The following is a 114,890-nucleotide window of genomic DNA, read 5'->3' on the forward strand; positions in this document are numbered from 1 at the left end:
ACAAGATCGACGTTTTTGTCGAATTGATCGGTGGCGATGAAGGGCCTGCCAAAGCGTCCGTGGAAGCAGCTCTTAATGCCGGACGTCATGTAGTGACAGCCAATAAAGCGCTGCTCGCCAAACATGGTGTGGCGCTGGCAGAAATTGCCGAAGAAAAAGGTATTTTGCTCAACTTTGAAGCAGCGGTTGCCGGTGGTATTCCGGTGATTAAAGCGATGCGTGAATCGCTGACCGGTAATACTGTGTCGCGCGTTTATGGTATCATGAACGGCACGTGCAATTACATTCTCACCCGCATGTGGGAAGAGGGGATTTCATTCGAAGATTGCTTGGCTGATGCGCAACGTTTGGGCTATGCTGAAGCTGACCCAACATTTGATATTGAAGGCAATGACACCGCGCATAAGCTTGCTTTGCTGACCAGTTTGGCATTTGGCAATCAGATTGCTGCCGATGATATCTATATGGAAGGTATCAGCAATATTTCACTGGCTGATATTCGTGCAGCCGATGAACTTGGTTATCGCATCAAATTGCTGGGTGTGGCGCTCAAAACACCAAACGGAATTGAGCAGCGTGTGCAACCGACAATGGTGCCGACCTCATCGGTCATTGCGCAGGTTCATGGCGTGACCAATGCGGTGGCAATTGAAACCGATTTGCTTGGTGAGCTGTTGTTGTCGGGGCCGGGAGCGGGCGGCAATGCAACCGCATCGGCAGTGCTTGGTGATCTGGCTGATATTGCCAAGAGTCGTCCTGGCTTCCAGCATGGGCCTGTATTCGGTACTCCAGCGAAAGCTTTGGCACCTTATCAACGTGCGGCAATGCGTAATCATGAAGGTGGTTATTTTATTCGCCTAACCGTGCATGATCGCCTCGGTGCCTTTGCTGCCATTGCCAAGCGCATGACCGAAAACGAAATTTCGCTTGAATCGATTGTTCAGCGTCCGCCGATGGATCATCATGCCGAAGGCATCAAAACCATCATTCTGGTGACGCATGAAACAACCGAATCGGCAGTAAAATCTGCGCTTCAGACTATTTTGGAAGATGACCATCTGGTGGATAAACCGCAGATGATCCGTATTGAGCGCGCCGGTTAAGGCGCGTTTTCACAAGCTTCCTGTGATTGCAATGAAGTATGTAGCCGCTTAAATCGATTAAGGTTTTGACAGCAGTTCTTTTAAGCCTGCAAGCCTCTTGCTAGACTTAAGAGACTTTGACAAAAGAGCCGTACGGCGCTTAACTCTTGTTAAGAGTATCGTCGTTTAACGGCATGTGTCCCTATCTGAATGCAGCCACTTTCCTTGCGATATAATGTTTTAGTTTTATTATCGCAGTAACCGATTAAAAATTCAGGACTTTGTTCAAATGGCTAAAACCGCAGAGCAGCAACCACACGGCTTGGATCGTATTTTAACGCTCGAACTGGTGCGTGTAACCGAGCGCGCGGCCGTTGCGGCAGCCAGATTGCGTGGTCGCGGTGATGAAATGGCAGCCGATCAGGCCGCTGTTGATGCGATGCGTCAGGAACTTAACAATCTGCCGATCAACGGTACCGTTGTGATCGGTGAAGGTGAGCGCGACGAAGCACCGATGCTTTATATTGGTGAAGAAGTAGGAAGCCGTCAGGGGCCGGATGTCGATATTGCACTCGACCCGCTTGAAGGCACCACTATCTGCGCTAAAAACCTGCCGAACTCATTGGCTGTTGTAGCGATTGCTGAAAAAGGCAACCTGCTTTACGCACCAGATGTTTACATGGAAAAAATCGCTGTAGGCCCTGGTTATCCGGAAGGTGTTGTGCATCTTGATGCAACACCAACCGAAAATATCATGGCTTTGGCCAAAGCCAAAGGCGTTGCACCAAGCGCAATTACCGCTTGCATCATGGATCGCCCGCGTCATGCCCGTTTGATCGAAGAAGTACGTGCAACCGGTGCTGCCATTCGTCTGATCGGTGATGGTGACGTTGCGGGTGTTATGCACACGACCAATCCTGAAGAAACCGGCATTGATATTTATATCGGTATCGGTGGCGCGCCTGAAGGCGTTTTGGCTGCTGCAGCTTTGCGCTGCATTGGCGGTCAGATGCAGGGTCGTTTGCAGCTCAACACCGAAGAGAAAATTGCCCGCGCTGCTAAGATGGGCATTTCTGATCCAAACAAGATTTACACAATGGAAGAAATGGCAAAAGGCGATGTGCTGTTTGCTGCAACCGGTGTAACTGACGGCAACATGCTGTCGGGCGTTAAATTTGCCCGTGATTACATCCAGACCCACACCATCGTCATGCGTTCAAGCTCGCAGACCGTGCGTGAAATCAAAGCACGCCATCAGGATCTGTCAAAGTTCTAAGATTGGCTTGAGGCCGGGAAGAATTTATTGAATATTTCAAAAGGCGGCATTGCAAAAATGCCGCCTTTTGTGTTCATAAAAGACATGATGGATTCAGAGCGCCTTTTTCTTAATGTCAAGAAGTCTGCCACCGGACAAAAATGGGTGGATCGTTTAGGCTTGCGGGAAGCCAATACGGCATTGGCGATTGCGCAAAATCATGGCATCCATGATTTGGTGGCGCGGGTGCTGGCTGGCCGCGGTGTGCCGCTGGATGGCGCTGCCGAATTTATTGACCCGACCATTCGTAATCTGATGCCTGACCCTCTGACGCTGACCGATATGGACAAAGCGGCGACACGCATTGTTCAAGCGATTGAGGCACAAGAAAAAATTGCAATTTTTGGAGATTATGATGTCGACGGTGCTTGTTCATCGGCGCTGATGGCCAGATTTTTGCAGCATTATAATATCCCTTATCAGATTTATATTCCGGATCGTATTTTTGAAGGCTATGGGCCTAATCCACAGGCGATGCAGGATTTGGTAGCAAATGGCGCATCGCTGATCGTGACCGTAGACTGCGGCACCAATAGCGCACCTTCCATTGATGCAGCAAAGCAAGCCGGTGCTGACGTGGTGGTGCTTGACCACCATCAGGTGGGCGGTGAACTACCCGAAAATGCCGTGGCGATTGTTAATCCCAATCGTGAAGATGATATGTCGCTTCAAGGGCATCTGTGTGCCGCCGGTGTGGTCTTTTTGACATTGGTGCAAGTAGCGAAGCAGATTCGCGCGCGCGGGAAAAGTGCACCGGATTTATTGTCGCTGCTGGATTTGGTAGCTTTGGCAACGATTTGTGATGTGGTGCCACTCAAAGGTGTTAATCGCGCCTTCGTGGTCAAAGGTCTGTTGGTGGCGCATGCTCAAAGCAATATTGGTTTGGCGGCATTGGCGCGGGTTGCCCGTATCGGTGAGCCACTAAATGCTTTCCATTTAGGTTTTATGATCGGCCCGCGTATTAATGCCGGTGGCCGTATTGGTGATGCCGGACTTGGCGCACGCTTGCTGACATTGCATGAGCCTGCGGAAGCAGACGCGATTGCGCAAGAGCTTGATCGCCTTAATCAAGAGCGTCAAGCGATGGAAGTGCAAATGCTGGCGGAAGCCGAAGCAGAAGCTTTGGTGGAAATTTCCGGTGGTGAGGGCGCGTCTGTAATTGTAACGGCGAGCGATGACTGGCATCCGGGTATTGTGGGTTTGCTGGCCTCGCGCCTTAAAGATAAAGCGCGCCGTCCGGCTTTTGCTATTGCTTTCAATCGAAATAATATCGGCACAGGTTCGGGGCGCTCGATTAATGGTATTGATTTGGGCAAACTTGTCGCCAAAGCTGTCGAACAGGGCTTGCTCGTCAAGGGCGGCGGCCATGCGATGGCTGCAGGCATTACTATCGAGCGTGATAAACTGGGCGCTTTCCGTGGCTTCATGGAAGAAGAAGCCGGTGCACGGGTGAAGAGTTTACGCGAAAACCAGAGCCTTTCCGTTGATGGTGCATTGGCGGCATCCGGTGCAACGGTTCAACTTTATCAGGCTTTGCAAAAGGCAGGGCCTTATGGTTCCGGCCATAACCAGCCGGTTTTGGCGCTGCCGCATCATGTGGTTGCGGATGCACGGCTTGTCGGGCGGGATCATGTCAAAGTGACCCTCAAAGGGGCTGATGGCAAACGGGTGAATGCAATTGCATTTCGTGCAGCTGATGCACCATTGGGCAAGTTTTTGCTTGGCCGCATCGGACATCCTGTTCATATTGCCGGAACGCTGAACCTCAATCATTGGAACGGGTCGGTTTCGACACAAATCCAAATTCTGGATGCAGCCCAGCCTGATTAACAATAAAATATAAGAAATCCTGATTTTTGTGAGCGAGTATCAGGGATCAAGGGATGTAATAGGGTGGATACTGCTCTATATTATGAAAAAATGAAATCTATTGAGGAGATATGTATGTTTCGTGCTGCTTCGCGTTTTACGCAGCTGTTAGCTATTATGGCAGTTGGACTGGCGGCTTCGCTGGTCATTATCGATACTGCCGATGCACGGCGGATGGGCGGAGGCTTCGGCAGTCGTGGTGCACGTACGCATCAGGCACCGGCACCAACCCGCACAGCACCCAACAATGCTGCTCCGGTTGAACGTAGCATGACACCTAATACCGGCAATACGGCACAGCGTCCGGCAGCAGCACCTGCTGCAGCTAATGCAGCCAAGCCGGGTCTGTTTGGCGGATTCGGCCGTTCGATGCTTGGTGGTCTGATGATGGGCGGTCTTCTTGGTATGCTGCTCGGTTCAGGCTTTGGCGGTATGGCGGGTATGTTCGGCATGTTGTTGCAGGTAGCCATTATTGCGCTGCTGGCAATGTTGGCGATGCGTTTTTTTGCCAGCCGTCGTCAACCGGCAGCGGCCGGAGCGGGTAATGCCTATGCCCAGCCACAGGGTTTTGGTTCGCAAAGCTTTGGTGCAACAAAATCATCTGTGCCAAACACAGGTGGCTCAGTTGGCGGACGCACGCCTTCTGTCAATCCGTTCGGCGCTAAAGTTGATGAAGCACCGGTTTTAGAGGAAAAGCCTTTTTCGGTTGGTCAGGAAGAACTCAATCGTTTTGAAGAAATGCTGACCGAAGTGCAGACTGCTTACGGGCGGGAAGATTACGCAGCATTGCGTAAGCTTTCAACACCAGAAGCGATGTCTTATCTGGCCGAAGAATTGGGTGAAATCGCATCTTCCGGCAAGCGTAACTCTGTTTCCGATATCAAACTGTTGCAGGGCGATGTTTCTGAATCCTGGAGCGAAGGTGATAAAGATTACGCAACAGTTGCGATGCGTTATTCCAGTATTGATGTGATGCTTGATCGCGTCAGTGGCGATGTGGTTGAAGGTAATCCGGATGAGGCAACTGAAAGCACCGAGCTTTGGACATTCGTGCGCGAAGATGGTGGCGAATGGCAACTTTCAGCAATTCAGAGCGCCAATGAATAAGCAGTTTTTCTGTTGAATTTTAAAAGCCCGGCCACTGTGCCGGGCTTTTTGTTTGTTGAATCAATTCAGTAATTTAGAGTGTATGGCTGATAAGTTGATTCAAACGGCGGTTGGTTGATTACCAACTGCCGATATTGGGCGCAGACGCCCAAGGCTCTTTTGGTGCCAATGATTCACCATTTTGAATAAGTTCAATAGAAATACCGTCCGGCGAACGGATAAATGCCATGTGGCCATCGCGTGGCGGACGGTTGATAGTCACGCCCTGATCCTGCAAGTTCTGGCAAAATTCGTAGATATTATCGACACCATAAGCCAAATGGCCGAAATTACGTCCGCCGGTATAGTCTTCCGGATCCCAATTATAGGTCAGTTCCAGAGTTGGCGCACGGTCACCTTTGCCGCGCTCGATGTCACTTTCCGTTGCCAGAAAAATCAAAGTAAAACGGCCTTTTTCATTTTCGATACGGCGAACTTCCTTCATGCCGAGCTTGTTGATGTAGAAATCCAGCGATTCATCAATATCGCGGATACGTACCATAGTGTGCAGATAACGCATTTTTTCAGTCCCTTTTTCAAAGCCGCAAAATTTGAATATTATCTGAACAGATCAGCATATTCAGTATAATTTATGAAGGTGAACATCATTTGATGGCCATAATATGGGGCAAGTAAATGAGGAGAACTGTGAAGTTTGCAACTTAGCACTTGCGGCCACCCGTTAATGAAGTGTTAATCTACCGATCAGAATCAACTTCTGTTTTAGCGCAGCAAGAGAGGAGGAGCACTGGCAATGGCTGACAAATCTATGTCGGATAAGCATATGACGGAACAATGCTCCACTGAAGATATCGGTGAATTGATCGAAGTATCAGGAACTATTAAATGGTTTGATGTCGCCAAAGGCTATGGCTTTGTGGTGCCGGATGATAATTCCTTTTCTGATATCTTGCTGCATGTAACCATTTTGCGCCGTGATGGCTTTCAGGTCGCCTCCGAAGGGGCGCGCATCGTTTGTGTCGTGCGCAATTCAGAACGTGGTTTGCAGTGTTTCAAGGTTTTATCGATTGATACATCCACTGCCGTTCATCCGGCAACGATGCCGCAGCGCACACATTCTTCTGTGGTGCCATCCAGCGGACTGGAACGGGTGATCGTCAAATGGTTCAACCGCACCAAAGGTTTTGGTTTCCTGACCCGCGGCGAAGGTACTGAAGATATTTTCATTCATATGGAAACCTTGCGTCGCTTTGGTATGGCTGAATTGCGCCCAGGGCAAGTGGTACTGATCCGCTTTGGCGATGGTGACAAAGGTTTGATGGCCGCTGAAATCCATCCGGATATCGGTACGCAAATGCCGGTTTCGCACTGATTTATCCCAAAGCCGGATTTTATGGATTTGCCAATCTTCTTTGAAGGCGGATATAATCTTTTTTGATAATGTTTGACTGACAGGAGCACATATCATGGTGCGCAATATGGTGCGGCGCGGTTTGGGCTTTATCGTCACTTTGTTGATGGTGCTGACTATTCATACAGCCTCAGCGCAAGATAATGAGCCAATGCGTCTGGAAGTGGATGCCAATCCGCTTATTTTCATGACAAGCTCTGGTGAACAGCAGATCGAATTGGAAATTGCCGATACGGATGAAAGTCGTATGCGTGGGCTAATGTTCCGCACCGATTTACCACTTCAGCGCGGCATGTTGTTTGATTTTAAACAAGTACGGTTGGTGCTGATGTGGATGAAAAACACACCACTGCCGCTTGATATGGTTTTTCTGCATACGGATGGCACAATTGCGGTGATCCGTGAAAATACTACGCCTTTTTCTGAAAATATTGTTTCATCCGGCGAGCCGGTGGCCTATGTGATAGAGCTGAATGCAGGAATGGCTAAAAAGCTGGGGTTGAGTGCGGGTGATAAAGCCGTGCACCCTGCCATTTGCGGGCGTTGCGATTAAGGGCTGCGAGTTAGTACCTGCCGACAGATTAGGTTTGAGCGTTTTTAAGGAAAGTTTCGTGACTGCTCTGGATGTAAAATATTTCGACCATAATGGTATGCGTTTTGCCTATCGTGAAGACGGACCAGATGGCGCCTTAGCAGAAACGGTTCTTCTCATTCATGGTTTTGCCTCATCCAGTGTAGTCAATTGGGTGTCGCCTGGTTGGTTTCGCACCCTTGTAGAAGCGGGCTATCATGTGGTGGCGCTTGATAATCGAGGCCATGGTCTCTCTGACAAGCCACATGAAAAAGAGCTTTACTATCCTGCGATGATGGCCGCAGATGCAGCAGCATTGCTGGATCATTTGAACATCAAAAAAGCCCATGTGATGGGTTATTCGATGGGGGCAAGGATCAGCGCATTTCTGGCGCTGGATTTCCCTGAAAAGGTGCAAAGCCTTGTTTTTGGTGGCCTTGGTATTGGTATGGTAACCGGTGCCGGTGACTGGGAGCCGATTGGCGAAGCATTGCTGGCCGAGGATCCGGAGACAGTCACTCATCCGCGGGGGCAAATGTTCCGCAAATTTGCCGATCAGACGAAAAGCGACCGTTTGGCGCTGGCTGCTTGTGTGATTACTTCCAAAGAGCTGGTGCCGGCACAAGCGATTGCCTTAATCGAGCAACCGGTTTTGGTGGCCGTCGGCACTAAAGATGATATTGCCGGTGATCCGCACGCATTGGCTGATTTATTGCCGCATGGTATTGCTCTTGATATCCCTGATCGCGATCATATGTTAGCGGTGGGTGACAAAGTGTATAAGCAGGGTGTATTATCATTTTTGAGCCAGCACCGTTTTTGATAAAAAAGCGGTGAAGCCCCTAAAAAAGACAATCGAGTTAAAGATGACAGCGCACAGTTCAGCCAAATTATCCGCGAATGTCAGTCAGGTTGATCCGATCTGGCATGCCGTTCGTGCTGAAGCGGAAGAAGCGGCGGCAAAAGATCCGTTGCTGGCATCGTTTTTCTACACGTCATTGATCAGCCAGCCAAGTTTGGAAGATGCGGTGGCCCATCGTGTTTCCGAGCGCCTTGGTCATCAGGATTTGAGCGCTGATTTGCTGCGCCAGACCTTTGCTGTGATGCGGGATAGTTGCGCTGACTGGTCTCGCGTTTTGCGTGTTGATATTCAAGCCGTTTATGACCGCGATCCGGCTTATAATCGTTTTATGGATCCGGTGATGTATCTGAAAGGTTTTCATGCCATTCAAACGCATCGTCTGGCGCATTGGTTGTGGAACGAAGGCCGTATTGATCTGGCTTATTATTTGCAAAGTCGTTCTTCTGCCGTATTCCAGACCGATATTCATCCGGCTGCAAAATTTGGCAGCGGCGTTTTCTTGGATCACGCTACCGGTCTGGTTGTGGGTGAAACGGCGGTCATTGAAGATAATGTTTCCATTTTGCATGCCGTTACCCTCGGCGGCACCGGCAAAGTTGGCGGTGACCGACATCCAAAGATTCGTCACGGCGTGCTGATCGGGGCAGGGGCCAAAATTCTTGGTAATATCGAGATTGGGCATTGCTCCAAGATTGCTGCCGGTTCGGTTGTGCTTAAATCCGTTCCCAATAATGTCACAGTTGCCGGTGTTCCGGCGAAGGTTATTGGTGACACCGGTTGTGCAGAACCATCACGCGTGATGGATCAATCTATCGGCAGCGATGATTGAAATCTGCTTTTAATAAAAAGATTCAAGTTGGCGATGAGCCTTTACAATAATATTGCGCGGGTGCATTAAACTCGCTGAACATTCTAATCAGGAGAATCCGGTTGAAACCCGAAGAAATCAAAAAACTCGACGCTTATTTCAAACGGACTTTTGGTAATCCGTCTTTGCAGGTGAAAGCGCGTCCGCGTAAGGATGATTCATGCGAATTATATCTGGATGATGAGTTTCTCGGCCTGATCTATGTCGATGAAGACGAAGAAGATGGTGAATTGTCCTACAACTTCTCCATGGCTATTCTGGATGTCGATCTCGACTGATTGAAATAATGTCAGTTTGCTGACTGTCATTTATCAAAGCCCTGTTTGGATTGTCCAAACAGGGCTTTTTCTTTATCCGCCAAAGCAAGCTAATCGATAATATACGCCGCAAACGGGTTGTAATGCATGGCATCAAGCAACATACTTGGTTTTGATCAATAATGACGAGGCGGTTTAGTTTCACACAATGGTGTATCAATGCTGCCAAGGGGAGAATATATGGCGATATATGCATTTAATGGTCATACACCAACTTATGATGATGTGAAAACCAACTGGATTGCACCCGATGCGACTGCTGTGGGTAAAATACACTTAGGTGCAAATGTCAGTTTGTGGTTTGGTGTGGTTTTGCGTGGTGATAACGAATTGATTAAAATCGGTGCCAATACCAATGTACAAGAACATTGCATCATGCATACGGATTACGGTTTTCCACTCACTATCGGTGAGGGGTGCACGATTGGCCACCGGGCTATGCTGCATGGCTGCACGATTGGCGAAAATAGCCTGATCGGTATTGGTGCGATTGTGCTGAATGGTGCAAAAATCGGCAATAATTGTCTGGTTGGTGCCGGAGCGCTGGTCACAGAAGGAAAAGAATTTCCGGATAATTCATTGATTGTCGGCTCACCCGCACGGGTGGTGCGCCAACTTGATGATGCAGCGGTCGAGCGGCTCAAAGAATCAGCGCGCAATTATGTTGAAAAATCTCATGCTTTCATGCGCGGCATGGAACCTGCTTGATTGCCTGAAAGCTTATGCTTTGTTGTATGGATATGGTGGATGATCAGCTTCGCAATTTAAAATAAACGAGGAAAAAATATGTCCAATGGGGGGAAGGCTCAGGTGCAACTGAGCCTTGATGAATTATATTCTATCAGTTTTGATACGTTAACGCGTTTAGGATTGGCTACAGATCATGCTGAGACAATTGCCCGTAATTTGTGGCTATGCCAGCGTGATGAATGCCAGTCGCACGGGCTTTACCGTTTGCTGAGCAGTTCTAAGGCCGTGATTGAAAAAGCTGTTGTGCTTGATGCTGTACCCGTTGTGATTGATCATGCTCCGGCCATTGTGCGCGTGGATGCCAAAGGCGGTTTTTCATTATTGGCTTTTGAAAAAGGCAAGGATTTGCTGATTGAAAAAGCACGCCATTCTGGCATTGCTGCGATGGCAATCAATAATTGTGTGCATTTTTCTGCCTTGTGGCCTGATATTGAAGCTTTGACCGAACAAGGACTGGTGGCAATGGCGATGTTGCCAAGCCATGCATGGGTGGCACCGGCAGGGGGCAAACAGGGCGTATTTGGCACCAATCCATTTGCTTTCGGCTGGCCGCGCAAAAATGTGCATCCCATGGTGTTTGATTTTGCAACCAGTGCTTCGGCACGCGGTGAAATCGAACTTTATCTGCGTGCTGGCAAAGAATTACCGGAAGGTTGGGCGGTCGACAGCGAAGGTAAGCCAACCACTGATCCGCAAACCGCTCTTGATGGCGCGATGCTGACATTCGGCGGACATAAAGGCTCGGCGATCGCGATGATGATCGAACTTATGGCAGGGCCTTTGATTGGTGATTTGCTCAGTCTCGAAGCAATGGCAGATACAGTCAATTCCAGTGCTGCGCCACGTCACGGCGAAATTATCATCGCCTTTAATCCGGATAGCTTTTTAGGTGCGCAAACAGAGCAGCATATGGAACGTGCTGAAATGTTGTTTGATGCGATTGCCGGGCAGGGCGCGCGAATTCCTTCACAGCGCCGTTATGAGGCCCGCGCACGCAGTGATGACAATCAATATGTGACGGTTCCGCAAAAATTATATGAGGATATTCAGGCGTTATCAGCGCATTTCATTCGATGAATCGGCTTCTTTGAGTAAGAATTTGACCTGACAACAAAGATGCAGGAAGCGTGAAAGATGCAGGAAGCGTGTTATTGCTTTCCGCCCAGAATGACGCGGAAAGCAGGTCTTTTGCTTGCTGATTTAGCCGCTGACGGATGTTTGGCAGCGAACGCTGCATTAACCTGTACTTTGGCCGCTTGCAGATTATCTTGCGTAATCGCAAACGATTCCTGCACTTGATAATGGTGGATCGGATCAGCTTCAAGCCAATAAGGCTCCTTATGTGCCGCAATAGCACCAATCCATTGGGTTTCGTCCTGATGCAGAACCGGCATAAGAACCAATTCAAATCCGTTTTGCCGTTGCATTTGGCTGATGCCAGATAATTGCGCACATAAAGGTGTATTGCTGCCTGCTACCGATTGCAGCATCTCTTCAGTTTCGACTTGATGATTTTTCGGCCAGAGGCTTGAAAATAACTGATTACGCAATTCTTGTCCGTGACGTGCACAAAGTCTAGTGCCTGCCAAGCGGAATTGGATGCCGCCTTTGGATCTGTGATGCAGAATGAAAATATCGGGTAGATATTCTGCCATCAAGCGCGGAGTGAAATGACGGCGTAAGGGTATCTCATGGTTTTCACGCAAAGCGTGCCATGTGGTGGAAAGAAACTGTGCTGCCGCTGTCATGGCAGAATGGGAGCTGGAACGTGACAAAACAGGTTTCCGCTTAAAATGAATAAAACATCACATCACGTTACTGATGCTTATTGATGCCTATAATTGCTGATTTGCCTCATCCAATATGATTAAGTGTCTGAATGCCAGCTTAACCCTTTGCTCATCCACTGTTAGAATTTGTTAAGGTTAACAAATACGTTTAAGGTTTTGAGAGTTTGATTCCAGAATTTGAATTAAGCAATTGAATTTATTATATAAATTTTGGTTTTCGCGTTAATTCATGGGGCATTCCTGAATGTGGAACATTCCTGCACTCTTATCTGCACAGTCACCTTTGCATGATGATTTGGTTAAATTTGTTAAGAATTAAACGTGGGCATGTGCTGCAAAAAATAACCTGTCTGTTTGGTGACATAGTTCTTTTTTAAGACCGCTATCCCATATGTTATGAAGCGAAAGATATGAAATGACGGGAATCAAATATTCATGACAAATCATGATTCAAATGAAAACTATGGTGTGCCCTATCAAAGGGGCGGTAACTCACCGCAGCCGCGGAAAGCGCGCGAGCCAGTTTTCAACATTCCTGCCGTTATTGTCGGTCTGATTTGCCTATGCGGTTTGATTTATGTGGCGCAGAATTATCTGATCTCGGAAGAGCATAATTTTATCTTCATGTTGAATTTTGCCTTCATTCCGGCACGTTTTACATATGGGGCTGGTTTTTCCGATCCTGCCGCATGGTTTACTATGCTCAGCTATTCTTTCATGCATGGTAGTTTTGCGCATCTGGCCGTTAATATGGTGTGGTTGGCAGCTTTTGGATCGCCGCTGGCAGGTCGCATCGGCGCATCAAAGATACTGATTTTCTGGGCGCTGACATCAATAGTGGCAGTGCTGACGCATTATGCGATTTATCCAACGAGCAATATTCCGTTGGTAGGTGCATCGGGTGCGATTTCCGGCATGATGGGGGCGGCTGCACGCTATGGCTTCAGACGCGTGCCGACATATAGCGGTAATAAAAATATTTCGGCCTTTGCCGGACCTCTGCTGCCGGTATTGACCACGCTGACTTATCGCCCTGTCATCACTTTTGTTGGTATCTGGTTTATCATCAATATTATTACCGGCGTTTATTCTGCGCAGGAAACAGGTTTGGCCTCTATTGCATGGGAAGCACATATCGGCGGTTTTATTGCCGGCTTTTTCGGCATTGCTTTATTTGACAAGCCCCATGAATATGATCGCTATTTCAGGCGCTAAATAGCGAAGATAGATGATCTGCAGTTTGGATATTTATAACCGCAGATCATCTTTAGTGACTTGATTTGTTTGATCTGACAGATCACCATGTGGGATACGGAAGCCTTTGGGGAAGGTCTTTGGTTGAGAGAACAATACATAAAGATAATAAGTAATATTGAGCTCGCATATCCGAAATGGGAGGATTGATCATGACGGTTAAATATATTCTGGAAAAAAAAGGGCGTGACGTCATCAGTGCGATGCCGAATGCCAGTCTATCAGATGTTATTGCTATGTTGGCGCGCCATCGTATTGGTGCCTTGGTGATATGTGACGAAGCGCACAGAATATTGGGGATATTGTCGGAGCGAGATGTAGTAAGGATGCTTGCGGCGCAAGGGCAAAAGGCGCTGGATATGCCGGTGTCTGAAGCGATGACCAAAAAAGTCGAGACCTGTGAGGAAAAGCATACAGTCAATCAGGTGATGGAAATCATGACACAGAAACGTTTCCGTCATATGCCGGTGGAGTGTGACGGCAAGCTGGAAGGCATTATTTCGATTGGTGACGTCGTGAAAGCACGGATTGAACAAGTGGAGCGCGAAGCCGACGAGATTCGCAATTATATCGCCAGTGCGTGATAGCAGGCACTCGGTGATAATCAGGCAAAGAAAAAGCGGTCTCTTCAGATACTGAAGAGGCCGCTTTTTTTAAATTGCCTACGTGAAGTGCTTATTTGCTGCGCAAATAACGTTCAGCTGCATAAAGCGAAATCGCTGCCGCATTGGAAACATTGAGCGATTTAATTTCACCCGGCATATCAAGACGCGCAAGCGCTGAAACAGTTTCGCGGGTTTTTTGACGAAGCCCCTTGCCTTCTGCGCCTAAGACAAGCGCGATTTTATCGCCGACCAATGTGGCTTCCATTTCGGCAGGGCCATCAGAATCAAGGCCAATGGTGATAAAGCCGAGCGCATGCAGCTCTTCCAGTGCTTCGGCAAGGTTACGAACTTCAATATGATTGATCAGTTCGAGTGCCCCGGAAGCGGATTTTGCCAGGACTCCTGATTCTTGCGGGCTATGACGGCTGGTGGTGATCAGCGCTTGCGCCCCGAAAGCAACAGCCGAGCGCATGATGGCACCGACATTGTGCGGATCGGTGACCTGATCGAGCACCAGAAGCAACTGGCTGTCCTGCAAAGCACTTAATTTTTGTGCTTTAAGCGGTTTGGCTTCAATCATCACCCCTTGATGCACAGCTTCACTGCCGGTTTCATTGTCGATATCGCGCGGTGTTACGATCTCGATTGGAAATCCACGAGATTCGATATCTTCAATTTCAAGGCGGGCGAGGGCATTGCGCGTCACCATCATGCGGGTGATTTTACGGTTCGGGTTCAAAACAGCAGCTCTGACCGTGTGCAAGCCATAAAGACGCACTAAATCATCGGATAAAGCACGCGCATCGGCCGCCGGACGGGTGTTTTTACGGAAATTTTGACTTGAAGGATTCGCATTCTGGTCACGAAACTGACGTCTCAACCGTGCGTAATGTGAATCCTTGGGTGTTTTTTTATTGTTGTCGGTGCTCATAGCTATTTTAATTTCTTCAAAGAGGTATTTGACAGTCTGCATACATGAAAATGGTGTCTAAGTATGCCTATATTGAATGAAAGGCATAATTTGTACCGGATTTGCGCGGTTTTAAGGGCGATTTTGCCACTTAGTATATTGAAAACAATCAGCAATCACAGCTTTGAGGGGCGCAAAAACCTGATTTTTCTGGCAGGCTGTGGAAAGAATATGCATTTTTCTGCAAAGATTTGAGAATTGGCTGTTGACAGTTCGTGGCTCTATCGTCATAACGCCACCAACAGCGGTTGATTGACAAATCAAAATGTTAAGTCACTCAAATCGTTGTAAAATGCCTAGTTGCTCGACTCCGCTGGCAGTGATTGCTGGAGGAATGCCCGAGTGGTTAAAGGGGACGGACTGTAAATCCGTTGGCTAAGCCTACGTTGGTTCAAATCCAACTTCCTCCACCACTGCCGGAGCGGATGTCCATGTGCGCGGGTATAGCTCAATGGTAGAGCAGCAGCCTTCCAAGCTGAATACGCGGGTTCGATTCCCGCTACCCGCTCCAGAGTTTTTAAGAGCGAACTGGCGTAAAGTTTTCATGAGGCGGACGGGCAACCGGTCCGTTTTTCTGTATTAAACGCCGGTATGGATAACTATGCTGGCACGCAGGCAGTTCTAAAAGAAGAGAACAACGGCGATGGCTAAGAGTAAATTTGAACGTAACAAACCACACGTTAACATCGGCACCATCGGTCACGTTGACCATGGTAAGACCTCGTTGACAGCTGCTATCACCAAATTCTTTGGTGACTTCCGCGCATACGACCAGATCGATGCTGCACCGGAAGAAAAAGCACGTGGTATCACCATTTCAACGTCGCACGTTGAATATGAAACCGAAAACCGTCACTACGCACACGTCGACTGCCCAGGTCACGCTGACTATGTTAAGAACATGATCACCGGTGCGGCTCAGATGGACGGCGCGATCCTCGTTGTGAACGCAGCCGACGGCCCGATGCCGCAGACCCGTGAGCACATCCTGCTTGCTCGTCAGGTTGGTGTTCCTGCGATCGTTGTCTTCTTGAATAAAGTTGACCAGGTTGACGATGCTGAACTGCTTGAACTGGTTGAAATGGAAGTTCGTGAACTTCTGTCGAAATACGACTTCCCAGGCGATGATATTCCAGTTGTTAAGGGCTCTGCTCTTGCTGCTTTGGAAGATTCAGACAAGACCATTGGTGAAGACGCAATCCGCGAATTGATGGCAGCAGTTGATGCTTACATCCCGACACCAGAGCGTCCAGTTGACCAGCCGTTCCTGATGCCAATCGAAGACGTGTTCTCGATCTCCGGTCGTGGTACAGTTGTTACCGGTCGTGTAGAGCGCGGTATCGTTAAAGTTGGTGAAGAAGTTGAAATCGTTGGTATTCGTCCTACCAGCAAGACAACTGTTACCGGCGTTGAAATGTTCCGCAAGCTGCTCGATCAGGGCCAGGCTGGTGATAACATCGGTGCACTGGTTCGTGGTGTTGGCCGTGAAGACGTTGAACGTGGTCAGGTTCTGTGCAAGCCAGGTTCCGTTAAGCCACACACCAAGTTCAAGGCAGAAGCCTATATTCTGACCAAGGAAGAAGGCGGCCGTCATACTCCGTTCTTCACCAACTACCGTCCTCAGTTCTACTTCCGTACCACTGACGTTACCGGTATTGTGACCTTGCCAGAAGGCGTTGAAATGGTTATGCCAGGCGACAACGTTTCGGTTGATGTTGCGCTGATCGTGCCAATCGCTATGGAAGAAAAGCTCCGCTTTGCTATCCGTGAAGGTGGCCGCACCGTTGGTGCAGGCGTCGTCGCTTCCATCATCGAATAAAAACCTGCTGGTCAGCTAAAATAAATGCTGATCAGTGCTTTTTAGAGCTTGATGTTTTAAATTTTGAGCGCTAAGAGGTTGAAAGAATTCAAACATCGGATTCTCCGGTGTTAAATACAAGAGCCTTCAGGTTTAAGTATTTAGGGGTATAGCTCAGTTGGTAGAGCGACGGTCTCCAAAACCGTAGGTCGCGGGTTCGAGCCCTGCTGCCCCTGCCATTTAGTTGGGCGCTGCATAGTGTAAAGCTGTGCCGCGCTCAATTTCGTTTTAAGGCCGGTAATATTTTTTAGGTTGAATATTATGGTCAAGCACATTCTCGCCTTTTGAGGTGAGGGGAGTGTCCGAAGGGTCTTTTCTCTGTGTGGGCGCAGTTTTTGAACGACTGTTTTACTTTCGTTAACGTCTGGGCTTGTATTTTTTGAGAATCGGTTCTATGTAAGGTCAACAGACACGCGGCGCGTGGGGCTGAATCATCAGCTTTACGTGCCGTAGTTGCGTGAGTGGAAAATTGATTCGTTTACGAAATTGTTTTTTACTACGCCAGATCAATGACAGAGTGACAAATGGCATCTAAGACGAATCCTTTTACATTTTTGCAGCAGGTTCGTGCTGAAACGGCTAAGGTTACATGGCCTTCACGGCGTGAAACTGTTATTTCCACCATTATGGTGGTTGTAATGGCGTTTGTTGCGGCTGTGTTTTTCTTTTTTGCAGATCAGCTTATGGCTTACGTTGTTGAGTTGATACTTGGTCTCGGACGCTGACGGTTTATACGGGAGTAACGGGATGACTGCACGCTGGTACATTGTTCATGCCTATTCGAACTTTGAAAAAAAGGTTGCTGAAGATATTCAGCTCAAGGCGGACCAGAAGGGTCTGTCGCACCTGATCGAACAGATTATCGTTCCGACCGAAAAGGTTGTGGAAGTGCGTCGTGGCCGCAAGGTCGATGCAGAGCGTAAGTTCTTTCCAGGTTATGTATTGATTAAAGCGAATTTGACAGATGCTCTGTTCTCGCTGATCAAAAACACATCGCGCGTAACCGGCTTTTTGGGTGATCCGAATCCGGTTGCGATTCCTCTGCGCGAAATCGAACAGATTTTGGCGCAGGTTCAGGAAGGTGTTGATCGTCCTAAGGCTTCTATTACCTTTGAAGTGGGTGAGCAGGTTCGTGTTTCGGACGGTCCGTTCGCATCCTTCAATGGTATCGTACAGGAAGTTGAGGAAGAGCGCGCACGCTTGAAGGTTGAGGTTTCAATCTTTGGACGCGCCACGCCTGTGGATCTTGAATTCGGTCAGGTTGAAAAGCTTTGATCGTTTTACGGCGGCCTTAGTGCCGCCCGCCGCATTGTAAATGCGGTGTGAGGTGGAAGGTAAGCCGGCTTTAGCCGGTCGGTAAGCCAGACCACCGAACTGCACTGCCAATTTAATTGGCGTTTTAAAGAGTCGCCGGTTCGCCGGCATATCAATGAAAGCAGAATGCAATGGCTAAAAAAGTTGCAGGTCAGCTCAAACTGCAGGTTGCTGCAGGTGCTGCCAACCCTTCGCCACCAATTGGTCCGGCTCTCGGTCAGCGTGGTATCAACATCATGGAATTCTGTAAGGCATTTAACGCTGCTTCACAGGATATGGAAAAGGGTTCCCCGATTCCAGTCGTGATTACATATTATCAGGACAAGTCTTTCACTTTTGTGATGAAGACCCCACCTGTTGCTTACTTCTTGAAAAAGGCTGCTAATCTTAAGTCCGGTTCGAAAGAGCCAGGCAAGATTAAAGCCGGTACAATTTCACGCGATAAAGTTCGTGAAATTGCAGAAGCTAAGATGAAAGACCTGAGCGCAGCTGATATCGAAGCGGCTATGCGTATGGTTGAAGGTTCTGCCCGTTCGATGGGCCTGGAAGTGGTGGGCTGATCTGATGGCGAAATTATCAAAGCGTGTAGCTAAGATTCGTGAAGGTTTTGATCACGATAAGCTTTATGACTTGTCGACCGCTATCAGCGTAGTCAAGGAACGTGCTGTTGCGAAATTCGATGAAACCATCGAAATCGCGATGAATCTCGGTGTTGACCCACGTCATGCAGACCAGATGGTTCGCGGCGTTGTTAACCTGCCAAACGGTACAGGCCGTACAGTTCGCGTTGCTGTTTTTGCTCGTGGCGATAAAGCCGAAGAAGCTAAAAAAGCCGGTGCAGACATCGTTGGGGCAGAAGACCTGTTCGAAATCGTCAATGGCGGCAAGATCGAGTTTGACCGTTGCATTGCAACCCCTGACATGATGCCACTGGTTGGTCGTCTGGGTAAGGTTCTTGGACCGCGCGGCATGATGCCGAACCCTAAAGTTGGTACTGTTAGCGTTGATGTTGCAGCAGCTGTTGCTGCCTCCAAGGGCGGTGCAGTTGAATTCCGCGTTGAAAAAGCTGGTATTATCCATGCTGGTATTGGCAAGGTTTCATTTGACAACAAGGCTTTGGAAGAAAACATCCGCGCATTTGCTGATGCAGTTCTGAAGGCAAAGCCTGTTGCTGCCAAGGGTGAATACCTGAAGCGCGTTTCGATTTCTTCAACCATGGGCGTTGGCGTCAAAGTAGATGCAGCCTCCGTTAAAGTTGAAGCTTAATAATTTGCTGGTCTGTTGAATTTCAACAGACCAGCGCTTTCATTCCGGGCCGCAAGGCCCGGATAACCGGATGGAAATCCGGTTATCCTGTCCGAGATTGTGGGTGGCTTCGGTCTTAAATTTTGCCTGCATGAGACGTGGAATAACCAGGTTTAGCGCTAGTCGCAATTCAAGGTTTGAACCGTAGTTGCTTTTATAATGCCGGTGTATGCCGCTTATAAAGGGGACAGGAGACCAAGCGTCTGAATGCTTCATTGAATGAATGAATTCAGGCTAAGGCAAACCGGCAATTGCATTTTTATGTAATTGTCTACTGGAGAGACACCGTGGATAGAGCGGAAAAACGCGAATTTGTCACATGGCTGAACAGTACTTTTAGCGAGTCTGGTTCCGTCGTCGTGGCTCACTATACCGGTCTCACTGTTTCGCAGATGAGCGATCTACGTTCTAAAATGCGCGAAGCTGGTGGTTCCGTTAAAGTCGCGAAAAACCGCCTTGCCAAAATCGCTCTTCAGGGCACGGAAGCTGAAGGTATCGCAGAGCTTTTCACAGGTCAGACTGTAATTGCTTATGCAGAAGATCCTATCAGCGCTCCTAAAGTAGCAGTTGAGTTCGCCAAGGCTAACGACAGGCTCGTTATTCTTGGTGGTGCAATGGGTGCAACCACTCTTGATGCCGAAGGCATCAAGTCACTTGCTTCCTTGCCTTCACTCGACGAACTGCGCGCAAAGCTGGTTGGTATGATCCAGACACCGGCACAGCGTCTTGCAGTACTTACAAGCGCACCAGCAGGCCAAATCGCCCGCGTTATTGGCGCGCATGCCCGGAAGAACGAGGCGGCTTAAGGCCGTTTCTCGCTGTCAATTGTTCAAACCTTTAAACTAAGGAATACTAAAATGGCTGATCTCGCAAAGATCGTTGAAGACCTCTCAGCATTGACCGTTCTCGAAGCTGCAGAACTGTCCAAGCTTCTGGAAGAAAAGTGGGGCGTTTCCGCTGCTGCTCCTGTTGCTGCTGCTGCTGCTGCTGGTGGCGCTGCTGCCGCTGCTGCTGAAGAAAAGACCGAATTTGATGTCGTTCTCCTTGACGGCGGCGCATCCAAGATCAACGTGATCAAGGAAGTTCGCGCAATCACCGGTCTGGGTCTGAAAGAAGCTAAAGACCTCGTTGAAGGTGCACCTAAGCCTGTTAAAGAAGGTGCAGCTAAAGACGAAGCTGAAAAAATCAAAGCTCAGCTCGAAGCAGCTGGTGCTAAGGTTGAACTTAAGTAAGTTCAGTCATCCGGCAGATGTTCTTGCATCTGCCGGATCTCTGCATTATCAGTAGATGGATGCAGTTTAGTAGGTACCGAACCCTTTTCCTGACCACAATTGATGTGGTCAGGAAACGGGTTTTGTCCCGTTCAGGTGACCGCCGTCAGGCGGCGTATAATAAAGGCCGCAAGGCGTGAGCAAGGCCGCAAGGCTATAGAACGAGGAGCGACGATGGCTCAGACCCATTCTTTCAATGGTCGCAAGCGCGTACGCAAGTTTTTCGGTAAGATCCCCGAGGTCGCCGAGATGCCGAACCTGATTGAGGTTCAAAAGGCATCTTACGACCAGTTCCTTATGGTTAAGGAACCTGCTGGCGGGCGTCTTGACGAAGGCTTGCAGGCCGTTTTCAAGTCTGTTTTTCCGATTCAGGACTTTTCCGGAGCATCGATGCTTGAATTCGTTTCTTACGAGTTCGAGGCGCCGAAATTTGACGTTGACGAATGCCGTCAGCGTGATTTGACCTATTCCGCACCATTAAAAGTGACTTTGCGTCTGATCGTTTTCGATATTGACGAAGATACCGGCGCGAAATCCATTAAGGATATTAAAGAGCAGGATGTTTACATGGGCGATATGCCGCTCATGACAGACAACGGCACTTTTATCGTTAATGGTACTGAGCGTGTTATCGTGTCACAGATGCACCGTTCACCTGGTGTGTTCTTCGATCATGATAAGGGCAAAACCCACTCATCGGGCAAGTTGCTTTTTGCATCGCGTGTCATTCCTTACCGCGGTTCATGGCTGGATATCGAGTTCGATGCCAAGGACGTAGTATTTGCCCGTATCGACCGTCGTCGTAAATTGCCAGTCACCAGCTTGCTGATGGCACTCGGTATGGATGGCGAAGAAATTCTTTCGACTTTCTACAACACTGTCACATATACACGTGACGGTGATGATTGGCGTATGCCTTATTCGGCTGAGCGCTTTAAAGGTATGAAAGTTATTTCAGACCTGATTGACGCTGATACCGGCGAAGTTGTTCTTGAGACCGGCAAGAAGCTGACAGCCCGTGCTGCCCGCCAGCTGGCTGAAAAAGGCCTCAAGGCTATCAAGGTCACCGAAGATGATCTGTTTGGCTCATATCTGGCTGAAGACATCGTCAATTATGAAACCGGTGAGATTTTCCTCGAAGCCGGTGACGAGCTTGACGAAAAGACACTGAAGGTTCTGCTTGAAACCGGCGTTGATGAAATCAACACGCTGGATATCGACCATGTGAACATCGGTGCCTATATCCGTAATACACTGGCCGCTGACAAGAATGAAGGCCGTCAGGATGCGCTGTTTGACATCTACCGTGTCATGCGTCCTGGTGAGCCACCGACCATGGATTCTGCTGAAGCCATGTTCCATTCACTGTTCTTTGATGCAGAGCGTTACGATTTGTCCGCAGTTGGTCGCGTCAAGATGAATATGCGTCTTGATGTCGATGCCGCAGACACTGTTCGTGTCCTTCGCAAAGAAGACATTGTTGCTGTTGTTAAAATGCTGGTTGAGCTGCGCGATGGTCGTGGTGAAATCGACGATATTGACAACCTCGGCAACCGTCGTGTGCGTTCGGTCGGCGAATTGATGGAAAATCAGTATCGCGTTGGTTTGCTGCGTATGGAACGCGCAATCAAAGAGCGGATGTCGTCGATCGAAATCGATACAGTGATGCCGCAGGATCTCATCAACGCGAAGCCTGCTGCGGCGGCTGTGCGTGAGTTCTTCGGTTCTTCGCAGCTGTCGCAGTTTATGGATCAGACCAACCCGCTGTCTGAAATTACCCATAAGCGTCGTCTTTCGGCTCTTGGACCCGGCGGTCTGACCCGTGAGCGTGCAGGCTTTGAAGTTCGTGACGTTCATCCGACACATTATGGCCGTATCTGCCCGATTGAAACACCGGAAGGCCCGAATATCGGTCTGATCAACTCTTTGGCAACTTTTGCCCGCGTCAACAAATACGGCTTCATCGAAAGCCCGTATCGTAAGATCGTTGACGGCAAGGTCACCAGTGATGTTGTTTATCTGTCTGCAATGGAAGAAGCCAAGCACTCTGTTGCTCAGGCTAACGCCATTATCGACGAGAACGGTCACTTTGTTGATGAATTCGTTGTTTGCCGTCATGCCGGCGAAGTGATGATGATGCCACGTGAAAACGTGGACCTCATGGACGTTTCGCCTAAGCAGCTGGTATCGGTCGCAGCAGCTCTTATTCCGTTCCTTGAAAACGACGACGCGAACCGCGCATTGATGGGTTCGAACATGCAGCGTCAGGCCGTGCCTCTGGTACGTGCAGAAGCTCCATTCGTCGGCACGGGTATGGAACCGATTGTTGCCCGTGACTCCGGTGCTGCTATTGCTGCACGTCGCGGTGGTGTTGTTGATCAGGTGGATGCGACCCGTATCGTTATCCGGGCAACCGAAGATCTGGATCCGTCCAAGTCCGGTGTTGATATCTACCGCCTGATGAAGTTCCAGCGCTCCAACCAGAACACCTGTATCAACCAGCGTCCACTGGTTCGTGTCGGTGATCGTATCGGTAAGGGTGACATTATCGCTGACGGTCCTTCGACCGATCTTGGTGATCTGGCGCTTGGCCGTAACGTGCTGGTCGCGTTCATGCCTTGGAACGGCTACAACTATGAAGACTCCATCCTGCTGTCTGAAAAGATTGTTTCCGATGACGTTTTCACTTCGATCCATATCGAAGAATTTGAAGTTGCGGCTCGTGATACCAAGCTCGGACCTGAAGAAATCACCCGTGATATTCCAAACGTTTCGGAAGAAGCGCTGAAGAATCTCGACGAAGCCGGTATTGTTTATATCGGTGCCGAAGTGAACCCGGGCGATATTCTGGTCGGTAAGATCACACCAAAGGGCGAAAGCCCGATGACACCGGAAGAAAAGCTGTTACGCGCCATCTTTGGTGAAAAAGCTTCCGACGTCCGTGATACCTCCATGCGTATGCCTCCGGGAACATACGGTACGATCGTTGAAGTTCGTGTTTTCAATCGCCACGGCATTGAAAAAGACGAACGTGCAATGGCCATTGAACGTGAAGAGATCGAACGTCTTGCAAAAGACCGCGATGACGAACAGGCCATTCTCGACCGCAACACCTATGGTCGTCTGGTGGATACACTGGAAGGCAAAGTCGCGATTGCCGGTCCTAAGGGCTTCAAAAAAGGCGGCGCACTGACCCGTGATGTGATTGCAGAATATCCGCGTTCACAATGGTGGCAGTTTGCTGTTGAAGACGAAAAGCTTCAGGGTGAAATTGAAGCGCTTCGCAACCAGTACGACGAATCCAAGAAGATGCTTGAAGCACGCTTCATGGACAAGGTTGAAAAGGTCCAGCGCGGCGACGAAATGGCTCCTGGCGTCATGAAGATGGTCAAGGTCTTTGTTGCTGTTAAGCGCAAGATCCAGCCTGGTGACAAGATGGCCGGCCGTCATGGTAACAAGGGTGTGGTTTCCCGCATTCTGCCTGTCGAAGATATGCCGTTCCTGGAAGATGGTACGCATGCGGATATCGTGCTTAACCCGTTGGGTGTGCCGTCCCGTATGAACGTTGGTCAGATTCTGGAAACGCATCTGGGCTGGGCTTGTGCCGGTATGGGTAAGAAGATCGGTGAACTGATCGAAGCCTATAAGAAGAGCGCTGACATTCAGCCGCTGCGTCAGACACTGGAGCATATCTATCCGGATAATGACCGCAACGAGCCTGTCCGCAATTACGATGATGAGTCGGTTCTGACACTGGCTAATCAGGTAAAGCGCGGCGTATCGATTGCCACACCTGTTTTTGACGGCGCTGTGGAAGCCGATATCAACGCGATGCTGACAGATGCCGGTTTGGCAACATCGGGTCAGTCAACTCTTTATGATGGTCGTACCGGTGAGCCGTTCGATCGTCAGGTGACTATGGGCTACATCTATATGCTGAAGCTCCATCACTTGGTTGACGACAAGATCCATGCGCGTTCGATCGGACCTTACTCGCTCGTCACACAGCAGCCGCTGGGTGGTAAAGCGCAGTTCGGTGGTCAGCGCTTCGGTGAAATGGAAGTCTGGGCTCTGGAAGCTTACGGTGCAGCATATACCTTGCAGGAAATGCTCACAGTCAAGTCTGATGACGTGGCCGGACGTACCAAGGTCTATGAAGCGATTGTACGTGGTGACGACACATTCGAGGCCGGTATTCCTGAGAGCTTTAACGTTCTCGTCAAGGAAATGCGCTCGCTGGGTCTCAACGTACAGCTCGATGACACCCGTGATGCTCAGCCGATGCTGCCGGACGCAGCCGAATAAATTTACAGGCGCGCTATGGTTTTTCCATAGTGCGCCCGTATTGTCAGTTTAAACGGCATTAGTTAGCGAATTCTATTTACGGTGATGAGGTATCCTCCTGCATCGCTGACGACACAAAGGGCGGCGGATCGCCCTCAAGGAGAACGGCATGAACCAAGAGGTCATGAATCTTTTCAATCCTCAGGCTCCGGCGCAGACGTTCGATTCCATCAGAATCTCGATCGCCAGCCCTGAGAAGATTCTGTCCTGGTCATACGGCGAGATCAAAAAGCCGGAGACGATCAACTATCGTACGTTCAAGCCTGAACGCGATGGTCTTTTCTGTGCGCGCATCTTTGGCCCGATCAAGGATTACGAATGCTTGTGCGGTAAGTACAAGCGTATGAAATACAAAGGCATCATTTGCGAAAAATGCGGCGTTGAAGTCACATTATCACGCGTACGTCGTGAGCGCATGGGTCATATTGAACTCGCGGCTCCGGTTGCACATATCTGGTTCCTGAAATCTCTGCCAAGCCGCATCGGTACATTGATGGATATGACGCTCAAGGATATTGAGCGCGTACTCTACTTCGAAAATTACATCGTTACCGAACCAGGTCTGACTTCACTGAAAGAGCATCAGTTGCTTTCAGAAGAAGAATATATGATCGCGGTTGACGAGTTCGGTGAAGATCAGTTCACAGCTCTTATCGGTGCAGAAGCAATCTACGAAATGCTGGCCGCTATGGATCTGGCAAAGATCGCTGCTGACCTGCGCGTGGAATTGGCTGAAACGACATCAGAACTGAAAACCAAGAAGCTGATGCGTCGCCTGAAGATCGTTGAAAACTTCATGGAATCGGGCAACCGTCCTGAATGGATGATCATGAAGACTGTTCCGGTTATCCCACCGGATCTGCGTCCTCTGGTTCCGCTTGATGGTGGTCGTTTTGCGACTTCCGATCTGAACGACCTTTACCGCCGTGTGATCAACCGTAACAACCGTTTGAAGCGTTTGATCGAACTGCGTGCGCCTGGCATCATTATCCGTAACGAAAAGCGTATGCTTCAGGAAGCTGTTGATGCGCTGTTCGACAATGGTCGTCGTGGCCGCGTGATCACCGGTGCCAACAAGCGTCCGCTGAAGTCCTTGTCCGACATGCTTAAAGGTAAGCAGGGTCGTTTCCGTCAGAACTTGCTCGGTAAGCGCGTCGACTATTCCGGTCGTTCAGTTATCGTGACCGGTCCTGAACTGAAATTGCACCAGTGCGGCTTGCCGAAGAAGATGGCACTGGAACTGTTCAAGCCATTTATCTATGCACGTCTTGACGCCAAAGGCTTCTCTTCAACTGTTAAGCAGGCGAAGAAGCTGGTTGAAAAAGAACGTCCGGAAGTTTGGGATATTCTTGATGAAGTGATCCGTGAGCATCCGGTTCTTCTGAACCGTGCGCCAACACTTCACCGTCTTGGTATTCAGGCTTTTGAACCCGTGTTGATCGAAGGTAAGGCAATCCAGCTGCACCCGCTCGTATGTACTGCGTTTAACGCTGACTTCGACGGTGACCAGATGGCTGTTCACGTGCCGCTGTCGCTTGAAGCACAGCTTGAAGCACGCGTTCTGATGATGTCGACCAACAATATTCTGCATCCTGCAAACGGTCTGCCGATTATTGTTCCTTCACAGGATATGGTTCTCGGTCTCTATTATCTGTCGATTGTTGCGGATAAAGAGCCGGGTGAGGGCATGATTTTCGCCGATATGGGCGAATTGCACCATGCGCTGGAAAGCAAAGTGATTACACTGCACACGAAAATCAAAGGTCGCTACAAGACCGTTGATGCAGAAGGTAATCCGGTTTCCAAGATTTATGACACCACACCAGGTCGTCTGATTTTGGGTGAATTGCTGCCGAAGAACGTCAATGTTCCATTCGACACCTGCAATCAGGAAATGACCAAGAAGAACATCTCCAAGATGATCGATCTGGTTTACCGTCATTGCGGCCAGAAAGAGACAGTGATCTTCTGTGACCGTGTGATGCAGCTTGGCTTTGCACATGCGTGCCGCGCGGGTATTTCCTTTGGTAAGGATGACATGGTCATTCCTGACACCAAGGCGAAGATCGTTGCCGACACTGAAGCGCTCGCCACCGAATATGAACAGCAGTACAATGACGGTCTGATTACTCAGGGCGAAAAGTACAACAAGGTTGTTGATGCTTGGGGTAAGGCGACTGACAAGATTACCGAAGAAATGATGGCTCGTATTAAAGCCGTTGAATTCGACCCGGTAACCGGTCGTCAGAAGCAGATGAACTCGATCTACATGATGTCGCATTCCGGCGCGCGTGGATCGGTCAACCAGATGCGTCAGCTCGGCGGTATGCGTGGTCTGATGGCCAAGCCTTCAGGTGAGATTATCGAAACGCCGATTATCTCGAACTTTAAAGAAGGTTTGACCGTTAACGAATACTTCAACTCCACACACGGTGCCCGTAAGGGTCTTGCCGATACGGCGTTGAAGACCGCGAACTCCGGTTACTTGACACGTCGTCTTGTTGACGTGGCTCAAGATGCGATCATCTCGGAAGTTGATTGTGGTGCTGATATTGGTCTGACCATGCAGCCTATCGTCGATGCCGGTCAGATTGTAGCCTCCATTGGTCAGCGCGTTCTCGGCCGTACAGCACTCGATGCAATCCTGCATCCGCTGACGGGTGAAGTCATTGTTGAAGCCGGTCGTATGATTGAAGAATACGACGTCGATAAGATCGAAAAAGCTGGTATCCAGTCGATCCGTATCCGTTCGGCTCTGACCTGTCAGACACGTAACGGCGTGTGCGCCAAGTGCTATGGTCGTGACCTTGCACGCGGTACTCCGGTTAACCAGGGTGAAGCAGTTGGTGTTATCGCGGCTCAGTCCATTGGTGAGCCTGGTACACAGCTGACCATGCGTACGTTCCACTTAGGCGGAACAGCGCAGGTTGTTGATAGTTCTTATCTTGAAGCTTCTTATGAAGGTACAGTCCAGTTGCGTAACCGCAACGTGGTTCGTAACTCTGACGGCCAGCTGGTTGTCATGGGTCGTAACATGGCTGTTCTCATCATTGATGCTTCCGGCAAGGAGCGTGCAAGCCATCGTGTTACTTACGGTTCACGCTTGTTCGTGGATGAAGGTGATGCAGTTCGTCGTGGTCAGCGTATTGCGGAATGGGATCCATATACCCGTCCGATCGTTACCGAAGTTGAAGGTATTGCTGAATTTGAAGACCTCGTTGATGGTCTCTCGGTTCAGGAAACCACCGATGAATCAACCGGGATCACCAAGCGCGTTGTTATCGACTGGCGTTCAACACCACGTGGTGCAGATCTGAAGCCTGCGCTTATCATCAAGGATAAGTCCGGCAAGATCGCGAAACTTTCAAAGGGTGGTGAAGCCCGCTTCCAGCTTTCAGTTGAGACAATTCTTTCGATTGAGCCAGGTGCGACGGTTAAAGCCGGTGACGTCATTGCGCGTCTGCCGCTTGAAAGTGCCAAGACCAAGGATATTACCGGTGGTCTGCCGCGGGTTGCTGAATTGTTCGAAGCACGTCGTCCGAAGGATCATGCGATCATCGCTGAAATCGATGGTACAATCCGCTTCGGTCGTGACTACAAAAACAAGCGTCGTATTGTTATTGAGCCAAGTGACAGCACGATTGAACCAGCAGAATATCTGATCCCTAAGGGCAAGCCTTTCCATCTCCAGGATGGTGACGCGATCGAAAAGGGTGATTACATTCTCGATGGTAATCCGGCACCACACGACATTCTTGCTATTAAGGGTGTTGAAGCGCTGGCGTCCTATCTGGTCAATGAAATTCAGGAAGTCTACCGTCTGCAGGGCGTGTTGATCAACGATAAGCACATTGAAGTCATCGTACGTCAGATGTTGCAGAAAGTTGAAATCACCGAGTCCGGCGATAGCGGTTACATCCCTGGTGATCATGTTGATCGCATTGAACTGGATGAAATCAACGATCGTCTGATCGAAGAAGGCAAGAAGCCAGGTGTTGGTACTCCGGTACTCTTGGGTATTACCAAGGCTTCGTTGCAGACACCTTCGTTCATCTCTGCTGCATCCTTCCAGGAAACAACCCGCGTTCTGACCGAAGCGGCTGTTGCTGGTAAGATGGACACATTGCAGGGCCTGAAGGAAAACGTGATTGTTGGTCGTCTGATCCCGGCAGGTACCGGTGGCATGACCAACCAGATCCGCCGGATCGCTTCGGCCCGCGATGAACTGATCATCGACGAGCGCAAGAAATCCTCCGGTTCTGTCAGCGCAGACGCCATGTTGGTTGATATGACCAAAGGCGCTGCTGAATAAAAAATAAAAAAAGCGGTCTGAATTTCAGGCCGCTTTTTTCATGCTCTTATCAGACATAAAAAGAGACCGCCGGCGAGGGCGGTCTTTTTTTGTTTGTGAAGCAAGGCTTATTCTTCGTCTTCTTCCTCATCGTCACCATCAAATTCGATCAGGGCAACCTCACCGCTACGCGCTGTTTCCCATGCGCTGCGATGTGGTTCTTCATCCGGTTGATCTTCAATTGTGCCAACTTCGAGAAGTTCGGCCTCATGATAACCTTCCTCAGCCAGAATGCTCAAAGCGAGATCAACCAGATTTTCATCTTCTTTGTTGGTGAGGAGAAGGTGAACTTCAATCGACTCATCGCTGCCTTCGTTCCAGACATCGGCAATGATAAGATGAACCGGAAGTTCTGTTTTCGGCGTTTCAGTTGTGGACGACATTGTGGATTCCTTGAAATTACAGTTGCTTTTCGACTCAGTCGTGGTTGAATAGCTTTTGTTGCGGCTGATCGCCATCCTAAATGGTTAAAACATCGTTGACGATGCTAAATAATCACCGGTCCCCCGCTTTTCGGCATGGTTTGCGCTGCCCAATTCGTTAAAAATTCCTTAACAGAGTGCCTGTTTTAAGAAAGTTAAGCCGCAGACCTTGACGCGGGAGTGTTAAACGCGTATCAGCAGCCCATCTGAGCCGATGTGAGACAGGCTTTTTCGAGGTGACTCACCTTGAAGTTCATCTCAAACAGGGTTCGTTTTACTTACGAAATGCAACTTGCCGTTCGCATGAAACTGTTAGTTTCCTCTGCTTTTGTTCGGGATGGATACCGCTAGGTACGCTATACCCGAATTTGTGCATGTTTATAGCATAGAAACGGCCCAATTGGGCAGAGATACGAGTTTTTTGAAAGAGGAAGGTGCTATGCCTACCGTAAACCAGTTGATCCGCAAGCCGCGCACTGCGCCGGTAAAGCGTAATAAAGTGCCTGCTTTGCAGGCAAATCCACAAAAACGTGGCGTTTGCACCCGCGTTTACACCACAACCCCTAAGAAGCCTAACTCGGCTCTTCGTAAGGTTGCCAAAATCCGTTTGACCAATGGCTTTGAAGTCATCGGCTACATTCCGGGTGAGGGTCACAACCTTCAGGAGCACTCCGTGGTTATGATCCGCGGCGGCCGCGTAAAGGATTTGCCGGGTGTGCGTTATCACATCATCCGTGGTGTGCTTGATACACAGGGTGTTAAAAACCGTAAACAGCGTCGTTCGCTGTATGGTGCTAAGCGCCCTAAATGAGAATTTTCCGGGGATACCGGCCGCCATTCCGGCGAGTTGAGCCCGATGTAATTGAAAGACTAGAATAAATGTCTAGACGCCATAAAGCTGAGAAGCGTGAGATCAATCCGGATCCAAAGTTTGGAGATCTCGTCATCACCAAGTTCATGAATGCAGTAATGCTTCATGGTAAGAAATCGACTGCTGAAGGTATCGTATACGGCGCGTTGTCCGCGATCGAAGCGAAAGCCAAGCAGGAGCCGCTTGCCCTGTTCCATCAGGCGCTTGATAACGTAGCTCCGCACGTTGAAGTGCGTTCGCGTCGCGTTGGTGGTGCAACCTATCAGGTTCCGGTTGATGTTCGCCCAGATCGCCGTCAGGCGCTGGCGATCCGTTGGTTGATCAATGCTGCTCGCGGCCGTAACGAAACCACTATGGTTGATCGTTTGTCCGGTGAGTTGCTTGATGCAGCTAACAACCGTGGTTCGGCTGTTAAGAAGCGTGAAGATACGCATCGTATGGCTGAGGCGAACCGCGCTTTCTCGCATTACCGTTGGTAATCATCGAACTCTATTCAAAGAGCAGAAAACATGTCCCGCGAATATAAAATCGAAGACTACCGTAACTTTGGTATTATGGCTCACATCGATGCCGGTAAGACCACGACTTCGGAACGTATCCTGTTTTACACCGGTAAAAACCATAAGATTGGCGAAACCCACGACGGTTCCGCTACTATGGACTGGATGGCGCAGGAGCAGGAACGCGGTATTACGATTACTTCTGCTGCTACAACAACTTTCTGGCAGGGCCGTGATGGCAAGAAGCGTCGCTTCAACATCATCGACACTCCGGGTCACGTTGACTTCACCATTGAAGTTGAGCGTAGCTTGCGTGTACTCGATGGTGCGATTGCACTTCTCGATGCGAATGCCGGTGTAGAGCCGCAGACTGAAACCGTATGGCGTCAGGCTGAAAAGTACCATGTACCACGCATGGTTCTTGTAAACAAAATGGACAAGATCGGCGCAGACTTCTTCCGTTGCGTTGATATGATCAAAACCCGTCTAGGTGCGACTGCACTCGTTATCCAGCTGCCAATCGGTGCGGAAAACGAATTTGAAGGCGTTGTTGATCTCGTCGAAATGAAGGCTTTGACTTGGGATGGCACAATTGGTGCGCCGACTCAGGTTGGTGATATTCCAGCTCACCTCGTAGAGCAGGCTGAAGAATACCGTGAAAAGCTGATCGAAACTGCTGTTGAAGTAGATGAAGCTGCAATGGAAGCTTACCTGGAAGGCAAAATGCCGACCAATGATGAGCTGCGTGCATTGATCCGTAAGGGTACAATCGCTGTAGAATTCCATCCGGTTCTCTGTAGTACCGCGTTCAAGAACAAAGGCATTCAGCCAGTTCTCGATGCAGTTGTAGACTACCTTCCTGCTCCTAACGAAGTGCCTGCAATTAAGGGTATCGACGTTAAGACAGAAACAGAAACAACACGTGAATCTTCAGATGATGAGCCGCTTTCACTGCTCGCATTCAAGATCATGAACGATCCGTTTGTTGGTACACTGACATTTGCTCGTATTTACTCTGGTAAATTGACCAAGGGTACGTCGCTGGAAAATACAGTAAAAGGCAAGCGTGAGCGCATTGGCCGTATGTTGCAGATGCACTCAAACAGCCGTGAAGATGTGGAAGAAGCATTTGCCGGTGATATCGTTGCTTTGGCTGGTCTGAAGGAAACCACAACCGGTGACACGCTCTGCGATCCGCTGAAGCCTGTTATTCTGGAACGTATGGAATTCCCAGATCCAGTTATCGAAATTGCGATCGAACCTAAGACCAAAGCTGATCAGGAAAAGATGGGTATTGCACTCAATCGTCTGGCTGCTGAAGATCCTTCATTCCGCGTTAAGTCCGATGAAGAATCAGGTCAGACCATCATCGCAGGTATGGGTGAACTTCACCTCGACATTCTCGTCGACCGTATGAAGCGTGAATTCAAGGTAGAAGCAAACGTGGGTGCTCCACAGGTTGCTTACCGTGAATCCATCACCCGTCAGGCAGAAATTGACTATACCCACAAGAAGCAGTCTGGTGGTTCGGGTCAGTTCGCTCGTGTTAAAATTGTCTTCGAACCACATGATGGCGATGACTTTATCTTTGACTCCAAGATCGTTGGTGGTGCGGTTCCTAAGGAATTCATCCCTGGCGTTCAAAAGGGTATCGAAAGCGTTATGGGTGCGGGTCCTCTTGCTGGTTTCCCAATGCTCGGCGTTAAGGCAACTTTGATCGACGGCGCGTATCACGACGTTGACTCCTCCGTTCTGGCCTTTGAAATTGCTGCTCGTGCAGCATTCCGTGAAGGTGCACAGAAGGCAGGCGCTCAGCTTCTTGAGCCGATCATGAAGGTTGAAGTTGTTACTCCTGAAGATTATGTCGGTGATGTAATCGGTGATCTGAATTCACGTCGTGGTCAGATCTCGGGCACAGAAGCCCGCGGCATTTCCACTGTCGTGAACGCAATGGTTCCACTGGCCAACATGTTTGGTTATGTGAACAACCTTCGTTCGATGTCACAAGGCCGCGCACAGTACACGATGCAGTTTGATCACTACGATCCTGTACCGGCTGCGGTTGCACAGGAAATCCAGAAAAAGTTTGCGTAATTCATTTTACGTAAGTCAATCAAGAATGCCTGAGCAGGCTAAACTTATGGAGAGCTCAGATGGCTAAGAGTAAATTTGAACGTAATAAGCCGCACGTTAACATCGGCACCATCGGTCACGTTGACCATGGTAAGACCTCGTTGACAGCTGCTATCACCAAATTCTTTGGTGACTTCCGCGCATACGACCAGATCGATGCTGCACCGGAAGAAAAAGCACGTGGTATCACCATTTCAACGTCGCACGTTGAATATGAAACCGAAAACCGTCACTACGCACACGTCGACTGCCCAGGTCACGCTGACTATGTTAAGAACATGATCACCGGTGCGGCTCAGATGGACGGCGCGATCCTCGTTGTGAACGCAGCCGACGGCCCGATGCCGCAGACCCGTGAGCACATCCTGCTTGCTCGTCAGGTTGGTGTTCCTGCGATCGTTGTCTTCTTGAATAAAGTTGACCAGGTTGACGATGCTGAACTGCTTGAACTGGTTGAAATGGAAGTTCGTGAACTTCTGTCGAAATACGACTTCCCAGGCGATGATATTCCAGTTGTTAAGGGCTCTGCTCTTGCTGCTTTGGAAGATTCAGACAAGACCATTGGTGAAGACGCAATCCGCGAATTGATGGCAGCAGTTGATGCTTACATCCCGACACCAGAGCGTCCAGTTGACCAGCCGTTCCTGATGCCAATCGAAGACGTGTTCTCGATCTCCGGTCGTGGTACAGTTGTTACCGGTCGTGTAGAGCGCGGTATCGTTAAAGTTGGTGAAGAAGTTGAAATCGTTGGTATTCGTCCTACCAGCAAGACAACTGTTACCGGCGTTGAAATGTTCCGCAAGCTGCTCGATCAGGGCCAGGCTGGTGATAACATCGGTGCACTGGTTCGTGGTGTTGGCCGTGAAGACGTTGAACGTGGTCAGGTTCTGTGCAAGCCAGGTTCCGTTAAGCCACACACCAAGTTCAAGGCAGAAGCCTATATTCTGACCAAGGAAGAAGGCGGCCGTCATACTCCGTTCTTCACCAACTACCGTCCTCAGTTCTACTTCCGTACCACTGACGTTACCGGTATTGTGACCTTGCCAGAAGGCGTTGAAATGGTTATGCCAGGCGACAACGTTTCGGTTGATGTTGCGCTGATCGTGCCAATCGCTATGGAAGAAAAGCTCCGCTTTGCTATCCGTGAAGGTGGCCGCACCGTTGGTGCAGGCGTCGTCGCTTCCATCATCGAATAATAATAATTGTGCAGGGACGTTTCCTGTTATATGAAACGTCCCTCGTAACAAGGAACAGATGAAATGAACGGTCAAAACATCCGCATTCGCCTTAAGGCGTTTGATCATCGGATCCTTGACGCTTCGACCCGCGAAATCGTGTCGACTGCCAAGCGTACCGGTGCCAATGTGCGCGGACCGATCCCTCTGCCAACACGGATCGAAAAGTTCACAGTTAACCGGTCGCCGCATATCGATAAGAAGAGCCGCGAGCAGTTCGAGATGCGCACGCACAAGCGTCTTCTCGATATCGTTGACCCAACCCCGCAGACTGTAGATGCGCTGATGAAGCTGGATCTGTCCGCAGGTGTTGATGTCGAGATCAAGCTGTAAGGCTTGAGGACGGAAGGAACGAACCGATGCGTTCAGGTGTTATTGCACAAAAGCTGGGCATGACCCGCGTCTATAACGACGCTGGCGAACATGTACCGGTGACAGTACTCCGCATGGAGAACTGCCACGTAGTAGCTCAGCGTACTGAAGAAAAAAACGGCTATACGGCTGTTCAGCTTGGCGTAGGACTTGCCAAGGTGAAGAATACAACCAAAGCTCTGCGCGGACATTTCGCGAAAGCTGAAGTTGAGCCTAAGGCTAAAGTTGCGGAATTCCGCGTATCTCCTGACAACCTTTTGGATGTCGGCGCCGAAATCACGGCGGAACATTTTGTTGCGGGCCAGAAAGTGGACGTAACAGGAACCACGATCGGTAAAGGTTTTGCCGGTGTTATGAAGCGTCACAACTTCGGTGGTGGACGTGCGACACACGGTAACTCTGTTTCTCACCGCTCACACGGTTCTACCGGTCAGCGTCAAGATCCGGGTAAAGTGTTTAAGGGTAAGAAAATGGCTGGCCACATGGGTCAGACCCGCGTAACCACTCAGAATATCGAAGTCGTATCAACTGATACCGACCGCGGTCTTATTCTGGTTCGCGGTGCTGTTCCAGGTTCAAAAGGTGCATGGATCTTGGTTCGTGATGCTGTTAAAGTATCGCTGCCTGAAAATGCTCCTAAACCAGCTGCCCTGCGCTCAAGCGCGAATAATGCAGCGGTGGATGCCGTCGCGACTGAGGGAGCCGAATAATGGATCTCACGATTACAACTCTTGAAGGCAAGGATGCCGGCAAGGTCAAGCTGAACGAAGAAATCTTCGGTCTTGATCCGCGTGATGACATCCTGCAGCGTGTTGTACGCTGGCAGCTGGCACGTCGCCAGCAGGGTGGCCACTCAACGCTTACACGCGGTGAGGTTGCCCGTACCGGTGCAAAAATGTACAAGCAGAAAGGTACCGGCCGTGCCCGTCACCATTCCGCTCGTGCTCCACAGTTCCGTGGTGGTGGTAAGGCGCATGGTCCGGTTGTTCGCAGCCATGACCACGAATTGCCGAAGAAAGTGCGTGCACTTGGTCTTCGTCATGCCCTTTCCGCTAAGTTGAAGACATCAGACCTGATTATCATCGACGATCTGGCTGCAAACGAAGCAAAAACTAAATTGCTGATTGCACAGTTTGCCAAGCTCGGCCTCGAAAATGCACTGCTCATCGGCGGCGCAGAGATTGATGTCAACTTCAAGCGCGCTGCTTCGAATATCCCGAACATCGACGTTTTGCCGGTGCAGGGGATCAATGTTTATGACATCCTTCGTCGTGGCAAGCTCGTGCTTTCCAAGGCGGCGGTCGAAGCTCTCGAGGAGCGTTTCAAATGACAGATCTTCGCCACTATGACGTCATCGTCAGCCCGGTGATTACTGAAAAATCAACCATGGTTTCCGAATATAACCAGGTTGTTTTCAACGTAGCGCGTAAAGCGACGAAGCCGGAAATCAAAGCTGCGGTTGAAGCGCTGTTTGGCGTGAAAGTAACTGCGGTTAACACCACTGTGCGTAAAGGCAAGGTCAAGCGGTTCCGCGGCATTGTTGGACGCCAGAGCGATGTCAAGAAAGCGATCGTAACTTTGGCTGAAGGCCAGAGCATCGACGTTTCGACTGGTCTCTGAGAGGCCGTGGAGTAAAGACAATGGCACTCAAGCACTTTAATCCGATCACGCCAGGTCAGCGCCAGCTGGTCATCGTTGATCGTTCAGAGCTCTACAAAGGCAAGCCGGTCAAAGCATTGACCGAAGGTTTGTCCAAGAAGGGCGGTCGTAACAACACAGGTCGTATCACTGTCCGTTTTCAGGGTGGTGGTCACAAGCGTACCTACCGTTTCGTTGACTTCAAGCGTCGTAAGCACGACATGTCAGCAACGGTTGAACGTTTGGAATACGATCCAAACCGTACCGCATTCATTGCGCTTATCCGCTATGAAGATGGTGAACAGAGCTACATCCTGGCTCCGCAGCGTTTGGCAGTCGGCGATAAAGTTATCGCCGGTCAGTCCGCTGACGTTAAGCCAGGTAACGCAATGCCTTTGGCATCCATGCCAGTTGGTACCATTATCCACAATGTGGAAATGAAGCCAGGCAAGGGCGGTCAGATTGCTCGTTCAGCCGGTACATATGCACAGCTCGTTGGTCGTGACCAGGGCATGGCAATTTTGCGTTTGAACTCGGGCGAACAGCGTCTGGTTCCAGGTGCATGTTTCGCAACTGTTGGCGCTGTATCCAATCCGGATCATGCCAATATCAACGACGGTAAAGCCGGTCGTTCGGTGTGGCGCGGTAAGCGTCCTGGCGTTCGCGGTGTTGCTATGAACCCGGTTGATCACCCACACGGTGGTGGTGAAGGCCGCACATCCGGTGGTCGTCATCCGGTTACCCCTTGGGGTAAGCCAACCAAAGGCAAGAAAACGCGTTCGAACAAGTCAACCGACAAGTTCATCATGCGTTCACGCCATCAGCGTAAGAAATAAGAGAGGTAGTCTAAAGTGGCTCGTTCAGTTTGGAAAGGACCGTTTATTGACGGCTATCTTCTCAAGAAGGCTGAGAAGGTACGCGATGGCGGTCGTAATGAAGTTATCAAGATCTGGAGCCGCCGCTCCACGATCCTGCCGCAGTTCGTAGGCCTGACCTTCGGTGTGTACAACGGAAATAAGCATATTCCGGTGTCAGTATCAGAAGAAATGGTTGGACATAAGTTCGGTGAATTCGCGCCTACACGTACCTATTACGGTCACGGTGCGGACAAAAAGGCAAAGAGGAAGTAACGATGGGCAAGGCCAAGGCTCCCCGCCAGCTTAAGGATAACGAGGCGCAAGCCGTCGCCCGTACGCTTCGCGTCAGCCCGCAGAAACTTAATCTTGTCGCGGCAATGATCCGCGGCAAGAAAGTCAATGCGGCACTTGCTGATCTGGAATTTTCCCGCAAGCGTATCGCCGGCACAGTCAAGAAAACTCTTCAGTCAGCGATTGCAAACGCAGAAAACAATCATGATCTCGATGTGGATGCGTTGATTGTTTCTGAAGCATTTGTTGGCAAGTCGATTGTCATGAAGCGTTTTCACGTTCGCGGTCGCGGTCGTGCAAGCCGTATTGAGAAGCCGTTTTCGCATCTCACCATTATTGTCCGCGAAGTAGCGGAAAAAGTGGAGGCCGCATAATGGGTCAGAAGATTAATCCGATCGGTTTTCGTCTCGGCATCAACCGTACCTGGGATTCGCGTTGGTACGCGAATACCGGCGAATATGGTAAGCTGCTTCACGAAGATGTAAAAATTCGTGAATACCTGACGAAAGAACTGAAGCAGGCAGCGATTTCAAAAATCGTTATTGAGCGCCCTCACAAAAAGTGCCGTGTGACTATTCACTCAGCACGCCCGGGCATCATTATCGGTAAAAAAGGTGCAGACATCGAAAAGCTCCGCAAGAAGCTTTCCGAAATGACCAATTCCGATGCTTCGCTGAATATCGTCGAAGTTCGCAAGCCAGAAATTGATGCAACTTTGGTTGCTCAATCGATTGCTCAGCAGCTGGAACGCCGTGTGGCATTCCGTCGCGCCATGAAGCGTGCAGTTCAGTCTGCAATGCGTCTTGGAGCTGAAGGCATTCGTATCAATTGCTCGGGACGTTTGGGCGGTGCAGAAATTGCTCGTATGGAATGGTACCGTGAAGGTCGCGTTCCTTTGCACACTCTGCGCGCTGATATCGACTACGGTACGGCTGAAGCACAGACCGCTTATGGTATCTGTGGCGTGAAGGTTTGGGTATTCAAGGGCGAAATCCTTGAACATGACCCAATGGCTTCCGAACGTCGTGCGGTCGAGGGTGACAATCAAGGTTCCCAGTCGAACCGCCGCCGCGAAAACGCCTGATAATACGGGCCGCGAGCGAGAAAATTGGAGTAGAGAACAATGATGCAGCCTAAGCGCACCAAGTTCCGTAAACAGTTCAAGGGCCGTATCCACGGCGCCTCGAAAGGTGGTACGGATCTTAATTTCGGTGCTTTCGGCCTGAAGGCCGTAGAGCCGGAACGCGTCACCGCCCGTCAGATCGAAGCGGCTCGCCGTGCGATCACCAGACACATGAAACGTGCAGGCCGTGTATGGATCAGAATCTTCCCTGATCTGCCAGTAACCGGCAAACCAACCGAAGTCCGTATGGGTAAAGGTAAAGGTTCTGTTGACTATTGGGCTTGCCGTGTGGCACCAGGTCGCATAATGTTTGAGCTTGACGGCGTACCAGAAGATGTGGCACGCGAAGCACTCAGACTCGGCGCAGCTAAGTTGCCGATCAAGACACGCTTTATCCAGCGTATCGCAGAATAAGAGAGGCAACTATGAAAGCCGCAGATGTTCGGGCCAAAAGCCCTGACCAGTTGAAAGAAGAGCTCGGCAGCTTGAAGAAAGAGCAGTTTAACCTGCGCTTCCAGAAAGCTACCGGACAGCTTGAAAAAACCGCGCGTGTGAAGCAGGTTCGCCGCGACATCGCACGCATTAAGACTATCGCCCGCCAGAAGGCGGCCGAAAGCAAGGCATAAGGAAGTTATATAATGCCTAAACGCATTCTGCAGGGCGTTGTCGTCAGCGACAAGAACGACAAGACAGTAGTCGTACGGGTAGAGCGTCGCTTTGCGCACCCTCTGCTTCAGAAAATTATTCGTCAGTCGAAAAAATACAAAGCGCATGACGAAACAAACCAGTTCAAAACCGGTGATCTTGTTTCCATTCAGGAATCAAAGCCGATTTCGAAAGACAAACGCTGGGTCGTTATTTCAAACGGCGTAGCGGGCTAAATACAACACGCAGCTTAGGTAGGGCAGGAGCCCTTAACCAGCTGAGAGGAAAGAAGGCGGCCAGTCATGATTCAGATGCAAACAAACCTCGACGTGGCGGATAACTCCGGCGCACGCCGTGTCATGTGCATCAAGGTGCTGGGCGGTTCGAAGCGTAAATATGCTTCCGTGGGCGACATTATTGTAGTGTCGATCAAGGAAGCTATTCCGCGCGGCCGCGTCAAAAAGGGTGATGTGATGAAGGCAGTCGTAGTACGCACTGCCAAGGACATCCGTCGCGCTGACGGCAGTGTTATCCGTTTCGATAACAATGCTGCCGTTATCATCGATAACAAGAAAGAGCCTATCGGCACACGTATCTTCGGACCGGTTCCACGCGAACTTCGCGCTAAGAACCATATGAAGATCATCTCGCTGGCTCCGGAAGTTCTGTAAGGGAAGCACACGATGCAGAAGATTCGCAAAGGCGACAGCGTTGTCGTGCTTGCTGGTAAGGACAAAGGCCGTACCGGCGAAGTTATCAAAGTTATGCCTAAGGATGATCAGGCGATCGTCCGTGGTATCAATCTTGTGAAGCGCCATCAGCGTCAGACACAGACACAAGAAGCCGGAATTATCTCGAAAGAGGCTCCGATTCATTTGTCGAATCTGGCGGTTGCTGATCCTAAAGACGGTAAACCAACCCGCGTTGGTTTCCGCATTGAAGACGGCAAAAAAGTACGTGTCGCAAAACGTTCTGGAGCGCTGATCAATGGCTGAAGCTAAGGCACTTCCCCGCTTCAAGAAGCTTTATCAGGATGAAATCCGTAAAGCTTTGCTTGAAGAATTCAAGTACAGCAACGAAATGATGATTCCACGTCTTGATAAAGTGGTCATCAATATGGGTGTTGGTGAAGCAACTGCGGACTCTAAAAAGCCTGCACGCGCTGCTGAAGATCTTGCTCTTATCGCAGGTCAGAAGCCGGTCATCACCCGTGCACGTAATTCGATCGCAACCTTCAAATTGCGCGAAGAAATGCCGATCGGTACGAAGGTAACTCTTCGTGGCGAGCGTATGTTCGAATTCCTGGATCGTTTGGTTACGATTGCGCTCCCGCGCGTTCGCGACTTCCGCGGTCTGAATCCTAAGAGCTTTGATGGTCGTGGCAACTTCGCCATGGGTATTAAGGAACACATCGTGTTTCCAGAAATCAACTATGATAAAGTTGATCAGATCTGGGGCATGGACATCATCGTTTGCACGACTGCCCAGACGGATGATGAAGCGCGCTCATTGCTGCGTGCCTTCAACTTCCCGTTCCGCCAGTAACGACAAGCGTAGCGAGGTATAGAAAATGGCCAAGACTAGCGCAGTCGAAAAAAATAAGCGCCGCGAAAAGTTGGTTAAGCGTCATGCTGAAAAGCGTGCTCGTCTGAAGGCGATTGTAATGAATCAAAGCCTTCCGCTGGAAGAGCGCTTCCGCGCCACCATCCAGCTCGCCGAATTGCCGCGTAATTCATCCAAGGTCCGTATTCGCAATCGTTGCGAAATTTCAGGCCGTCCACGTGGTTACTACCGTAAGCTGAAAATGTCGCGTATTGCGTTGCGTCAGTTGGGTTCGCTTGGTCAGGTGCCAGGCGTGGTCAAGTCGAGCTGGTAAGGAGAAATAGATGTCTTTGTCAGATCCAATCGGCGATATGCTGACCCGCATCCGTAACGCAATCGGCCGTAAGAAGACCAAGGTTTCAACACCTGCGTCTAAACTGCGTGCACGTGTTCTGGATGTTCTTCAGGCTGAAGGTTATATCCGCGGATATACACAGAGCGAATTCGAAAACGGTAAAGCCGAGATCGAAATCGAACTGAAATATTACGAAGGTGCTCCGGTTATTCGCGAAATTACGCGCGTATCCAAGCCTGGCCGTCGCGTTTACGTGTCGGTTAAATCGATCCCGCAGGTCGCAAACGGACTTGGTATTTCGATCTTGTCAACACCTAAGGGTGTTATGGCTGATCACGAAGCCCGCGATCAAAACGTTGGTGGTGAGTTGCTCTGCCGCATCTTCTGATGCGACAGGCAATTTACATAGAAACGGACAGGTAGAAAAATGTCTCGTATCGGTAAGAAACCCGTGCCGGTTCCGGCGGGCGTAACCGCCACCGTCGATGGGCAAACCGTTAAAGCCAAAGGCGCAAAAGGCGAATTGTCTTATGTCGTCAACGAAGAAGTGCTTGTTGCTTTAGAAGATGGTGCAGTTTCTGTAACTCCACGCGATTCTTCAAAAGACGCACGTTCCAAGTGGGGCATGGCGCGTACAATGATCTCCAACATTTTTGTTGGTGTCACTGACGGCTTTGAAAAGAAGCTGGAAATCAACGGCGTTGGTTATCGTGCAGCAATGCAGGGTAAAAATGTTCAGCTTTCCCTCGGCTTCAGCCATGAAGTTGTTTACGAAGTGCCAGCAGGCATCACCGTTACAGTACCGAAACCTACAGAAATTGTAATTAACGGTATTGATAAGCAGGTGGTCGGTCAGGTCGCAGCAGAAATTCGCGAATATCGTCAACCTGAGCCTTACAAGGGCAAGGGCGTGAAATATGCTGGCGAAGTGATCGTCCGTAAAGAAGGCAAGAAGAAGTAAGGAGCGCGCGTCATGGCATCGCCAAAACAAACTACTCAGCGTCGCGCTGCACGCGTCCGTCGTCAGCTTAAGGCTGTTGCGAATGGTCGTTTGCGTCTTAGCGTACATCGCTCTTCGAAAAACATCTACGCACAGATCATCGATGATTCCCGTGGTGTAACAGTTGCTGCTGCATCCACACTTGAAGGTGATCTGAAGTCTTCATTGAAGACCGGTGCTGACCAGACCGCAGCTGCTGCTGTTGGCAAACTGGTTGCCGAGCGTGCAGCTAAAGCCGGCGTCAAAGAAGTTGTCTTTGATCGTGGCGCTTTCATTTTCCACGGCCGTGTTAAGGCTTTGGCAGATGCAGCCCGCGAAGGCGGTCTGAGCTTCTAATTTTTGCTTCTGATTTATCAGAGGTAAAATATATGGTGTCGGGAAGGGAAGACTTGTAAGTTTTCCCTTTTCCGTTTATGCACCGCAGTGTTCAGGTGAGGGGAACTCATAGTTTCCGCTTAATTGCCTGTGCATTTACATTGTGCTTCCGGAAAAGAAAAAGGAAACAGGATATGGCACAGAGAGACCGTAATCGCGAAGACCGCGGTCGCGACGAACGCGACAGTGAATTCGTAGATAAGCTGGTACACATCAACCGTGTTGCCAAAGTTGTTAAAGGCGGCCGTCGTTTTGGTTTTGCTGCACTCGTCGTTGTTGGCGATCAGAAAGGCCGCGTTGGTTTTGGTCACGGTAAGGCTCGTGAAGTACCTGAAGCAATCCGCAAGGCAACAGAAGCTGCCAAGCGTGATATGATTTTCGTACCGCTTCGCTCAGGCCGTACACTTCATCATGATGTTGCTGGCCGTCACGGCGCAGGTAAAGTTCTGCTTCGCTCAGCTCCTGCCGGTAAAGGTATCATTGCCGGTGGTCCTATGCGTGCAGTTTTTGAAACGCTTGGTGTGCAGGACGTTGTTGCTAAGTCGCTCGGTTCATCGAACCCTTATAACATGGTGCGCGCAACCTTTGATGCTCTGAAACATCAGATGCATCCGAAGGATATTGCTGCGCAGCGCGGTATTAAGTATTCGACATTGCAAGCGCGTCGCGCTGATGTTGTTGGTTCCGAAGAGTAAGCTAGCAGCTTAAGCAAGCTTTAATTCGAGCTTGCCCATGATAAAGGATTTCAGTTATGGCTGAGAAGAAGGGTAAGACGGTTACGGTCGAACAGATCGGTAGCCCAATCCGTCGTCCTGCTGAGCAGCGTGCAACGCTTATCGGTCTGGGACTTAACAAAATGCGTCGTCGCTCAACACTTGAAGATACACCTTCAGTGCGCGGCATGATCCGTAGCGTCCAGCATCTCGTCCGCGTAGTGGACGAGGCTTAAGCCGCAGGGAGATATAGAGATGAAACTCAACGATCTGCGTGAAAAGCCAGGTGCAGTTAAAGCACGTAAGCGTGTAGGCCGTGGTATTGGTTCCGGAACCGGCAAGACCGGTGGTCGCGGTGTGAAGGGTCAGAAGTCCCGTTCAGGCGTAGCCATCAATGGTTTTGAAGGCGGCCAGATGCCAATTTACCGTCGCTTGCCTAAGCGCGGTTTCACCAATATTTTTGCTAAAGATTTCAATACTGTTTCCGTTGAACGCGTTCAGACTGCAATTGATGCAGGTAAACTGGACGCTTCAGCTGTAGTGACTGTAGAAGCTTTGGTTGCAGCCGGCGTGATTCGTCGTGCGAAAGATGGCGTACGTCTGCTTTCGAACGGCGAAATTACTGCTAAAGTAACTTTTGACGTTGCAGGTGCTTCAAAAGCTGCAATTGAAAAAGTTGAAAAAGCTGGCGGTAGCGTAAAGCTTCCTGAAGCAGCTCCTGCTGCTGAATAAGCAAATTAATAGCGGCGGCTTTCGAGCCGCCGCTTGCATATTTAAGCTTGTGCGCTTATCTGGCTTAGAACGCCTGCGCTTATCGTCTGTTTAGATTCGTGTTGTCGTTGTTCTGATGGTCGCAATACATGTTTTATCGGTACTCTTTTTGCTAACTCTGTATTGAATTCCGGTTTGTAGGGCGATATCAAAACTACTTGAACTCAAATCTTAACAGACCTAGAGGCGTCTTAACGGATCTAGAGGCGGGCCTGAGATTTCACCGGAGTATTTTTATGGCATCGGCTGCTGAACAGCTTGCATCCAACCTTAATTTTTCAGCTTTTTCCAAGGCAGAAGAACTCAAGAAGCGTATTTGGTTTACCCTAGGCGCATTGCTTGTTTATCGGTTTGGTACTTATATCCCGTTACCTGGTATTAATCCTGATGCATTGGCACAGGCATTCCAGCAACATGCACAAGGGGTCTTGGGCCTCTTCAACATGTTTGCTGGTGGTGCTGTGGGCCGTATGGCTATTTTTGCCCTCGGAATTATGCCTTATATTTCTGCGTCCATTATCGTGCAGCTGATGACCTCAGTTGTGCCTTCACTTGAAGCTTTGAAAAAAGACGGTGAAGCAGGGCGTAAAGTCATCAACCAATATACCCGCTATGGTACTGTGCTTCTGGCGCTTGTTCAGGCCTATGCAATTTCTGTCGGTCTGGAATCAGGCAGCGGAATCGTCACGGAACCGGGTCTGTTCTTCCGTGTATCTTCTGTGATTACACTGGTTGGCGGTACCATGTTCCTGATGTGGCTTGGTGAGCAGATCACCGCACGCGGTATCGGTAACGGTATTTCTCTGATCATCTTCTCCGGTATTGTTGCCAACCTTCCAAGTGCCATTTCCGGTACACTTGAACTTGGCCGTACAGGTGCATTGTCGACCGGTCTGATTTTGGCCGTTATTATTCTGGCGATTGTTCTGATTGCTGTGATCGTATTCGTCGAGCGTGCTCAGCGTCGACTGTTGATCCAGTATCCGAAGCGTCAGGTGGGTAACCGCATGTTCCAGGGTGATACGTCACACCTGCCGCTTAAGCTGAACACTGCCGGTGTTATTCCGCCTATCTTTGCGTCTTCCTTATTATTGTTGCCTGCAACGGTTGCCGGCTTTGCAAATTCAGAAAATATGCCAGCTTGGGGTTCGGCTATTCTGAACGCGCTTGGCCACGGTCAGCCGCTTTATATGCTGCTTTACGCTGCACTGATCATTTTCTTCTGTTTCTTCTACACCGCCATTGTCTTCAATCCTAAGGACACTGCCGACCAGTTGAAAAAACATTCAGGCTTTATTCCGGGTATCCGTCCGGGGGAACGTACCGCAGAATATATCGACTATGTGCTGACTCGCATTACCGTCGTAGGTGCTATTTATATTACATTAGTATGTTTGCTTCCTGAGTTCCTTATTTCTGCAACCGGTGTACCGTTCTATTTGGGTGGAACGTCACTTCTGATTGTTGTCAGTGTCACGCTTGATACTGTTCAGCAGGTTCAGGGCCATCTGATTGCGCATCAGTATGAGGGACTCATCAAGAAGTCCAAACTAAGAGGCGGGAAACGTAACAGATGAGATTGATTTTTCTTGGACCACCAGGAGCCGGCAAGGGTACGCAGGCTTCATTGCTGACAGCACAATACGGGATCCCGCAATTGTCGACCGGTGATATGTTGCGCGCAGCTGTTGCGCAACAAACCGAAGTTGGCAAACGTGCTAAGGCTGTCATGGATGCAGGTCAGCTTGTTTCTGATGAAATTGTCAACGCGATTGTTTCAGATCGTATTGATGAAGCTGATTGCGCCAATGGGTTCATTCTGGATGGTTATCCGAGAACTGTGCCACAAGCTGTAGCACTCGCTGATATGTTGAGTGGTAAAGGTTTGAAGCTTGATGCTGTTATCGAGCTGAAGGTTGATGAATCCGCTTTGGTTAAGCGTATGGAAAATCGTGTGGCCGAAACTATCGCTAATGGCGGTCAGGTTCGCTCTGACGATAATCCGGAAGCTTTCCGTAAGCGTTTGGTTGAATATCGTGAGAAAACCGCACCATTGTCTGATCATTATGCATCAACAGGTGAGTTGAAGACGGTAGACGGTATGGCGGAAGTTGATACCGTGACGAAAGAAATCGCCAAGATCCTGGCTTCGGCGTAGACTGAAAGCCTGTTTCTTGCGACTGACGGTGTCGGCAAAAGTTACTTAATGGTTGACTTTTGCCGACGATTCCGTCAATGACAGCCCCACTTCGATTATCTTAGTGGTCGATGTTGGTTTTTTGCGTACAAGAGGCGCTTGATCCGATATCGGACATGAAAACTGTCTGGATTAGGGCAATCGAATATTAACGTCCGGACAGGACATTAACACTTCTCAAGGAGAAAACGCGTGGCACGTATCGCTGGCGTCAACATCCCTACGAATAAACGCGTAATCATTGCGCTTCAGTATATTCACGGGATTGGACCAAAATTTGCACAGCAGATTGTGACGAAAGTCGGAATCGCTGCTGAACGTCGCGTCAACCAGTTGACCGACGCTGAAGTGCTTCAGATTCGTGAAGCAATCGATGCTGACTATCAGGTTGAAGGTGACCTGCGTCGTGAAACATCGATGAACATTAAACGTCTGATGGATCTGGGCTGCTACCGCGGTCTGCGTCATCGTCGTTCATTGCCGGTACGCGGTCAGCGCACCCATACCAACGCACGTACCCGTAAGGGGCCTGCCAAGGCAATTGCCGGTAAGAAGAAATAATCCGTAGCGCTTGAATAAAGCGCTGCGTGCTTATCTTAAGCATATATAATTTGATGCTAGTCCTGTGTCCGAGTATTCGGGACTGGTGGAGCCGCTGGAATTACGGCGGTGTAGAGATCAATTGGAAGGACTGACATGGCCAAGGATGCCGCTCGCGTTCGTCGTAGAGAACGCAAGAATATTTCGACCGGTGTTGCACACGTTAATTCAACGTTCAACAACACACTGATCACAATCACTGATGCGCAGGGCAATGCTATTGCCTGGTCGTCAGCTGGTGCTCAAGGTTTCAAGGGCTCACGTAAATCGACCCCGTTTGCTGCACAGATCGCTGCTGAAGATTGCGCCAAAAAGGCACAGGAACATGGCATGCGAACCCTCGAAGTTGAGGTTTGCGGTCCGGGTTCAGGTCGTGAATCAGCACTGCGTGCCCTGCAGGCTGCTGGTTTCGTGATCACATCGATTCGTGACGTGACACCGATCCCGCACAATGGTTGCCGTCCTCGCAAGAAGCGCCGCGTATAATTTCTGTTCACTGCCGCATGGGGATTAAGGCGTTAAAGTCTGTTTTCTCTGCGGCTTCTTCGCTTGATCGCTACGATTGGATGGTAGCGACAGTTGTATGAAGGAAAATAAAATGATTCAGAAAAATTGGCAGGAACTAATCAAACCTAACAAGGTTGAGTTTCTCACCAGTGGTTCGCATACGCATGCAACAGTGGTTGCCGAGCCTTTAGAGCGCGGCTACGGTCTGACACTTGGTAACGCTCTTCGTCGGGTGCTCTTGTCATCCCTGCGCGGTGCTGCTGTTACTGCAGTTCAGATTGATGGCGTTCTGCATGAATTCTCGTCAATTCCGGGTGTTCGTGAAGATGTTACCGACATCGTTTTGAATATCAAAGAAATCGCCATCCGTATGGAAGGTGAGGGTCCTAAGCGCATGGTTGTGCGTAAAGAAGGCCCGGGCGTTGTAACCGCCGGCGATATTCAGACTGTTGGCGACGTTGAAATCCTTAATCCGGATCACGTCATCTGCACCCTCGACGAGGGCGCTGAGATTCGTATGGAATTCACCGTCAATACCGGTAAGGGTTATGTCCCTGCCGACAGAAACCGTGCTGAAGATGCTCCGATTGGCTTGATTCCAGTCGACAGCCTCTATTCACCGGTGCGTAAAGTCTCTTACAAGGTTGAGAACACCCGTGAAGGTCAGGTTCTTGACTATGATAAGCTGACGCTCAACATTGAGACAAATGGTGCGGTTAGTGGTGAAGATGCTGTTGCTTATGCAGCCCGTATTCTTCAGGACCAGCTGGCAATCTTTGTCAACTTTGAAGAGCCGCAAAAGGAAGCCCCGCAGGAGCAGGAAGCAGAACTGGCCTTTAACCCAGCACTGCTTAAGAAAGTTGACGAACTGGAGCTTTCAGTGCGTTCAGCTAACTGCCTCAAGAACGATAACATCGTTTATATCGGCGACCTCATTCAGAAAACGGAAGCCGAAATGCTGCGGACTCCGAATTTCGGCCGCAAATCGTTGAACGAAATCAAAGAAGTTCTTGCGTCAATGGGACTCCATCTTGGTATGGAAATTCCAACATGGCCGCCTGAGAATATCGAAGATCTCGCAAAACGCTACGAAGACCAATATTGAGCCGGCACTGATCGGTTGAAAAAGATTAAAGGAGAAGGCCATGCGCCACGGTAATGCACAGCGTAAGCTGAACCGCACCGCCTCGCATCGCAAAGCAATGTTCGCTAATATGGCAGCATCGCTTATTGAGCATGAACAGATCGTAACGACCCTTCCTAAAGCTAAGGAAATTCGTCCGATCGTAGAAAAGCTTGTTACACTCGGCAAGCGTGGCGACCTGCATGCACGTCGTCAGGCAATTTCTGCAATCCAGAACGTCGAACTGGTTGGCAAGCTGTTTGATACAATTGCAACCCGCTACGCAACCCGTAACGGCGGCTACATCCGCATCATGAAAGCGGGCTACCGCTTTGGTGATAATGCGCCTATGGCTGTTGTTGAGTTTGTTGAGCGCGATGTAAACGCAAAGGGCGCAAAAGATCTCGCCCGCGTTGAAGCTGAACAGGCTAACGAAGCTGATGCAGCATAATTTTCAGTCACATGACTGGATTTAAGATCAAGGAGCTTTCGGGCTCCTTTTTCTTTGCTTAAAGGTTTTTATCAGTCTGATAAGAGCTTTTTGGTGAGCTATTATATGGCGCTAAGATTTAAATCCGCTTTGATGGTTTAATCAGTGACAGTTTCGACTACATTATGCCATGAATCAAAGATTATAATCTGCGCTTTATAGTGGATGGAGTATCGTATGAGAGCTTGGCGATCGATGGTTTTTGGCGCACTGATGGGCTTTAGCGCTTTATCAATAACGGGCGTAGCGGTGGCGCAAGATAGTGTCACACGGGCAGTTCCGGACAGCCGCGCACAAGTTCAGGCATCTTTTGCGCCTTTGGTAAAACAAACAGCGCCTGCGGTCGTCAATATTTATGCGGCGCGTCAAGTTCAGCAGCGCCGTTCACCTTTCGCCGGTGATCCATTTTTCGAACAGTTTTTCGGTCGTCAATTTGGTCAAAGTTTTGGGCAGGGCAGGCCACGGGTCGAACAATCATTGGGCTCAGGTGTTATTGTGGATGCCTCCGGTATTGTGATTACCAATAATCACGTTATTGAAGATGCCGACGAGATCAAAGTGGCGATGTCCGACGGGCGTGAATATGAAAGCCGTATTTTGCTCCGCGATAAAACCTCCGATCTGGCCGTGCTTAAAATTGAAGGCAAAGATCCGTTTCCCGTCGTAGCGCTTGGTGATTCCGATGCGGTCGAAGTGGGTGATCTGGTCTTGGCAATCGGTAATCCGTTTGGTGTCGGGCAGACGGTCACCAGTGGTATTGTGTCCGCGCAATCACGCACACAAGTGGGAATTTCCGATTTCGACTTTTTCATTCAGACCGATGCCGCAATCAATCCGGGCAATTCGGGTGGTGGTCTGATAGATATGAATGGCCGATTGATTGGCATCAATACGGCGATCTTCTCACGATCCGGCGGTTCGATCGGTATTGGCTTTGCAATTCCATCCAATATGGTGAAAGCGGTTGTGGATGCCGCAGCTGCCGGTAATTCCAGTTTTGTGCGTCCGTTTATCGGTGCCACCTTCCAGACCATCACCCGTGATGTGGCTGATAGTCTTGGAATGGAGCAGCCATATGGCGCTTTGATAGCAGCGCTTGTCAAAGATGGCCCTGGAGAAAAGGCCGGTTTGAAGATCGGTGACGTTATTTTGCGGGTGCAGGGTGTGCGCGCGGATAATCCCGATGTGTTAGGCTATCGCCTTTCAACGGCAGGTATTGGCAATGTCGTGGAACTGGATGTGCTGCGCGATGGCAAACAGCAGAAAATCTCGGTAAAACTTGCAAAAGAACCGGAAGTTAAAGATGTAGCACCACAATTGATTGAAGGTGATAATCCGATTTCAGGTGCTTCGGTTGTAGAATTGAATGCTTCTGCCAATAAACGGTTGCGTCTGCCGCAAAATACGACAGGTGTAGGTGTTTCGGAGGTTTATCAAGGGTCACCGGCACATCGTTTGGGACTTCGTCCATCCGATATTATTCGTGGTATCAACGGTACCCCGATCCGTAATATACAAGACCTGCAATCAGCCCTAAGCGGTGGGCGTGGTTTGATGTGGCGGCTTGAATTTGAGCGCAATGGTGCTTTGATCCGGCAATTTGTGCGATAACCGGTTTTAACCGGTAATTTGTGAGACAAGAATGAGCGATCTTTTTTCTGCATCCCCTGACCCAATGGCCGACCGCAATCGGCCATTGGCCGACCGGATGCGCCCCCGTACATTGGCGGAAGTGTCGGGACAAGAACATTTGACCGGTGAAGACGGAGTGCTAAGCCGCATGATTGCGTCAGGCACTTTGGGTTCAATGATTTTTTGGGGGCCGCCAGGAACAGGGAAAACGACGGTTGCTCGTTTGCTTGCCGGAGAAACTGATCTCGCATTTGAACAGATTTCGGCAATTTTCTCCGGTGTGGCTGATCTGAAGCGTGTTTTTGAAATGGCGCGCTCCAGACGCATGTCCGGTCGGCAAACCTTGTTGTTTGTTGACGAGATTCATCGCTTCAATCGTGCGCAGCAGGATAGTTTTCTGCCCGTGATGGAAGATGGCACGGTTATTTTGATTGGTGCAACAACGGAAAACCCGTCATTTGAACTCAATGCGGCGCTATTGTCGCGCGCGCGGGTTTTGACTTTCAAACCGCATGATGAAACAAGCATTTCCGTGCTGTTGAAACGTGCGGAAGCGCAGGAAGAACGCGAATTGCCGCTGGATGAGGAAGCACGGCAAAGCCTCATCCGTATGGCGGATGGTGATGGTCGCGCAGCTTTAACCTTGGCCGAAGAGGTTTGGCGTGCTGCCAAGCCGAATGAAATCTTTGATGCTGAAACTTTGCAAGAGATTGTGCAGCGTCGTGCCCCTGTTTATGATAAAGGGCAGGACGGTCATTATAATCTGATTTCTGCCTTGCATAAATCCGTGCGTGGTTCTGATCCCGATGCAGCACTATATTATCTTTGCCGTATGTTTGATGCAGGAGAAGACCCGCTATATATCGGCCGTCGATTGGTACGCATGGCGGTAGAAGATATCGGTTTGGCTGATCCGCAAGCTTTGGCCATTTGTAATGCTGCCAAGGATGCTTATGATTATTTGGGCTCGCCGGAAGGAGAGCTGGCACTTGCTCAGGCTTGTGTTTATCTTGCAACAGCACCGAAATCCAATGCGGTTTATGTAGCTTATAAAGCAGCATTGGCAACTGCCAAAGCCAATGGCTCGCTCTTGCCGCCAAAGCATATTCTCAATGCACCGACCAAACTGATGAAGGGCGAAGGCTATGGTGATGGTTATGCCTATGACCATGATCAGCCGGACGCTTTTTCCGGACAAGATTATTTTCCTGAGAAATTAGGCCGCCAAAATTTCTATCAGCCGGTGGAGCGCGGCTTTGAACGTGAATTACGCAAGCGTCTGGATTATTGGCAGCGTTTGCGTCAGGAACGATCCGGCCGGAAATAGCTTAGCTATAAAGACGCGGCAAAACCTTGAATTTTGAGCAAATATTTACCACGTCCTGGATTTGTATAGCTAAAAACAGGCTGGGCAACAGCCTGTTAATATTTACGCTTCATTCATGATCTTTCACGATGCCTCTTTTTGAACGCATTCCGGACATTGTCAGTCTTTCAATTTGCTGCATATCAAAGATTGATTATCAGGAATGCCGGTCGAAACAGGTAAATGAAACGGGCATGTAGGAAAGGTTGAATGATGCGCATTTTGTGTCTCGTAGCGCTTCTGATACTGGCTGGATGTGCTAGTGCGCCAAAACAGGTGAATAATGCCTGTGCTATTTTTGATCAACGCGATGGTTGGATCAATAATTGGCATGGTGCAGCACAAAAAACCTCGCGTGAGTTTGGGGTTCCCATCCCGGTCTTGATGGCAACAATCTATACGGAATCAAGTTTCCGACCATATGCGCGTCCGCCAAGAACGAAGCTGCTTGGATTTATTCCGTGGAAGCGCCAGTCCACTGCTTATGGATTTTCACAAGCTTTAAATGGTACTTGGGATCGTTATCGTCGTGAAACTGGTCGCAGCGGTGCTTCGCGCAGTAATTTTAATGACGCGATCCATTTCATCGGCTGGTATCATTATCAAAGCTATAAAACCAACGGTATTGCCCGTAATGATGCCTATAATCTTTATCTGGCATATCATTCCGGTCATGGCGGTTATTCGCGTGGCGTGTGGCGTAAGAGTGCGGTCGCGAAAAACGGTGCGAAGCGTACGGCCGATATGGCGAAGCGTTATCAAGTACAGCTTAGAAGTTGTGGGCGGTTGAGTTAAACAATCCAAAAACTTTGACTAAGAAACAAGCAGGGTTTGAAAATTGGCACTATGCGTATAAAGTGCATGTTCGTGCCGTATTCAGGATTATTATACGCTCAGAATCGCTCATTTAGGGATAATCTTTTATGTTGAAGAAACTGACCATTGCTGCCCTTGCGGCTACTTTCCTTTCCGCCTGTACTACTGATCCTTATACAGGGCAGGAAAAGGTTTCCAACACAGCCGGTGGGGCTGCAATCGGTGCAGCTGTTGGTGCATTGGGCGGCTTGATGGTTGGTGGCTCCAGCCGTGCCCAGCGTAATGCGGTGCTGATTGGTGCCGGTATTGGTGCGCTTGGTGGCGGTGCGATCGGTAATTATATGGATCGTCAGGAATCAGAATTGCGCGCTCAGTTGCAGGGTACCGGTGTTTCCGTCACCCGTAATGGCGATCAGATTATTCTGAATATGCCTTCAAGCATTACTTTCGATACCGATCAGGATGCTGTTAAGGGGCAGTTCTACCCAACCTTGAACTCCGTTGCGATTGTCCTGCGCAAGTTCAACCAGACCTTGGTTGATATTCTCGGTTTTACCGACTCAACCGGTAGCGCTAGTTATAACCAACAGCTTTCACAGCGTCGTGCAGCTTCGGTCGCAACTTATCTCGGTAGTCAGGGTATTGATCCACGCCGCTTTGCCGTGATCGGTTACGGTGCTTCGCAACCGGTTGCTTCCAACGCAACGCCGGAAGGTCGCGCGCAGAACCGTCGCGTTGAAATCCAGATTTCTCCGTTGAAATCCGGTATGTAAGCCAAGTATATCAATCTGAACTTATTCAGATTGTGTGAAATGTGTTAAAGCGTGGTACCTCAAAGGGATGCCACGCTTTTTTATAGATTTAACGAATCATATTTCATGAAAATCAGCTTCTCATTTGCAACATAATTTCAGTACCCAATTTGTTGAAATGATGTTTTTAAGCGAACGTTTATAGAACAAATTTTAAAAGTATTGTGTTATCAATGAGTTGTTGATATTGCAATTTTGGAACAAAACAGATACAAAGAATTAGAAACTCTCTTAATAGTGGGCTACAAGCAGCACAAGAGGATGTTATAAATGTCTCAGAATTCATTGCGACTCGTTGAGGAAAAATCAGTGGACAAGACAAAAGCTCTGGATGCAGCGCTATCCCAGATCGAACGTCAGTTCGGTAAAGGCTCGATCATGCGACTTGGTCAAAGCGATCAGGTTGTGGAAATTGAAACAGTTCCGACTGGTTCGCTGTCGCTTGATATTGCGCTCGGCGTCGGCGGTTTGCCAAAAGGGCGTATCGTTGAGATTTACGGACCTGAAAGCTCCGGTAAAACAACGTTGGCTCTGCACACAATTGCAGAAGCTCAGAAAAAAGGTGGCGTGTGCGCATTTGTCGATGCGGAACATGCACTTGATCCGATCTACGCCCGCAAGCTTGGCGTTGATCTGGAAAACCTGTTGATCTCGCAGCCGGATACCGGTGAGCAAGCGCTGGAAATTACTGATACATTGGTGCGTTCCGGAGCGATTGATGTGTTGGTGATTGACTCTGTAGCTGCTTTGACACCGCGTGCGGAAATTGAAGGCGATATGGGGGATTCATTGCCGGGTTTGCAGGCGCGTTTGATGAGTCAGGCTCTGCGCAAGCTCACTGCTTCGATTTCCCGCTCTAATTGTATGGTTATATTCATCAACCAGATTCGTATGAAGATTGGTGTGATGTTCGGTTCTCCTGAAACAACAACCGGTGGTAATGCGCTGAAATTCTACGCATCCGTCCGCCTTGATATCCGCCGTATCGGTGCAATCAAGGATCGTGATGAAGTCGTTGGCAACCAAACTCGCGTGAAAGTGGTCAAGAACAAGCTTGCACCTCCGTTCAAGCAGGTTGAATTCGATATCATGTATGGTGCCGGTGTTTCCAAGGTTGGCGAATTGGTCGATCTGGGTGTGAAAGCCGGTATTGTTGAAAAGGCGGGTGCATGGTTTTCCTATAATTCACAGCGTTTGGGTCAGGGACGTGAAAACGCCAAGACCTATTTGCGTGAGAATCCGGAAGTCGCAAATGAGATTGAACTGGCATTGCGTCAGAACGCCGGTCTGATCGCCGAAAAATTCCTTGAAGGTGGCGGGCCCGATGATGAAAGTCCGGAAGTCGCTGAAAGTTAAAGCATGTCTCCCAAAAGTGGGTACCGGTTTTGGGATAAAGACATGCGTAAAAACAAAACGCTAGAGCGAGCACGGTGGATACGATTAAGTGCGACACGCTCTAGGTTTTTCACATATCCGTTCAGGGTTGTGAAAATACAAAATCCCCTGTCATCCTTTGATGGCGGGGGATTTTTCTGTCTTGGCAGATGGTGTGTTGAGAATGTCAGCGATGTGCCATTTATCTGGTCTGATTGATGAATGTGTGAAAATGCCACAAGCAGCCAAAGCAAGGCTTTCCGAGCGCGAGTTGATCTGGACAGCGCCGTCAGACCTCGCTAAAAGCACTTAACCTTAGGCTGTTTTATCCATTTGGTTTGGCTGTGCATGAGTGTTTTTCATATGCACAAATCATTTGAGCTGAAGATGCATCTTGAAGACAGTAAAGCAATTTATGCAATACTTGTTGGAATATGCTGAATATAAGCACCAATGGGTGTTTAAAGTTCATCAGAGTTTCAGTGGTCGGTATTTTTTACCTGATTGAAATAGCCTATATAATTTCTAACGTGAGACATTGATAATTGTCTCGGATGTATTTGACGCAACATGAGCATAATGCCGGTTATCGCGTCTGAATTGAGGGTGAAAAACCCGAAGGTGGAGCATGAGTGGCGTCAACGAGATAAGATCTACATTTCTCGATTATTTCCGCAAAAACGGTCATGAAGTTGTACCGTCCAGTCCGTTGGTTCCGCGTAATGATCCAACCTTGATGTTTACCAATGCGGGTATGGTGCAGTTTAAAAATGTGTTTACCGGTCTGGAAACACGTCCTTACAGCCGCGCGACCACCTCGCAGAAATGCGTTCGCGCCGGCGGCAAGCATAATGATTTGGACAATGTCGGTTACACTGCGCGACACCACACATTTTTTGAAATGTTGGGCAATTTTTCGTTTGGTGATTATTTCAAAGAAGAAGCAATTACTCATGCTTGGAACCTGATCACCAAAGAATTTGGTCTGAAAAAAGACAAGCTGCTGGTCACTGTTTATCATACCGATGATGATGCTGCCAATTACTGGAAGAAAATTGCTGGTCTCAGCGATGATCGTATCATCCGCATTGCAACAAATGACAATTTCTGGGCGATGGGTGACACCGGTCCTTGTGGCCCGTGTTCTGAAATTTTCTATGATCACGGCGATCATATCTGGGGTGGCCCTCCGGGATCGGCTGATGAAGACGGTGACCGGTTCATCGAGATCTGGAACCTTGTTTTCATGCAGTTTGAACAAGTGACCAAAGAAGAGCGTGTTGATCTGCCACGCCCATCGATTGATACGGGTATGGGTCTGGAGCGTATCGCTGCAATTTTGCAGGGTGTTCATGACAATTATGATATTGATATCTTCAAAGCACTGATCCGTGCATCGGAAGAAGTAACGGGTGTGAAGGCAGAAGGCGGGCAGCGCGCAAGTCACCGTGTGATTGCCGATCATCTGCGCTCAGCCAGTTTCTTGATTGCCGATGGCGTATTGCCTTCCAATGAAGGCCGAGGTTATGTACTGCGGCGAATCATGCGTCGCGCTATGCGTCATGCACAGCTGCTTGGTGCGCGTGATCCTTTAATGTATCGCTTGCTGCCGACATTGGTGCGCGAGATGGGGCAGGCCTATCCGGAACTGGTACGTGCAGAAGCATTGATTTCTGAAACACTCAAATTGGAAGAAACCCGTTTCCGCAAAACGCTGGAACGCGGCCTTGGTTTGCTCAGTGATGCAACCGAAAATATGAGCGAAGGCCAGAGCCTTGATGGCGAAACCGCATTCAAGCTCTATGACACTTATGGTTTCCCGCTTGACCTGACACAGGATGCTCTGCGTCAGCGTGGTATCAGTGTTGATACGGACGGGTTTAGCGCTGCGATGGAGCGCCAGAAGGCGGAAGCACGTGCCAACTGGTCCGGTTCAGGTGATGCTGCAACCGAGAAAGTCTGGTTTCAGGTTCGTGATAAAGTCGGCGCAACTGAATTCCTTGGCTATGACACCGAGAAAGCCGAAGGTGTCGTCACCGCACTGGTGCGTGAAGGTGAGGTGATTGATAAAGCAAGTACCGACGAGAATGTTTCCATCATCGTCAATCAGACCCCGTTTTATGCGGAATCCGGTGGTCAGCAAGGTGATGCGGGCTTCATTTATGGTGACGGTTTTGTCATCGAAGTAACCGATACGGTGAAAAAAGCTGACGGTGTTTTCGTTCATCAGGCCATTATCCGTGAAGGCAAATTGCAAACCGGTGATGCGGTTGAACTCGTGGTTGACCATGAGCGTCGCTCACGTATGCGCTCCAACCATTCGGCAACGCATTTGCTGCATGAAGCATTGCGTGAAACGCTTGGCACTCATGTGGCGCAGAAAGGTTCGCTTGTCGCGCCGGAACGCTTGCGTTTTGACTTCTCCCATCCGAAACCGATCAGTGATGATGAATTGCGCGAGATTGAAAATATTGCCAATGAAATCATCTTGCAAAATGCGCCGGTTAATACCCGTTTGATGGCAGTTGATGACGCTATCGAAGCAGGTGCCATGGCGCTTTTCGGTGAAAAATACGGTGATGAAGTGCGTGTGGTTTCGATGGGAACTGCCACCAAAGGTGATAAAGCTGGCAAAACTTACTCGCTTGAACTTTGCGGCGGTACACATGTTCACCAGACCGGTGATATCGGCTTGGTACGCATTGTTGCAGAAAGTGCGGTTGCAGCTGGTGTTCGTCGCATGGAAGCGCTGACCGGTGAGGCTGCCCGCCTTTATCTTGAGGAGCAGGATGACCGTATCAAAGCGATTGCTTCTGCATTGAAAACCACACCTTCTGAAGCGCTTGAACGTGTCAACAATTTGATTGACGAGCGTCGCAAGCTTGAAAAAGAACTGACCGAGGCGCGCAAAAAACTGGCACTTATCGGTGACAGTGCAGATGGTGCTGCGACACATGAAGTTGTTAATGGCGTTAATTTCATGGGCAAGATTGTGAGCGGCGTTGCCCCGCGTGATCTGAAGCCATTAGCCGATGATGGCAAAAAGCAGCTTGGCTCCGGTATTGTGCTTTTCATTGGTATTGATGAAAGCAACAAGGCAAGTGCCGTTGTGGGTGTGACTGAGGATTTGGTATCGCGCTTCAGTGCGGTCGATCTGGTGCGTGTGGCATCAGCAGCCCTTGGTGGTGCTGGTGGTGGCGGTCGCCCTGATATGGCGCAGGCTGGTGGGCCGGATGGTTCGCAGGCCACGAATGCCATTGCGGCTGTTAAAGGTGCACTTGCTTCAATCTAAAAGTAGACAAGATTAAAAAGGCCGGAATTTCCGGCCTTTTTAATGAATGATTTTAAAGATTATTTTTTAACCGGTACCGGCCCCGTTATAATCGGATCAATTGCACTAACGACCAGAGATTGGTGCAGGATCGGGTTTACAACAGCTGGCGGTTTTGTTTGTGTTAATGGTGGCAGTGTTTGTTGTGCTGTTGGAGCATCAATAAAATCAGGAATTGGCTTGGCGGTTTCGGCAGAACCTGCACTTAAACTTATCAGACTTAAAAGCGTAAAGGCTAAAGCTCTGATAAAGCATTTTTTCAGGAAAATCTGCACGTTTTAACCTTCTGCTCTTGAAGTGCGTAAATTTATAGAGCCTGTGTTTTTGCAAGCACGGCTTCGGCATGGCCTGCCACTTTGACCTTATTCCATATCCGGGCAATTTTACCTTCACGGTCGATCAGGAAAGTGGTGCGTTCAACACCCATATATTTACGACCATACATGCTTTTCTCTACCCAGACACCATAGGCTTCCAAGGCAGTTCGTTCTTCATCTGCCACTAGAAGAGTGGTGAGGTTATGTTTGATGCGAAATTTTTGGTGCTTTGCCACGGTGTCGGGTGAAATACCGACAATGACCGTATCAGCCTTTTCAAACTCTACCTTCAATTCACTAAAGGCAATCGATTCTTTGGTGCAGCCGCTTGTGTCATCTTTGGGATAAAAAAACAAAACAACTTTTTGTCCGCGTAGCGAAGATAAGGTCAGATTGCCGTTTAAATCCTCCGGTAGGGTAAAATCCGGTGCAATATCACCAATTTGGGGCTGTGCCATATTAATGCCTTTCAAGTGTCGGATTCGCAGTTCATTCAGAGGCTTTTAAAAATCATGCCATTATTGACCGCAAGAGTGCAAGGCGTGGCTTGGTTGCTTTTGATTGTTTCCGGCAGCACTCTGTTAATTATACTGATTTATCAGTTACGAATCGTTACCGGTTGTTCATAGTGATGTTGCACGAGATTCGACATACAAGTTTTGGCTTGCAGTAACAAACAAGCATAGTGGCGTCAGGATATTGAGACAGAAGATTAGCAAAGTTCGGTTTTCCAAAAAAGAGCTGGAAAGAATAGAGCGCAGTCTTTTGGCTGAAGGTGAGGATATTTGCGCTCATCCGACTGTAAAAGACTTCACTCCAAAACGTTCCGGCTCAAAATATCTGTTATATTGCTTTCTTTCTCTTCCACTTTTGGCGGCAATAATAATCCTAACGACATTCTTTGTTTTACGCAGTGGTTTTGACAGTGAATTTCTACGCGCAGAAGCGCAAAAAAATATCGCTCAATTTTTAAGTGATGATAGTCAAATATCGGTCGGTAAGGCACGTATTTCACTCGATCAGACCAATAATTTAGCTATTGAAGCCACTGATGTAGCGCTTATTGATGCTCAAAGAGGGCTTGATATCAGGCATATCAATTCGTTTAAACTGGGGCTTTCGCCTTTAGCGTTATTGCTTGGTAGAATTGAAGTGAAGAGTGCGGAAGTCTCCGGGGTTGAAATCAGTCTGAGTGACAGCGGAAAGAATAATAATTTTCTGCAAAATTTGCCTTATGACAGTCAAGGCCGAGTTGATTTCGATGCGGCTTCAACGCTTGTTTTTGATGGCGTTAATGAAGCCTTATCTTTACTTTCACAACGCCAGACACAGGCGATCCGGATTTCAGATATGATTATGAAATATCCGGCTGCAAAAGGTGAGGAAACCTTTGCCATTTCAGAAGCTTCAATTGAAGAACACAATGATGCTATTTTGTTGAAAGGCGCCTTTGATTGGCATGGTAAACCACTCATTTTAGATGGTCAGATTAACCGCCCAAATGGCATGTTTCAGAAATTTTCGCTTAAGCTCGATGGTATTCCTGTCCATTTAGGGTCGCCGCCACAGGTAAAGGCATTGGTTGGTACTGAAAATCGTGTCAATCCGGCGCATTTTTCCCTTTCTTCCAATGCAAGTGTGACATTAAGCGGTCAGACGACAAATGATGAGCAACCGCAGAAACTGAATGCCGCAATTAAATTTTCAGATATTGATCTGGAAGTCGGACGTATCAACGATATTTTGGGGCAGGCCGAATTTAATCTGGAATTACTGCATGATACCAAGAAAGTTGAAATATTGTCTTCGAATCTGCAATTGGGCGGGGTAAAGTTAAAGTTTAATGGTGCTTTTGGCCCTGAAGATAATAATGGTGCGCTGCATGAAACTGCGGACAATGCTAATGCAAAAAACCACAATAATAACGGTTATCGTTTTGAAATCGTAACAAGTGAGGCTGTGAGTGCGCCTGAGCAATCAAGCGAAGCGCCATTGTCTTTCGCAGGTCGTGTTGCAGGACGCTTTGATATCCAGGAAAATCGGCTTGAATTTAACAATCTCGACGTCAAAACTTCGGATGGATCACTTTACGGGCAGGGAAGCTTGAGCTTTGGCCAAGGTTCGCCAGGAATTATATTCTTGTTACGGGTGCCGGAAATGCCGGTCGCACAGGCCAAACAATTATGGCCGGTTGATGTTGCCGACGGGGCTCGTGAATGGGTGTTAAAAAACCTCTTTGGTGGCCAGCTCAGTAATGGACGTATTGATGTCGCTATTCCGCCCGGTCATTTCAACGGGCAGGATCAGTTGCCGGAATTAACCGGTGAAGAAGTTCAGGTTGATTTCGATATTCAAAATACACGCCTTGATGTGATTGGTGATTTGCCGCCATTGCGTGAGGCTGGTGGCCATATTGAAGTGCGTGGTGCACATACGACTATCAATCTCGATAAGGGAACGTCTTTCACACCGGAAAACAGACAACTTGATGTCAGTCATGGCACGCTCTTTATCCCTTGGGGACGCCAGCGCCCTGTCATGGCCGATCTGGATATAAGACTACAAGGCAATGCAGATGCTGTGGCTGAAATTCTGGGCAAGCGCCCGATCAATATTTCAAGGCATCTGCCTTTTAAACCGGCTGATATCAAAGGCGATGTTACATCGCAGGTTAAGGTCTCTTTTGCGGTCAATAAAGATGCACCGGCGGGCACTTATACATGGAATGCGGATATTGATTTTAATGGGGTGGAAATCAACAAGCCGATTGACGGGCAGATCATCACCCGTGCCGATGGCAAAATCAAAGTTGATCCGAAAGCAGCCCATATCAGCGCTAATGCTTTACTGAATAATATGCCTGCCAAAATCTCAATGGTTGAACCTGTTGAAGATAAAACGGTGTTGAAACAACAGCTTGTTGAATTGACAATCGATGATAAAGCGCGCGCTGCCCTGTTTCCGGATATTAATACAGTGTTTTCAGGGCCGATGGTGGTCAAGCTCGGTTTGGTTAAGAACAAACAGCGTGCGATTGGTATCGATCTTAAAAATACCGAAATTAATCTGCCGTGGTTGGGATGGAAAAAGGGTGCAGGCATCGCCGCCAAAGCCGAGCTGATCTACAGTAAACCGGACGAAAATGCCGCTGATATGGCGATTAAGGATCTGATTGTCAGTGGTGATGGTTTCCAAATAGCCGGTGATATCAACATTGATAAATCAGGTCTTGCATCCGCAGATTTTAAAAAGATCCAGCTGACCAGCAGCGATAATTTATCTTTGAAACTACGCCGCATCAAAGATGGTTACGGTGTTGATTTGCGGGGTTCAAGCTTTGATGCCCGTGCCTTGATTAAGCAATTAAGTCAAGGAGATACAGAATCTTCTTCCAAAAGTGATTCATTGGGAAAAAGCCGTATTGTTTTGAATGGCCAAATTGACAAATTGAACGGTTTTTATAATGAGAAATTGATGAATTTTGCGATTTCTTATGAAAGCATGGCCAAGAAGATTTCCAGCTTTTCGGTTAATGCTTCGACTGAATCAGGTAAAGAATTCGTTGCCACCAGCAATACGCAAAATGATGCCCGTTCTGTTTCGCTTAAATCATCCGATGCTGGTGCTATGCTGCGTTTCTTTGATTTTTACGACAAAGTTCATGGTGGCACGATTAGCGTGGGTCTTGCCGCACAAGGCAAAAATCCGCTTCATGGGCAAATTGATGCCCGCAACTTTGCCATCCTCGGCGAGGGACGCTTGTCATCCATTGTTTCGAGTTCCCCGACACCGGGCGGTGCCAGTCTCAATCAAGCAGTTAAGCGCGATATTGACGTGTCACGTGTTGATATTGAGCGCGGCTATGCTCTGATTGAAAAGGGCGAAGGTTATGCAAACTTGTCAAAAGGCGTTATACGCGGGCCGGTTGTTGGTACAACCTTTCAAGGCACACTCTATGATCCTGCCGGCAATATGAACATGACCGGTACTTTCATGCCTGCCTATGGTCTTAACCGGATGTTTGCCGATATTCCGCTTTTTGGGGCATTATTGGGCAATGGCCGGGACCGCGGCTTGATTGGTATTACTTATAAATTATCCGGCTCAGCCAAGTCTCCCAAAGTGACCGTTAATCCGATTTCCGCAATTGCACCGGGTATTTTCCGCACCATTTTCGAATTTTAAGCTGCTTCATTTGTTAAAATAAACTTATAGCTTTCAGCAGACATATTAGCATATATAAGTTCAACTTGAGCATGCTGGCGCAGAAGGGGAGCGGCTGATGCAATCTATATTTACCTGGGCGCCATTCACTATTTTATTGGTCTTTTTTATTTGCGGCCTTATTTCAGTCAGCATTGGTTTGCTGGCTCTGAAATGCTTTAATTATCAATTACGAAAATATCCAACCTCCATGCCTGTGGCCGCTTTTCTCGGCACTGTTGCAACTGCATGGGCATTGGCTCTTGGCTTTGCAGCGGCTGATGTGTGGTCGATCAATGCAGAAGCATCGCGCTCGGCTTCTGCAGAACGCTCTTCCCTTTCAAGATTGGAGGGTATGACGGCGGAAGATGCACTTAACTCGGCTGAACTGAACAAAGCCGTTAAAACCTATCGTGTGGCCGTTTCAGAAATAGAGTGGACGGATCATTTGAATGTTAAGCCGGTTGTCGAGGTGGAGCACGCATTGCAGGAAATGCGTGTGGGATTGCTTAATCTGGCAGAAAGCAATGTACCGGATCCGATTGTGTCGCAATTGGTGCAGGATTTTGATGAATTACAAGATGCCCGCAATGACCGCCTTGCGATGGGCAACAATTCCATCAATAATTATAAATGGTATCTGGTGCTATGTCTGACGCTGATTACCACCATCGTTTTGGCCGCCACCCATGCCGATCGGCCGCGTGCAGCCGTTCAAGCCATGCTGATCTATACATTTACAGCGGTAGTTTGCATGTGGATTTTAGCGCTGCATGTACACCCTTATGCGGGTGCAGGAAGACTTGATGCCAGTGTACTAAAACAACGTGTCTCGCAAGATTTGCAATATGAAATAATGCTGAAGAACAAGCATCTCTCTTGACGCCTTCGACAGAAGGCTTACATATAAGGGGTCCTTGGCATGCTTCGCATGTAGTATATCAAAAGGATATAGTCTGGTGCCGGGCCCCTCTGGCGAGAGTTTAGCGGCGCTCTCGTGATGTCGGTACCGCCAGCAAAATCAGCCGGCGGATAAAGCAAAATGCTACATTTTTCCGTGTCTTGTACGCGTGTCAGTAATGATGCGTGTTTTTTTCCCTATTTTTTTGAGTTATCTTTGAACATGCAGGAGCAGAGCAAATGACGCCAACTGCTTCTTCATCAACAACCTCCACAACGACGTGGGGCTATTTCAAATGGGCGATTATCGTCACTGTCGTCGGTTTGGCACTGGGTGCTTGGCTTGGCTGGCAGTCGACGGGCACGCTTGGCGGCATGGCCTCTGTGTTCTTCATCTGTGCGGTGCTCGCAGTCTTGGAAATCTCATTGTCTTTTGACAATGCTATCGTCAATGCCAACAAGTTGAAGGATATGACCCCGGTCTGGCAACATCGCTTTTTGACCTGGGGTATCATCATTGCAGTTTTCGGGATGCGCGTTATCTTCCCGCTATTGATTGTGGTGATTGCAGCGAAAATTAATCCGGTTGAAGCCGTGATTTTGGCAGCAGCAAAGCCTGAAGAATATGCCCGTATCATGCAGGAAGCACATTTGCCGATTGCAGCATTTGGCGGTGCATTTTTGATGATGGTGGCGCTGAAGTTCTTCTTTGATGAAGAAAAAGATATCCATTGGATACCATTTTTGGAGCGTCCTTTCCGTTATCTTGCCAGTATCAAGGGCATTGAAGTTGCGATTGTTTTGATCGTGATGCTGATTTTTTCCAGCATGCTTGATGATGATAAAGCGGTTAGCTTCTTCTTCTCGGCCATCTATGGGCTTGTTTCATTTTTGGTGGTGGAAGTATTGGGTGGCTTGCTTGATGCCTCGCAAAAAACCATGAGTGCAGCTGCTAAAGGTGGTTTGGGAGCATTCCTTTATTTGGAAGTGCTGGATGCCAGCTTCTCATTTGACGGGGTGATCGGTGCATTTGCGCTGTCGCAAAACCTGTTCGTGATTGCGATCGGTTTGGGTATCGGTGCGATGTATGTGCGTTCCATGACCATTATGCTGGTCGAGAAGGGCACATTAGCCGAATATCGCTATCTGGAGCATGGCGCATTCTATGCGATCCTGATCCTGTCGGTCATTATGTTTGCGCAGACGCTGGTGCATATTCCGGAAGTGATCACCGGTCTTGGCGGTGCAGTGCTGATCGGCATGGCGTTCTGGGCATCGGTTCGTTTTAACAAAAACAACCCAGAATAAGATTTCGAAATTCAAGACATAAAAAAAGGGCGGAAGAGTTCAACTCTTCCGCCCTTTTTCATTACCGTAAACTTGAGTTTACTTACGTGTGTATTCCATCATACGGCTGCGGCTCAACACCAGTTCAACACGATTTTCATCCAAGCGATGCAGGCAGACACGTTTTGTCCAAGGGCCGTCATGCAGGGTAAACAGCCAACGGCCATTGCCCAGATCTTCCAGTGGCATGGTGTTGCGGATCGGGCCAATGCCCATCACCACATGACCATCGACAATATCAAACTGTGCGCCGTAAAGATCGGCAGTCCAGTGACCATCCAGCTCTGCGCCGGCCTTCTTAGGTGTAACAGGCAAGAGTGTCCGTGCAGCGTAACCGATTTCACCAACCAGTTTATCGCCTTCTACCTTCAGCGAGACAGGGGAGGACGGCGAAGTGGATGAATAAATACCATTACCGACATCGTATAGCGTATCTTCACTGTCGAGATAGTTGATGGAAGCTGCGCCGACATGAACCCAGTAAGGGCCCTTTTCGGTCACATACAGACCTTGCGGTAACGTGCTTGAAGCTTGCGGAAGTGCCAAACCATGAAGCACTGCCATGACATCGCGGGCAAGCTTGTAGGTGTTGACGTCTTCGCGGTTGGCGACAACGGCAATACCGGTTTGTGTTTCCGGATCCAGTAGCAGATAGGTTTTGTAACCAGGATGGGAACCGCCGTGACCGACAAAGCTCTTGCCGTCAATGACATTCCAGCGCACACCCAAACCATAACCGGTGACACGACCATCTTTCATGTGACGGTCGGCGCCTAATTGAGCCAAAACGCCATCAAAGGGGTGGCTGTTGCAAACCAATGCTTGACCCCAAAGGGCCAATGCCTTGGCACTGCCTGCTAAGCTTCCGGAAGCAGAAATATGCAAACCGGCAGCGCTTAGCTGCCATTTGGAACCATTGTGCCAGTAGCCCGGTGCCAGACCAAGCACTGTGTCATTCCAGACATCAGGGGCGGTCAGGAAAGTGCCCAGTGCTGCCGCCACTTTTTGCTCAACGAAATCGTTGAAGCGGAAGCCATGACGCTCCAGAATGGTTTCAACCAGACGGTAGCCTGTATTGGAATAGGAAATTTCTGTGCCAGCTTCAAAGTTCAATCTTGTGAAGGTGGCAAGAAATTCCATCAAACGTTTGGCTTCTGTTTCCGTGTAAACGGAGAGGCCAAGCAGTGTCAGGCATTCGCGGGTGTCAGGCAGGCCGGCGGTCATATCGAGCGCCTGACCAACTGTCACATCGCTTAACGGTGCCTGCAATTCCGGCAAGTGCTGCCCCAAGCGATCATCAAGGCTGATGATGTCGCTGTGCTGCAAAACCATGGCACAGAAAACATGCTTGGTAACAGAAGCATAACGAACAACTGTATCCGCACTGAAAGGCGTTCGGGTGCTCAAGCTTTCCAAACCGCCAGCATGGGCAAACTGAACGCCGTTTGCATCAAAGCAGACAATTGCTCCACCCGGTACTTGGCCCTGTTCTTCTAAAGACCAGGCATCGGCAAAGTTTTTTGCAAGTTCGGAGGCTTTGCCCCAGTTTAGTTCCAAAGACATTGATAGCTCCGATCAGGCCGGTTCTTCCAGACTTACACTCAGCTGACGCAGTTCAGTGGTATGCGGATGCTTGGTATTGCCTGCACGCAGATCTTCCGCGCTGAGCTGTTCAACCATCTCACCTAATTGCATAACGCCCAGACGCGGGCACAGGTGGGTGATCACAGCCAGATTATGGCTCACAAGCACATAGGTAAGGTTCTTGGCAGCGCGCAGATCCGATAACAGGTTGAGAATTTCAGCCTGTACAGAAACGTCGAGTGCTGAGGTTGGTTCATCAAGCAACAGCACTTCAGGTTCAGCAATAAGCGCACGGGCAATCGCTACACGCTGACGCTGACCACCAGACAACTGGTGCGGAAAGCGGAAGCGCGCTGCCTGCGGCAGTGCAACATCATCAAGAGCCTGCGCAATGCGTTTCTCGATATTGTCGATGCCGTGGACCAGCAACAGTTCGCTCAAAATACGGTCAATGGTCTGACGCGGATGTAAGGAGCCGAACGGATCCTGAAATACCATCTGCACATGACGGAAAAATTCCGGCGGGCGCTTTAATGGTGCATCTTTGCCGTTGAACGAAATGCGGCCTGACCACTTTTCGTTCAAACCGGCCATAGCGCGCAAAATCGTTGATTTTCCGGAACCACTTTCGCCGACAATACCAAAACTGTCGCCTTTAGCGACATCAAAGGATACACCTTTGACGATTTCACGTTCGCCAAAACTGATCCGTAACTGATCAACAGAAATCATTATTTCAACCAATCTGAATCGCGGGTTAGGATAGGCAGACGTTCTTTTGGATGCGTCAGTGAAGGAATGCAGTTGAGCAAGCCTTTGGTGTAGGGATGCGTGGCACGGGTCAGTTCGGAAGCTTTAATTTCTTCCATCACCTGACCGGAATACATCACCATGACGCGGTCGCAGAAATGAGAGACCAATGGCAGATCGTGACTGATCAAAATGAGACCCATGCCGCGCTTGGAGACGAGATCGTCAATAAGACGCAGGATTTCAGCCTGAACAGTGGCATCGAGTGCCGAGGTCGGTTCGTCCGCGATCAGAACTTCCGGATCTGGTGCAAGCATCATGGCGATCATGACGCGCTGTCCCATACCGCCGGAAACCTCATGCGGATAAAGCTTGGCCACATCGCCCGGATTGCGGATCATAACCTGATCAAGCAAGTCAACCGCTGCTTCTCTGGCCTGTTTGGCCGAGCCACCTTTATGGGTACGCCAGGATTCTGCAACTTGTGAACCGATGGTTTTAACAGGGTTCAGGGAGTATTTAGGATCCTGAAGAATGAAGCCTGCGCGTTTGCCACGGATTTTTCGCATATCAGCCTCGGTGGCTGACAGAATATCTGTTCCGAAGAATTCAAGCTTGTCGGCCTGAACCTGTGCAATCGGTGGCAGAAGCTTCATCAATGCGCGAGCGGTGAGGGACTTACCGGAACCGGATTCCCCCACAATGCCGAGCTTTTCTTTGCCGAGCTTCAGATTAAGGCCACGGACAGCTTCGAAACGGCTGGTGCGCGTTTCGAAGGCGATACGTAAATTTTGGATATCAACCAGCATTGTCCCGTCCTAGTTCTGCTTCGGATCGAGCACGTCACGAAGACCGTCGCCCAAAAAGTTGAAGGAGAGTGCAACAAGGAAGATTGCAACACCTGGAATGGTCGCTACCCACCATTGATCAAAAATGAAGCGTTTGGCGGTTGCGATCATTGCGCCCCATTCTGGTGAAGGTGGCTGTGCACCCATACCAAGGAAGCCCAAAGCTGCTGCTGTGAGAATAATCGAGCTCATATCGAGGGTGATACGGACAACCAGACTTGGTACGCATAATGGTGCGATATGGCGCGCTATGATGCGCTTGGAGGAGGCGCCGGTCAGTTTGCAAGCGGCAATGAAATCGCTGTTGCGGATCGTCATTGTTTCAGCGCGGGCAAGGCGTGCATAGGGTGGCCAAGCCGTCAATGCAATCGCGAGAACCGCACTTTCAACGCCGGGACGCAGCGCTGCCACGAAGGCAAGTGCGAGAATGAGGCGTGGGAAAGCAAGGAACACGTCGGTAATGCGCATCAAAGCGGTATCAACGATGCCGCCGTAATAACCAGCAATACAACCAATTGCCAAGCCTAACGGGGCTGTCAAAATGACGACTGTAAGAACCATACCAATGGTTACACGGCCACCATAAAGAATGCGTGATAAAATATCACGTCCCAGTTCGTCCGTACCAAACCAATGTTCGGCTGTCGGGGCTGACAAACGGTTGGCAAGATTTTGTGCGCTTGGATCATAAGGTGCAATAAGCGGTGCAAACAATGACAGCAAGACAAAGGCCAAAATCACAATCAAGCCAAACATTGCCAAATGGTTGGCTTTGAGATTGAGCCACAAGCGGTAGCGGCGTCCCCATGCAGCTTGCGCACGTGAAGACGGGGTTTCACTCAAAGCCCAGTTTCTGAAAGTAGATGTTATCATCTTACACGTGGATCCAGTACTTTATAGAGGATATCGGCCAGAAGATTGAGGCCAACATAAATCACGCCGATCAGCAATGTAGCGCCAACGACCGGGTTCATATCTGCGTTCATCAATGAGACGGTCAGATATTGTCCAAGTCCCGGCCAGCTAAATACAGTTTCGGTTACCACTGCACCTTCGAGCAAACCTGCATAGGTGAGGGCAAGAACTGTTACGAGCTGAACTGCAACGGTTGGAAAAGCATGTTTCCAGATCACTGCTTTGAGCGATAAGCCCTTGGCGCGCGCGGTGATCACATATTCACCTTTAAGCGCATCAAGCATAAAAGCGCGGGTCATGCGGGTGATATAAGCCATGCTGAAATATGCAAGAATGACAACCGGCTGGATCATATGCTTTACAGCATCAACAAAAGCATCCCAATCACCTTCAAGCAGGGTATCAATGGTCATGATGCCTGTGACATGGGTGATCATGCCTTCATAGATAATGTCCTGACGGCCAGGTCCGGGTGCAATGCCGAGCGTTGCGTAAAAGACCAGCAGAGATATCAATGCCAATACAAAGACAGGTACCGAATGACCTGCAAGACAAATCACGCGGATGGTCTGGTCGATCCATGAGCCTTGACGTACCGCAGCCCAAACACCAAGCGGAATGCCGATGATAGCTGAAATAATCAGAGCAAATGTCGCTAATTCCAATGTCGCAGGGAAATAACGTGCGATGTCACTGGTAACCGGATTTCTGGTCAGAATAGAATTGCCCAGATCGCCGTGCAAAACTTGGACAATATAATTGTAGAATTGAACGACCAATGGTTGATCAAGGCCCATTTCAGCGCGTACACGCTGGATTACGGCTTCGGGAGCATTATCGCCGACAGCCGCAATAACCGGGTCGACCGGCATAACGCGACCGATCATAAAAGTGATAACCATAAGACCGAACAGCGTGATTAACACGCTGCCCAGTACACCAGTCAATTTTTGGAGTTTCCTCATCACGCCTTCGCGATCCCTGCATAGGAGTGGCTGTCAGAAAGCACACCCAGACGCATGCCTGTCACATCTTTGCGGCAAGCAGCAGTTTCAAATTTTTGCATCATGACGATGAACGGGCTGTCAGCAATGAACTCGCGCTGAAGGTCGCCATAAAGCTTGATGCGGGTTGCCGGATCTTTTTCATCGCGGGCAGCAATAGCTTTTTTCATGAACTCTTCGTTCTGGTAATGCGAACGCCAAGCAAAAGGCTTGCTCATTGCATTGTCAGAATTGTCTTCATTAATGCAAAATACAGATACGTTGGTGTTCGGATCAAAATAGTCTGAACCCCATGATGTCAGTGCAATCTCATGCTCGCGGGCGCGCATTTTGGTGAGAACCTGACGGTTTTCAGCGGCCAGCAATTCGACTTTAATGCCGATATCTGCGAGATTTGCCTGAATTGCCTGAGCAATATCCGGGCTTGGCTGTGCAGAATAGTGGTCCATTTTGATGGTGAAACCATCGGCAAGACCAGCTTCAGCCATCAAAGCTTTTGCCTTTTCAAGGTCACGTTGGAATGGCTTGTCTGTGATTGCACCAGGGAAACCTTCAGGAACGATGGTCTGATGAACCTTGTACTGCAATGGCACAATGTTCTGCTGGATGCCGTCGTAATCAACAGCCCATTTGATCGCTTCCCAAAGCTTAGGATTGGTGAGCTTTGGATTGTTCTGATTGAGGGACATCAGCATGATACCGCTGACGCTCTGACGAACCATATTGTAGTTTTCATCGTCAACAACAACGCGCAGCTGTTCGGTGGTCAGGTTGCGCGCAATATCAACGTCACCCTTCTGTAGCATGAGAAGCTGTGAAGACGGATCAGCAACGTGACGCAGCATGATGCGCTTTACATTGCCTTTATAAAGACCATGCGGGTTGTAGTTCATCACTACGCTTTCGCTTGGCTTCCAGGAAACGAGGGTCCATTCACCGGAACCGGCGCTGTTCTTCTGCAGCCAGCCGTTACCCATGTCATCGCCATCGGCGTGCTCCATCACCAGCTTCTTCTCGACAATGCTGCCGATGCTTGCAGACAAGCAATAGAGCAGGAAGGAGAGGGAGGTCGGGGTTTCGAGCGAAAGTTTGATGGTGGAATCGTCAACGACGGTGATCCACTCTTCAACATTTTCCGGTGTGAAGCCGAACTGGCCGATGATAAAGGCTGCGCCTTTGTTCATCTTGATTGCGCGCTGCAGGGAGAAGACAGCGTCTTCAGCAGTTACAGGAGCGCCACTGGCAAATTTTGCGTCCGGGTTCATTTTGAAGGTGAAGACTTTGCCTTCTTCGTCAGCTTCCCAAGAGGAAGCAACGCCGCCTTCGATTTCTTCCGGATTGGTCAGGCTTGGATGAACAAGACGCTGATACATGTTGTTGCAGATTTCACTGCCGACAGCTTCAAAGCTTTCATGCGGATCAAGGCTCGTCATATTGTCGAGCGTCTGAGCAACAACGAGAATGTCCTGACGGCCGGCAGCTACGGCTGGCAACAGGCTTGCGTAAGAAAGGAAAGGTACCGCTGCGGCACCTGCCAGAAAATTACGTCTCGAAATCATTTTTTATTCTCCCTGTTAAAGCAACTGCGTGAGCAACTGCCATAAAAGCGCCATCCCAATTAGCTGTACCGCCAGGCGCATTTTTCCTAGCATCCGGTATCATGAGTGGGTTTGTGGGTTCCAATGCAGAATTTGCAATGGTCATGCACAGAATGCATAATGAGGAAATGGATTAGGGTTCGCTAAAATAAATGGCCAACTTATGCAAGCGATTTCTAACATATGCATAAAACGCATTGGCAATTTATGTGTAAGAGCGTAAGCCTTACACAGTGATAAGCTTCAAACTTAAAATTCCAAGACTGATAAAGGCATATCTAGTTATGACAACAGCTCCAATTACCCCTGTTTTTGATGGCCATAACGACGTTTTACTGCGTTTATGGACATCCACCGAGCCGAATCCTGAAGCGCGTTTTATTAACGGTGAAGCGGTTGGCCACATCGATCTGCCGCGTGCAAAGACCGGTGGTCTGGCAGGTGGATTGTGTGCAATTTATGTGCCAAGCCCGTCAAAAGAGCTGAATGCTGAAGGTAACTTTGAAACGCCTGCTCATAGCGATGCACTGACAACAACGCTTGGTATGGCTGCCTTGTTGACCCGAATCGAAATGGCGTCAAAGGGTGGTTTGCGCGTTTGCCGTACCGCTGGTGATATTCGTCAGTCGATGGCCGATGGTGCTTTTGCTGCTGTTTTTCATATTGAAGGTGTGGAAGCGATCAGTGACGGATTGGACGAACTTTATGTCATGCAGCAAGCTGGTCTGCGCAGTCTTGGTCCTGTTTGGAGCCGCCCGAACATTTTTGCATTTGGTGTGCCTTTCCGTTTCAACAGCTCACCGGACATTGGTCCGGGTCTGTGTGATGCCGGTCAGCGTTTGGTCAAAGCTTGTAACGAGCTGAAAGTGATGATCGATCTTTCTCATATGAACGAGAAGGGGTTTTGGGATATTGCCAAGCTTTCCGATGCGCCGCTGGTGGCGTCTCATTCCAATGCGCATGGCATTTGCCCGCATAGCCGCAACCTGACCGACAAGCAGATGGATGCGATCCGCGACACTGGCGGTTTGGCTGGCCTCAACTTTGGTGTTGCTTTCTTGCACAGCGAAGGTCAGCGCGACCTGAATCTGCCATTGTCAGATATGATCCGTCATATTGATTATATGGTCGAGCGTATGGGTATCGATCATGTGGCGCTTGGTTCCGACTTTGACGGAACAGCGATTTCAACAGAAATCGGCGATGCATCCGGCTTGCCGAAGTTGATTGATGCTCTGCGTGCGCATGGTTATGATCAGGAATCGATCAACAAGATTGCCCATGACAACTGGATCCGCGTGCTGGAACGCACTTGGGGTGCTTAATGGGAGTGCTTAATTTAAAGAGTGCTTCTTAAAGAAAAACGCCGCTTTAAAAGCGGCGTTTTTTTATTGTCTTTATGAAAGCTGTGCGCGCAGCTTTTCGGCATTGGCGGTAAGAACGCCATTATCTTCCATCTTTCCGCTATGTGGCTTCAGATCAATGCCTTCATAGCGCGGAATAATATGGAAGTGCAGGTGATAGACGGTTTGGCCAGCAGCTGGCTCATTAAACTGCATGATAGTGATGCCGTCTGCTTCAAAAGCTTTTTGAACGGCTTTTGCCACATGCTGCACTGCCACCATCAAAGAGCCCAGCGTTTCAGGCGCAGCATCCAGCAGATTGCGCGATGGCTTTTTCGGGATCACTAATGTGTGTCCGTTGCTCTGTGGCATTACATCCATAAATGCCACAACATCATCATTTTCATAAACACGATGTGCCGGAATTTCACCGCGCAGAATTTTTGCAAAAATATTATTATCGTCATAGGCGGCAGTCATCGGGTCTTCTCCGTTTTATGGGTCAAGGACAGGAAGTTTGCGAAATGGCAATTGCTCTTGCAGCATTGCAGCCATGCGCATCACATCTTGACGCTCGATATCAAGGTAATCGGCCACAGCATCACGCAAACCATGATGGGTAATATAATGTGCGGAATGGGTAAGGACAGGTTGATAGCCGCGCGCAATTTTATGGTCACCTTGCGCGCCTGCTTCAACCTTATCGAGTTTGTGCTTTATCGCAAATTCGATAGCCTGATGGTAGCAGACTTCAAAATGCAAAAACGGGTGGTCTTCGATACAGCCCCAATGGCGGCCAAACAGCGTATCGGAGCCAATAAAATTGATCGCACCGGCAATGTAGCGGCCATCGCGTTTTGCCATCACCAGCAGAATATCATCGGCCATGGTTTTGCCGATCAGCGTATAAAACTCACGGGTTAAATAAGGGCGGCCCCATTTGCGGCTGCCGGTATCCATATAGAATGCAAAAAACTGATCAAGAATGTCAGGCGTTATTTCATCGCCTTGCAGCCATTCGATCGTGATGCCGTTGCTTAATGCTTCTTTACGTTCTTTTTTGATGAGTTTTCTTTTGCGGGATGAAAGCTCGCTTAAAAAATCATCATATTGCAAAAAGCCATTGTTTATAAAGTGAAATTGCAAATCGATTCTGCGAAGGAAGCCTGCCGTTTTCAAGGGGCTTAACTGCGCTTCATCGACAAAAGTGACATGGGCTGACGAGATGCCGAGCTGGTCGGTCAGTTGTTGCAGTCCGAGTGCCAGTGCCTGCCGGATGGCGGCTGGCTCATAGTCACGGTTGTGCAAAAGCCGAGAACCAGTCGCAGGCGTAAAGGGCACGCAAGACTGTAGTTTTGGATAATAGCGCCCGCCTGCGCGCTCATAGGCATCTGCCCAGCCATGATCGAAAACATATTCACCCTGGCTATGGCTTTTCAAATAGGCGGGTACTGCGCCCAGCAAAATGCCGTCAGACGTTTCAAGCCGCAAGTGATATGGCCGCCAGCCATTGGCAGCACTTGCGCTTTCCGATTTTTCAAGCGCGTTTAAAAAATGATAGGACAGGAACGGATTGTAATTTATATGCTCTTTGGAAGTGCCAGCAAGGGAAGACCATTCTTCGGCCGTGAATTCATCAAATTGTCTGACGACACGGAGCTGAAATTCAGGGCTTTGATCTTCATCGTCCAACACCTTGCAGCCATCCTCCTCAAAGACTTTTTTGCTCGAAGCTCATCAAGCCAGCGCTGGTGCTTGTCCTGTTTGGCTGGTGCTTGTCCTGTTTGAATGTGAATTATCAGGCAAGCTGAGCGCGCGGGTCAAACCCCTCAAAGGTAATCTGGTCGGCATTCAGATCGCTGTGGGCTTTGGTCGCCTGATTTTTCACCGTCCATGTAATCACCGGCATATGCAGTTTTTCACGCACAAAGCTGATGAACGGATTTGGCAATTCATGCACATTATAGGACACAAAATCGATGCCATGTGCCAGCATGGAAAAATGCGCTTCCATTGCATCGCGGTTCATGCCTTCAGCGGTCAGACCTGCCGAAATGCCCGGTGCATCGGAAGCAAATTGCCGAATGATGTGATGGTCAAAGGACATGATCGCGGCATGTCCCTGATAGTTTTTTAGCGCTTCGGCGGTTTTTTTGACGAGGCCGTCATCATGACCCAGTGTGCCCTTTACTTCGATAATAAGGGGCACACGACCATCAACGAGATCAAGCAGTTCCCGCAAAGACGGAATATGGTCTTGGGTGGTGCCGATGGTGAGCGCTTGCGCCTCTGCCAGTGTCAGTTTGTAAATATGCCCGGCGCGCCCTGCAACCCGTTTGAGTGTGGGGTCGTGAAATACGACAACTTCACCGTCTTTGGTGAGGTGAACATCACATTCAATGGAAAAACCTTGGGCGACGGCTGCTTGTGCAGCCGAAAGCGAGTTTTCCCAGCACTCATGGTTCAAGTCGTGCAAACCACGATGTGCAATAGGGGTTTCAGTTAACCAACGGGCAAATGACATCAGGCGACCTCAAAAATCGCTTCTACTTCCACAGGTGCATTAAACGGGAGGGCTGCTACACCAACAGCGGAGCGGGCATGTTTACCGGCATCGCCAAGTACATTGACGAGGAAATCCGATGCGCCGTTACCGACAACGTGCTGTTCGGTGAAGCCTGGCGCAGATGCCACAAAAATTGTGATCTTCACCAGACGCTTAATGCGGTTTAAATCGCCGAGCGCTGCTTTGGCCTGTGCCAGAACCTGGATTGCACACTGGCGTGCGGTTTCCTGTCCTTTGGCAATGTCGATTTCAGCGCCCAGAAGGCCGGTATGGATCAGTTTGCCCTGATCCATCGGCAGTTGGCCGGAGGTGAACAATAACTGGCCTGCCTGCATGTAAGGCAGGTAATTTGCAGCCGGTGCTGCAGAAGCTGGAATGGTTACACCCAGAGCGGCAAGACGGCTATCAATTGTATCAGTCATATTCAGATCCTTAATTCTTTTAGTGTTGTGTCGTGCAATTATAACAAGAGCAAGACAGAATCGGTGGAAAATATCGCAAGGTTGCGACTTTTGTCTCGATTCCGCCACGAGTTTTTTTATCATACTGCTTCTGCAGGGAGATATAGCATGCATTTTATGAAAAAGGCCATTTGCCAAACATGGTTAGAGGCAGGGTTCCGGTCAGGGTTCTGCTTAGGGCAAAGGCCTTTGCTTTCAGGCACTCTGGCAGGAATTTCCGGTGGCTTGATGGTTGCAGTTTTTGCATTGGAATCCGTGCCGGCGATGGCTGCACCTTCAGTGATGCTGGCACCGCATCGTGCAGTTTATGATCTCCAGCTTGATAAAGCGGATGACAAAACGGGAATCAGCGGTCTTAAGGGTCGTATGGTCTATGAATTCAATGGCTCCGCCTGTGAAGGCTATACAACCAATTTTCGCTTTGTGACGCAGATCGATATGGAAGAACAGCCGCAGCGGCTTACCGATCAGCAGACGACGACTTTTGAAGCGGCTGACGGCAAAGAGTTCAGTTTTGTCAACAAAACATTTGTGGATAAAGACCTGATCAAGGAAGTACGCGGCAGTGCCGAGCTGCAAGCCAAAAATTTGCAGGTCAAATTAAGTCAGCCGGAAAAGGCCGATATTGAACTGGGTAAAACCAATTTCCCAACCAAACACCTGACCGAAATTATCGGTAAGGCAGAAAAGGGCGAGAAATTTTACCAGACCACAATTTTTGATGGGTCGGAAGATGCCAATCGCGTGGTTTCTACCACCGTAATGCTGGGTAAAGAACAGGCGGCCAAAGATGATGAATATAAATCTTTGGGTACTATGGGCAAAGACAAATATTGGCCGGTCACGATTGCTTATTTTGATGACAAGGAAAATCAGGACGGTTTGCCGATTTACCGCATCAATTTCAAATTATACCGCAATGGCGTGACGCGTGATCTGTTTATGGATTACGGTGATTTTTCCATGCGTGGAAAACTGGTCAAGCTTGATCTCTATAACAGCCAGCCTGCGGATGCAAAGTGTGACTAAAAGCATTCGAGCCAAAAGTGCGATGCGTATTTGCAGGGAAATAAGTTTACTGGACTGATTTCTTTTTTGGCTGTGATATGCGGGGCAATGCGGCATGAAAGGATCATTTTCGGCACGGATAAACGGGCAGGGGTTGCATTTCTATCCATCATCCGTTAAGTGCCGGAACATTCCACACACGGGCTAGTGGTTAATGTCGGGAGAAATCCGATATGACCTCCGGTGGCGGTTCTTCCGCCTCTGTCCGTGGAGGTTAAACCGGAAAAGGAAAATTGAAATGGCATTGCCAGAATTCAGCATGCGCCAGCTTCTCGAAGCTGGTATCCACTTTGGTCACCAGACACACCGCTGGAACCCAAAGATGGCTCCATACATCTATGGCTCCCGCAACAACATCCACATCATGGATTTGGCTCAGACCGTTCCTCTGCTGCACAATGCGCTGAAGGTTGTATCTGACACTGTTGCTCGTGGCGGCCGCGTTCTGTTCGTTGGTACCAAGCGTCAGGCTTCTGACATTGTTGCTGATGCTGCAAACCGTTCAGCTCAGTACTATGTCAATGCACGCTGGCTCGGCGGCATGATGACCAACTGGAAAACCATCTCCAACTCCATTCAGCGTCTGCGCAAGCTGGACGAACTGTTGGCAGGCGATGCACAGGGCTACTCCAAGAAGGAACGCCTGAACCTGGAACGCGAACGTGAAAAACTCGATCGCGCACTGGGCGGCATCAAGGACATGGGTTCGGTTCCTGACCTGATGTTCATCATCGACACCAACAAAGAATCAATTGCTATTCAGGAAGCCAAGCGCCTTGGTATCCCTGTTGTTGCAGTTATCGATAGTAACTGTGATCCAGACCAGATCGATTACCCAATTCCAGGTAACGATGATGCTGCACGCGCAATCTCGCTTTATTGCGATCTGATCGCCCGCGCTGCAATTGATGGTATTGCCCGTCAGCAGGGTGCACTCGGCATTGATATCGGCGCTCAGGTTGAAGCTCCGGTTGAGCCAGCACTCGAAGCTCCGGCAGAAGGCGCTTAAGCGCTGTAATAATTCATCCACCCGTTACAAAGCGGGTGGATAATTAATTTCGTTCCTATGTGATAACACTCCAGAGTGCGTCACCACATAGGGGTCTAAAGTTGGCACACCCTTTGGTGTGCCTTCGCTTTCATGAAAGGCGACAATATGAGCGTTTCCGCATCACAGGTAAAACAGCTGCGCGACCTTACCGGCGCAGGCATGATGGATTGTAAAGCAGCATTGGCTGAAACCAATGGCGACATTGAAGCCGCTGTTGACTGGCTGCGTGCAAAGGGTATTGCAAAGGCTGACAAAAAAGCCGGCCGTACCGCTGCTGAAGGTCTCGTTGCAGTCGCTTCAGAAGGCAACAAGGCAGTTGTTGTTGAAGTGAACTCCGAAACAGACTTCGTTGCACGTAACGATGCCTTCCAGGAAATCGTTCGCAATGTTGCTCAGGTTGCTCTGACAACCGATGGTTCGACTGAAGCTGTTGCTGCTGCTATCTATCCTGGCGCAGACAAGAGCGTTACTGAAGTTATCAAGGACGCTGTCGGCACCATCGGTGAAAACATGAGCTTCCGTCGTTCGGCTGGTCTGAGCGTTAACAACGGTACTGTTGCAACATACATTCACAACGGCGTTTCCGACGGTCTCGGCAAACTGGGTGTTTTGGTTGCTATCGAAACCGATGGTGACAAAGAAGCTGCAAACGCATTCGGCCGTCAGGTTGCAATGCACGTTGCTGCGATCAACCCGCTGGCACTAACCAACGAAGAAGTTGATGCTTCTGCAGTTGAACGTGAAAAAGCAATCTTCATAGAACAGGCCCGCGAATCGGGCAAGCCGGACGCAATCATCGAAAAGATGATTGATGGCCGTATGCGCAAGTTCTTTGAAGAAGTTGTTCTTCTGTCCCAGTCTTTCGTTATCAATCCTGACCTGACTGTTGCTGCAGCTCTTAAAGAAGCTGAAAAGACAATCGGTGCTCCTGCAAAAATTACTGCTTTTGTACGTTTTGCACTCGGCGAAGGTATTGAGAAAGAAGAAACAGACTTCGCAGCTGAAGTTGCTGCAGCAGTTAAGAGCTAAATTTTTGCTCTAAACAGCCTGAACGGGGCTATAGGCAGTTATTTTGACTGTATGTGGCGCCTAAGGGCATGTTTGGCAAAAATATGATGACTTATGCTCTAAAAGCTTTTGATTATGGAGGGCATCGCGTGACAACGCGGTGCCCTTCGTGTATCGAACATCAGATTCATATGATCGTAACACAAGAGGGTATCATGACCGGAACGCCTGTATATAAGCGCATCATTTTAAAAGCATCCGGTGAAGCTTTAATGGGCGGGCAGGGCTTTGGTATTGATGTATCGGTTGCAGATCGTATTGCAAGCGACGTCAAACAAGCGCGTGCCCTAGGTGTTGAAGTTGGTATCGTCATCGGCGGCGGCAATATTTTCCGCGGCGTTGCGGTTGCTTCCAAGGGTGGTGACCGTATTACCGGCGACCATATGGGCATGTTGGCTACTGTCATCAATTCGCTGGCGCTGCGCACATCGCTCAATAAAGCGGGTGTCGATGCGGTTGTGCTTTCCGCAATTGCCATGCCGGAAATTTGCGAAAGCTTCACGCAGCGCAAAGCCACCGCTTATATGAATGCCGGCAAAGTCGTGATTTTTGCCGGTGGTACCGGCAACCCGTTCTTTACTACTGATTCTGCCGCAGCTTTGCGCGCGGCTGAAATCGGTGCGGATGCTTTGTTGAAAGGCACGCAGGTAGACGGTATCTATTCTGCCGATCCGAAGAAAGACCCGAATGCCACCCGTTTTGACCGGTTGACCCATAAGGAAGTGCTTGATCGTGGCCTGGCGGTGATGGATACCGCTGCTGTCGCGCTTGCACGCGAGAACAACATTCCGATAATAGTATATTCGATCCATGAAAATGGCGGATTGGCTGATATTTTGCAAGGTAAAGGGCGCAGCACAATCGTGTCGGATTCTTGACGTCTGCGCTGCCCGATTCTTAAATCTTCGCGCCAAGGAGAAAATCTATGAGCGATGTTTTTGACATCAACGACCTGAAGCGCCGCATGGACGGCGCGATCTCTTCGTTTAAACATGACTTAGGCGGTTTACGTACCGGTCGGGCATCGGCAAGCTTGCTGGAGCCGATCGTTGTGCAGGCTTACGGTTCAAGTATGCCGATCAATCAGGTGGCCAACATCACTGTACCGGAATCACGTATGCTGGCGGTTTCCGTCTGGGATAAGTCAATGGTTGGTGCAGTTGAACGTGCTATCCGTGAATCCGGTCTTGGTCTGAACCCGATTACAGATGGCACAAATCTGCGTATTCCTCTGCCGGAGCTTAATGAACAGCGCCGTAAAGAGCTGGTTAAAATTGCCAACCAATATGCTGAACAGGCACGTGTGGCTGCCCGTCACGTTCGCCGTGATGGTATGGATCAGTTGAAGAAACTGGAAAAAGACAGCCTTATGAGCCAGGATGACAGCCGTGTGATGTCGGACAAGGTTCAGAAGTTTACTGATGAAACCATTGCCGAGATCGACAAGCTCTTTGCATCTAAAGAAGTGGAGATCATGCAGGTTTAAGGCTTGTATGATTTTAGCATAATTTTTTGCTGAATGCAGATTGAAGAGGTAGCAACACGCATGTCGGATCCGCGCCACATCGCCATCATTATGGATGGAAACGGTCGTTGGGCAACCGCGCGTGGGCTGCCTCGCAGTGCAGGGCACAGGGCAGGCGTTGAAAGTCTGCGTTCAGTCGTCCATCATGCCGGTACTATCGGTATTGAATGGCTGACATTCTTTGCTTTTTCTTCCGAGAACTGGTCCCGTCCAGACGGGGAAGTGCGTGAACTTCTGACATTGTTGAAAATGTTTATCCGGCGAGACCTTGCTGATCTGCATCGCAAAAATGTGCATATCAGTATTATCGGCGAACGCGAAAATCTGTCGCCTGATGTACGTGCACTGTTGGTCGAGGCGGAAAGCCTGACCCGTGGCAATACCGGTCTCAATCTGGTGATTGCATTTAATTACGGCTCACGTGATGAAATTACCCGTGTGATGCGCAGTCTTGCCGCCGATGTGGCGGCAGGCAGACTTGACCCGCAATCCATTTCAGCCGATCTGATTTCGGCTAATCTTGATACATCCGGTATGCCGGATCCGGATTTGATCATCCGTACAAGCGGTGAGATGCGGCTTTCCAATTTCTTGCTTTGGCAGGCAGCTTACGCGGAGCTTTTGTTTTTGCCGTGTCTTTGGCCTGACTTTTCGCCGGAGGTTTTCGAGGAGGCGATTGCAACCTATCGCAATCGTGAACGCCGTTTTGGTGGCATCAAGTCACAAGCATCTTGCAATGAGAGCGTTGAACGAATGCCGGTTGCTGTGGCTTCCGACGGTGTTGCATCCTGAGATTTAGAACAAGTAGCCAGCCTTTGCGCACTTGGCAGATAATAAAAATGAAGGCCGAGAGGTGAGTATGTCAAATCTTCAAACCCGCATTATCACAGCGATTGTGCTGGGCGGTTTAACTTTGTGGCTGACATATATCGGCGGTCTTGGTTTCAGCTTGTTGATGATTGCCATGGGATTGGCGATTTTTTATGAGTGGACGACACTCAGCGCGTCGCGCCAAAGTGCCTTTACGAAGATTTTGGGCTGGCTGTGGCTGATCGGTACTTTTGCATTGCTGATCTGGGATGAGAATGCACTTTGGACGATCGGCTTTTTGGCAATCGGTTTTGTCGTATTGTTGGTTCTTGGCTGGAAAACCGGCAAAGCTTGGCCTGCCGCCGGGTTGCTTTATGCAGGTTTTCCGACGATTTCGCTGGCACTTTTACGCGGTGACGAGCCATTTGGCTTTACTGCAATCATTTTTCTTTTCGCCATTGTATGGTCAACCGATATTGCAGCTTATTTTACCGGCCGTTCATTGGGCGGGCCAAAGCTTGCGCCGAAGTTTTCGCCAAATAAAACATGGTCGGGCGCAATCGGCGGTATTGCTGCGGCTGTTGCAGGAGCCATTTTTGTGGCATCTCTTGTGGCAGAGTCCGGCAGTTTCATCGTGCCATTATTGGCGGTTCTGTTGTCGATTGTTTCGCAGATTGGTGACCTGGGCGAATCTTGGGTCAAGCGCCGCTTTGGTGCTAAGGATTCGGGCTGGTTATTGCCGGGGCATGGCGGGGTCATGGATCGCGTTGATGGTCTCATTGCTGCTGGCGCTTTGCTTTATATTATCGGCGCAATCATGGCTGATCCGGATGTGCCATCTGCGATATTTTTTAATCTTTAAGGTCGTCGAAATTTAAATATTATTTTGGCGGTCTCATAAGGCGGGTTACACTCAATTTGTCATCCGTCCCCATCAGGAGTTTTGTTTTGTCCGATATTTTCTCGCATCTGTTTGGGAGCAATAGTCTGCTGGTGGGAACGTTGATACCGTTCGTCTGTGTCCTTAGTGTTGTCGTTTTCGTCCACGAGATGGGGCATTATCTGGTCGGTCGCTGGTGCGGAATTGGTGTACAGGCATTTTCGATCGGTTTCGGCCCTGAATTGATCGGCTATACGGCAAAATCCGGCACACGCTGGAAACTGTCGGCTATTCCGCTCGGCGGTTATGTGAAATTTGCCGGTGATGAAAGCGTGACAAGCTCGCCTGTCGGAATCGATCACGCGCAAATGAGCGAAGATTACCGCAAAACTGCTTTTCACACCCAACCGGTATGGAAGCGTGCAGCAACAGTTTTTGCAGGGCCTGCTTTCAATATTTTGCTCACCATTGCGATTTTGAGCGTCTTCTTCAATATGTATGGCCGCACCATTGCTGACCCTTTGGTTGCAGAAGTAACCATCGGCAGCCCGGCGGAAGCGGCAGGCTTTCAGGCCGGTGACCGTTTCATCAGTGTTGAAGGCTCGAAAGTTACGACCTTTGCCGATGTGCAGCGCATCGTATCAGGGCGCACCGGTGATGCTTTGAAATTCGTTGTTGAGCGTGACGGGCGTGAGCTTGAGCTGGAAGCAATGCCGGTTGCCTCTGAGCAAACTGATGCGCTGGGCAACCAGATCAAGATCGGTGTTATTGGTGTTAAAACAACCAACGAAGTCGCGCAATTTCGTAAAGTTGAGTATGGGCCACTAGAATCAGTCGGGCAGGCGGTGAAGGAAACCGGTCATATTATTGCTCGTACGGGTGAATTTTTCTCGCGATTCTTTGCCGGACGCGAAGATAAGTGTCAGCTGGGCGGGCCGGTTAAAATTGCCAATATGGCAGGACAGGCTGCAAGTTTGGGTTTTGAATGGCTTGTGCAGCTCACTGCAATGCTCTCAATAGGCATTGGCTTGCTCAATTTATTCCCGTTACCGCCGCTGGATGGCGGACATTTGGTGTTTTATGCGGCAGAAGCGGTATTAGGACGACCGGTTTCGGTGAGAGCACAGGAGCTTTTCTATAAATTAGGCTTTTTGCTTGTTATGGGCTTTATGGCTTTTGTACTTTTCAATGATGTCTTTGCCTGCTAACAGTAAAATTGAATTTTGACGTCGATAAGACGGAAAATAAGAGGCGTTGGACTGGATAAGTAATATAATTTGTTTACCATAATCATGGATTCGCGTGGCATGTGTGCCACGGTTGACGATGAAGTAAACAGATTTTAACTGTCGTACTTGCTTGTATGTAAAAACAAGCTATGACGGTAATATGTGAATTTTCTGGGAAACGCGCCCGGGGATAGAAATAAACGAAGGTTTTGAAAGCCCATGACGGCAAGTTCTAAATTCTTTGGCGCCGCATCTGCGATCGCCATGTCCGTGGCTCTGGCAGCCTCAGGTTCTGCGGTTGTGTCACTGGCATCCGTTGCAAGTGCACAGGCAGCTGTTGCGAGCCGTATTGATGTTCGCGGCAATCAGCGCGTCGACGCGCAGACTATCCGTGATAATGTCAATATCCGTCCGGGTAAGGCATATACCAGTGCAGATGTGGACGAAGCGGTTAAACGCCTGTTCGGCATGGGGTTGTTCTCCGATGTGAGAATCACCCAGTCCGGTGGCGCGCTTGTTGTTCATGTCAGTGAATATTCTGTCGTAAACAACGTTCTCTTCCAGGGAAACAAGAAGGTCAAAGATGCGCAGCTGGAACGTGCCGTTCAGTTGAAGCCGCGCAGCACTTTTGATCCGGCCATCATGGAAGGTGACCGCGAAGCCATTAAGGCAGCCTATGGCCATGTTGGTCGTAGCGATGTGACGGTCAATGCCAGAACGGTTGATCTGGGTAGTGGACGCGTTAACGTCGTTTATGAAATCGGCGAAGGTACCCGCACGAAAATCGCTAATATCAATTTCGTCGGTAATAATGCTTATGGCGAACGTCGTCTGCGTGACGTGATCTCCACCAAGCGGTCTAATCCTTTGTCATGGCTGACGCGCAGTGATATTTATGATGAAGGCCGCTTGCAGGCTGATGAAGAAGCGTTGCGTCGTTTCTATTACAACCGCGGCTATGCTGATTTCCGTGTCTTATCTTCAGAAGCAGTTCTGGACGAAGCCACGAATGAATACACCATCACAATTAATGTTGATGAAGGTCAGCGTTATACTTTCGGTGATGTGCAGATTGAAAGCAGTGTTGAAGGTATCGAGCCTGAAGCACTCAACAATTTGATCGCGACACGTTCAGGCCGTAATTACAGTGCCAAAGACGTTGAAAAAACTGTAGAGGCGATTACTGATCGCGTCGCCAGTAACGGTTATGCTTTTGCAAAAGTTGAACCACGCGGTGACCGTAACTTTGACGATCACACAATCTCTGTGGTTTACAATGTCGAGCAGGGGCCGCGCGCTTATGTAGAGCGCATTGAAATCCGCGGTAATGATAAGACACGTGATTATGTCATTCGTCGTGAATTTGATCTTAATGAAGGCGATGCTTTCAATCAGGCGATGATCCAACGTGCAAAACGTCGCCTTGAAGGTTTGGATTTCTTCCAGTCCGTCAATATTTCTACCGCACAGGGTTCGGAAGCGGATCAGGTTGTGCTTATTGTTGACGTGATGGAAAAATCAACCGGTGAATTCTCCATCGGTGCCGGTTATGCGACCGGTGGCGGTACGCCGGGTGCTTCTGTTGAAGGTTCTGTAACCGAGCGCAACTTCTTGGGTCGTGGTCAGTATATTCGTTTTGGTGCCGGTATCGGTCAGAACGATATGCGTAACTACAACTTCTCCTTCACAGAGCCTTATTTCCTCGGCAACCGTATTTCTGCAGGCTTTGATCTTTTCCGCCGCAGCCACCGCGTCGACCGTGATTATGATGTGACTCAGACCGGTGGTTCGATCCGCTTTGGCCTGCCTGTTACAGATAATTTCTCAGCCGGTATTTCCTATAATCTGGTTCAGGAAAAATATAAGCTTGATAAAGACAAAGTTGAAGCTGATTATGCTCCGGCTCTTTGGGAAGCTGCAAAGCTTAGCCCGTGGGTGCGTTCTTCGATCAGCTATTCGCTTGTTTATGATAGCATCGATAATAGGCAGAACCCGCGTGATGGACTGTTTGCCCGCTTTACGCAGGAATTTGCAGGTCTTGGTGGTGATGCCAAGTTCTTGAAAACAACCTTTGACGGTAAATATTATCAGACGTTGCATGAAGATGCAGATCTGATCGGTTTGCTTGGCATCGGTGGTGGTTACATCCATGCCTTTAATGACGATGGCGTGCGTATGTTTGACCTGTTCAAGAACGATCAGGACCTGATCCGTGGCTTCAAATATAACAGCATGGGCCCTTATCAGGATGCAGGCAATGGTGATCGTTACTGGCTGGGTGGTACAACCTACCTGAAGGCAACGGCTGAATTGCAGTTCCCGATGCCGGTGATCCCTGAAAGCTTTGGTATCCGTGGTGCCGTGTTTGCTGATGCAGCAATGCTCTATGGTTCGAAAGAATCAGGTGTACTTGGTGATGACAAGAAGGTTCGTTCTTCTGTCGGTCTCAGCTTGATGTGGGCTTCACCGTTTGGTCCATTGCGTTTCGACTATGCTGTACCAACATCCAAAGCATCTACGGATAAAGTACAGAACTTCAACTTTGGTATTTCGAGCAAGTTCTGATCGATTTGCCTTCTCCCGGAGCCATATGGAGCCGGGAGAGAAAGTGTTTTGATGGCAGATCCTGTTTTTTTCTCGCTTGATCGTCCCGTAACTATCGGGGACGCTGCTGAATTAACCGGTGCCAAACTGCATGATATGCAGTTGGCATCGCGTTTTTTTGTGCGCCTTGCATCCATTGAAAATGCTTCGGCTGATACTGTTGTTTTTGTTGAAGGCAACAAAAACATTGGTTTGCTAAAAAATCTGCATGTTGCAGGTGTTTTTTGTACCGAGGAGATGGTTTCTTCAGTGCCTTCAGGCATTGCAGCTTTGGTTATCAAGCATCCGCACCGTGCTTTTGCCCTTCTGGGCCGCAAGCTTTTTCCAGCCGCTGCTTTTCCCGAAGTCTGGATGGGGGAAGAGGGGGTATCACCCAACGCAAATATTCACCAAACAGCAGTGATTGAAGAGGGCGCGACTGTAGAAGCAGGGGCGGTGGTCGGTAAAGGTGTAACCATCGGATCGGGCAGCAGAATTTGCGCCGGTGCGGTTATTGGTGCACATTGCCAGATTGGCCGGCACAGTTACATTGCTCCGCATGTTTCAGTGCAATATGCATTTATCGGCAATCACGTGATTTTGCATCCCGGTGTTTGCATCGGGCAAGATGGTTTTGGATATTTACCGGGGCCTGCCGGCCTTGAAAAAGTACCGCAATTGGGTCGCGTGATTATTCAGGATCACGTGGAAGTGGGTGCTAATACCACGATCGATCGCGGTTCTTTGAGCGATACAATTCTTGGCGAAGGCACCAAGATCGATAATCTGGTGCAGATTGCCCATAATGTCAAAATTGGACGTTACTGTGTTGTCGCCGCTCATTGCGGGATTTCCGGTAGCGTGACAATCGGTGACATGACCATGCTGGGCGGACGTGTCGGCCTGGCTGACCATCTGACTATCGGATCAAATGTGCAGATTGCTGCGGCAAGTGGCGTGATGCGCGATATACCGGATGGCGAAAAATGGGGAGGTTTCCCCGCCCGACCTATCAAGCAGTGGTTCCGTGAAGTAGCAACCCTGCGCAGCTTTGGACAACCTAAGAAGGAGCAATCCTCTGATGACTGAGATCAACGAGGTTAAGCTTGAAGCGGCAGACATTCACCAATTGTTGAGTGCACTGCCGCATCGTTATCCGTTTTTAATGATTGATCGCATTATTAATATTAATGGTGACCAGTCGGCGACCGGCGTTAAAAATGTGACTATTAACGAACCGCATTTTATGGGGCATTTCCCCGAAAAGCCTGTAATGCCCGGCGTTTTGATCATTGAAGCAATGGCACAGACAGCTGGCGCGATCGTGCTTTTCGAGAGCGGAAAGGGCTGTCCGGGGTTGGTTTATTTCATGACCATTGATAATGCCAAGTTCCGTAAGCCTGTTGTTCCGGGTGATCAATTATTATTGCACGTCAACAAGTTGAAACAGCGCGGTAATATCTCTAAATACCAGTGCGTTGCTGAAGTTGACGGAGTCAAGGTTGCAGAAGCAGAAGTTTCTGCCATGACCCATGTCCCAGAAGGGAAAGAGTAAATAATTATGGCTGAGACCATTATTCACCCAACCGCATTGGTTGAAGACGGGGTGCAGCTTGGCGCAGGCGTTTCAGTCGGTGCTTTCTGCCACATTCAATCGGGCGCGGTAATCGGTGATGGTTCTCAATTGATGAGTCACGTTGTCGTGACCGGTGCGACAAGACTTGGTGCTCATGCGCAAGTCTTTCCGCATGCTGTGCTTGGATGTGAACCGCAAAACGGTAAGCATACCGGTGGGCCGACAACATTGGAAATCGGCACCCATTGCACCATCCGCGAAGGCGTGACCATGCATTGCGGGTCAGATACCAGCCGTGGCCGTACGATTGTTGGAAATCATTGTACATTTCTGGCCTATGCACATGTTGCACATGATTGCATCATTGAAGATCATGTAACTTTTGCCAATAATGTAATGGTGGGGGGCCACTGTGAAATCGGCCATCGGGCGATTTTGGGTGGCGGTTCTGCTGTGCATCAGTTCACCCGTATAGGTCACCATGCTTTTGTGGGTGGTATGGCAGCCGTTGCCGGTGATGTTATACCATTCGGCATGGTGATTGGTGTTCATGCCTATTTGGGTGGTTTGAACATTATCGGCATGAAACGTTCAGGCATTGAAAGAAAAGAGATCCATGCGCTACGTCACGCTTATCGCATGTTGTTTGATCGCACTAAACCGGTGCAGCAACGTGCCAAAGATGTAACGGAGGCTTATGCAGGCTCCCATGCAGTTGCCGATTTGATTGCATTCGTCACGAGTGATTCAAAACGTGCTTTCTGCACGCCGTTGATTAAATCGGCAAAAGGAATTCATGAGGATAATGGTGACGAGCAATAATCGTTTGCCCGTTACCGATCAGTCCGTTTCCCCGCGCACAGCGATTATCGCGGGAAACGGATTATTGCCGATTGAAGTTGCAAAATCTTTGTCTGCCAATGGCAATCCGCCATTTATCTTTGCCTTGCGAGGCGAGGCAGCGCCCGAGCTTTATCAGTTCGAGCATCAGGAACTTTCAATCGTTGAGTTTGCGAAATTTATTAAAGGCATGAAGTCGCGCAATATCAGCCAAGTCATTTTGGCTGGCGGGGTGCTTAATCGTCCGCATTTGTCTGATTTGCGCTTTGATATGCCGACATTACGTGCTTTGCCGAAAGTTATCGGTGCTTTGGGCAAAGGCGATGATGCTTTACTGCGCGCTTTTATCCGTTTGCTTGAAGGTTATGATATAAAAGTGATCGGGGCGCATGAAATTGTGCCTGATTTACTCTCGCCAACGCCGTCGCAATGTTTAACAATTGCTCATCCAGACAAGCGCGAACAGGAAAATATCCGCCTTGGCGCAGAGGCTGCACGCTTACTTGGTGATCTTGATGTCGGGCAGGGCGGTGTGGCTGTTGGTGGTCGTGTGGTAGCGCTTGAGGGGGCGGAAGGCACGGATTTGATGTTGCTGCGTGTGGCAGAACTGCGTGCTTCGGGTCGTATTCCTCCGCGTGGCGGCGTATTGGTCAAATGTGCCAAGCCATCACAGGAAGAACGTGCGGATTTGCCGGCCATTGGTGTGATGACAGTTGTCAATGCTGATAAAGCCGGTTTGGCAGGAATTGCAGTTGAAGCAGGGCGCAGTTTTGTGCTTGGTTATCAGGAAACGATTAACGAGGCAAATAAGCGCGGCCTTTTTATTGAGACTTTTGTACGAACACCAGCTGAATGAGGTCTGACTTTGATGAGTAAGCAGGTGATAACACGTCCGCAATCGCAACTTGCTCCTCTCAAAATTGCACTTGTTGCAGGTGAAGAGTCCGGCGATTTGCTTGGCGCTGATTTGATTGATGCCTTGCGTCTGCAAACTGACAGGCTCGTTGAAATTGTCGGTGTCGGTGGTGCGCATTTACAGGAGCGCGGATTGAAGACTTTATTCAATCCGCATGAAATCTCGCTGATGGGTTTAGGCTCTGTTTTAAAAAACCTGCCAAAGCTGATTTTGCGTATCCGTCAAACAGCCAAGGCCATTGTTGCTGAAAAACCTGATTGTCTGGTGATCATCGATAGTCCGGACTTTACTCATCGTGTGGCGAAAAAAGTACGCCTTGCAGATCCTTCCATTCCGATTGTCAAATATATCGCGCCAACAGTTTGGGCATGGCGGCCGCGCCGTGCCAAAGAAATGCGCGATTATATTGACCACGTTTTGACAATTTTGCCGTTTGAAGTGGATGTGCTTAAGCAATTACACGGACCGGATGCGACTTATGTCGGGCACAGACTTGCCGGTTTGCAGCCGATATTGGAAGCACGTGCCAAACAAAAGAAACGCGCTGCGTTAAGTGATGCTGCTGCACCACGTCAAATTTTGATTTTGCCAGGTTCACGTCGTTCTGAAATCCAAGGTTTGATGCCGGTTTTTGGGGAAGCCTTAAAAGAGCTTGCACTGCGTTTTGAAACTGTCGAGGCTGTTTTGCCTACTTTGCCGCATCTGGAAACAATGGTGCGTGAGCAGTCTAAAAACTGGGCGGTGAAACCAAAAATCGTTGTTGGTGATGAAGCTAAATATCTGGCTTTTTCAGAAAGCGATGCTGCGCTGGCGGCTTCCGGTACTGTTTCACTGGAATTGGCCTTGGCGCAGGTGCCAACAGTCTTGGCTTATAAAACCGACTGGTTTGCACGTCAGTTTTTGTTGCCGCGCATTACCATTTGGAGTGCGGCACTGCCTAATATTATCACCGACGAGCCGATTTTGCCGGAATATTTTGATTATTATATGCGCCCGGGTGCCTTGGCGCGCCAATTGCAGCGCTTGTTGATTGAAGGGCCGGTTAGGGAGGCACAAATTAAAGGCTTTGAGGAGGTTGCAGAGCTAATGGCAACGGATCAGTCATCCGGTGAACTGGCGGCCTCTGTGGTGCTTAAATTAGCTTCTGCTCCACGTTAAAAAAATAAACAATAACAAAAGCCGCACATATCATGTACGGCTTTTTTATTTTCTGTCAGGCTCCGTCGGCAGGGGCGGCATTTAGCAAGCCGTAACGTTCTTCGCCAATTTTGCCGAGCAATTCCAGCTGGGTTTCAAGAAAGTCGATATGACCTTCCTCATCCTTGAGAAGCTCATCAAAAAGCTGTTTGGTCACATAGTCACCAAGCTGATCGCAGATTTCACGTGATTTTTTATAGGATGTGCGGGCATCAATTTCACCTTGCAAATCACATTCCAGCACTTCTTTTACATTCTGGCCGATGCGCAGCGGCGCAACGGACTGAAGGTTCGGGTGGCCTTCGAGGAAAATAATACGCTCGATAATACGATCGGCATGCTGCATTTCTTCAATGGATTCTTCGCGCTCTTTTTTTGCAAGACGCGCATAGCCCCAGTCGTCAAGCAGACGATAATGCAACCAATATTGATTGACGGCACCTAATTCGAGAAAGAGTGCTTCGTTAAGCCGCTCGATGACCTGTGGTTCGCCCTTCATGCTTTATTCTCCCAAATTTTTCACGTAGAGATCTGACCTGATCAATGAACAAGATCACATTCTCATCATTTTGATTATGACGAAGATGATATTCTTCAGTGACTTTTATGATCGTTTCAACAACATTTGGGAAGCAGCCGCTGCAACGGCCGCGGCGTGATAAAGCATGATAAATTGTTGCCGGCACAATCAATCTCCAGCAATCTTCATCAAGAAGTTCAATAATAGTGTCTTCAATTTGTTTTTGCGTAATAAAGTTGCAATGGCAAACCAGCATATCAAAGTACTCCTGCCGTAAATGCCACATGTTTCCTAAGGAAATATGATCCAGATGCTATTTGCAATGAGAAAATAATATTTACAAAAGCAAAGCATTTTAATGCGTTACTTATTTTTCTATTATGAGTATTTAATTTAAACTTAGAACCAGTCATTGGTTCCTCCAATAGATCAGGGTAAAGGCCTGAATATTAAAGGTTTCATCTGTAATTTGGCTTATATGCGGAATTTTTATAAAACTTGTCAAATACAATGATTTGGAATTGTTCTAAAAAACAAAGACTTAGAATAAATCTAAACTTGAATTAAATGCCCATATTAACGTCATAAATCGGCATTCTTTGCCATCAAAAGGGGGCAAAAGATTTAAAAGTTACTCATGTGGTATTTTGCCTCATATGCCTGTTTTTTCGAAAATGAGGCCGATATTCTTTATTCATGAAACAAGATAAGCCGACATTATGTCTTTTTAGTCAGTCTGTTCAGACTGAGGTGATTCATCTTCCGGCGGGAATTCGTCCTCCTGCATATCCGGAATTGGACTACCACAGCGGCGGTACATCAAATCGGTTAGTGCGTTTTTTAAACCATTAGCGACTGGGAGTTGATAATGGGAAATCTCATCCACACCCATGCACCATTTTATCTGCTCTTCATTGAGGCCGTAATTGGTTTCAAGAAAAGCGATCACATAAGAAACACCTTCCTCGCAATTTTCTGTTTCACAAAAGCCGCCTTCTTTCGCCAGCAGTTTCAGCGAGTTTAACCCAAGTGTTTCTACATAAGGGCGCATGATAAAAGGAGTAGCGCCCAAGAGGGCAATAATAATCAGGCCGCCGATGGTCCATTTGACAGGTCTTTGCATCAGTACATCTTTCATGGCATGCAGAAAAAAAGGGAAGATGATGTGGCTTGGGCTGCATCGGGTATAATTATAGTGGCACCTTATCGTAATTTATCAAAAAAATTTTAACCGGTGCAAGTTTTCAAAATTGAAGTTCATTTTGATTGATTTAATTTGACTATTACGTAAAAGGAAGTTTTGCTTCTTCTATATCAGCTGGTAAATCCAGCTATTGGTATTTTCAGGCGAAAGGTCAAGCTTTGCGGCGCGAGTATTATACGATTACCGAATTAACGCGCGAATTTGGTATTTCGACACGAACCTTGCGCTTTTATGAGGATGAAGGCTTATTGCAGCCGGAAAGGCGTGGTCGTACGCGTTTATTTCGCCCTGCTGACAGGCATTTGCTGCGTCAGATTTTGCGCGGCAAAAGGCTTGGTTTTTCGATTGCCGAAATTCGCGATATTATTCGCATGTATAGCGAGCCGCCATCAGATACCGAGCAGCTGAAATTGCTGGTTCGTCATGTCAATGACAAGCGTGAAGAGCTGGTGCAGAAAAAACGCGATATTGAAGAAACGCTGAGTGAATTGGAACGAATTGAAGAAATCTGTATCGAGCGGATTGCCGAGCTTGGTGTTTCGACTTAATCCTCTATTGAAGTGCAGGGAAAGTTTTTGCTGAGCATAATTGCGCACTTTCCTGCAAAGATTGGCTCATCTCCTCCGTCGCCTGACCATTATAAATCTGCTTGGCGATATTTTTCTGATTGATATTTTCCGTCACACAGGTGCAGAACTTGGCACATAATTCTGGTGCGCCTTGTTGGGTGCAATTGCTTTGACATGCTTGTAAAAATGCGCGTTCAGGGCCGGCAGGTGGCAAGATGAAGGTGAGTGCGTAGATTATTGCCATCAACACCGGTTGGTGGATCAGGTAAAAAGCCAGACTATGTTTGCCGATAAAAGTGAGCGGCTTTGAAATTTGTACTTCTTTATCGGAGCTTTTAAGCCAGACATTGAGGTTATATGTCTGGCAGATTTTCGCCAGAGCAATACCGGTCAATACCGCGCTGAACCATGGAAACAGTGGCACATAATCATTGGATGTGGGGGGGATGATGCCAAGACCGACAAATTTGAGCAGCGGTGCATTAAAGACATCAGATTTTGCATAATCGGGTGCAATGAAAAACAACAATGCAAAAAGCAGAATGAGCAATGCAGGCAGACGCAAGAAGAGTAGACCCAGCACGCTCGCCAATGCGATTTGATGCAAAATGCCAAAAAAGATAAATGAATTTGGTGATGTATAATATGTCAGGCCGCTAATTGCTGCAGCAGCAATGACAATCATAGTGAGGCGCTTGCCAAAAGAATGCCAGCGAATGGCTTTGCCATGGGCCAGATAAAGGCTGAAGCCAACCAGAATGAGAAAGCTGCTGGCTATAAGACGGGCAAAGAGTTTCCAGCCGCCATGTGATGCGGTGCCGGGTTCCATATAGCCAAAGAATTCCAGATCCCAGCCTGTATGATAAATCGCCATTGCAATGAGGGCGAGGCCGCGCGCAATATCAATGCGATTGAGGCGTGAGGGGGAGGTTGTGGCACTCATGGTGTAATTAAAACCGCCTTGGCAAGCTGCTGGAATATGAATGATTATTCGTAGCACGACACTATGTTGCAGATAAAGAGCGCAACCAGGAGCTTGCAATTACCATGATGAATTTTAAGTGAGACACGTAAAAAAGCCCCGGAAACTATCCGGGGCTTTTTTGTTTTCAAACTTATTTGCGTTTTGCCACAGGCACGTAATCGCGTTCTGCTTCGCCGGTGTAAAGCTGACGCGGACGACCGATTTTCTGCTGCGGATCTTCGATCATTTCCTTCCACTGTGCGACCCAGCCAACAGTACGGGCAAGGGCGAACAGCACGGTGAACATTTCGGTCGGGAAGCCAAGAGCCTTCAGCGTAATACCGGAGTAGAAGTCGATATTCGGGTAGAGCTTCTTCTCGATGAAATATTCGTCGGTCAGCGCGATGCGTTCCAGTTCCATGGCTACGTCGAGCAACGGATCATCTTTGATGCCGAGCTCGGCCAGGACTTCATGCGTGGTTTTCTGCATGATTTTAGCGCGTGGATCGTAGTTCTTGTAAACGCGGTGACCAAAGCCCATCAGACGGAACGGATCGTTCTTGTCTTTTGCTTTCGCAATATATTCAGGGATGCGGTCAACAGAGCCGATTTCAGCAAGCATGTTCAATGCTGCTTCGTTGGCGCCGCCATGTGCAGGGCCCCAGAGGCAGGCAACACCAGCTGCGATACATGCAAAAGGATTGGCGCCGGAAGAACCGGCCAGACGAACTGTTGAGGTCGATGCGTTCTGTTCGTGATCGGCGTGCAGAATGAAAATGCGATCCATTGCACGGGCAAGCACTGGGTTGACCTTGTATTCTTCACAAGGAACAGCAAAGCACATGTGCAGGAAGTTAGATGCGAAATCGAGATCGTTTTTCGGATAAACGAATGGCTGACCGATGTGGTATTTATAAGCCATTGCCGCCAGTGTCGGCATTTTTGCGATCAGACGGATGGAGGCAACCATGCGCTGATGCGGGTCGGTAATGTCTGTTGAATCGTGGTAGAAGGCGGACATTGCGCCGACGCAACCGACCATTACGGCCATTGGGTGGGCATCACGGCGGAAGCCGGTGAAGAAGCGTGTCATCTGCTCGTGGAGCATGGTGTGACGGGTCACACGGTAGTCGAAGTCGGCTTTTTGAGCCTGTGTCGGCAGTTCGCCGTAAAGAAGAAGATAGCAGGTTTCTAAGAAATCGCCATTTTCGGCTAATTGTTCAATCGGATAGCCCCGATAGAGAAGAACGCCTTCATCACCATCAATATAGGTGATTTTGGATTCACATGATGCGGTAGAAGTAAAACCCGGATCATATGTGAAGGAATTTGCATTCTTGTACAACGGACCGATATCGACAACATTTGGACCAACGGTGCCCGCTCGCACCGGCAGCTCAAAGGTTTTTCCGTCGAGGGTAAAACTAGCTGTCTTGTCAGACATCGGTATTCCTTTCATGTCCTCATTGCTTATGTCGCCGCTTGGGTGCGGCTCTTATTCAAGCAGATAAAGTGCATGTTTGTCCAATTATCACTTAGTCTGCTTCGTGAATAACTGGCCGCCAAACTATCCCAAAGAACCAATGTTGCAATGCTAAAAAGCTTCAACTTCAGCAAGTTTTCGTGTTTGGCGGCCATTTTTTCAAACTTAAACGATTTGATCGCGAATTCGTCCCAGAGCTTCCTCACGACCGAGCACTTCCAGCACATCAAAAACGCCGGGAGATGTCGATTTTCCCACTAGGGCTGCACGTAAAGGTTGTGCAACCTTGCCAAGTTTGAGGTTTTTTGCTTCAGAAAATGCGCGCGCAGTAGAATCAAGTGCTGCGGCAGTCCATTCTGTTGTTGCTTCCAGAGCCGGCAAAACATCTTTGAGAAGGGCACGACCTTCATCATTGAGAATGGCCGATGCTTTTTCATCTAATGCGAGCGGGCGCTGAGCAAACAAGAACTGCGCGCCTTCCATCAATTCGACCAATGTTTTGGCGCGATCTTTCAGGCCCGGCATAGCAGCTAAAAGCTGCACACGTTTTTGCTCATCAAGAGCGGCAAGCATTGTTTCACCACCTTCAAAATAAGGCAGATTTTCAATCAGTGTGTTGGTCAGCTCTTCACTGTCGCGGGCACGGATATATTGTCCGTTGATGGCTTCCAGTTTCTGGAAGTCAAAGCGCGCTGCCCCTTTATTAATGTCGACAATATCAAACCATTCGATCATCTGCGCGATCGACATGATTTCATCGTCGCCATGGCTCCAGCCAAGACGGGCGAGGTAATTGCAAAGCGCATCCGGCAGATAACCCATCGCGCGATAAGCATCGACACCCAAAGCGCCATGACGCTTGGAAAGCTTGGCACCATCCGCACCGTGAATAAGCGGGATATGCGACATGGACGGAACATCCCAGCCCATGGCATTGTAAATGACAGTCTGGCGGGCTGCGTTGGTGAGATGGTCGTCACCACGAATAATATGGGTGACGCCCATATCATGGTCATCGACAACCACTGCATGCATATAGGTTGGCGTGCCGTCGGAACGTAAAATAATGAAATCATCGAGATCTTTGTTCGGGAAGCGCACTTCGCCCTGAACCGCATCATCGACAACGGTTTCACCTGTTTGCGGTGCTTTAATACGGATAACCGGCTTGATGCCTTCAGGAGCCTCATCGGCCGAGCGATCTCTCCAACGACCATCATAACGAGGCGGGCGGCCTTCGGAGCGTGCCAGTTCGCGCATCGCATCCAGCTCTTCCGGTGTGGCATAACAATAATAAGCCTTGCCACTGGCAACCAGCTCTTCTGCGACTTCACGGTGACGGGGCGCGCGTTCAAATTGGGAAATAGCTTCGCCTTCCCATGTCAGACCAAGCCATGTCAAACCGTCCAGAATAGCGGTGGTGGCAGCATCGGTTGAACGTTCACGGTCGGTGTCTTCAATACGCAGCAACATTTTGCCGCCGCGGTTTTTGGCATAGAGCCAGTTGAAGAGTGCAGTGCGTGCACCACCGATGTGAAGATAACCGGTCGGGGATGGTGCAAAGCGGGTAATAACAGGCTTGGACATGACAGCTCCGCTGTAATTTTTTATCAACAGATAGCATAATCGCTCGCAATCTGCTGCATGGTAATTTGATTTTTTGTAAAACGCAGACCCAAATATCAGCGCTGGTCAAAGCGCATATAAGAATAGGCTTCGGTTTTATATAAAGCTCATGTAGCATAGGTAGCATCGTGCGCAAGGGCGTGCGGCTAAGTTTTTCTATAATCGTGCATGATATAGCGGAGGCAGATTAAGGGGAGGAACGGGGCTGGGCCGGGGGGCAAATACGAACCAAAATGAGACGGTTGCGCCTGCTATTGATGAGCGTGCGTTATTAAAAGAGCTGCGCGGAAATCTTTCTTATTCGCCTTTTTTGCCCGATCCTGCCATTCACGATTATCCGCTTGAAGGGCCACCCGCTGAGCCATTTGAAAATCTGGATGAAACCGGGTTTCGGGCTCGTATCCAATTATATATTGTCCAACTGCAATCGGCTTTGCAGGCCGAGCGTGAGCGGGGCACCGGTTTTTTACTGTTGCCGGTCAGTGCCGGTACGGGTGTAATCACCTATTTTACCCAAGCACAGGAAACCAGCTGGTTGTCTCTTATACTGCCATTGTGTTTATTGGTGGCGATGCGCTGGTGGGTGCGGGAACGGTATTATTGGTCATCCATCCTGTTGTTGGCGATTTTTTTCCAGATTGGAATGTTTTGCGGCAAGCTGGAAACCTGGCGCTATTCCACGGCAATGGTTGGTTCGGATGTTACGACGCGGTTGACTGGGCGTGTTGTCGGCTTGGAAGCGCAATATACCGGTGGCTGGCGGTTGACGATAGACGTCTTGTCAACCGAGCGACCTGTTTTACGCCATGCACCGGAGAGATTGCGAATGACAGCACGCGATATCCCTGCGCAAACGGAAATCGGCTCCACACTTACCGGACTTGTACGCTTGCGTCCCCATTCTGGGCCAGTACGACCGGGTAATTACGACTTTGCCTTTAATGGTTATTTTAAAGGTAATGGTGGCAATGGTTTTTACATGGGCACGCCTGTTTTGGCGAAGACTGCTTCATTAAGTTGGGTGGGGGATACATTTTCTTATGCTATTGCCACACTTCGCCATATTGTCGGCACCCGTGTCACCAGTGTGGTGAGCGGGGAAGACGGCGCCATTGCTGCTGCATTGATTTCGGGGCAGCGCGACGGCATTAGCGAGCATACAAATGAAACTTTGCGCAATTCCGGCTTAGCACATGTTTTGTCAATTTCGGGTTTGCATCTGGCCTTGGCCGCAGGTGTTGTCATTATCGGTTTTCGCAGCGTTGCAGGCTTGTTCCCATCCTTTGCTGCAAGGCATCCGATTAAAAAATATGCAGCCGCCGCAGCATTGTTTAGCTCTGCGTTTTATTTGGCGCTATCGGGCTCTGATGTAGCGGCGCAGCGCAGTTTTGTGATGATTATGGTGATGCTTGTAGCTTTGCTTTTTGATCGCGCGGCACTCAGCATTCGCAATCTTGCAATCGCAGCACTCATTGCCTTTATCAGCTCGCCGCATGAAGTGCTGGGGCCAAGTTTTCAAATGTCTTTTTCAGCAACAGCTGGTTTGGTAGCGGCCTTTGCGTGGTGGAGTGATAGAAAATCAGCACTCCATAATCAGGGCAAGATCGCTAAAAGACAAAAGAACTCGAAGCTCAAAAAATGGTTCGTGCCAATTGTTGCAACTGCCGCCACATCAATTGTCGCTGGTATTGCAAGCGGCATTTACTCAGCCTATCACTTTAATAATACAGCACCTTTTGGTTTACTCGGCAATATATTGGCGATGCCGGTGATTTCCATCATTATCATGCCTTTTGCGGTTTTAAGCTTGTTGTTGATGCCGCTGCAGTTGGATTGGTTGCCGTTGCAGATCATGGGGCTTGGCGTTTGGGGCATGCGACAGATCGCCGAGTTGGTTTCATCAATCGCACCGGCAGGAAATCCCGGAATTATATCATCGGGGGCAATTATCAGCTGGACAATTGCGGTGGTGATTGCAGTCATCTGCACGACGCGCTTGCGCAATCTTTCGTTATTATTAGTGGCTATCGGCTTTTTCTTTTATTTCGTGGAGAATGATCCCGATATAATGATTTCCGAGGATGCCAAACTGGTGGCGGTTGGCCTTGCCGATGGACGACTTGCTGTCAACCGTTCGCGTCCGTCGCGTTTCACAATTCAAAATTGGGCAAAAGCTTATGATGTGAGCGAGATTGTTCCACCGGTAATAGCTGGTTCAAAGAAAAATGGCACTTATCAGGAAAATGCATTTTATTGTGAAGAAAACATCTGTTCAATCACACTCGCTGATGGGCGTATGCTGAGCTATACCGAAACACTAGGTACAGTCGAAACGGCGTGTCATATTGGGGATGTGGTTATATTGGCAGTGGCGGGTAAAAAACCGGAATGCATGGCTGCAGATAAGCTCGTGATTACGCGGCGGGAGTTAGCTTTGAAGGGGGCGCTTGAGATCAGGCTTGGCGATCCAGTCATTCAAGAGGTTAATGCCAAAAATAATGTTTCGGCAGGTATGGGATTACATCCGGTCTTTGAAGACGAGAATGATGCTGACACTTTTGAGAGTGAGCTTGATGAACCAGAACCATATGATGCTATCACAAATGTGGCTGCTACTGACCTGCAATCTCAACAATCTGTTAGTAAGAATTTAGAAAATGATAATAAATTACTGAAATATAATGATAAATTGACATATTCGGTTGGTGATCCGCAACGCCCGTGGCATCTATATCGTCTATACTCCCGCGCGGGGCGTGGCCTTGCCGATTATGTGGCTCCAAAGGCAAAAGCTAATCAGAAAAATTCACCTATCAATGATGATAATTGATCATCCTGCATTATCGCTTACGGCTGTATTTATTCAAGAAAACCAAATTTCGATGAAGCTGTTATGATCCTAAAATTATGGCAATAATTTACGATCTCAATAGACGCTGAAAAACAAAGATGCCCATGAGCTTAATAATAAGATAACCGTTCGGCAGGCGTAAACTTTAGATCATATATGATTGCGTCTCGGTTTCATAAGCCACACAAATGTTATGAAAGGAACCAAACCAATTATCATTGTGACATAACGGTTTGGTTCGCATCGGGTTTAATAATTGCACTGGCCGGATTAGTAGCGGCGTATCAATCCGACCAGCTTGCCCTGAACCTGTACGCGGTCGGGGCCAAAAATTCTGGTTTCATAAGCAGGGTTGGCAGCTTCGAGTGCGATGGATGCGCCTTTGCGGCGGAAGCGTTTTAAGGTTGCTTCTTCGTCATCGACAAGGGCAACGACGATTTCTCCCGGATTGGCGTTATTGCCGCGGCGGATCACAACCGTGTCACCTTCAAAAATTCCGGCTTCGATCATCGAGTCGCCTTTCACTTCGAGTGCGTAATGCTCGCCAGAGCCGATCATATCCATCGGTAAAGTGATGGTACGTGTCTGGTTCTGAATGGCGGAAATGGGGACGCCGGCAGCAATGCGCCCCATGACAGGCACAGAAATTGTATCGCTGTTTTCAAAAGCAGCATCCACTGGTGCGGTTTCGGGTTTTGCTGGTGCAGCAGGTTTGCCCAGACTTCCTTCAATCACGCTTGGGGAGAACTTTTTTTGGGAGTTTAACCCCGGGGCAATGGAATCGGGCAGGCGGATGACTTCCAATGCGCGGGCGCGATTGGGAAGGCGGCGAATGAAGCCGCGCTCTTCCAATGCGGTGATCAGACGATGAATACCGGACTTGGAGGCCAAATCCAAAGCATCCTTCATTTCATCAAAAGAGGGCGGGATGCCGACTTCTTTCAGACGTTCGTGTATGAAAAGAAGTAATTCATGCTGCTTGCGGGTTAACATAAGCTAAAGCCCCCCCCAGAGTTAAGAATCAAATTTAAAAACAAATGCAGAACAAACACTATCTGTTCTTTGCTTGTTCTGCAAGTGTCTCTTAATCATATTTTAAGGTGGTAAAAAATGGATACTTGCCGCGAAGATTTTTTTGCATTAGAACAAAGTAGGAACTTAAAATTAAGTGGCATATCTCTTGTGGAAACAGGCTATAATTGCTGACATCTGCCGCAGGATGGATGTGCTAAATCATTGGCGGCTGTTATCTGTAGCAGTTAACCAAAGTTAAAAGATAAGGTGGAGTTAAGCGCATGGCAGGTAGTGTCAACAAGGTTATACTGGTCGGCAATCTTGGTGCGGATCCGGAAGTCAGACGGCTAAGCTCCGGTGACCCTGTCGTTAATTTGCGTATTGCGACTTCTGAAAGCTGGCGCGACCGCCAGTCCGGTGAGCGCCGCGAAAAGACCGAATGGCACAGTGTTGTGATTTTCAATGAAAATCTGGCCAAAGTCGCTGAACAATACTTGAAAAAAGGCGCGAAAGTTTATCTGGAAGGCGCTTTGCAGACCCGTAAATGGCAGGATCAGAACGGCAATGAACGCTATACGACTGAAATCGTGTTGCAGAAATTCCGTGGTGAATTGCAGATGCTCGACAGTCGCGGTGAAGGCGGCGGACAGGGTCGTTCTTTTGACGGTGGCGGTCGTTCGCAGATGTCTGATTATTCCGGTGGCGGTTCATCGGGCGGCTCTGATTTTGGTAGCTCAGGTCCATCATCCGGCGGCGGTTTCTCACGCGATCTGGACGATGAAATTCCATTTTAATGAAAGAAACCGATAAAAATGAGCATTTAATTGCAAAATTTTGTTCGGTTTTTGCATGAAATTTAAGGAATATGCGCGAGTTTTTATCAAAACTCGCGCATTTTTTATATGTGTGGTTTATCTTTTCCAGCCGCTATGCTCGATATGACGACCGCTTTAAAAAAATTAAAAAACTTTAATCTGTTTGCTATTCGTCAATGTTCTGGGGTTAAAATCATTTTGGATGAATGGCGTTTATCGATTCCGTAACAAGTGTATAAGCACTTGCAAATGAGCCGGAAAGCCTGTGCGCTGAGGGAAGTTTGATGATTAAGAAAGTGATGATCGTTGAGGATAATGAGCTGAACATGAAGCTCTTTCGCGATCTCATAGAAGCCCATGGCTATGAAACTATCCGCACCCGCAACGGGCTTGAAGCGCTTGACTTGGCGCGCGAGCATCGCCCGAACCTGATTTTGATGGATATTCAGTTGCCGGAAGTCTCTGGTCTTGAAGTCACCAAATGGCTGAAGGATGATGAAGAACTGAAAGTTATCCCTGTTATCGCTGTCACTGCATTTGCGATGAAGGGTGACGAAGAGCGCATCAGACAGGGTGGCTGTGAAGCTTATATTTCAAAACCGATTTCAGTACCGCGTTTTATCGAGACAATTAAATCTTATCTGGGTGATGCTTAAAGTGTATTTCGAAAAGTGTGAAGCGGTTTTCGGATGAGATACGCGGAAAAAATAAAATGTCAGAGCATTTCTAACGATTTAACTTAATTCGGAAATGCTCTGAAATCTAACGCAAAACCAGAATTTGGCAGTTTGCTCCGGCATCAATGGCCGGTGCATTGGCTTCTCTGATTATGAGAGCATTGGCGCGCGCCAACATTCCCAGCATGGACGAATCCTGTACGGGCAAAGGCTGCACGATTAAATCGCCTTGATCGTCAAGGATATATTCCGCACGTACATAATCACGGCGATGATCATTTTCCGGCATATGGATTGAGAGTGTCGCCTTGCGGATATCGGCGCGATAGCTGTGGCCGGTTAATTTGGCAATCAGCGGCAGCAAAAATAAATATCCGCAAACCATGCTGGAAACCGGATTTCCCGGCAGGCCGAGCACATGAATGATGCGGCCATTGGCGGCGGTCAGGCTGCCATGCATAAGTGGTTTGCCCGGACGCATAGCGATTTTCCAGAAATCCAGTTCCATGCCGCAGGCGGTGAGTGCTTTATGCACCAGATCATGATCGCCGACAGAGGCGCCGCCAAGTGTTACCAGCACATCGACATTATCATCCATCGCCCGCTTGATAGCAGCAATGATTAAATCTGTCTGATCCGGCACAATGCCTAAATCTATCGCTGTTGCATCTTGTGCACGCACCAGTTCGGCAATGCCGCTGGAATTGGACGAAATGATCTGGTCTTCCGCCGGAATTTGCCCCGGTGCGACAAGCTCGTCACCGGTTGCCAGAATAGCAACGCGTGGGCGGCGGGTGACTTGCAGCTCTGCATTGCCGCTGGCGGCGGCAAGCGCCAAGGCAGCTGCATCAAGTTTGCGCCCAGCTGGTAATAGTTCTTCGCCGAGTTTGAAATCCAGACCGGCGCGGCGGATATGTTTGTGTTTGATGATCTCGCCGCAGACTTCGATCATATCCCCATTGCGGGTGACATTTTCCTGAATAACCACGCTATCGGCGTCAGCCGGTACCGGTGCGCCGGTGAAAATGCGGATGGCTTCGCCTTTAGCAATTTGCCCAAGATAACGTTTTCCTGCAGCTGCTTCACCGATCACACGAAACTGACTGGGATAGCTGCCATCTTTGTTGGCGCGTACCGCATAGCCATCCATGGCGGAAGCATCAAAAGGGGATTGCAAGTAATGGGCGACCATAGGCGCGGCGAGGGTGCGCCCGCCTGCCTGTTGGATGGAAACTGTTTCACTCAGGCCCGCTTGGACATTTTCAGTCAGACGCTTTAACGCCTCATCAACGGGTAAAAGTGCCATTTTTATTTATCCTTGGAGGATGTAAACCAATCGCCGGATTTACCGCCGTGCTTTTCAATCAAATGGATGTTTTGAATAGTCATGCCTTTATCAACGGCTTTCGCCATATCGTAAATGGTGAGGCATGTGACGGATGCTGCGGTGAGGGCTTCCATTTCAACGCCGGTGCGGCCTTTCAGGCGCGCATTCGCGGTGACTTTAAAACCTGGCAGATTTTCATCCGGCTCGATCACGATACCAACTTTAGTGAGCATCAACGGATGGCAAAGCGGAATGAGATCAGCGGTTTTTTTGGCAGCCATAATGCCGGCAATGCGTGCAGTTGCCAGTACATCACCTTTGGCGGCATTGCCGGAGAGAATAAGAGCAAGCGTTTCAGGTCGCATGACAATCGAAGCTTCGGCGACAGCTAAACGCTCGGTTTCCTGCTTGTCGCCAACATCGACCATATGGGCCTGTCCGGATTGATCAAGATGGCTCAGCTTGCTCATAGGCTTCAACCTCAGGCTGTCTGACCGGTCAGAAGGGTGTGGGTTGCAGAACGCACATCCTGTTGACGCATCAAGCTTTCACCGATCAGGAAAGTTTCGATGCCGGATTTTTGTAAACGCAGGCAATCGTCATGGGTGAAGATACCGCTTTCGCCAACCAGTAGATAATCATCCGGAACCATTTTGGAAAGACGTTCACTGACGGCCAGATCCACTTCGAAATTGCGCAAATTGCGGTTGTTAACGCCGAGCATTTTCGACTGCAATTTGAGCGCACGTTCCATTTCAGCTTCGTCATGCACCTCAATCAATGCATCCATGCCGAGCGAGAAAGCGGCCTGTTCAAGCTCTGCAGCCAGCTGATCATCAACACTTGCCATGATGATGAGGATGCAATCAGCACCCCAACTGCGTGCTTCATAAACCTGATAGATGTCAAAGAGGAAATCTTTGCGCAAAGCTGGCAAGGAACAGGCGTTGCGCGCGGTTGTCAAAAACTCCGGCGCACCCTGAAATGAAGGTGTGTCGGTGAGAACGGACAAGCAAGCCGCGCCACCTTCTTCATAGGCTTTGGCCAGCAATGGCGGGTCAAAATCCGGACGGATCAGTCCTTTGGACGGGCTGGCTTTTTTAATTTCGGCAATCAGGCCAAATTGTTTATTGGCTTTCTTTTGCAGCAAAGCATTGAAAAAACCGCGTGTCGGCTGCTGATCGGCAATTTTTGCCTGAAGCTCTGTAAGTGTGATCTTTGCCTTGGCAGCTGCAATTTCTTCGCGCTTATAGGCTTCAATTTTTTTCAAGATATCAGTGCTCATACCATATCCTTATTCCGCTTGCTCATTGGAAACCTGAACGAGCTTATTCAAGACATTAAGTGCTGCACCGCTGTCGATGGAAAGGGCAGCTTGCTCTACACCTTCTTTCAAAGTTGAGGCATGGCCGGCAATCAAAAGGGCTGCACCTGCATTCATCAGCACAATATCACGATAGGCATTTTGTGCGCCATTGAGCACGTCTCTCAACGCTTCAGCATTATATGCACCGTCGCCGCCTTTAAGTTCAGCCGGTTCTGCACGGCGAATGCCGACATCTTCAGGGCTGATTTCAAAGCTGCGGACTGTGCCATTTTCCAAGGCGCTGACATGGGTGACGCCGGTGGTGGTAATTTCATCAAGGCCGTCACCATAAACAACCCATGCGGCTTCAGAGCCTAGTTCTTTCAGCACATGTGCTAAAGGCTCCACCCATTCGCGCGCATAAACGCCGACAAGCTGACGCTTTACATGGGCAGGGTTGGAGAGGGGGCCGAGCAGGTTGAAAATTGTACGTGTGCCAAGTTCCACCCGTGACGGGCCGACATGGCGCATGGAGGAATGATGGTTGGGCGCAAACATAAAGCCCAAGCCCGCCTCATAGATGCAGCGGCTGATCAGATCGGCATCGGCTTCAATATTGACACCAAGTGCAAAAAGCGCATCGGCAGCACCGGAACGAGATGACAATGCACGATTGCCGTGTTTTGCCACCGGAATGCCAGCACCTGCCACCACAAATGCCGAGCAGGAGGAAACATTGTAGGAGCCTGATTGATCACCGCCGGTGCCGACAATATCAATGGCATTGGCAGGGGCTTTGACTTCCGTGACGCGGGACATCATCGAGGCGACAGCGCCGCTGATTTCAGGCACGGTTTCACCGCGTACGCGCAGAGCTATCAAAAAGGCGCCGATTTGAGAGGGCGTCGCGCGCCCTGTCATCATGATATCAAAAGCTTGTTTGGCTTCTTGCACATTGAGCTGCGTTCCGAGCGCAACTTTTGCAATGAAATCTTTAAAATCAACCATACTCACCTCTAAAATGCCATCGCATTGTTGATCGCGGTTTGATTGATTTTAACCGGATATTGTTTCTGCAATTCGGCAATGAGCTGTGTCAGAAGGTCATCAGACAAGCCATTGGCAGCAGCTTTGCGGCGATCTTCTGTGATTGATTCTGCACTGATACCGGCAGGTTCAACCACATCGGTGACTTTAAACAGGATTTGCGCATCATTGTTTGGTGTCGCGGCCGTGTCGACATGGCCGTTGGCACCACGGAAGATCGCAGCAACAGCGGCAGAGCCAAGCTCAATATCGTTGGCTGCACGGGTAACCCCACGTTTGGTGTTTTTTGTGACGCTCAGTTCTTCTGCCAGTGCATCGAGTGATGTACCGTCCTGAATTTTCTTTTTCATATCGTCAGTTTTAGCAATCAGATTTTTAATTGCTTCATCGGCCTTCCACGCCTCGACAACTGTATCTTTCACTTCATCAAACGTGCGGTCACGGGCAGGAATGATATCATCGGCCTGATACCAGAGGAAACCATTGGTGCCCAACGAAAGCGGGTCATTATCAATGCCTTTGTCGGTTTGGAACAGATTTGCGACGAGCTGAGCCTGAGCAGGAAGGTTTTCAACCGGCTTTTCATTCATATCGTTGCCTTCGGCATCAATGGCATCAATGGTAATCGATTTCAAACCAGCCTTGGTTGCAGCTTCAGCCAGAGGCACCCCATTGGAAATGTCCTCTTCAAACTGATCGCGCACATTGGCAATGGCGGTCGCTGCAATGGTGGTTGCAAGGCTTAAGCGAATTTCTTCTTCAACTTCGGCAAGCGGCTTAGTGTGTGCGGCATCTATTTCGGTTACTCGGATAATCACAGGGCCAAACGCACCTTTGACAACTTCACTTGCCTGATTGTGGGGCAGGGCAAATGCTGCTTCTGCGAGTACCGGATCCGGCAGTGCGGTTTTTTCAAACATACCGAGTTTGATGTCTTCAGCCGACTTGTTGAGTTCTTTGGCCAGATCATCGAAGCTCATGCCGGTTTTAATTTTTTCGGCAGCAGCATTGGCAGCTGCTTCATCAGTAAAGCTTAACTGTTCGATTGTGCGCTTTTCAGTGGTTGAATAGCGACTCTGGTTTTTTTCATAATAGTCGCTGACTTCTTCAGGTGTAATCTGGCTTGGATCAGCAATATCGGCTGGCTCCAGCTTGACATAAGTAAGCTTGCGATATTCAGGTGCTGCATATTGCGACTTATTGGTTTCAAAATAGGTTTTAAGCGCATCTTCGGAAGGGGCAGCAATATCGGCAACCTTTTCCGGCTGGATGGTGATGTAATCAACTGTGCGGCTTTCGCCTTCATAAAGTGCAAGTGCTTTCAGCAATGTATCAGGAACGCTGATGCCATCGGTGACAGCTTCAACAATTTGCTGACGGCGGGCTACTTGCGTGCGGCTGTCGAGATAATCCTGCGCACGAATATTGGCCTGACGCATCACGGCATCGAATTGTGCTGGGCTGAAACGGCCGGACGCATCATGGAAGGACGGATCTTCGGCCACCAGACGGGCGATTCCGTCTTTAGTGATTCCCAGGTTCATCTGACGTGCTTCTTCATCAAGTACAACGCCGGCTGCCAGCTGTGAGAGCACCTGACTTTCCACACCCAATGCCTGAGCCTGTTCTTTGGTCAGGCGCTGCTGGAATTGTTGGGACAGACGCATCATCTGCTGTTCATAGGCAAAACGGTACTCAATCGCGCTAACTTCGGACTTTCCGGCGCTCAAAGCAGCCGAACTGGTCATGTTTTCACGGAAAATATCGGCGATACCCCAAGCGGCAAAGCTTAAGACGAGCATACCAAGCAATAGTTTTGCAATCCAGGTCTGAGTGGCGGCGCGCAAGCTGTCGAGCATGGAAGTACCTTTTATAAATTGAAAGCTTTGGTTCCAGAACTATGGGAATAGCCTTAAGCATAGGCGTGATGCAAGGCTCAATGACAGGAAAACTGCTTTCTTGACCCGTTAATGCGCACTCTTTAAGTGTTGCATTCGTGTGTGAATTTGTTAGTCAGGTGCAAATTCATGAAAACCGTCCGCCTGCGTTCCTAAAATAAAGCGCGACGACACGGTGGTAGAGCATTGCGAGGAGAAGCGCATGACACCGGGAATTCGCCCTTTGGTTGCGGGCAATTGGAAGATGAACGGCACAGGGGAATCCCTGACCGAATTACGTGCGATTGCTGCGGGCCTGAGCTCTGATTACGGCCGCAAACTGGATGCAGTCATCTGCGTTCCTGCAACTTTGCTTTCACGCGCTGCAGAAACGCTCGAAGGTGAAAACGTGGGGCTGGGCGGTGAAGATTGCCATATGGCACAATCGGGTGCTCATACAGGTGATGTTTCAGCGCTTATGCTGAAAGATGCCGGTGCATCTCATGTGATTGTCGGTCATTCGGAGCGCCGCACCGATCACCGTGAAACCAATGAAATGGTGAAGGCAAAAGTGCTGGCTGCATGGCAGGCAGGACTGGTTGCCATTGTTTGTGTGGGTGAAACAGCTGATCAACGCCATGCCGAAACCACATTGAATGTTGTGGGCGAGCAGTTGGCAAATTCATTGCCGGATGGCGTGAATGCAGAAAACACGATCATTGCTTACGAGCCAGTCTGGGCAATTGGCACCGGTTTGACACCGACGGTTCAGGATGTGCGTATTGTTCACGCCTTCATGCGCGAAACATTGATTGAGCGTTTTGGTGCGCAGGGTGCGCATATGCGTTTACTTTATGGTGGTTCGGTTAAGCCTGCCAATTCTGTTGAACTGCTGGGGGTTGCCGATGTCGACGGTGCACTCGTTGGCGGTGCCAGCCTGAAAGCTGCCGACTTCCTCGCGATTTGTGAGGCCTATCGCAGCCTGTAAAATTGATGGACGATTGATCCGCCCCCTTTAAAAGCATCAGTTTGTGTTATAGATAAATAGACAGATATATAACCTTGCGTTGATAAGGCTTTTTAAATGGGGGTTGGATTATTCTCCAATACCGTGTAAAGAGCCGCGACATATTAAGACCGCGATCTATAAAGAAAGCAGACCAAATTCCATGCAGACTGTTCTCATAGTCATTCATCTTCTGATTGTTCTTGCGCTTGTCGGCGTTGTGCTTATCCAGCGTTCTGAGGGCGGCGGACTTGGTATCGGCGGCGGTTCCGGTTTCATGACTGCACGTGGTGCAGGTAATGCTCTGACACGCATGACAACGATTCTGGCGACTGCTTTTTTTGCAACGTCATTGCTTCTTGGCATCACGGCAAATTACGGCGAGCGTCCGACCGATATTCTGAACCGTATTCCGGCGGCAGGCGGTCAGGCTCCGGCAGCGGGTGATGGCTCGACCGGCGGCGGCATTCTCAACCAGCTGGGCGGCGCTTCATCGCGTGGTGAAACACCGGCACCTGCGACGGAAGATGTACCGGCTGCACCTGCCAATCCGGTTCCAAGTTCACAGTAATACTTTTCGCCATCAGGCTTTTGATTTTATAATCCCGATCTCTTTGAGGTCGGGATTTTTAGTTTGTGATGCTTGTTACAATTTTTGGGGAATGCAGTGTTGCAACCATGCCATAGCGGGCATGAAAACATGCTGTTGATAAAATCAAGCTGTTGAGTATAACGGGGCTTTGGCTTAATCACACATTATAGATTGGCATGCTAGGATGTGCCGTCACCCTGTGTTTTCGGGTTTATTTTCGGGAAATTCAAATGTTTTTACGCCATATCATTCTCGCTGGTATTGCAGGACTTTGCATGGCAATGCCTGTGCAGGCCGCGCCGAACGATGCAGTTCCGGCTAAAAAGTCTTATGTGTCTCAGGCGGAAAAGTATAAGATTGCACCGCGTTTCCACGCGCAGACCGTGGCCTTTAGCGGCTATAAACCGGGCACAATCGTTGTCGATCCGAAAAACTATTTTCTCTATTATGTAGAGACCCCGACCACGGCGCGCCGCTACGGCATTGCTGTTGGTAAAGTTGGTCTTGAATTTAAAGGCACCGGCACCATCAATGCCAAGCGCGAATGGCCGCGCTGGATTCCGACCAAGGAAATGGTTGAGCGCAATCCTGCTCATTACAGCCGCTTTAAAAACGGTATGGATGGTGGTCCGGGCAATCCGCTTGGTTCCCGCGCACTTTATTTATTTCAGGGCAATAAAGACACTTATATCCGTATTCACGGTACTGTGCAGCCTTGGACAATCGGAAGTGCGGCTTCAAACGGCTGCTTCCGTATGATTAATGAAGATGTGCTCGACCTTTATGAGCGCGTCAATCTTGGCACAGAAGTTGTTGTTCTGTGATCTTGTTATAAGGCGCTGATAAGCCGGGCGCAGGCCCGGCTTTTTTGTGTTTTATTAAGGCCATGTGAATGGCACGCAAACCGTTCCTGAGCCATTTTATGACGGGTTAGCCGGCAGGACAGGGCAATACAGTCAAGAGCGGGAAGCAAAACTTGGGCATGGAAAGTCGTCGGTTCTTTATAAAAAAAGAGACGGATTTTCGAAATTAATTTATTCCGCCAGCTGATGCGATATAGTCGGCAAACGACAAAAATTCTGTCTGTGGTTTTTATCCGGTGATTACGGGGATAAATGAATTATTTTTCACAGGCAGTCATTTTTTAGTGGCGGAATCAGTCAGGAGAGTCTAACGACATAAGCCCATGGCGCGATATGTTTTCATCACAGGCGGCGTGGTTTCTTCCCTTGGAAAAGGCATTGCCGCAGCAGCATTGGCTGCACTCCTTCAGGCACGCGGTTACCGCGTGCGGATCCGTAAACTCGACCCTTATCTGAACGTCGATCCGGGCACGATGTCTCCTTACCAGCATGGTGAGGTGTTTGTGACCGATGACGGGGCAGAGACAGATCTTGATCTGGGTCATTACGAGCGGTTCACCGGTCAGCCTGCTTCCAAGCAGGACAATATTACGACTGGTCGTATCTACCGCAATATCATCGAAAAAGAACGCCGCGGCGATTATCTCGGTGCGACGGTTCAGGTTATTCCTCATGTCACGGATGAAATCAAAAATTTCATCACGTCTGGCAATGATGATTATGATTTTGTTCTTTGTGAAATCGGCGGAACGGTTGGCGATATTGAAGCCATGCCGTTTCTGGAAGCAATCCGTCAGCTGGGCAATGAATTGCCACGCGGGATGGCGGTTTATATTCACCTGACTTTGATGCCGTATATTCCGACGGCCGGTGAATTGAAAACCAAACCGACGCAGCACTCTGTCAAAGAACTGCGTTCCATCGGTATTGCACCTGATATTCTGCTCATTCGTGCAGATCGTCCGATTCCGGAAAATGAACGTCGCAAGCTCTCCCTGTTCTGTAACGTGCGTGAAAGTGCCGTTATTCAGGCGCTGGATGTCAAGTCGATCTATGATGTGCCGATTGCTTATCATAATGAAGGCTTTGACGCGGAAGTGTTGCGTGCATTCGGCATTGATCCGGCTCCCAAGCCGCAGATCGAGCGCTGGGAAGAAGTGTCCCGTCTGATCCATAATCCGGAAGGCGAGGTAACGATTGCGGTTGTTGGTAAATATACCGAGCTGAAAGATGCTTATAAATCTCTGATTGAAGCATTGCAGCACGGTGGTATGGCCAACAAAGTACGCGTTAATCTCGAATGGATTGAAGCGGAAGTCTTTGAAGGCGAGGATCCTGCTCCGCATTTGGAAAAAGTACACGGCATTTTGGTGCCGGGTGGCTTTGGCGAGCGTGGTGCGGAAGGCAAAATCAAAGCTGCTAAATTTGCCCGCGAACGCAAGGTGCCATATTTTGGTATTTGCTTTGGTATGCAGATGGCTTGCATTGAAGCTGCCCGTAATCTGGCTGGTATTGAAGATGCCTCTTCAACAGAATTTGGCCCAACCAAAGAACCTGTTGTTGGTTTGATGACCGAATGGCTGAAGGGCGATCTGCTCGAAAAACGCAGCCAGTCAGGTGATCTGGGCGGAACCATGCGTCTTGGTGCATATGATTCCGTGTTAAAAGCCGGAACCCGTATTGCCGATATTTATGGCGATACCACCATTTCCGAGCGTCACCGTCACCGTTATGAAGTCAATGTCGATTATAAAGATCGTCTTGAACAATGCGGTCTGGTGTTCTCGGGTCTTTCACCGGATGGCGTATTGCCTGAAACCGTTGAATATGCTGATCATCCGTGGTTCATCGGGGTGCAGTATCACCCTGAACTGAAGTCACGCCCGTTCGAGCCGCATCCATTGTTTGCGTCCTTCATTGCCGCAGCATTGGAACAAAGCAGAATGGTTTGATTGCAAATGTGTGATTGCCTGATGTAATAATAAACAAGAAGCGCCATATGTGATAAACAGTGGCGCTTTTTTATATTATCGATGTAATTACAGTGACATTGGTTCTCTTTGCGGCGGAGTTGTGGAACTAAAGCTGCTTGAATGTATGATAATGAAGGTTGACCAACCATGACGACAGCAAATTCGATTATACGTGTAAGTAATGTGACCTTTGGTAATGATCAGCCATTGGCGCTGATTGCCGGTCCTTGCCAGATGGAAAGCCGTCAGCATGCGTTTGACATGGCGGGACGCTTGAAAGAACAGACCGACAAACTCGGCATTGGTTTGGTTTATAAATCCAGCTTTGACAAAGCCAACCGCACATCATTGAGTGGCAAGCGTGGTATTGGCCTTGAAACAGCGCTGGAAGTGTTCGCTGATCTCAAAAAAGAATATAATTTTCCGGTTCTGAGCGATGTTCACACCGAAGAGCAATGCGCGCTGGTGGCTGATGTCATCGACGTTTTACAAATCCCTGCTTTTTTGTGCCGACAGACAGATCTGTTGATTGCAGCTGCCAAAACCGGCCGTGCCGTCAATGTTAAAAAAGGCCAGTTTTTGGCACCTTGGGACATGAAGAATGTGCTGGCGAAAGTGACAGAAAGCGGCAATCCGAATGTGATGGCCTGTGAACGCGGTGCATCATTTGGCTATAATACGCTGGTGTCCGATATGCGCTCACTGCCGATTATGGCGAATTTTGGTTCGCCGGTCATTTTTGATGCAACCCATTCCGTTCAGCAGCCGGGCGGTCAGGGTGGTTCATCGGGTGGGCAGCGCGAATTTGTTGAAACATTGGCGCGTGCCGCTGTTGCCGTTGGGGTGGCTGGCGTCTTTATCGAGACCCATGAAGATCCGGACAATGCGCCGTCAGATGGCCCGAATATGGTGCAGATCGACAATATGCCGGCTTTGCTTGAAACTTTGATGGCATTTGATCGTCTGGCCAAAGGTTTGTGACTTTACTGCTATATTATTTCAGGCTTTTGCCCTGTGGAAGGGTGCGGTAATGTTTTACACGCACTCCCAGTTAGCATAAGTAGAACGGGTCAATCCGTATGCTCGTTACGGGCGTCAGATAAATTGGGTTTTGAGGCATGACTGATCAGGGCATCAGCCATGCAGGTGGTTTGCAAAAAGTGGAAGGACGAAGTCTCTATGACTGCGATTATTGATATTGTCGGCCGCGAAATTCTGGATAGCCGTGGCAATCCGACTGTTGAAGTTGATGTGTTGCTGGAAGATGGCGCGTTTGGCCGTGCAGCCGTTCCTTCCGGTGCATCCACCGGTGCGCATGAAGCGGTTGAACTGCGCGATGGCGGCAGCCGCTATCAGGGCAAAGGCGTTGAAAAGGCTGTTGCTGCGGTTAATGGTCAGATTTTTGACGTGCTCGCCGGTATGGATGCTGAAAACCAGATCCATATTGACCAGACTTTGATTGATCTTGACGGCACTGCCAATAAAAGCAATCTCGGCGCCAATGCGATCCTTGGTGTGTCATTGGCCGTTGCCAAAGCTGCCGCACAGTCATGCGATCTGCCTCTTTACCGCTATGTCGGTGGTGCAAATGCCCACATTCTGCCAGTGCCGATGATGAACATCATTAATGGTGGCGCACATGCGGACAATCCGATTGATTTTCAGGAATTCATGATTCTGCCGGTTGGCGCGAATTCGATGCGTGAAGCTGTTCGTTATGGCGCAGAAGTATTTCACACCCTGAAATCCCGCCTCAAAAAGGCTGGTCACAATACCAATGTGGGTGACGAGGGTGGCTTTGCGCCTAATCTGCTTTCTGCTGAAGCTGCGCTTGATTTCGTGATGGAATCAATCACGCAGGCTGGCTTCAAGCCGGGCGAAGAAATCGCTATCGGCCTTGATTGCGCCGCGACGGAATTCTTCAAAGACGGTAATTACGTTTATGAAGGTGAAGGCCAAACCCGTGATCCGCGCACGCAGGCTGAATATCTGGCCAAACTGGTTGGTGCTTATCCGATTGTAACCATTGAAGATGGTATGAGCGAAGACGACTGGGAAGGTTGGAAATACCTGACTGAACTCGTCGGCACCAAAACCCAGCTCGTTGGCGATGACCTGTTCGTGACCAACTCCGCACGTCTGCGTGATGGTATCAAAATGGGCGTTGCCAACTCGATTCTGGTCAAAGTGAACCAGATCGGTACCTTGTCAGAGACTTTGGATGCGGTTGAAACCGCTCATAAGGCTGGTTACACAGCTGTGATGTCGCACCGCTCCGGTGAAACAGAAGAT

The 114,890-nt window shown here is 49.2% G+C and carries 116 protein-coding genes and 3 tRNA genes (2 of these 119 only partly in view); 91 read left to right on the top strand and 28 right to left on the bottom strand.

Annotation, left to right across the window (positions count from 1 at the left end; translation table 11 throughout):
• The 4 genes from ACI0FR_RS06375 to ACI0FR_RS06390 form a co-directional block, all read left to right on the top strand.
• Positions 1–1,103 carry the 3' portion of a homoserine dehydrogenase gene (locus tag ACI0FR_RS06375; RefSeq protein ID WP_404905983.1) on the top strand. The gene continues 214 nt to the left of window position 1, outside the view, so only the last 1,103 of its 1,317 coding nucleotides appear in the window; its start codon lies beyond the left edge, outside the window; it ends in the stop codon at positions 1,101–1,103.
• A 268-nt stretch (positions 1,104–1,371) separates the two neighbouring features.
• Positions 1,372–2,358, top strand: a complete 987-nt coding sequence (gene glpX / locus ACI0FR_RS06380; protein ID WP_374830671.1) for a class II fructose-bisphosphatase — start codon at positions 1,372–1,374, stop codon at positions 2,356–2,358.
• A gap of 87 nt (positions 2,359–2,445) precedes the next feature.
• On the top strand, positions 2,446–4,227 hold the full coding sequence (recJ, locus tag ACI0FR_RS06385) for a single-stranded-DNA-specific exonuclease RecJ (RefSeq protein WP_404906016.1): 1,782 nt from the start codon (positions 2,446–2,448) through the stop codon (positions 4,225–4,227).
• A gap of 114 nt (positions 4,228–4,341) precedes the next feature.
• Positions 4,342–5,373, top strand: a complete 1,032-nt coding sequence (locus tag ACI0FR_RS06390; protein WP_374830673.1) for a TIM44-like domain-containing protein — start codon at positions 4,342–4,344, stop codon at positions 5,371–5,373.
• A 118-nt stretch (positions 5,374–5,491) separates the two neighbouring features.
• Here the strand turns inward: ACI0FR_RS06390 and gloA are convergent, their stop codons facing one another.
• Complete coding sequence (gene gloA, locus ACI0FR_RS06395) at positions 5,492–5,932, bottom strand: lactoylglutathione lyase (RefSeq protein WP_404905982.1); 441 nt, start codon at positions 5,930–5,932, stop codon at positions 5,492–5,494.
• Between the two features lie 234 nt (positions 5,933–6,166).
• Between gloA and ACI0FR_RS06400 the strand changes: the two genes are divergently transcribed.
• The 7 genes from ACI0FR_RS06400 to ACI0FR_RS06430 all read left to right on the top strand — a co-directional run bounded on the left by ACI0FR_RS06400 (position 6,167) and on the right by ACI0FR_RS06430 (position 11,229).
• Positions 6,167–6,745 (top strand): cold-shock protein, encoded by a 579-nt coding sequence (locus tag ACI0FR_RS06400; RefSeq protein ID WP_404905981.1) that lies wholly within the window; start codon positions 6,167–6,169, stop codon positions 6,743–6,745.
• 121 nt (positions 6,746–6,866) lie between these two features.
• Complete coding sequence (locus tag ACI0FR_RS06405; RefSeq protein ID WP_404906015.1) at positions 6,867–7,337, top strand: DUF192 domain-containing protein; 471 nt, start codon at positions 6,867–6,869, stop codon at positions 7,335–7,337.
• Positions 7,338–7,395: 58 nt separating this feature from the next.
• Positions 7,396–8,178 carry an alpha/beta fold hydrolase gene (locus tag ACI0FR_RS06410; RefSeq protein WP_374830681.1) on the top strand — a complete coding sequence of 261 codons (783 nt, stop codon included), beginning with the start codon at positions 7,396–7,398 and terminating at the stop codon, positions 8,176–8,178.
• 43 nt (positions 8,179–8,221) lie between these two features.
• Positions 8,222–9,046 carry a serine O-acetyltransferase gene (gene cysE / locus ACI0FR_RS06415; RefSeq protein ID WP_374830683.1) on the top strand — a complete coding sequence of 275 codons (825 nt, stop codon included), beginning with the start codon at positions 8,222–8,224 and terminating at the stop codon, positions 9,044–9,046.
• A gap of 101 nt (positions 9,047–9,147) precedes the next feature.
• A complete protein-coding gene (locus ACI0FR_RS06420; protein ID WP_184218756.1) occupies positions 9,148–9,363 on the top strand; it encodes a DUF3126 family protein in 216 nt (71 codons plus the stop codon).
• 219 nt (positions 9,364–9,582) lie between these two features.
• A complete protein-coding gene (locus tag ACI0FR_RS06425; protein ID WP_404905980.1) occupies positions 9,583–10,110 on the top strand; it encodes a gamma carbonic anhydrase family protein in 528 nt (175 codons plus the stop codon).
• Between the two features lie 78 nt (positions 10,111–10,188).
• Positions 10,189–11,229 carry an Ldh family oxidoreductase gene (locus tag ACI0FR_RS06430; RefSeq protein ID WP_404905979.1) on the top strand — a complete coding sequence of 347 codons (1,041 nt, stop codon included), beginning with the start codon at positions 10,189–10,191 and terminating at the stop codon, positions 11,227–11,229.
• A 71-nt stretch (positions 11,230–11,300) separates the two neighbouring features.
• Here ACI0FR_RS06430 and ACI0FR_RS06435 read toward each other — a convergent pair whose 3' ends face one another.
• Positions 11,301–11,927 (bottom strand): PAS domain-containing protein, encoded by a 627-nt coding sequence (locus tag ACI0FR_RS06435; protein ID WP_374830689.1) that lies wholly within the window; start codon positions 11,925–11,927, stop codon positions 11,301–11,303.
• A 450-nt stretch (positions 11,928–12,377) separates the two neighbouring features.
• On the opposite strand from ACI0FR_RS06435, the gene ACI0FR_RS06440 reads away from it, so the two are divergent.
• Both ACI0FR_RS06440 and ACI0FR_RS06445 read left to right on the top strand, forming a co-directional pair.
• Positions 12,378–13,157, top strand: coding sequence for a rhomboid family intramembrane serine protease (locus ACI0FR_RS06440; protein WP_404905978.1), 780 nt, complete (start codon positions 12,378–12,380; stop codon positions 13,155–13,157).
• 191 nt (positions 13,158–13,348) lie between these two features.
• Positions 13,349–13,780, top strand: a complete 432-nt coding sequence (locus tag ACI0FR_RS06445; RefSeq protein ID WP_374830693.1) for a CBS domain-containing protein — start codon at positions 13,349–13,351, stop codon at positions 13,778–13,780.
• 91 nt (positions 13,781–13,871) lie between these two features.
• Here the strand turns inward: ACI0FR_RS06445 and rlmB are convergent, their stop codons facing one another.
• Complete coding sequence (rlmB, locus tag ACI0FR_RS06450; protein WP_374830695.1) at positions 13,872–14,732, bottom strand: 23S rRNA (guanosine(2251)-2'-O)-methyltransferase RlmB; 861 nt, start codon at positions 14,730–14,732, stop codon at positions 13,872–13,874.
• 367 nt (positions 14,733–15,099) lie between these two features.
• Between rlmB and ACI0FR_RS06455 the strand changes: the two genes are divergently transcribed.
• The 12 genes from ACI0FR_RS06455 (at position 15,100) to rpoC (ending at position 29,175) form a co-directional block, all read left to right on the top strand.
• Positions 15,100–15,184 (top strand) — tRNA-Tyr (locus ACI0FR_RS06455).
• Positions 15,185–15,208: 24 nt separating this feature from the next.
• A tRNA-Gly gene (locus ACI0FR_RS06460) sits at positions 15,209–15,282 on the top strand.
• Between the two features lie 132 nt (positions 15,283–15,414).
• A complete protein-coding gene (tuf, locus tag ACI0FR_RS06465) occupies positions 15,415–16,590 on the top strand; it encodes an elongation factor Tu (RefSeq protein WP_374830718.1) in 1,176 nt (391 codons plus the stop codon).
• Between the two features lie 142 nt (positions 16,591–16,732).
• Positions 16,733–16,808 (top strand) — tRNA-Trp (locus ACI0FR_RS06470).
• 345 nt (positions 16,809–17,153) lie between these two features.
• The gene (secE, locus tag ACI0FR_RS06475; protein WP_374830697.1) at positions 17,154–17,354 is read left to right on the top strand and encodes a preprotein translocase subunit SecE; all 201 of its coding nucleotides are present in this window, start codon (positions 17,154–17,156) and stop codon (positions 17,352–17,354) included.
• Positions 17,355–17,376: 22 nt separating this feature from the next.
• Positions 17,377–17,904 carry a transcription termination/antitermination protein NusG gene (gene nusG, locus ACI0FR_RS06480; RefSeq protein ID WP_374830699.1) on the top strand — a complete coding sequence of 176 codons (528 nt, stop codon included), beginning with the start codon at positions 17,377–17,379 and terminating at the stop codon, positions 17,902–17,904.
• 170 nt (positions 17,905–18,074) lie between these two features.
• The gene (gene rplK, locus ACI0FR_RS06485; RefSeq protein ID WP_343804213.1) at positions 18,075–18,503 is read left to right on the top strand and encodes a 50S ribosomal protein L11; all 429 of its coding nucleotides are present in this window, start codon (positions 18,075–18,077) and stop codon (positions 18,501–18,503) included.
• 4 nt (positions 18,504–18,507) lie between these two features.
• Positions 18,508–19,209 (top strand): 50S ribosomal protein L1, encoded by a 702-nt coding sequence (gene rplA, locus ACI0FR_RS06490; protein WP_374830701.1) that lies wholly within the window; start codon positions 18,508–18,510, stop codon positions 19,207–19,209.
• A gap of 326 nt (positions 19,210–19,535) precedes the next feature.
• A complete protein-coding gene (rplJ, locus tag ACI0FR_RS06495) occupies positions 19,536–20,054 on the top strand; it encodes a 50S ribosomal protein L10 (RefSeq protein WP_374830703.1) in 519 nt (172 codons plus the stop codon).
• A 51-nt stretch (positions 20,055–20,105) separates the two neighbouring features.
• On the top strand, positions 20,106–20,480 hold the full coding sequence (gene rplL, locus ACI0FR_RS06500) for a 50S ribosomal protein L7/L12 (RefSeq protein ID WP_374830705.1): 375 nt from the start codon (positions 20,106–20,108) through the stop codon (positions 20,478–20,480).
• A 213-nt stretch (positions 20,481–20,693) separates the two neighbouring features.
• Positions 20,694–24,824, top strand: coding sequence for a DNA-directed RNA polymerase subunit beta (rpoB, locus tag ACI0FR_RS06505; protein WP_374830708.1), 4,131 nt, complete (start codon positions 20,694–20,696; stop codon positions 24,822–24,824).
• Between the two features lie 148 nt (positions 24,825–24,972).
• Complete coding sequence (gene rpoC / locus ACI0FR_RS06510; protein WP_404905977.1) at positions 24,973–29,175, top strand: DNA-directed RNA polymerase subunit beta'; 4,203 nt, start codon at positions 24,973–24,975, stop codon at positions 29,173–29,175.
• Positions 29,176–29,282: 107 nt separating this feature from the next.
• On the opposite strand, the gene ACI0FR_RS06515 is transcribed toward rpoC, so the two are convergent.
• Positions 29,283–29,597 carry a hypothetical protein gene (locus tag ACI0FR_RS06515; RefSeq protein ID WP_374830712.1) on the bottom strand — a complete coding sequence of 105 codons (315 nt, stop codon included), beginning with the start codon at positions 29,595–29,597 and terminating at the stop codon, positions 29,283–29,285.
• Between the two features lie 478 nt (positions 29,598–30,075).
• On the opposite strand from ACI0FR_RS06515, the gene rpsL reads away from it, so the two are divergent.
• The 38 genes from rpsL (at position 30,076) to alaS (ending at position 58,266) form a co-directional block, all read left to right on the top strand.
• On the top strand, positions 30,076–30,447 hold the full coding sequence (gene rpsL / locus ACI0FR_RS06520) for a 30S ribosomal protein S12 (protein WP_184218718.1): 372 nt from the start codon (positions 30,076–30,078) through the stop codon (positions 30,445–30,447).
• Positions 30,448–30,515: 68 nt separating this feature from the next.
• Positions 30,516–30,986, top strand: a complete 471-nt coding sequence (gene rpsG / locus ACI0FR_RS06525; RefSeq protein WP_374830714.1) for a 30S ribosomal protein S7 — start codon at positions 30,516–30,518, stop codon at positions 30,984–30,986.
• A 30-nt stretch (positions 30,987–31,016) separates the two neighbouring features.
• The gene (gene fusA, locus ACI0FR_RS06530) at positions 31,017–33,101 is read left to right on the top strand and encodes an elongation factor G (protein ID WP_404905976.1); all 2,085 of its coding nucleotides are present in this window, start codon (positions 31,017–31,019) and stop codon (positions 33,099–33,101) included.
• A gap of 59 nt (positions 33,102–33,160) precedes the next feature.
• Positions 33,161–34,336, top strand: a complete 1,176-nt coding sequence (gene tuf / locus ACI0FR_RS06535) for an elongation factor Tu (protein WP_374830718.1) — start codon at positions 33,161–33,163, stop codon at positions 34,334–34,336.
• Between the two features lie 63 nt (positions 34,337–34,399).
• The gene (rpsJ, locus tag ACI0FR_RS06540) at positions 34,400–34,708 is read left to right on the top strand and encodes a 30S ribosomal protein S10 (protein WP_002964363.1); all 309 of its coding nucleotides are present in this window, start codon (positions 34,400–34,402) and stop codon (positions 34,706–34,708) included.
• Positions 34,709–34,734: 26 nt separating this feature from the next.
• Complete coding sequence (rplC, locus tag ACI0FR_RS06545) at positions 34,735–35,457, top strand: 50S ribosomal protein L3 (RefSeq protein WP_374830720.1); 723 nt, start codon at positions 34,735–34,737, stop codon at positions 35,455–35,457.
• A complete protein-coding gene (gene rplD, locus ACI0FR_RS06550) occupies positions 35,457–36,077 on the top strand; it encodes a 50S ribosomal protein L4 (protein ID WP_374830722.1) in 621 nt (206 codons plus the stop codon). The genes rplC and rplD overlap by 1 nt, the downstream gene beginning before the upstream one ends.
• Positions 36,074–36,367, top strand: a complete 294-nt coding sequence (locus tag ACI0FR_RS06555; RefSeq protein WP_184218700.1) for a 50S ribosomal protein L23 — start codon at positions 36,074–36,076, stop codon at positions 36,365–36,367. The genes rplD and ACI0FR_RS06555 overlap by 4 nt, the downstream gene beginning before the upstream one ends.
• 20 nt (positions 36,368–36,387) lie before the next feature.
• Positions 36,388–37,221: a 50S ribosomal protein L2 gene (rplB, locus tag ACI0FR_RS06560; RefSeq protein WP_404905975.1), complete on the top strand. Its 834-nt coding sequence runs from the start codon at positions 36,388–36,390 to the stop codon at positions 37,219–37,221.
• 15 nt (positions 37,222–37,236) lie between these two features.
• Complete coding sequence (gene rpsS / locus ACI0FR_RS06565; protein WP_184218694.1) at positions 37,237–37,515, top strand: 30S ribosomal protein S19; 279 nt, start codon at positions 37,237–37,239, stop codon at positions 37,513–37,515.
• A 2-nt stretch (positions 37,516–37,517) separates the two neighbouring features.
• Positions 37,518–37,907: a 50S ribosomal protein L22 gene (rplV, locus tag ACI0FR_RS06570; RefSeq protein WP_184218691.1), complete on the top strand. Its 390-nt coding sequence runs from the start codon at positions 37,518–37,520 to the stop codon at positions 37,905–37,907.
• Positions 37,907–38,617 carry a 30S ribosomal protein S3 gene (rpsC, locus tag ACI0FR_RS06575; protein ID WP_184218688.1) on the top strand — a complete coding sequence of 237 codons (711 nt, stop codon included), beginning with the start codon at positions 37,907–37,909 and terminating at the stop codon, positions 38,615–38,617. The genes rplV and rpsC overlap by 1 nt, the downstream gene beginning before the upstream one ends.
• A gap of 39 nt (positions 38,618–38,656) precedes the next feature.
• A complete protein-coding gene (rplP, locus tag ACI0FR_RS06580) occupies positions 38,657–39,070 on the top strand; it encodes a 50S ribosomal protein L16 (RefSeq protein ID WP_374830724.1) in 414 nt (137 codons plus the stop codon).
• Between the two features lie 11 nt (positions 39,071–39,081).
• Complete coding sequence (gene rpmC, locus ACI0FR_RS06585) at positions 39,082–39,282, top strand: 50S ribosomal protein L29 (protein WP_184218682.1); 201 nt, start codon at positions 39,082–39,084, stop codon at positions 39,280–39,282.
• Between the two features lie 12 nt (positions 39,283–39,294).
• Positions 39,295–39,537 carry a 30S ribosomal protein S17 gene (gene rpsQ / locus ACI0FR_RS06590; protein ID WP_184218679.1) on the top strand — a complete coding sequence of 81 codons (243 nt, stop codon included), beginning with the start codon at positions 39,295–39,297 and terminating at the stop codon, positions 39,535–39,537.
• Between the two features lie 66 nt (positions 39,538–39,603).
• Positions 39,604–39,972, top strand: coding sequence for a 50S ribosomal protein L14 (rplN, locus tag ACI0FR_RS06595; protein WP_184218677.1), 369 nt, complete (start codon positions 39,604–39,606; stop codon positions 39,970–39,972).
• A gap of 12 nt (positions 39,973–39,984) precedes the next feature.
• Positions 39,985–40,296, top strand: coding sequence for a 50S ribosomal protein L24 (gene rplX / locus ACI0FR_RS06600; protein WP_374830726.1), 312 nt, complete (start codon positions 39,985–39,987; stop codon positions 40,294–40,296).
• Positions 40,289–40,846, top strand: coding sequence for a 50S ribosomal protein L5 (gene rplE, locus ACI0FR_RS06605; protein ID WP_374830728.1), 558 nt, complete (start codon positions 40,289–40,291; stop codon positions 40,844–40,846). Before rplX ends, rplE begins: the two co-directional genes overlap by 8 nt.
• 25 nt (positions 40,847–40,871) lie before the next feature.
• The gene (gene rpsN, locus ACI0FR_RS06610; RefSeq protein WP_374830730.1) at positions 40,872–41,177 is read left to right on the top strand and encodes a 30S ribosomal protein S14; all 306 of its coding nucleotides are present in this window, start codon (positions 40,872–40,874) and stop codon (positions 41,175–41,177) included.
• A 10-nt stretch (positions 41,178–41,187) separates the two neighbouring features.
• Positions 41,188–41,586 carry a 30S ribosomal protein S8 gene (gene rpsH / locus ACI0FR_RS06615; protein WP_184218669.1) on the top strand — a complete coding sequence of 133 codons (399 nt, stop codon included), beginning with the start codon at positions 41,188–41,190 and terminating at the stop codon, positions 41,584–41,586.
• Between the two features lie 39 nt (positions 41,587–41,625).
• Positions 41,626–42,159, top strand: coding sequence for a 50S ribosomal protein L6 (gene rplF, locus ACI0FR_RS06620; protein WP_374830732.1), 534 nt, complete (start codon positions 41,626–41,628; stop codon positions 42,157–42,159).
• 12 nt (positions 42,160–42,171) lie between these two features.
• The gene (gene rplR / locus ACI0FR_RS06625; RefSeq protein WP_404905974.1) at positions 42,172–42,534 is read left to right on the top strand and encodes a 50S ribosomal protein L18; all 363 of its coding nucleotides are present in this window, start codon (positions 42,172–42,174) and stop codon (positions 42,532–42,534) included.
• A 173-nt stretch (positions 42,535–42,707) separates the two neighbouring features.
• Positions 42,708–43,268 carry a 30S ribosomal protein S5 gene (gene rpsE / locus ACI0FR_RS06630; protein ID WP_374830736.1) on the top strand — a complete coding sequence of 187 codons (561 nt, stop codon included), beginning with the start codon at positions 42,708–42,710 and terminating at the stop codon, positions 43,266–43,268.
• A 56-nt stretch (positions 43,269–43,324) separates the two neighbouring features.
• Positions 43,325–43,522: a 50S ribosomal protein L30 gene (gene rpmD / locus ACI0FR_RS06635; RefSeq protein ID WP_184218657.1), complete on the top strand. Its 198-nt coding sequence runs from the start codon at positions 43,325–43,327 to the stop codon at positions 43,520–43,522.
• Between the two features lie 19 nt (positions 43,523–43,541).
• On the top strand, positions 43,542–44,018 hold the full coding sequence (gene rplO / locus ACI0FR_RS06640; RefSeq protein WP_374830738.1) for a 50S ribosomal protein L15: 477 nt from the start codon (positions 43,542–43,544) through the stop codon (positions 44,016–44,018).
• Positions 44,019–44,293: 275 nt separating this feature from the next.
• Entirely contained in the window at positions 44,294–45,634 is a 1,341-nt protein-coding gene (gene secY / locus ACI0FR_RS06645; RefSeq protein WP_404905973.1) for a preprotein translocase subunit SecY, read from the top strand.
• Positions 45,631–46,215 (top strand): adenylate kinase, encoded by a 585-nt coding sequence (locus tag ACI0FR_RS06650; RefSeq protein WP_374830742.1) that lies wholly within the window; start codon positions 45,631–45,633, stop codon positions 46,213–46,215. Before secY ends, ACI0FR_RS06650 begins: the two co-directional genes overlap by 4 nt.
• 231 nt (positions 46,216–46,446) lie before the next feature.
• Positions 46,447–46,815: a 30S ribosomal protein S13 gene (gene rpsM / locus ACI0FR_RS06655; RefSeq protein WP_374830744.1), complete on the top strand. Its 369-nt coding sequence runs from the start codon at positions 46,447–46,449 to the stop codon at positions 46,813–46,815.
• Between the two features lie 135 nt (positions 46,816–46,950).
• Complete coding sequence (gene rpsK / locus ACI0FR_RS06660; RefSeq protein ID WP_374830746.1) at positions 46,951–47,340, top strand: 30S ribosomal protein S11; 390 nt, start codon at positions 46,951–46,953, stop codon at positions 47,338–47,340.
• 112 nt (positions 47,341–47,452) lie between these two features.
• The gene (locus ACI0FR_RS06665; protein ID WP_184218640.1) at positions 47,453–48,466 is read left to right on the top strand and encodes a DNA-directed RNA polymerase subunit alpha; all 1,014 of its coding nucleotides are present in this window, start codon (positions 47,453–47,455) and stop codon (positions 48,464–48,466) included.
• A gap of 40 nt (positions 48,467–48,506) precedes the next feature.
• The gene (gene rplQ / locus ACI0FR_RS06670) at positions 48,507–48,935 is read left to right on the top strand and encodes a 50S ribosomal protein L17 (RefSeq protein ID WP_374830748.1); all 429 of its coding nucleotides are present in this window, start codon (positions 48,507–48,509) and stop codon (positions 48,933–48,935) included.
• A gap of 216 nt (positions 48,936–49,151) precedes the next feature.
• Entirely contained in the window at positions 49,152–50,585 is a 1,434-nt protein-coding gene (locus ACI0FR_RS06675) for a DegQ family serine endoprotease (protein WP_404905972.1), read from the top strand.
• Between the two features lie 31 nt (positions 50,586–50,616).
• A complete protein-coding gene (locus ACI0FR_RS06680; RefSeq protein WP_404905971.1) occupies positions 50,617–51,933 on the top strand; it encodes a replication-associated recombination protein A in 1,317 nt (438 codons plus the stop codon).
• 249 nt (positions 51,934–52,182) lie between these two features.
• Positions 52,183–52,767, top strand: a complete 585-nt coding sequence (locus ACI0FR_RS06685; protein ID WP_374830754.1) for a transglycosylase SLT domain-containing protein — start codon at positions 52,183–52,185, stop codon at positions 52,765–52,767.
• Between the two features lie 128 nt (positions 52,768–52,895).
• Positions 52,896–53,561 (top strand): OmpA family protein, encoded by a 666-nt coding sequence (locus tag ACI0FR_RS06690; protein ID WP_374830756.1) that lies wholly within the window; start codon positions 52,896–52,898, stop codon positions 53,559–53,561.
• A 309-nt stretch (positions 53,562–53,870) separates the two neighbouring features.
• Entirely contained in the window at positions 53,871–54,956 is a 1,086-nt protein-coding gene (recA, locus tag ACI0FR_RS06695) for a recombinase RecA (protein ID WP_374830758.1), read from the top strand.
• Between the two features lie 202 nt (positions 54,957–55,158).
• Positions 55,159–55,287 carry a hypothetical protein gene (locus tag ACI0FR_RS06700; RefSeq protein WP_374830760.1) on the top strand — a complete coding sequence of 43 codons (129 nt, stop codon included), beginning with the start codon at positions 55,159–55,161 and terminating at the stop codon, positions 55,285–55,287.
• Between the two features lie 315 nt (positions 55,288–55,602).
• Positions 55,603–58,266, top strand: coding sequence for an alanine--tRNA ligase (alaS, locus tag ACI0FR_RS06705; RefSeq protein WP_374830762.1), 2,664 nt, complete (start codon positions 55,603–55,605; stop codon positions 58,264–58,266).
• A gap of 59 nt (positions 58,267–58,325) precedes the next feature.
• Here alaS and ACI0FR_RS06710 read toward each other — a convergent pair whose 3' ends face one another.
• Together ACI0FR_RS06710 and ACI0FR_RS06715 are read right to left on the bottom strand one after the other, a co-directional pair.
• Positions 58,326–58,580: a hypothetical protein gene (locus tag ACI0FR_RS06710; protein WP_374830764.1), complete on the bottom strand. Its 255-nt coding sequence runs from the start codon at positions 58,578–58,580 to the stop codon at positions 58,326–58,328.
• 32 nt (positions 58,581–58,612) lie between these two features.
• Positions 58,613–59,080, bottom strand: a complete 468-nt coding sequence (locus tag ACI0FR_RS06715) for a peroxiredoxin (protein WP_374830766.1) — start codon at positions 59,078–59,080, stop codon at positions 58,613–58,615.
• 241 nt (positions 59,081–59,321) lie between these two features.
• Here ACI0FR_RS06715 and ACI0FR_RS06720 point away from each other — a divergent pair, with 241 nt between their 5' ends.
• From ACI0FR_RS06720 to ACI0FR_RS06730, 3 genes are all read left to right on the top strand, one after another.
• A complete protein-coding gene (locus ACI0FR_RS06720) occupies positions 59,322–62,807 on the top strand; it encodes a YhdP family protein (RefSeq protein WP_404905969.1) in 3,486 nt (1,161 codons plus the stop codon).
• Positions 62,808–62,904: 97 nt separating this feature from the next.
• Positions 62,905–63,708 carry a bestrophin-like domain gene (locus tag ACI0FR_RS06725; RefSeq protein WP_374830768.1) on the top strand — a complete coding sequence of 268 codons (804 nt, stop codon included), beginning with the start codon at positions 62,905–62,907 and terminating at the stop codon, positions 63,706–63,708.
• Between the two features lie 257 nt (positions 63,709–63,965).
• Positions 63,966–65,033, top strand: a complete 1,068-nt coding sequence (locus ACI0FR_RS06730; RefSeq protein ID WP_404905968.1) for a DUF475 domain-containing protein — start codon at positions 63,966–63,968, stop codon at positions 65,031–65,033.
• A gap of 78 nt (positions 65,034–65,111) precedes the next feature.
• Here ACI0FR_RS06730 and ACI0FR_RS06735 read toward each other — a convergent pair whose 3' ends face one another.
• Genes ACI0FR_RS06735 through ACI0FR_RS06760 form a run of 6 tightly spaced genes read right to left on the bottom strand, consistent with a single transcriptional unit; the run spans position 65,112 to position 71,732 of the window.
• A complete protein-coding gene (locus tag ACI0FR_RS06735) occupies positions 65,112–66,635 on the bottom strand; it encodes a serine hydrolase domain-containing protein (protein WP_404905967.1) in 1,524 nt (507 codons plus the stop codon).
• 12 nt (positions 66,636–66,647) lie between these two features.
• Positions 66,648–67,388, bottom strand: coding sequence for an ABC transporter ATP-binding protein (locus ACI0FR_RS06740; protein WP_404905966.1), 741 nt, complete (start codon positions 67,386–67,388; stop codon positions 66,648–66,650).
• Entirely contained in the window at positions 67,388–68,215 is an 828-nt protein-coding gene (locus tag ACI0FR_RS06745) for an ABC transporter ATP-binding protein (RefSeq protein ID WP_374830776.1), read from the bottom strand. The genes ACI0FR_RS06740 and ACI0FR_RS06745 overlap by 1 nt, the downstream gene beginning before the upstream one ends.
• 9 nt (positions 68,216–68,224) lie before the next feature.
• Positions 68,225–69,127 (bottom strand): nickel transporter permease, encoded by a 903-nt coding sequence (gene nikC, locus ACI0FR_RS06750; protein ID WP_374830778.1) that lies wholly within the window; start codon positions 69,125–69,127, stop codon positions 68,225–68,227.
• The gene (locus tag ACI0FR_RS06755; RefSeq protein ID WP_374830780.1) at positions 69,124–70,134 is read right to left on the bottom strand and encodes an ABC transporter permease; all 1,011 of its coding nucleotides are present in this window, start codon (positions 70,132–70,134) and stop codon (positions 69,124–69,126) included. Before ACI0FR_RS06755 ends, nikC begins: the two co-directional genes overlap by 4 nt.
• Positions 70,134–71,732 (bottom strand): ABC transporter substrate-binding protein, encoded by a 1,599-nt coding sequence (locus tag ACI0FR_RS06760; protein WP_374830782.1) that lies wholly within the window; start codon positions 71,730–71,732, stop codon positions 70,134–70,136. The genes ACI0FR_RS06755 and ACI0FR_RS06760 overlap by 1 nt, the downstream gene beginning before the upstream one ends.
• A gap of 323 nt (positions 71,733–72,055) precedes the next feature.
• Between ACI0FR_RS06760 and ACI0FR_RS06765 the strand changes: the two genes are divergently transcribed.
• Positions 72,056–73,096, top strand: a complete 1,041-nt coding sequence (locus tag ACI0FR_RS06765; protein ID WP_404905965.1) for a dipeptidase — start codon at positions 72,056–72,058, stop codon at positions 73,094–73,096.
• A 72-nt stretch (positions 73,097–73,168) separates the two neighbouring features.
• On the opposite strand, the gene ACI0FR_RS06770 is transcribed toward ACI0FR_RS06765, so the two are convergent.
• The 4 genes from ACI0FR_RS06770 to ACI0FR_RS06785 all read right to left on the bottom strand — a co-directional run bounded on the left by ACI0FR_RS06770 (position 73,169) and on the right by ACI0FR_RS06785 (position 76,102).
• Positions 73,169–73,594 (bottom strand): HIT family protein, encoded by a 426-nt coding sequence (locus ACI0FR_RS06770; RefSeq protein WP_404905964.1) that lies wholly within the window; start codon positions 73,592–73,594, stop codon positions 73,169–73,171.
• 15 nt (positions 73,595–73,609) lie between these two features.
• The gene (locus tag ACI0FR_RS06775; RefSeq protein WP_404906014.1) at positions 73,610–74,806 is read right to left on the bottom strand and encodes a GNAT family N-acetyltransferase; all 1,197 of its coding nucleotides are present in this window, start codon (positions 74,804–74,806) and stop codon (positions 73,610–73,612) included.
• 106 nt (positions 74,807–74,912) lie between these two features.
• Positions 74,913–75,638 carry a glycerophosphodiester phosphodiesterase gene (locus tag ACI0FR_RS06780; RefSeq protein WP_404905963.1) on the bottom strand — a complete coding sequence of 242 codons (726 nt, stop codon included), beginning with the start codon at positions 75,636–75,638 and terminating at the stop codon, positions 74,913–74,915.
• Complete coding sequence (locus ACI0FR_RS06785) at positions 75,638–76,102, bottom strand: RidA family protein (RefSeq protein ID WP_374830790.1); 465 nt, start codon at positions 76,100–76,102, stop codon at positions 75,638–75,640. Before ACI0FR_RS06785 ends, ACI0FR_RS06780 begins: the two co-directional genes overlap by 1 nt.
• Positions 76,103–76,369: 267 nt before the next feature.
• On the opposite strand from ACI0FR_RS06785, the gene ACI0FR_RS06790 reads away from it, so the two are divergent.
• The 14 genes from ACI0FR_RS06790 to lpxB all read left to right on the top strand — a co-directional run bounded on the left by ACI0FR_RS06790 (position 76,370) and on the right by lpxB (position 90,845).
• Positions 76,370–77,170, top strand: coding sequence for a cell envelope integrity EipB family protein (locus ACI0FR_RS06790; protein WP_374831135.1), 801 nt, complete (start codon positions 76,370–76,372; stop codon positions 77,168–77,170).
• 277 nt (positions 77,171–77,447) lie between these two features.
• Entirely contained in the window at positions 77,448–78,218 is a 771-nt protein-coding gene (rpsB, locus tag ACI0FR_RS06795) for a 30S ribosomal protein S2 (protein WP_343804337.1), read from the top strand.
• Between the two features lie 147 nt (positions 78,219–78,365).
• A complete protein-coding gene (gene tsf, locus ACI0FR_RS06800; protein ID WP_374830793.1) occupies positions 78,366–79,289 on the top strand; it encodes a translation elongation factor Ts in 924 nt (307 codons plus the stop codon).
• A gap of 194 nt (positions 79,290–79,483) precedes the next feature.
• Positions 79,484–80,206 carry a UMP kinase gene (gene pyrH, locus ACI0FR_RS06805; protein WP_374831137.1) on the top strand — a complete coding sequence of 241 codons (723 nt, stop codon included), beginning with the start codon at positions 79,484–79,486 and terminating at the stop codon, positions 80,204–80,206.
• 47 nt (positions 80,207–80,253) lie between these two features.
• On the top strand, positions 80,254–80,814 hold the full coding sequence (gene frr, locus ACI0FR_RS06810) for a ribosome recycling factor (RefSeq protein WP_374830795.1): 561 nt from the start codon (positions 80,254–80,256) through the stop codon (positions 80,812–80,814).
• 33 nt (positions 80,815–80,847) lie between these two features.
• Positions 80,848–81,645 carry an isoprenyl transferase gene (locus ACI0FR_RS06815; RefSeq protein ID WP_374830797.1) on the top strand — a complete coding sequence of 266 codons (798 nt, stop codon included), beginning with the start codon at positions 80,848–80,850 and terminating at the stop codon, positions 81,643–81,645.
• Between the two features lie 67 nt (positions 81,646–81,712).
• On the top strand, positions 81,713–82,525 hold the full coding sequence (locus ACI0FR_RS06820; RefSeq protein ID WP_404905962.1) for a phosphatidate cytidylyltransferase: 813 nt from the start codon (positions 81,713–81,715) through the stop codon (positions 82,523–82,525).
• A gap of 86 nt (positions 82,526–82,611) precedes the next feature.
• Positions 82,612–83,751 (top strand): RIP metalloprotease RseP, encoded by a 1,140-nt coding sequence (gene rseP / locus ACI0FR_RS06825; RefSeq protein WP_404905961.1) that lies wholly within the window; start codon positions 82,612–82,614, stop codon positions 83,749–83,751.
• Between the two features lie 240 nt (positions 83,752–83,991).
• The gene (gene bamA / locus ACI0FR_RS06830; RefSeq protein WP_374830803.1) at positions 83,992–86,337 is read left to right on the top strand and encodes an outer membrane protein assembly factor BamA; all 2,346 of its coding nucleotides are present in this window, start codon (positions 83,992–83,994) and stop codon (positions 86,335–86,337) included.
• Between the two features lie 51 nt (positions 86,338–86,388).
• Positions 86,389–87,444 (top strand): UDP-3-O-(3-hydroxymyristoyl)glucosamine N-acyltransferase, encoded by a 1,056-nt coding sequence (lpxD, locus tag ACI0FR_RS06835; RefSeq protein WP_374830805.1) that lies wholly within the window; start codon positions 86,389–86,391, stop codon positions 87,442–87,444.
• Entirely contained in the window at positions 87,437–87,910 is a 474-nt protein-coding gene (gene fabZ / locus ACI0FR_RS06840; protein WP_374830807.1) for a 3-hydroxyacyl-ACP dehydratase FabZ, read from the top strand. The genes lpxD and fabZ overlap by 8 nt, the downstream gene beginning before the upstream one ends.
• 6 nt (positions 87,911–87,916) lie before the next feature.
• A complete protein-coding gene (lpxA, locus tag ACI0FR_RS06845; RefSeq protein ID WP_374830809.1) occupies positions 87,917–88,753 on the top strand; it encodes an acyl-ACP--UDP-N-acetylglucosamine O-acyltransferase in 837 nt (278 codons plus the stop codon).
• Positions 88,740–89,627 (top strand): LpxI family protein, encoded by an 888-nt coding sequence (locus tag ACI0FR_RS06850; RefSeq protein ID WP_374830811.1) that lies wholly within the window; start codon positions 88,740–88,742, stop codon positions 89,625–89,627. The genes lpxA and ACI0FR_RS06850 overlap by 14 nt, the downstream gene beginning before the upstream one ends.
• A 12-nt stretch (positions 89,628–89,639) precedes the next feature.
• Positions 89,640–90,845, top strand: a complete 1,206-nt coding sequence (gene lpxB, locus ACI0FR_RS06855) for a lipid-A-disaccharide synthase (protein WP_374830812.1) — start codon at positions 89,640–89,642, stop codon at positions 90,843–90,845.
• 55 nt (positions 90,846–90,900) lie between these two features.
• Here the strand turns inward: lpxB and bfr are convergent, their stop codons facing one another.
• From bfr to ACI0FR_RS06870, 3 genes are all read right to left on the bottom strand, one after another.
• On the bottom strand, positions 90,901–91,383 hold the full coding sequence (gene bfr, locus ACI0FR_RS06860; RefSeq protein ID WP_374830814.1) for a bacterioferritin: 483 nt from the start codon (positions 91,381–91,383) through the stop codon (positions 90,901–90,903).
• Complete coding sequence (locus tag ACI0FR_RS06865; RefSeq protein ID WP_374830816.1) at positions 91,349–91,660, bottom strand: (2Fe-2S)-binding protein; 312 nt, start codon at positions 91,658–91,660, stop codon at positions 91,349–91,351. Before ACI0FR_RS06865 ends, bfr begins: the two co-directional genes overlap by 35 nt.
• A gap of 471 nt (positions 91,661–92,131) precedes the next feature.
• Positions 92,132–92,542 carry a hypothetical protein gene (locus ACI0FR_RS06870; RefSeq protein ID WP_404905960.1) on the bottom strand — a complete coding sequence of 137 codons (411 nt, stop codon included), beginning with the start codon at positions 92,540–92,542 and terminating at the stop codon, positions 92,132–92,134.
• A gap of 224 nt (positions 92,543–92,766) precedes the next feature.
• Between ACI0FR_RS06870 and ACI0FR_RS06875 the strand changes: the two genes are divergently transcribed.
• Positions 92,767–93,156: a MerR family transcriptional regulator gene (locus tag ACI0FR_RS06875; RefSeq protein WP_374830820.1), complete on the top strand. Its 390-nt coding sequence runs from the start codon at positions 92,767–92,769 to the stop codon at positions 93,154–93,156.
• 4 nt (positions 93,157–93,160) lie between these two features.
• Here ACI0FR_RS06875 and ACI0FR_RS06880 read toward each other — a convergent pair whose 3' ends face one another.
• The 3 genes from ACI0FR_RS06880 to gltX form a co-directional block, all read right to left on the bottom strand.
• Positions 93,161–94,120 (bottom strand): heparan-alpha-glucosaminide N-acetyltransferase, encoded by a 960-nt coding sequence (locus ACI0FR_RS06880; protein WP_404905959.1) that lies wholly within the window; start codon positions 94,118–94,120, stop codon positions 93,161–93,163.
• Between the two features lie 172 nt (positions 94,121–94,292).
• Positions 94,293–95,585, bottom strand: a complete 1,293-nt coding sequence (gene gltA, locus ACI0FR_RS06885) for a citrate synthase (RefSeq protein ID WP_374830824.1) — start codon at positions 95,583–95,585, stop codon at positions 94,293–94,295.
• A gap of 204 nt (positions 95,586–95,789) precedes the next feature.
• Positions 95,790–97,211 (bottom strand): glutamate--tRNA ligase, encoded by a 1,422-nt coding sequence (gltX, locus tag ACI0FR_RS06890; RefSeq protein WP_374830826.1) that lies wholly within the window; start codon positions 97,209–97,211, stop codon positions 95,790–95,792.
• 349 nt (positions 97,212–97,560) lie between these two features.
• On the opposite strand from gltX, the gene ACI0FR_RS06895 reads away from it, so the two are divergent.
• Complete coding sequence (locus ACI0FR_RS06895) at positions 97,561–100,080, top strand: ComEC/Rec2 family competence protein (RefSeq protein WP_404905958.1); 2,520 nt, start codon at positions 97,561–97,563, stop codon at positions 100,078–100,080.
• A 291-nt stretch (positions 100,081–100,371) separates the two neighbouring features.
• Here the strand turns inward: ACI0FR_RS06895 and lexA are convergent, their stop codons facing one another.
• Complete coding sequence (gene lexA / locus ACI0FR_RS06900; protein WP_374830830.1) at positions 100,372–101,094, bottom strand: transcriptional repressor LexA; 723 nt, start codon at positions 101,092–101,094, stop codon at positions 100,372–100,374.
• A 302-nt stretch (positions 101,095–101,396) separates the two neighbouring features.
• Here lexA and ACI0FR_RS06905 point away from each other — a divergent pair, with 302 nt between their 5' ends.
• Positions 101,397–101,909, top strand: a complete 513-nt coding sequence (locus ACI0FR_RS06905) for a single-stranded DNA-binding protein (protein WP_374830832.1) — start codon at positions 101,397–101,399, stop codon at positions 101,907–101,909.
• A 305-nt stretch (positions 101,910–102,214) separates the two neighbouring features.
• Entirely contained in the window at positions 102,215–102,586 is a 372-nt protein-coding gene (locus ACI0FR_RS06910; protein ID WP_184218521.1) for a response regulator, read from the top strand.
• Between the two features lie 106 nt (positions 102,587–102,692).
• Here the strand turns inward: ACI0FR_RS06910 and ACI0FR_RS06915 are convergent, their stop codons facing one another.
• From ACI0FR_RS06915 to ACI0FR_RS06935, 5 genes are read right to left on the bottom strand one after another with little or no spacing between them, the layout of a single operon-like run.
• Complete coding sequence (locus ACI0FR_RS06915) at positions 102,693–103,913, bottom strand: molybdopterin molybdotransferase MoeA (protein ID WP_404905957.1); 1,221 nt, start codon at positions 103,911–103,913, stop codon at positions 102,693–102,695.
• A gap of 2 nt (positions 103,914–103,915) precedes the next feature.
• Positions 103,916–104,404, bottom strand: coding sequence for a cyclic pyranopterin monophosphate synthase MoaC (gene moaC / locus ACI0FR_RS06920; RefSeq protein ID WP_404905956.1), 489 nt, complete (start codon positions 104,402–104,404; stop codon positions 103,916–103,918).
• 11 nt (positions 104,405–104,415) lie between these two features.
• Entirely contained in the window at positions 104,416–105,219 is an 804-nt protein-coding gene (gene trpC / locus ACI0FR_RS06925; protein ID WP_404905955.1) for an indole-3-glycerol phosphate synthase TrpC, read from the bottom strand.
• Positions 105,220–105,228: 9 nt separating this feature from the next.
• Positions 105,229–106,248 carry an anthranilate phosphoribosyltransferase gene (trpD, locus tag ACI0FR_RS06930; RefSeq protein WP_404905954.1) on the bottom strand — a complete coding sequence of 340 codons (1,020 nt, stop codon included), beginning with the start codon at positions 106,246–106,248 and terminating at the stop codon, positions 105,229–105,231.
• An 8-nt stretch (positions 106,249–106,256) separates the two neighbouring features.
• Complete coding sequence (locus tag ACI0FR_RS06935; RefSeq protein ID WP_404905953.1) at positions 106,257–108,146, bottom strand: peptidyl-prolyl cis-trans isomerase; 1,890 nt, start codon at positions 108,144–108,146, stop codon at positions 106,257–106,259.
• A gap of 241 nt (positions 108,147–108,387) precedes the next feature.
• On the opposite strand from ACI0FR_RS06935, the gene tpiA reads away from it, so the two are divergent.
• The 6 genes from tpiA to eno all read left to right on the top strand — a co-directional run.
• Positions 108,388–109,152, top strand: coding sequence for a triose-phosphate isomerase (gene tpiA, locus ACI0FR_RS06940; protein WP_374830844.1), 765 nt, complete (start codon positions 108,388–108,390; stop codon positions 109,150–109,152).
• A gap of 181 nt (positions 109,153–109,333) precedes the next feature.
• Positions 109,334–109,741 carry a preprotein translocase subunit SecG gene (gene secG, locus ACI0FR_RS06945; protein ID WP_404905952.1) on the top strand — a complete coding sequence of 136 codons (408 nt, stop codon included), beginning with the start codon at positions 109,334–109,336 and terminating at the stop codon, positions 109,739–109,741.
• A 302-nt stretch (positions 109,742–110,043) separates the two neighbouring features.
• The gene (locus ACI0FR_RS06950) at positions 110,044–110,586 is read left to right on the top strand and encodes a L,D-transpeptidase (RefSeq protein WP_374831139.1); all 543 of its coding nucleotides are present in this window, start codon (positions 110,044–110,046) and stop codon (positions 110,584–110,586) included.
• Between the two features lie 362 nt (positions 110,587–110,948).
• On the top strand, positions 110,949–112,577 hold the full coding sequence (locus tag ACI0FR_RS06955; protein ID WP_374830848.1) for a CTP synthase: 1,629 nt from the start codon (positions 110,949–110,951) through the stop codon (positions 112,575–112,577).
• Between the two features lie 168 nt (positions 112,578–112,745).
• Positions 112,746–113,579, top strand: coding sequence for a 3-deoxy-8-phosphooctulonate synthase (gene kdsA, locus ACI0FR_RS06960; RefSeq protein ID WP_404905951.1), 834 nt, complete (start codon positions 112,746–112,748; stop codon positions 113,577–113,579).
• 198 nt (positions 113,580–113,777) lie between these two features.
• On the top strand, positions 113,778–114,890 hold the 5' portion of the coding sequence (eno, locus tag ACI0FR_RS06965; RefSeq protein ID WP_404905950.1) for a phosphopyruvate hydratase. It continues 165 nt past the right edge of the window; the window shows 1,113 of its 1,278 coding nt (coding positions 1–1,113); the start codon lies at positions 113,778–113,780; its stop codon lies off the right edge, out of view.

Origin of the sequence: Paenochrobactrum sp. BZR 201-1 (genome assembly GCF_044987585.2) — a bacterium.
Taxonomy (GTDB): Bacteria; Pseudomonadota; Alphaproteobacteria; order Rhizobiales; family Rhizobiaceae; genus Paenochrobactrum; species Paenochrobactrum pullorum.

Excerpts from the sequence above, each read along its gene's own strand:
- ACI0FR_RS06425 (WP_404905980.1), top strand. The coding sequence starts at position 9,583 with ATGGCGATATATGCATTTAATGGTCATACACCAACTTATGATGATGTG.
- ACI0FR_RS06755 (WP_374830780.1), bottom strand. The coding sequence starts at position 70,134 with ATGAGGAAACTCCAAAAATTGACTGGTGTACTGGGCAGCGTGTTAATC.
- rplO (WP_374830738.1), top strand. The coding sequence starts at position 43,542 with ATGAAACTCAACGATCTGCGTGAAAAGCCAGGTGCAGTTAAAGCACGT.
- rpsB (WP_343804337.1), top strand. The coding sequence starts at position 77,448 with ATGGCATTGCCAGAATTCAGCATGCGCCAGCTTCTCGAAGCTGGTATC.
- ACI0FR_RS06760 (WP_374830782.1), bottom strand. The coding sequence starts at position 71,732 with ATGATTTCGAGACGTAATTTTCTGGCAGGTGCCGCAGCGGTACCTTTC.
- fabZ (WP_374830807.1), top strand. The coding sequence starts at position 87,437 with ATGACTGAGATCAACGAGGTTAAGCTTGAAGCGGCAGACATTCACCAA.
- rpsJ (WP_002964363.1), top strand. The coding sequence starts at position 34,400 with ATGAACGGTCAAAACATCCGCATTCGCCTTAAGGCGTTTGATCATCGG.
- gltX (WP_374830826.1), bottom strand. The coding sequence starts at position 97,211 with ATGTCCAAGCCTGTTATTACCCGCTTTGCACCATCCCCGACCGGTTAT.
- ACI0FR_RS06690 (WP_374830756.1), top strand. The coding sequence starts at position 52,896 with ATGTTGAAGAAACTGACCATTGCTGCCCTTGCGGCTACTTTCCTTTCC.
- rplN (WP_184218677.1), top strand. The coding sequence starts at position 39,604 with ATGATTCAGATGCAAACAAACCTCGACGTGGCGGATAACTCCGGCGCA.
- trpD (WP_404905954.1), bottom strand. The coding sequence starts at position 106,248 with ATGGTTGATTTTAAAGATTTCATTGCAAAAGTTGCGCTCGGAACGCAG.
- fusA (WP_404905976.1), top strand. The coding sequence starts at position 31,017 with ATGTCCCGCGAATATAAAATCGAAGACTACCGTAACTTTGGTATTATG.
- lpxA (WP_374830809.1), top strand. The coding sequence starts at position 87,917 with ATGGCTGAGACCATTATTCACCCAACCGCATTGGTTGAAGACGGGGTG.
- glpX (WP_374830671.1), top strand. The coding sequence starts at position 1,372 with ATGGCTAAAACCGCAGAGCAGCAACCACACGGCTTGGATCGTATTTTA.
- lpxB (WP_374830812.1), top strand. The coding sequence starts at position 89,640 with ATGAGTAAGCAGGTGATAACACGTCCGCAATCGCAACTTGCTCCTCTC.
- recA (WP_374830758.1), top strand. The coding sequence starts at position 53,871 with ATGTCTCAGAATTCATTGCGACTCGTTGAGGAAAAATCAGTGGACAAG.
- rpsG (WP_374830714.1), top strand. The coding sequence starts at position 30,516 with ATGTCTAGACGCCATAAAGCTGAGAAGCGTGAGATCAATCCGGATCCA.
- ACI0FR_RS06915 (WP_404905957.1), bottom strand. The coding sequence starts at position 103,913 with ATGGCACTTTTACCCGTTGATGAGGCGTTAAAGCGTCTGACTGAAAAT.
- ACI0FR_RS06555 (WP_184218700.1), top strand. The coding sequence starts at position 36,074 with ATGACAGATCTTCGCCACTATGACGTCATCGTCAGCCCGGTGATTACT.
- ACI0FR_RS06910 (WP_184218521.1), top strand. The coding sequence starts at position 102,215 with ATGATTAAGAAAGTGATGATCGTTGAGGATAATGAGCTGAACATGAAG.
- ACI0FR_RS06780 (WP_404905963.1), bottom strand. The coding sequence starts at position 75,638 with ATGTCATTTGCCCGTTGGTTAACTGAAACCCCTATTGCACATCGTGGT.
- secG (WP_404905952.1), top strand. The coding sequence starts at position 109,334 with ATGCAGACTGTTCTCATAGTCATTCATCTTCTGATTGTTCTTGCGCTT.
- rplA (WP_374830701.1), top strand. The coding sequence starts at position 18,508 with ATGGCGAAATTATCAAAGCGTGTAGCTAAGATTCGTGAAGGTTTTGAT.
- rplK (WP_343804213.1), top strand. The coding sequence starts at position 18,075 with ATGGCTAAAAAAGTTGCAGGTCAGCTCAAACTGCAGGTTGCTGCAGGT.
- ACI0FR_RS06765 (WP_404905965.1), top strand. The coding sequence starts at position 72,056 with ATGACAACAGCTCCAATTACCCCTGTTTTTGATGGCCATAACGACGTT.
- ACI0FR_RS06400 (WP_404905981.1), top strand. The coding sequence starts at position 6,167 with ATGGCTGACAAATCTATGTCGGATAAGCATATGACGGAACAATGCTCC.
- rpoC (WP_404905977.1), top strand. The coding sequence starts at position 24,973 with ATGAACCAAGAGGTCATGAATCTTTTCAATCCTCAGGCTCCGGCGCAG.
- tpiA (WP_374830844.1), top strand. The coding sequence starts at position 108,388 with ATGACACCGGGAATTCGCCCTTTGGTTGCGGGCAATTGGAAGATGAAC.
- nusG (WP_374830699.1), top strand. The coding sequence starts at position 17,377 with ATGACTGCACGCTGGTACATTGTTCATGCCTATTCGAACTTTGAAAAA.
- ACI0FR_RS06430 (WP_404905979.1), top strand. The coding sequence starts at position 10,189 with ATGTCCAATGGGGGGAAGGCTCAGGTGCAACTGAGCCTTGATGAATTA.
- ACI0FR_RS06745 (WP_374830776.1), bottom strand. The coding sequence starts at position 68,215 with ATGCTGGTTGATATCCAAAATTTACGTATCGCCTTCGAAACGCGCACC.
- ACI0FR_RS06680 (WP_404905971.1), top strand. The coding sequence starts at position 50,617 with ATGAGCGATCTTTTTTCTGCATCCCCTGACCCAATGGCCGACCGCAAT.
- ACI0FR_RS06950 (WP_374831139.1), top strand. The coding sequence starts at position 110,044 with ATGCCTGTGCAGGCCGCGCCGAACGATGCAGTTCCGGCTAAAAAGTCT.
- ACI0FR_RS06725 (WP_374830768.1), top strand. The coding sequence starts at position 62,905 with ATGCAATCTATATTTACCTGGGCGCCATTCACTATTTTATTGGTCTTT.
- ACI0FR_RS06785 (WP_374830790.1), bottom strand. The coding sequence starts at position 76,102 with ATGACTGATACAATTGATAGCCGTCTTGCCGCTCTGGGTGTAACCATT.
- lexA (WP_374830830.1), bottom strand. The coding sequence starts at position 101,094 with ATGTTAACCCGCAAGCAGCATGAATTACTTCTTTTCATACACGAACGT.
- rplD (WP_374830722.1), top strand. The coding sequence starts at position 35,457 with ATGGATCTCACGATTACAACTCTTGAAGGCAAGGATGCCGGCAAGGTC.
- ACI0FR_RS06735 (WP_404905967.1), bottom strand. The coding sequence starts at position 66,635 with ATGTCTTTGGAACTAAACTGGGGCAAAGCCTCCGAACTTGCAAAAAAC.
- ACI0FR_RS06445 (WP_374830693.1), top strand. The coding sequence starts at position 13,349 with ATGACGGTTAAATATATTCTGGAAAAAAAAGGGCGTGACGTCATCAGT.
- kdsA (WP_404905951.1), top strand. The coding sequence starts at position 112,746 with ATGACGACAGCAAATTCGATTATACGTGTAAGTAATGTGACCTTTGGT.
- ACI0FR_RS06515 (WP_374830712.1), bottom strand. The coding sequence starts at position 29,597 with ATGTCGTCCACAACTGAAACGCCGAAAACAGAACTTCCGGTTCATCTT.
- rplQ (WP_374830748.1), top strand. The coding sequence starts at position 48,507 with ATGCGCCACGGTAATGCACAGCGTAAGCTGAACCGCACCGCCTCGCAT.
- ACI0FR_RS06815 (WP_374830797.1), top strand. The coding sequence starts at position 80,848 with ATGCAGATTGAAGAGGTAGCAACACGCATGTCGGATCCGCGCCACATC.
- secE (WP_374830697.1), top strand. The coding sequence starts at position 17,154 with ATGGCATCTAAGACGAATCCTTTTACATTTTTGCAGCAGGTTCGTGCT.
- rplB (WP_404905975.1), top strand. The coding sequence starts at position 36,388 with ATGGCACTCAAGCACTTTAATCCGATCACGCCAGGTCAGCGCCAGCTG.
- ACI0FR_RS06665 (WP_184218640.1), top strand. The coding sequence starts at position 47,453 with ATGATTCAGAAAAATTGGCAGGAACTAATCAAACCTAACAAGGTTGAG.
- rpsQ (WP_184218679.1), top strand. The coding sequence starts at position 39,295 with ATGCCTAAACGCATTCTGCAGGGCGTTGTCGTCAGCGACAAGAACGAC.
- gltA (WP_374830824.1), bottom strand. The coding sequence starts at position 95,585 with ATGTCTGACAAGACAGCTAGTTTTACCCTCGACGGAAAAACCTTTGAG.
- rpsH (WP_184218669.1), top strand. The coding sequence starts at position 41,188 with ATGTCTTTGTCAGATCCAATCGGCGATATGCTGACCCGCATCCGTAAC.
- frr (WP_374830795.1), top strand. The coding sequence starts at position 80,254 with ATGAGCGATGTTTTTGACATCAACGACCTGAAGCGCCGCATGGACGGC.
- cysE (WP_374830683.1), top strand. The coding sequence starts at position 8,222 with ATGACAGCGCACAGTTCAGCCAAATTATCCGCGAATGTCAGTCAGGTT.
- trpC (WP_404905955.1), bottom strand. The coding sequence starts at position 105,219 with ATGAGCACTGATATCTTGAAAAAAATTGAAGCCTATAAGCGCGAAGAA.
- ACI0FR_RS06730 (WP_404905968.1), top strand. The coding sequence starts at position 63,966 with ATGACGCCAACTGCTTCTTCATCAACAACCTCCACAACGACGTGGGGC.
- ACI0FR_RS06440 (WP_404905978.1), top strand. The coding sequence starts at position 12,378 with ATGACAAATCATGATTCAAATGAAAACTATGGTGTGCCCTATCAAAGG.
- bamA (WP_374830803.1), top strand. The coding sequence starts at position 83,992 with ATGACGGCAAGTTCTAAATTCTTTGGCGCCGCATCTGCGATCGCCATG.
- rplR (WP_404905974.1), top strand. The coding sequence starts at position 42,172 with ATGGCATCGCCAAAACAAACTACTCAGCGTCGCGCTGCACGCGTCCGT.
- rplP (WP_374830724.1), top strand. The coding sequence starts at position 38,657 with ATGATGCAGCCTAAGCGCACCAAGTTCCGTAAACAGTTCAAGGGCCGT.
- tuf (WP_374830718.1), top strand. The coding sequence starts at position 33,161 with ATGGCTAAGAGTAAATTTGAACGTAATAAGCCGCACGTTAACATCGGC.
- rplV (WP_184218691.1), top strand. The coding sequence starts at position 37,518 with ATGGGCAAGGCCAAGGCTCCCCGCCAGCTTAAGGATAACGAGGCGCAA.
- alaS (WP_374830762.1), top strand. The coding sequence starts at position 55,603 with ATGAGTGGCGTCAACGAGATAAGATCTACATTTCTCGATTATTTCCGC.
- pyrH (WP_374831137.1), top strand. The coding sequence starts at position 79,484 with ATGACCGGAACGCCTGTATATAAGCGCATCATTTTAAAAGCATCCGGT.
- rpmC (WP_184218682.1), top strand. The coding sequence starts at position 39,082 with ATGAAAGCCGCAGATGTTCGGGCCAAAAGCCCTGACCAGTTGAAAGAA.
- ACI0FR_RS06880 (WP_404905959.1), bottom strand. The coding sequence starts at position 94,120 with ATGAGTGCCACAACCTCCCCCTCACGCCTCAATCGCATTGATATTGCG.
- ACI0FR_RS06675 (WP_404905972.1), top strand. The coding sequence starts at position 49,152 with ATGAGAGCTTGGCGATCGATGGTTTTTGGCGCACTGATGGGCTTTAGC.
- rpsK (WP_374830746.1), top strand. The coding sequence starts at position 46,951 with ATGGCCAAGGATGCCGCTCGCGTTCGTCGTAGAGAACGCAAGAATATT.
- tsf (WP_374830793.1), top strand. The coding sequence starts at position 78,366 with ATGAGCGTTTCCGCATCACAGGTAAAACAGCTGCGCGACCTTACCGGC.
- rpmD (WP_184218657.1), top strand. The coding sequence starts at position 43,325 with ATGGCTGAGAAGAAGGGTAAGACGGTTACGGTCGAACAGATCGGTAGC.
- ACI0FR_RS06390 (WP_374830673.1), top strand. The coding sequence starts at position 4,342 with ATGTTTCGTGCTGCTTCGCGTTTTACGCAGCTGTTAGCTATTATGGCA.
- nikC (WP_374830778.1), bottom strand. The coding sequence starts at position 69,127 with ATGATAACATCTACTTTCAGAAACTGGGCTTTGAGTGAAACCCCGTCT.
- bfr (WP_374830814.1), bottom strand. The coding sequence starts at position 91,383 with ATGAAGGGCGAACCACAGGTCATCGAGCGGCTTAACGAAGCACTCTTT.
- rplF (WP_374830732.1), top strand. The coding sequence starts at position 41,626 with ATGTCTCGTATCGGTAAGAAACCCGTGCCGGTTCCGGCGGGCGTAACC.
- rpoB (WP_374830708.1), top strand. The coding sequence starts at position 20,694 with ATGGCTCAGACCCATTCTTTCAATGGTCGCAAGCGCGTACGCAAGTTT.
- ACI0FR_RS06770 (WP_404905964.1), bottom strand. The coding sequence starts at position 73,594 with ATGACTGCCGCCTATGACGATAATAATATTTTTGCAAAAATTCTGCGC.
- ACI0FR_RS06685 (WP_374830754.1), top strand. The coding sequence starts at position 52,183 with ATGATGCGCATTTTGTGTCTCGTAGCGCTTCTGATACTGGCTGGATGT.
- rpsE (WP_374830736.1), top strand. The coding sequence starts at position 42,708 with ATGGCACAGAGAGACCGTAATCGCGAAGACCGCGGTCGCGACGAACGC.
- ACI0FR_RS06935 (WP_404905953.1), bottom strand. The coding sequence starts at position 108,146 with ATGCTCGACAGCTTGCGCGCCGCCACTCAGACCTGGATTGCAAAACTA.
- rpsN (WP_374830730.1), top strand. The coding sequence starts at position 40,872 with ATGGCCAAGACTAGCGCAGTCGAAAAAAATAAGCGCCGCGAAAAGTTG.
- rplC (WP_374830720.1), top strand. The coding sequence starts at position 34,735 with ATGCGTTCAGGTGTTATTGCACAAAAGCTGGGCATGACCCGCGTCTAT.
- ACI0FR_RS06865 (WP_374830816.1), bottom strand. The coding sequence starts at position 91,660 with ATGCTGGTTTGCCATTGCAACTTTATTACGCAAAAACAAATTGAAGAC.
- ACI0FR_RS06870 (WP_404905960.1), bottom strand. The coding sequence starts at position 92,542 with ATGAAAGATGTACTGATGCAAAGACCTGTCAAATGGACCATCGGCGGC.
- ACI0FR_RS06700 (WP_374830760.1), top strand. The coding sequence starts at position 55,159 with ATGTCAGCGATGTGCCATTTATCTGGTCTGATTGATGAATGTGTGAAA.
- rplE (WP_374830728.1), top strand. The coding sequence starts at position 40,289 with ATGGCTGAAGCTAAGGCACTTCCCCGCTTCAAGAAGCTTTATCAGGAT.
- rpsC (WP_184218688.1), top strand. The coding sequence starts at position 37,907 with ATGGGTCAGAAGATTAATCCGATCGGTTTTCGTCTCGGCATCAACCGT.
- secY (WP_404905973.1), top strand. The coding sequence starts at position 44,294 with ATGGCATCGGCTGCTGAACAGCTTGCATCCAACCTTAATTTTTCAGCT.
- rpsL (WP_184218718.1), top strand. The coding sequence starts at position 30,076 with ATGCCTACCGTAAACCAGTTGATCCGCAAGCCGCGCACTGCGCCGGTA.
- gloA (WP_404905982.1), bottom strand. The coding sequence starts at position 5,932 with ATGCGTTATCTGCACACTATGGTACGTATCCGCGATATTGATGAATCG.
- tuf (WP_374830718.1), top strand. The coding sequence starts at position 15,415 with ATGGCTAAGAGTAAATTTGAACGTAACAAACCACACGTTAACATCGGC.
- ACI0FR_RS06955 (WP_374830848.1), top strand. The coding sequence starts at position 110,949 with ATGGCGCGATATGTTTTCATCACAGGCGGCGTGGTTTCTTCCCTTGGA.
- rlmB (WP_374830695.1), bottom strand. The coding sequence starts at position 14,732 with ATGAGCACCGACAACAATAAAAAAACACCCAAGGATTCACATTACGCA.
- recJ (WP_404906016.1), top strand. The coding sequence starts at position 2,446 with ATGGATTCAGAGCGCCTTTTTCTTAATGTCAAGAAGTCTGCCACCGGA.
- ACI0FR_RS06740 (WP_404905966.1), bottom strand. The coding sequence starts at position 67,388 with ATGATTTCTGTTGATCAGTTACGGATCAGTTTTGGCGAACGTGAAATC.
- rplX (WP_374830726.1), top strand. The coding sequence starts at position 39,985 with ATGCAGAAGATTCGCAAAGGCGACAGCGTTGTCGTGCTTGCTGGTAAG.
- ACI0FR_RS06790 (WP_374831135.1), top strand. The coding sequence starts at position 76,370 with ATGGTTGCAGTTTTTGCATTGGAATCCGTGCCGGCGATGGCTGCACCT.
- ACI0FR_RS06715 (WP_374830766.1), bottom strand. The coding sequence starts at position 59,080 with ATGGCACAGCCCCAAATTGGTGATATTGCACCGGATTTTACCCTACCG.
- lpxD (WP_374830805.1), top strand. The coding sequence starts at position 86,389 with ATGGCAGATCCTGTTTTTTTCTCGCTTGATCGTCCCGTAACTATCGGG.
- ACI0FR_RS06820 (WP_404905962.1), top strand. The coding sequence starts at position 81,713 with ATGTCAAATCTTCAAACCCGCATTATCACAGCGATTGTGCTGGGCGGT.
- moaC (WP_404905956.1), bottom strand. The coding sequence starts at position 104,404 with ATGAGCAAGCTGAGCCATCTTGATCAATCCGGACAGGCCCATATGGTC.
- rplL (WP_374830705.1), top strand. The coding sequence starts at position 20,106 with ATGGCTGATCTCGCAAAGATCGTTGAAGACCTCTCAGCATTGACCGTT.
- ACI0FR_RS06905 (WP_374830832.1), top strand. The coding sequence starts at position 101,397 with ATGGCAGGTAGTGTCAACAAGGTTATACTGGTCGGCAATCTTGGTGCG.
- ACI0FR_RS06650 (WP_374830742.1), top strand. The coding sequence starts at position 45,631 with ATGAGATTGATTTTTCTTGGACCACCAGGAGCCGGCAAGGGTACGCAG.